The sequence below is a fragment of the Streptomyces sp. NPDC085944 genome (genome assembly GCF_040686295.1).
Taxonomy (GTDB): domain Bacteria; phylum Actinomycetota; class Actinomycetes; order Streptomycetales; family Streptomycetaceae; genus Streptomyces; species Streptomyces salinarius.
Map to the genome: position 1 here is coordinate 1 of NZ_JBFBJX010000015.1, position 112,116 is coordinate 112,116.

Annotated in this window: 100 protein-coding genes and 14 pseudogenes (1 of these 114 only partly in view); 54 read left to right on the forward strand and 60 right to left on the reverse strand. The window is 72.2% G+C overall.

The genetic code is table 11. The features are described 5' to 3' along the window. The 3 genes and pseudogenes from AB0P07_RS26945 to AB0P07_RS26955 all read right to left on the reverse strand — a co-directional run. A pseudogene (locus AB0P07_RS26945) lies at window positions 1–186 on the reverse strand (hydrolase); the annotation flags it as partial. Continuing rightward, the gene (locus tag AB0P07_RS26950; RefSeq protein WP_365555071.1) at window positions 183–2,432 is read right to left on the reverse strand and encodes an alpha-N-acetylglucosaminidase; all 2,250 of its coding nucleotides are present in this window, start codon (window positions 2,430–2,432) and stop codon (window positions 183–185) included. The gene AB0P07_RS26950 and the pseudogene AB0P07_RS26945, both read right to left, overlap by 4 nt. Before the next feature lie 107 nt (window positions 2,433–2,539). Next, window positions 2,540–2,884 carry an STAS domain-containing protein gene (locus AB0P07_RS26955; protein WP_365555073.1) on the reverse strand — a complete coding sequence of 115 codons (345 nt, stop codon included), beginning with the start codon at window positions 2,882–2,884 and terminating at the stop codon, window positions 2,540–2,542. A gap of 240 nt (window positions 2,885–3,124) precedes the next feature. On the opposite strand from AB0P07_RS26955, the gene AB0P07_RS26960 reads away from it, so the two are divergent. After that, entirely contained in the window at window positions 3,125–3,271 is a 147-nt protein-coding gene (locus tag AB0P07_RS26960) for a hypothetical protein (RefSeq protein ID WP_365555075.1), read from the forward strand. An 87-nt stretch (window positions 3,272–3,358) separates the two neighbouring features. Here AB0P07_RS26960 and AB0P07_RS26965 read toward each other — a convergent pair. From AB0P07_RS26965 to AB0P07_RS26980, 4 genes and pseudogenes are all read right to left on the reverse strand, one after another. Next, window positions 3,359–4,210, reverse strand: a pseudogene (locus AB0P07_RS26965) (glycoside hydrolase family 16 protein); the annotation flags it as partial. A 95-nt stretch (window positions 4,211–4,305) separates the two neighbouring features. Further along, window positions 4,306–5,499, reverse strand: coding sequence for a glycoside hydrolase family 64 protein (locus AB0P07_RS26970; protein WP_365555077.1), 1,194 nt, complete (start codon window positions 5,497–5,499; stop codon window positions 4,306–4,308). A gap of 487 nt (window positions 5,500–5,986) precedes the next feature. After that, window positions 5,987–7,630, reverse strand: coding sequence for a VWA domain-containing protein (locus tag AB0P07_RS26975; RefSeq protein WP_365555344.1), 1,644 nt, complete (start codon window positions 7,628–7,630; stop codon window positions 5,987–5,989). A 19-nt stretch (window positions 7,631–7,649) separates the two neighbouring features. Continuing rightward, on the reverse strand, window positions 7,650–8,867 hold the full coding sequence (locus AB0P07_RS26980; RefSeq protein WP_365555079.1) for an AAA family ATPase: 1,218 nt from the start codon (window positions 8,865–8,867) through the stop codon (window positions 7,650–7,652). Window positions 8,868–9,007: 140 nt separating this feature from the next. Between AB0P07_RS26980 and AB0P07_RS26985 the strand changes: the two genes are divergently transcribed. Beyond that, window positions 9,008–10,915: a glycoside hydrolase family 9 protein gene (locus AB0P07_RS26985; RefSeq protein ID WP_365555081.1), complete on the forward strand. Its 1,908-nt coding sequence runs from the start codon at window positions 9,008–9,010 to the stop codon at window positions 10,913–10,915. A 45-nt stretch (window positions 10,916–10,960) separates the two neighbouring features. Here the strand turns inward: AB0P07_RS26985 and AB0P07_RS26990 are convergent, their stop codons facing one another. Further along, window positions 10,961–11,533, reverse strand: a complete 573-nt coding sequence (locus tag AB0P07_RS26990) for a TetR/AcrR family transcriptional regulator (protein WP_102931085.1) — start codon at window positions 11,531–11,533, stop codon at window positions 10,961–10,963. 229 nt (window positions 11,534–11,762) lie between these two features. On the opposite strand from AB0P07_RS26990, the gene AB0P07_RS26995 reads away from it, so the two are divergent. Further along, window positions 11,763–13,052 (forward strand): phosphatase PAP2 family protein, encoded by a 1,290-nt coding sequence (locus AB0P07_RS26995; RefSeq protein ID WP_365555346.1) that lies wholly within the window; start codon window positions 11,763–11,765, stop codon window positions 13,050–13,052. A gap of 15 nt (window positions 13,053–13,067) precedes the next feature. On the opposite strand, the gene AB0P07_RS27000 is transcribed toward AB0P07_RS26995, so the two are convergent. Further along, window positions 13,068–13,988, reverse strand: coding sequence for an SDR family oxidoreductase (locus AB0P07_RS27000; RefSeq protein ID WP_365555083.1), 921 nt, complete (start codon window positions 13,986–13,988; stop codon window positions 13,068–13,070). Between the two features lie 198 nt (window positions 13,989–14,186). Continuing rightward, the gene (locus AB0P07_RS27005) at window positions 14,187–15,707 is read right to left on the reverse strand and encodes a catalase (protein WP_365555084.1); all 1,521 of its coding nucleotides are present in this window, start codon (window positions 15,705–15,707) and stop codon (window positions 14,187–14,189) included. 473 nt (window positions 15,708–16,180) lie between these two features. On the opposite strand from AB0P07_RS27005, the gene AB0P07_RS27010 reads away from it, so the two are divergent. Continuing rightward, complete coding sequence (locus tag AB0P07_RS27010) at window positions 16,181–17,185, forward strand: DUF1152 domain-containing protein (protein WP_365555086.1); 1,005 nt, start codon at window positions 16,181–16,183, stop codon at window positions 17,183–17,185. On the opposite strand, the gene AB0P07_RS27015 is transcribed toward AB0P07_RS27010, so the two are convergent. Beyond that, on the reverse strand, window positions 17,182–18,141 hold the full coding sequence (locus AB0P07_RS27015) for a LysR family transcriptional regulator (RefSeq protein ID WP_365555087.1): 960 nt from the start codon (window positions 18,139–18,141) through the stop codon (window positions 17,182–17,184). The two genes, AB0P07_RS27010 and AB0P07_RS27015, sit on opposite strands and share 4 nt — an antisense overlap. Before the next feature lie 103 nt (window positions 18,142–18,244). Here AB0P07_RS27015 and AB0P07_RS27020 point away from each other — a divergent pair, with 103 nt between their 5' ends. The 3 genes from AB0P07_RS27020 to mgrA all read left to right on the forward strand — a co-directional run bounded on the left by AB0P07_RS27020 (window position 18,245) and on the right by mgrA (window position 20,724). Next, window positions 18,245–19,138: an NAD(P)H-binding protein gene (locus tag AB0P07_RS27020; RefSeq protein WP_365555089.1), complete on the forward strand. Its 894-nt coding sequence runs from the start codon at window positions 18,245–18,247 to the stop codon at window positions 19,136–19,138. Between the two features lie 43 nt (window positions 19,139–19,181). Then, window positions 19,182–19,547 (forward strand): darcynin family protein, encoded by a 366-nt coding sequence (locus AB0P07_RS27025; protein ID WP_365555091.1) that lies wholly within the window; start codon window positions 19,182–19,184, stop codon window positions 19,545–19,547. A 130-nt stretch (window positions 19,548–19,677) separates the two neighbouring features. After that, complete coding sequence (gene mgrA, locus AB0P07_RS27030; protein ID WP_365555093.1) at window positions 19,678–20,724, forward strand: L-glyceraldehyde 3-phosphate reductase; 1,047 nt, start codon at window positions 19,678–19,680, stop codon at window positions 20,722–20,724. A 26-nt stretch (window positions 20,725–20,750) separates the two neighbouring features. Here the strand turns inward: mgrA and AB0P07_RS27035 are convergent, their stop codons facing one another. The 3 genes from AB0P07_RS27035 to AB0P07_RS27045 are packed head-to-tail and all read right to left on the reverse strand — an operon-like array spanning window position 20,751 to window position 24,593. After that, entirely contained in the window at window positions 20,751–21,953 is a 1,203-nt protein-coding gene (locus AB0P07_RS27035; protein WP_365555095.1) for an anhydro-N-acetylmuramic acid kinase, read from the reverse strand. Between the two features lie 58 nt (window positions 21,954–22,011). Beyond that, a complete protein-coding gene (locus tag AB0P07_RS27040) occupies window positions 22,012–23,583 on the reverse strand; it encodes a sodium:solute symporter (RefSeq protein ID WP_365555097.1) in 1,572 nt (523 codons plus the stop codon). A gap of 8 nt (window positions 23,584–23,591) precedes the next feature. Beyond that, window positions 23,592–24,593 carry a BadF/BadG/BcrA/BcrD ATPase family protein gene (locus AB0P07_RS27045; protein ID WP_365555099.1) on the reverse strand — a complete coding sequence of 334 codons (1,002 nt, stop codon included), beginning with the start codon at window positions 24,591–24,593 and terminating at the stop codon, window positions 23,592–23,594. Window positions 24,594–24,788: 195 nt separating this feature from the next. Between AB0P07_RS27045 and AB0P07_RS27050 the strand changes: the two genes are divergently transcribed. After that, a complete protein-coding gene (locus AB0P07_RS27050; protein WP_365555100.1) occupies window positions 24,789–25,724 on the forward strand; it encodes a MurR/RpiR family transcriptional regulator in 936 nt (311 codons plus the stop codon). 53 nt (window positions 25,725–25,777) lie between these two features. On the opposite strand, the pseudogene AB0P07_RS27055 reads toward AB0P07_RS27050, so the two are convergent. After that, a pseudogene (locus tag AB0P07_RS27055) lies at window positions 25,778–26,938 on the reverse strand (alanine--tRNA ligase-related protein); the annotation flags it as partial. Between the two features lie 700 nt (window positions 26,939–27,638). Between AB0P07_RS27055 and AB0P07_RS27060 the strand changes: the two are divergent. Then, window positions 27,639–27,821 (forward strand): hypothetical protein, encoded by a 183-nt coding sequence (locus AB0P07_RS27060; protein WP_365555102.1) that lies wholly within the window; start codon window positions 27,639–27,641, stop codon window positions 27,819–27,821. A gap of 56 nt (window positions 27,822–27,877) precedes the next feature. Here the strand turns inward: AB0P07_RS27060 and AB0P07_RS27065 are convergent, their stop codons facing one another. Then, the gene (locus AB0P07_RS27065; RefSeq protein WP_365555103.1) at window positions 27,878–29,338 is read right to left on the reverse strand and encodes an amidase; all 1,461 of its coding nucleotides are present in this window, start codon (window positions 29,336–29,338) and stop codon (window positions 27,878–27,880) included. Window positions 29,339–29,466: 128 nt separating this feature from the next. On the opposite strand from AB0P07_RS27065, the gene AB0P07_RS27070 reads away from it, so the two are divergent. Then, window positions 29,467–30,054, forward strand: coding sequence for a helix-turn-helix domain-containing protein (locus tag AB0P07_RS27070; RefSeq protein ID WP_365555104.1), 588 nt, complete (start codon window positions 29,467–29,469; stop codon window positions 30,052–30,054). Window positions 30,055–30,198: 144 nt separating this feature from the next. Here the strand turns inward: AB0P07_RS27070 and AB0P07_RS27075 are convergent, their stop codons facing one another. Continuing rightward, a complete protein-coding gene (locus AB0P07_RS27075; protein ID WP_365555106.1) occupies window positions 30,199–31,173 on the reverse strand; it encodes a LysR family transcriptional regulator in 975 nt (324 codons plus the stop codon). Between the two features lie 99 nt (window positions 31,174–31,272). Here AB0P07_RS27075 and AB0P07_RS27080 point away from each other — a divergent pair, with 99 nt between their 5' ends. Beyond that, window positions 31,273–32,142, forward strand: coding sequence for an endonuclease/exonuclease/phosphatase family protein (locus tag AB0P07_RS27080; RefSeq protein WP_365555108.1), 870 nt, complete (start codon window positions 31,273–31,275; stop codon window positions 32,140–32,142). A gap of 7 nt (window positions 32,143–32,149) precedes the next feature. On the opposite strand, the gene AB0P07_RS27085 is transcribed toward AB0P07_RS27080, so the two are convergent. Beyond that, window positions 32,150–32,383 (reverse strand): hypothetical protein, encoded by a 234-nt coding sequence (locus AB0P07_RS27085; protein ID WP_365555110.1) that lies wholly within the window; start codon window positions 32,381–32,383, stop codon window positions 32,150–32,152. A 524-nt stretch (window positions 32,384–32,907) separates the two neighbouring features. Between AB0P07_RS27085 and AB0P07_RS27090 the strand changes: the two genes are divergently transcribed. Further along, complete coding sequence (locus AB0P07_RS27090) at window positions 32,908–34,026, forward strand: ABC transporter substrate-binding protein (RefSeq protein WP_365555111.1); 1,119 nt, start codon at window positions 32,908–32,910, stop codon at window positions 34,024–34,026. Between the two features lie 48 nt (window positions 34,027–34,074). Here AB0P07_RS27090 and AB0P07_RS27095 read toward each other — a convergent pair whose 3' ends face one another. Next, window positions 34,075–35,193: a serine hydrolase domain-containing protein gene (locus tag AB0P07_RS27095; protein ID WP_365555113.1), complete on the reverse strand. Its 1,119-nt coding sequence runs from the start codon at window positions 35,191–35,193 to the stop codon at window positions 34,075–34,077. A gap of 189 nt (window positions 35,194–35,382) precedes the next feature. Between AB0P07_RS27095 and AB0P07_RS27100 the strand changes: the two genes are divergently transcribed. Then, complete coding sequence (locus AB0P07_RS27100; RefSeq protein WP_365555115.1) at window positions 35,383–35,757, forward strand: VOC family protein; 375 nt, start codon at window positions 35,383–35,385, stop codon at window positions 35,755–35,757. 69 nt (window positions 35,758–35,826) lie between these two features. On the opposite strand, the gene AB0P07_RS27105 is transcribed toward AB0P07_RS27100, so the two are convergent. After that, window positions 35,827–36,513 (reverse strand): alpha/beta hydrolase, encoded by a 687-nt coding sequence (locus AB0P07_RS27105; RefSeq protein WP_365555116.1) that lies wholly within the window; start codon window positions 36,511–36,513, stop codon window positions 35,827–35,829. Between the two features lie 114 nt (window positions 36,514–36,627). Between AB0P07_RS27105 and AB0P07_RS27110 the strand changes: the two genes are divergently transcribed. Then, window positions 36,628–37,608, forward strand: coding sequence for a WYL domain-containing protein (locus AB0P07_RS27110; RefSeq protein WP_365555118.1), 981 nt, complete (start codon window positions 36,628–36,630; stop codon window positions 37,606–37,608). 15 nt (window positions 37,609–37,623) lie between these two features. Here the strand turns inward: AB0P07_RS27110 and AB0P07_RS27115 are convergent, their stop codons facing one another. Both AB0P07_RS27115 and AB0P07_RS27120 read right to left on the reverse strand, forming a co-directional pair. Continuing rightward, window positions 37,624–38,274, reverse strand: coding sequence for a YceI family protein (locus AB0P07_RS27115; protein WP_365555120.1), 651 nt, complete (start codon window positions 38,272–38,274; stop codon window positions 37,624–37,626). A 153-nt stretch (window positions 38,275–38,427) separates the two neighbouring features. Further along, on the reverse strand, window positions 38,428–40,917 hold the full coding sequence (locus AB0P07_RS27120; protein ID WP_365555122.1) for a hypothetical protein: 2,490 nt from the start codon (window positions 40,915–40,917) through the stop codon (window positions 38,428–38,430). 115 nt (window positions 40,918–41,032) lie between these two features. On the opposite strand from AB0P07_RS27120, the gene AB0P07_RS27125 reads away from it, so the two are divergent. The 3 genes from AB0P07_RS27125 (at window position 41,033) to AB0P07_RS27135 (ending at window position 42,750) form a co-directional block, all read left to right on the forward strand. Beyond that, window positions 41,033–41,791: an IclR family transcriptional regulator C-terminal domain-containing protein gene (locus tag AB0P07_RS27125; RefSeq protein WP_365555123.1), complete on the forward strand. Its 759-nt coding sequence runs from the start codon at window positions 41,033–41,035 to the stop codon at window positions 41,789–41,791. An 84-nt stretch (window positions 41,792–41,875) separates the two neighbouring features. After that, window positions 41,876–42,280: an STAS domain-containing protein gene (locus AB0P07_RS27130; protein WP_365555125.1), complete on the forward strand. Its 405-nt coding sequence runs from the start codon at window positions 41,876–41,878 to the stop codon at window positions 42,278–42,280. Window positions 42,281–42,390: 110 nt separating this feature from the next. Further along, window positions 42,391–42,750, forward strand: a complete 360-nt coding sequence (locus AB0P07_RS27135) for a DUF488 family protein (RefSeq protein WP_365555127.1) — start codon at window positions 42,391–42,393, stop codon at window positions 42,748–42,750. A 108-nt stretch (window positions 42,751–42,858) separates the two neighbouring features. Here AB0P07_RS27135 and pntB read toward each other — a convergent pair whose 3' ends face one another. From pntB to AB0P07_RS27150, 3 genes and pseudogenes are all read right to left on the reverse strand, one after another. Then, window positions 42,859–44,319 (reverse strand): Re/Si-specific NAD(P)(+) transhydrogenase subunit beta, encoded by a 1,461-nt coding sequence (gene pntB / locus AB0P07_RS27140; RefSeq protein WP_365555129.1) that lies wholly within the window; start codon window positions 44,317–44,319, stop codon window positions 42,859–42,861. Continuing rightward, the gene (locus AB0P07_RS27145; protein ID WP_365555131.1) at window positions 44,316–45,887 is read right to left on the reverse strand and encodes a Re/Si-specific NAD(P)(+) transhydrogenase subunit alpha; all 1,572 of its coding nucleotides are present in this window, start codon (window positions 45,885–45,887) and stop codon (window positions 44,316–44,318) included. Before AB0P07_RS27145 ends, pntB begins: the two co-directional genes overlap by 4 nt. Window positions 45,888–45,974: 87 nt before the next feature. Further along, window positions 45,975–46,451, reverse strand: a pseudogene (locus tag AB0P07_RS27150) (TetR/AcrR family transcriptional regulator C-terminal domain-containing protein); the annotation flags it as partial. Window position 46,452: 1 nt separating this feature from the next. Here AB0P07_RS27150 and AB0P07_RS27155 point away from each other — a divergent pair. After that, a pseudogene (locus AB0P07_RS27155) lies at window positions 46,453–47,259 on the forward strand (FAD-dependent monooxygenase); the annotation flags it as partial. Between the two features lie 28 nt (window positions 47,260–47,287). Here the strand turns inward: AB0P07_RS27155 and AB0P07_RS27160 are convergent. From AB0P07_RS27160 to AB0P07_RS27180, 5 genes and pseudogenes are all read right to left on the reverse strand, one after another. Continuing rightward, a pseudogene (locus AB0P07_RS27160) lies at window positions 47,288–47,685 on the reverse strand (monooxygenase); the annotation flags it as partial. A 105-nt stretch (window positions 47,686–47,790) separates the two neighbouring features. Beyond that, window positions 47,791–48,711: an endo-beta-N-acetylglucosaminidase H gene (locus AB0P07_RS27165; RefSeq protein ID WP_365555133.1), complete on the reverse strand. Its 921-nt coding sequence runs from the start codon at window positions 48,709–48,711 to the stop codon at window positions 47,791–47,793. A gap of 152 nt (window positions 48,712–48,863) precedes the next feature. Next, complete coding sequence (locus tag AB0P07_RS27170; protein ID WP_365555135.1) at window positions 48,864–49,439, reverse strand: snapalysin family zinc-dependent metalloprotease; 576 nt, start codon at window positions 49,437–49,439, stop codon at window positions 48,864–48,866. A 149-nt stretch (window positions 49,440–49,588) separates the two neighbouring features. Beyond that, the gene (locus AB0P07_RS27175) at window positions 49,589–49,876 is read right to left on the reverse strand and encodes a DUF6355 family natural product biosynthesis protein (protein WP_365555136.1); all 288 of its coding nucleotides are present in this window, start codon (window positions 49,874–49,876) and stop codon (window positions 49,589–49,591) included. A gap of 136 nt (window positions 49,877–50,012) precedes the next feature. Then, window positions 50,013–50,195: a hypothetical protein gene (locus AB0P07_RS27180; protein ID WP_365555137.1), complete on the reverse strand. Its 183-nt coding sequence runs from the start codon at window positions 50,193–50,195 to the stop codon at window positions 50,013–50,015. A gap of 186 nt (window positions 50,196–50,381) precedes the next feature. Between AB0P07_RS27180 and AB0P07_RS27185 the strand changes: the two are divergent. Further along, a pseudogene (locus AB0P07_RS27185) lies at window positions 50,382–50,594 on the forward strand (SDR family oxidoreductase); the annotation flags it as partial. A gap of 65 nt (window positions 50,595–50,659) precedes the next feature. Here AB0P07_RS27185 and AB0P07_RS27190 read toward each other — a convergent pair. The 3 genes from AB0P07_RS27190 to AB0P07_RS27200 all read right to left on the reverse strand — a co-directional run bounded on the left by AB0P07_RS27190 (window position 50,660) and on the right by AB0P07_RS27200 (window position 52,152). After that, window positions 50,660–51,100 carry a DUF2267 domain-containing protein gene (locus AB0P07_RS27190; RefSeq protein ID WP_365555139.1) on the reverse strand — a complete coding sequence of 147 codons (441 nt, stop codon included), beginning with the start codon at window positions 51,098–51,100 and terminating at the stop codon, window positions 50,660–50,662. 87 nt (window positions 51,101–51,187) lie between these two features. Beyond that, on the reverse strand, window positions 51,188–51,616 hold the full coding sequence (locus AB0P07_RS27195) for a DUF2267 domain-containing protein (RefSeq protein ID WP_365555141.1): 429 nt from the start codon (window positions 51,614–51,616) through the stop codon (window positions 51,188–51,190). 98 nt (window positions 51,617–51,714) lie between these two features. Beyond that, entirely contained in the window at window positions 51,715–52,152 is a 438-nt protein-coding gene (locus AB0P07_RS27200; RefSeq protein WP_365555142.1) for an Hsp20/alpha crystallin family protein, read from the reverse strand. Window positions 52,153–52,292: 140 nt separating this feature from the next. On the opposite strand from AB0P07_RS27200, the gene AB0P07_RS27205 reads away from it, so the two are divergent. The 8 genes and pseudogenes from AB0P07_RS27205 (at window position 52,293) to AB0P07_RS27240 (ending at window position 57,853) form a co-directional block, all read left to right on the forward strand. Then, window positions 52,293–52,964: a type III effector protein gene (locus tag AB0P07_RS27205; protein ID WP_365555144.1), complete on the forward strand. Its 672-nt coding sequence runs from the start codon at window positions 52,293–52,295 to the stop codon at window positions 52,962–52,964. A 66-nt stretch (window positions 52,965–53,030) separates the two neighbouring features. Then, window positions 53,031–53,378: a dihydropteroate synthase gene (locus tag AB0P07_RS27210; RefSeq protein ID WP_365555146.1), complete on the forward strand. Its 348-nt coding sequence runs from the start codon at window positions 53,031–53,033 to the stop codon at window positions 53,376–53,378. Next, window positions 53,360–53,752 (forward strand): annotated as a pseudogene (locus tag AB0P07_RS27215) (enolase C-terminal domain-like protein); the annotation flags it as partial. The gene AB0P07_RS27210 and the pseudogene AB0P07_RS27215, both read left to right, overlap by 19 nt. A gap of 79 nt (window positions 53,753–53,831) precedes the next feature. Then, a complete protein-coding gene (locus tag AB0P07_RS27220) occupies window positions 53,832–54,494 on the forward strand; it encodes a histidine phosphatase family protein (protein WP_365555147.1) in 663 nt (220 codons plus the stop codon). A 123-nt stretch (window positions 54,495–54,617) separates the two neighbouring features. Continuing rightward, window positions 54,618–55,451, forward strand: coding sequence for a PIG-L family deacetylase (locus AB0P07_RS27225; protein ID WP_365555149.1), 834 nt, complete (start codon window positions 54,618–54,620; stop codon window positions 55,449–55,451). A 40-nt stretch (window positions 55,452–55,491) separates the two neighbouring features. Further along, window positions 55,492–56,031 carry a GNAT family N-acetyltransferase gene (locus AB0P07_RS27230; protein ID WP_365555151.1) on the forward strand — a complete coding sequence of 180 codons (540 nt, stop codon included), beginning with the start codon at window positions 55,492–55,494 and terminating at the stop codon, window positions 56,029–56,031. A 66-nt stretch (window positions 56,032–56,097) separates the two neighbouring features. Next, window positions 56,098–56,901 (forward strand): SAM-dependent methyltransferase, encoded by an 804-nt coding sequence (locus AB0P07_RS27235; RefSeq protein ID WP_365555153.1) that lies wholly within the window; start codon window positions 56,098–56,100, stop codon window positions 56,899–56,901. Window positions 56,902–56,977: 76 nt separating this feature from the next. Beyond that, window positions 56,978–57,853 (forward strand): glycosyltransferase, encoded by an 876-nt coding sequence (locus AB0P07_RS27240; protein WP_365555154.1) that lies wholly within the window; start codon window positions 56,978–56,980, stop codon window positions 57,851–57,853. Window positions 57,854–57,944: 91 nt separating this feature from the next. On the opposite strand, the gene AB0P07_RS27245 is transcribed toward AB0P07_RS27240, so the two are convergent. Then, complete coding sequence (locus AB0P07_RS27245) at window positions 57,945–59,327, reverse strand: cellulase family glycosylhydrolase (RefSeq protein WP_365555156.1); 1,383 nt, start codon at window positions 59,325–59,327, stop codon at window positions 57,945–57,947. A 289-nt stretch (window positions 59,328–59,616) separates the two neighbouring features. Between AB0P07_RS27245 and AB0P07_RS27250 the strand changes: the two genes are divergently transcribed. After that, window positions 59,617–59,991, forward strand: coding sequence for a hypothetical protein (locus tag AB0P07_RS27250; RefSeq protein ID WP_365555157.1), 375 nt, complete (start codon window positions 59,617–59,619; stop codon window positions 59,989–59,991). A gap of 46 nt (window positions 59,992–60,037) precedes the next feature. Here AB0P07_RS27250 and AB0P07_RS27255 read toward each other — a convergent pair whose 3' ends face one another. Continuing rightward, window positions 60,038–60,763, reverse strand: a complete 726-nt coding sequence (locus AB0P07_RS27255) for a VOC family protein (protein ID WP_365555159.1) — start codon at window positions 60,761–60,763, stop codon at window positions 60,038–60,040. Between the two features lie 226 nt (window positions 60,764–60,989). On the opposite strand from AB0P07_RS27255, the gene AB0P07_RS27260 reads away from it, so the two are divergent. Both AB0P07_RS27260 and AB0P07_RS27265 read left to right on the forward strand, forming a co-directional pair. Then, window positions 60,990–61,505: a 2'-5' RNA ligase family protein gene (locus tag AB0P07_RS27260; protein WP_365555161.1), complete on the forward strand. Its 516-nt coding sequence runs from the start codon at window positions 60,990–60,992 to the stop codon at window positions 61,503–61,505. 9 nt (window positions 61,506–61,514) lie between these two features. Then, window positions 61,515–62,205 (forward strand): annotated as a pseudogene (locus AB0P07_RS27265) (protein-lysine 6-oxidase); the annotation flags it as partial. Window positions 62,206–62,287: 82 nt separating this feature from the next. On the opposite strand, the gene AB0P07_RS27270 reads toward AB0P07_RS27265, so the two are convergent. Further along, window positions 62,288–63,103, reverse strand: a complete 816-nt coding sequence (locus tag AB0P07_RS27270) for a nucleotidyltransferase domain-containing protein (RefSeq protein WP_365555163.1) — start codon at window positions 63,101–63,103, stop codon at window positions 62,288–62,290. 94 nt (window positions 63,104–63,197) lie between these two features. Here AB0P07_RS27270 and AB0P07_RS27275 point away from each other — a divergent pair, with 94 nt between their 5' ends. Continuing rightward, on the forward strand, window positions 63,198–63,677 hold the full coding sequence (locus tag AB0P07_RS27275; RefSeq protein ID WP_365555164.1) for a potassium channel family protein: 480 nt from the start codon (window positions 63,198–63,200) through the stop codon (window positions 63,675–63,677). 56 nt (window positions 63,678–63,733) lie between these two features. Further along, on the forward strand, window positions 63,734–64,339 hold the full coding sequence (locus tag AB0P07_RS27280) for a dihydrofolate reductase family protein (protein WP_365555166.1): 606 nt from the start codon (window positions 63,734–63,736) through the stop codon (window positions 64,337–64,339). A gap of 20 nt (window positions 64,340–64,359) precedes the next feature. Here AB0P07_RS27280 and AB0P07_RS27285 read toward each other — a convergent pair whose 3' ends face one another. Beyond that, window positions 64,360–64,506 (reverse strand): hypothetical protein, encoded by a 147-nt coding sequence (locus tag AB0P07_RS27285; protein WP_365555168.1) that lies wholly within the window; start codon window positions 64,504–64,506, stop codon window positions 64,360–64,362. A 334-nt stretch (window positions 64,507–64,840) separates the two neighbouring features. On the opposite strand from AB0P07_RS27285, the gene AB0P07_RS27290 reads away from it, so the two are divergent. Continuing rightward, on the forward strand, window positions 64,841–66,529 hold the full coding sequence (locus tag AB0P07_RS27290; protein ID WP_365555169.1) for a TlrC/CarA/OleB/SrmB family ABC-F type ribosomal protection protein: 1,689 nt from the start codon (window positions 64,841–64,843) through the stop codon (window positions 66,527–66,529). On the opposite strand, the pseudogene AB0P07_RS27295 reads toward AB0P07_RS27290, so the two are convergent. From AB0P07_RS27295 to ctaD, 3 genes and pseudogenes are all read right to left on the reverse strand, one after another. After that, window positions 66,490–67,121, reverse strand: a pseudogene (locus tag AB0P07_RS27295) (carboxylesterase/lipase family protein); the annotation flags it as partial. The gene AB0P07_RS27290 and the pseudogene AB0P07_RS27295 overlap by 40 nt on opposite strands. 82 nt (window positions 67,122–67,203) lie before the next feature. Next, window positions 67,204–67,578, reverse strand: a complete 375-nt coding sequence (locus tag AB0P07_RS27300; RefSeq protein WP_365555172.1) for a hypothetical protein — start codon at window positions 67,576–67,578, stop codon at window positions 67,204–67,206. Further along, a complete protein-coding gene (gene ctaD / locus AB0P07_RS27305; RefSeq protein ID WP_365555174.1) occupies window positions 67,575–69,320 on the reverse strand; it encodes a cytochrome c oxidase subunit I in 1,746 nt (581 codons plus the stop codon). Before ctaD ends, AB0P07_RS27300 begins: the two co-directional genes overlap by 4 nt. 394 nt (window positions 69,321–69,714) lie before the next feature. Between ctaD and AB0P07_RS27310 the strand changes: the two genes are divergently transcribed. Continuing rightward, entirely contained in the window at window positions 69,715–71,526 is a 1,812-nt protein-coding gene (locus AB0P07_RS27310; protein WP_365555176.1) for a glycoside hydrolase family 35 protein, read from the forward strand. Window positions 71,527–71,587: 61 nt separating this feature from the next. Here the strand turns inward: AB0P07_RS27310 and AB0P07_RS27315 are convergent, their stop codons facing one another. Beyond that, entirely contained in the window at window positions 71,588–75,664 is a 4,077-nt protein-coding gene (locus tag AB0P07_RS27315) for an endo-alpha-N-acetylgalactosaminidase family protein (RefSeq protein WP_365555177.1), read from the reverse strand. 290 nt (window positions 75,665–75,954) lie between these two features. Between AB0P07_RS27315 and AB0P07_RS27320 the strand changes: the two genes are divergently transcribed. Together AB0P07_RS27320 and AB0P07_RS27325 are read left to right on the forward strand one after the other, a co-directional pair. Further along, a complete protein-coding gene (locus AB0P07_RS27320) occupies window positions 75,955–77,040 on the forward strand; it encodes a LacI family DNA-binding transcriptional regulator (protein ID WP_365555179.1) in 1,086 nt (361 codons plus the stop codon). A gap of 139 nt (window positions 77,041–77,179) precedes the next feature. Then, window positions 77,180–77,432, forward strand: a pseudogene (locus AB0P07_RS27325) (GntR family transcriptional regulator); the annotation flags it as partial. 316 nt (window positions 77,433–77,748) lie between these two features. On the opposite strand, the gene AB0P07_RS27330 reads toward AB0P07_RS27325, so the two are convergent. Beyond that, complete coding sequence (locus AB0P07_RS27330) at window positions 77,749–79,218, reverse strand: amidase (RefSeq protein ID WP_365555180.1); 1,470 nt, start codon at window positions 79,216–79,218, stop codon at window positions 77,749–77,751. Between the two features lie 119 nt (window positions 79,219–79,337). Here AB0P07_RS27330 and AB0P07_RS27335 point away from each other — a divergent pair, with 119 nt between their 5' ends. Beyond that, on the forward strand, window positions 79,338–80,174 hold the full coding sequence (locus AB0P07_RS27335) for an MOSC N-terminal beta barrel domain-containing protein (protein WP_365555182.1): 837 nt from the start codon (window positions 79,338–79,340) through the stop codon (window positions 80,172–80,174). Window positions 80,175–80,209: 35 nt separating this feature from the next. Here the strand turns inward: AB0P07_RS27335 and AB0P07_RS27340 are convergent, their stop codons facing one another. Next, on the reverse strand, window positions 80,210–80,668 hold the full coding sequence (locus tag AB0P07_RS27340; protein WP_365555184.1) for a hypothetical protein: 459 nt from the start codon (window positions 80,666–80,668) through the stop codon (window positions 80,210–80,212). A 259-nt stretch (window positions 80,669–80,927) separates the two neighbouring features. Here AB0P07_RS27340 and AB0P07_RS27345 point away from each other — a divergent pair, with 259 nt between their 5' ends. From AB0P07_RS27345 to AB0P07_RS27360, 4 genes are all read left to right on the forward strand, one after another. Beyond that, on the forward strand, window positions 80,928–81,641 hold the full coding sequence (locus AB0P07_RS27345; RefSeq protein WP_365555186.1) for a dienelactone hydrolase family protein: 714 nt from the start codon (window positions 80,928–80,930) through the stop codon (window positions 81,639–81,641). A gap of 33 nt (window positions 81,642–81,674) precedes the next feature. After that, a complete protein-coding gene (locus AB0P07_RS27350; protein ID WP_365555188.1) occupies window positions 81,675–82,337 on the forward strand; it encodes a phosphoribosyltransferase family protein in 663 nt (220 codons plus the stop codon). Between the two features lie 264 nt (window positions 82,338–82,601). Next, entirely contained in the window at window positions 82,602–85,616 is a 3,015-nt protein-coding gene (locus AB0P07_RS27355) for a glycosyl hydrolase (protein ID WP_365555190.1), read from the forward strand. A gap of 187 nt (window positions 85,617–85,803) precedes the next feature. Then, complete coding sequence (locus AB0P07_RS27360; RefSeq protein WP_365555191.1) at window positions 85,804–86,577, forward strand: YoaK family protein; 774 nt, start codon at window positions 85,804–85,806, stop codon at window positions 86,575–86,577. Window positions 86,578–86,690: 113 nt separating this feature from the next. Here AB0P07_RS27360 and AB0P07_RS27365 read toward each other — a convergent pair whose 3' ends face one another. After that, window positions 86,691–87,932: a Gfo/Idh/MocA family oxidoreductase gene (locus AB0P07_RS27365; RefSeq protein ID WP_365555192.1), complete on the reverse strand. Its 1,242-nt coding sequence runs from the start codon at window positions 87,930–87,932 to the stop codon at window positions 86,691–86,693. 568 nt (window positions 87,933–88,500) lie between these two features. On the opposite strand from AB0P07_RS27365, the gene AB0P07_RS27370 reads away from it, so the two are divergent. The 7 genes and pseudogenes from AB0P07_RS27370 (at window position 88,501) to AB0P07_RS27400 (ending at window position 95,071) form a co-directional block, all read left to right on the forward strand. Further along, complete coding sequence (locus AB0P07_RS27370) at window positions 88,501–88,878, forward strand: hypothetical protein (protein WP_365555193.1); 378 nt, start codon at window positions 88,501–88,503, stop codon at window positions 88,876–88,878. Between the two features lie 372 nt (window positions 88,879–89,250). Next, window positions 89,251–89,892, forward strand: a pseudogene (locus AB0P07_RS27375) (oxidoreductase); the annotation flags it as partial. Between the two features lie 94 nt (window positions 89,893–89,986). After that, the gene (locus AB0P07_RS27380; RefSeq protein ID WP_365555195.1) at window positions 89,987–92,218 is read left to right on the forward strand and encodes a helix-turn-helix transcriptional regulator; all 2,232 of its coding nucleotides are present in this window, start codon (window positions 89,987–89,989) and stop codon (window positions 92,216–92,218) included. 15 nt (window positions 92,219–92,233) lie between these two features. Continuing rightward, window positions 92,234–92,791, forward strand: coding sequence for an XRE family transcriptional regulator (locus AB0P07_RS27385; protein ID WP_365555197.1), 558 nt, complete (start codon window positions 92,234–92,236; stop codon window positions 92,789–92,791). 70 nt (window positions 92,792–92,861) lie between these two features. Continuing rightward, window positions 92,862–93,461, forward strand: coding sequence for a dihydrofolate reductase family protein (locus AB0P07_RS27390; RefSeq protein ID WP_365555198.1), 600 nt, complete (start codon window positions 92,862–92,864; stop codon window positions 93,459–93,461). Between the two features lie 108 nt (window positions 93,462–93,569). Then, complete coding sequence (locus AB0P07_RS27395; protein WP_365555199.1) at window positions 93,570–94,637, forward strand: nitrilase-related carbon-nitrogen hydrolase; 1,068 nt, start codon at window positions 93,570–93,572, stop codon at window positions 94,635–94,637. Further along, window positions 94,616–95,071, forward strand: coding sequence for a VOC family protein (locus AB0P07_RS27400; RefSeq protein WP_365555201.1), 456 nt, complete (start codon window positions 94,616–94,618; stop codon window positions 95,069–95,071). Before AB0P07_RS27395 ends, AB0P07_RS27400 begins: the two co-directional genes overlap by 22 nt. A gap of 90 nt (window positions 95,072–95,161) precedes the next feature. Here AB0P07_RS27400 and AB0P07_RS27405 read toward each other — a convergent pair whose 3' ends face one another. Continuing rightward, window positions 95,162–96,010, reverse strand: coding sequence for a helix-turn-helix transcriptional regulator (locus AB0P07_RS27405; protein WP_365555203.1), 849 nt, complete (start codon window positions 96,008–96,010; stop codon window positions 95,162–95,164). A 136-nt stretch (window positions 96,011–96,146) separates the two neighbouring features. On the opposite strand from AB0P07_RS27405, the gene AB0P07_RS27410 reads away from it, so the two are divergent. Then, the gene (locus AB0P07_RS27410; RefSeq protein WP_365555205.1) at window positions 96,147–96,992 is read left to right on the forward strand and encodes an NAD(P)-dependent oxidoreductase; all 846 of its coding nucleotides are present in this window, start codon (window positions 96,147–96,149) and stop codon (window positions 96,990–96,992) included. Window positions 96,993–97,328: 336 nt separating this feature from the next. On the opposite strand, the gene AB0P07_RS27415 is transcribed toward AB0P07_RS27410, so the two are convergent. Both AB0P07_RS27415 and AB0P07_RS27420 read right to left on the reverse strand, forming a co-directional pair. Next, window positions 97,329–97,646: a SpoIIE family protein phosphatase gene (locus AB0P07_RS27415; protein WP_365555348.1), complete on the reverse strand. Its 318-nt coding sequence runs from the start codon at window positions 97,644–97,646 to the stop codon at window positions 97,329–97,331. Continuing rightward, window positions 97,592–98,110, reverse strand: a pseudogene (locus tag AB0P07_RS27420) (hypothetical protein); the annotation flags it as partial. The pseudogene AB0P07_RS27420 and the gene AB0P07_RS27415, both read right to left, overlap by 55 nt. On the opposite strand from AB0P07_RS27420, the pseudogene AB0P07_RS27425 reads away from it, so the two are divergent. Further along, a pseudogene (locus tag AB0P07_RS27425) lies at window positions 98,064–98,477 on the forward strand (phosphotransferase); the annotation flags it as partial. The pseudogenes AB0P07_RS27420 and AB0P07_RS27425 sit on opposite strands and share 47 nt — an antisense overlap. Before the next feature lie 193 nt (window positions 98,478–98,670). Here AB0P07_RS27425 and AB0P07_RS27430 read toward each other — a convergent pair. Further along, window positions 98,671–99,543: a helix-turn-helix transcriptional regulator gene (locus AB0P07_RS27430; RefSeq protein WP_365555207.1), complete on the reverse strand. Its 873-nt coding sequence runs from the start codon at window positions 99,541–99,543 to the stop codon at window positions 98,671–98,673. 188 nt (window positions 99,544–99,731) lie between these two features. Here AB0P07_RS27430 and AB0P07_RS27435 point away from each other — a divergent pair, with 188 nt between their 5' ends. Then, a complete protein-coding gene (locus AB0P07_RS27435) occupies window positions 99,732–100,493 on the forward strand; it encodes an SDR family NAD(P)-dependent oxidoreductase (protein WP_365555208.1) in 762 nt (253 codons plus the stop codon). Between the two features lie 385 nt (window positions 100,494–100,878). On the opposite strand, the gene AB0P07_RS27440 is transcribed toward AB0P07_RS27435, so the two are convergent. The 3 genes from AB0P07_RS27440 to AB0P07_RS27450 form a co-directional block, all read right to left on the reverse strand. Beyond that, a complete protein-coding gene (locus AB0P07_RS27440) occupies window positions 100,879–101,796 on the reverse strand; it encodes an LLM class flavin-dependent oxidoreductase (RefSeq protein WP_365555210.1) in 918 nt (305 codons plus the stop codon). 135 nt (window positions 101,797–101,931) lie between these two features. Further along, on the reverse strand, window positions 101,932–102,291 hold the full coding sequence (locus AB0P07_RS27445) for a DoxX family protein (RefSeq protein ID WP_365555212.1): 360 nt from the start codon (window positions 102,289–102,291) through the stop codon (window positions 101,932–101,934). 80 nt (window positions 102,292–102,371) lie between these two features. Continuing rightward, entirely contained in the window at window positions 102,372–102,866 is a 495-nt protein-coding gene (locus AB0P07_RS27450; protein ID WP_365555214.1) for a cupin domain-containing protein, read from the reverse strand. Between the two features lie 81 nt (window positions 102,867–102,947). Between AB0P07_RS27450 and AB0P07_RS27455 the strand changes: the two genes are divergently transcribed. Continuing rightward, window positions 102,948–103,799, forward strand: coding sequence for a LysR substrate-binding domain-containing protein (locus AB0P07_RS27455; protein WP_365555216.1), 852 nt, complete (start codon window positions 102,948–102,950; stop codon window positions 103,797–103,799). A 594-nt stretch (window positions 103,800–104,393) separates the two neighbouring features. Here the strand turns inward: AB0P07_RS27455 and AB0P07_RS27460 are convergent. The 6 genes from AB0P07_RS27460 to AB0P07_RS27485 all read right to left on the reverse strand — a co-directional run bounded on the left by AB0P07_RS27460 (window position 104,394) and on the right by AB0P07_RS27485 (window position 108,132). Beyond that, entirely contained in the window at window positions 104,394–104,882 is a 489-nt protein-coding gene (locus AB0P07_RS27460) for an N-acetyltransferase (protein ID WP_365555217.1), read from the reverse strand. Window positions 104,883–105,085: 203 nt separating this feature from the next. Beyond that, window positions 105,086–106,432 carry a zeta toxin family protein gene (locus tag AB0P07_RS27465; protein ID WP_365555219.1) on the reverse strand — a complete coding sequence of 449 codons (1,347 nt, stop codon included), beginning with the start codon at window positions 106,430–106,432 and terminating at the stop codon, window positions 105,086–105,088. Further along, window positions 106,429–106,722 (reverse strand): hypothetical protein, encoded by a 294-nt coding sequence (locus tag AB0P07_RS27470; RefSeq protein ID WP_365555221.1) that lies wholly within the window; start codon window positions 106,720–106,722, stop codon window positions 106,429–106,431. Before AB0P07_RS27470 ends, AB0P07_RS27465 begins: the two co-directional genes overlap by 4 nt. Continuing rightward, window positions 106,719–107,486 (reverse strand): histidine phosphatase family protein, encoded by a 768-nt coding sequence (locus AB0P07_RS27475; protein ID WP_365555222.1) that lies wholly within the window; start codon window positions 107,484–107,486, stop codon window positions 106,719–106,721. The genes AB0P07_RS27470 and AB0P07_RS27475 overlap by 4 nt, the downstream gene beginning before the upstream one ends. Then, the gene (locus AB0P07_RS27480) at window positions 107,483–107,683 is read right to left on the reverse strand and encodes a hypothetical protein (protein ID WP_365555224.1); all 201 of its coding nucleotides are present in this window, start codon (window positions 107,681–107,683) and stop codon (window positions 107,483–107,485) included. Before AB0P07_RS27480 ends, AB0P07_RS27475 begins: the two co-directional genes overlap by 4 nt. 107 nt (window positions 107,684–107,790) lie before the next feature. Further along, window positions 107,791–108,132, reverse strand: a complete 342-nt coding sequence (locus tag AB0P07_RS27485; protein WP_365555226.1) for a hypothetical protein — start codon at window positions 108,130–108,132, stop codon at window positions 107,791–107,793. Window positions 108,133–108,184: 52 nt separating this feature from the next. On the opposite strand from AB0P07_RS27485, the gene AB0P07_RS27490 reads away from it, so the two are divergent. After that, the gene (locus AB0P07_RS27490) at window positions 108,185–108,538 is read left to right on the forward strand and encodes a hypothetical protein (RefSeq protein WP_365555228.1); all 354 of its coding nucleotides are present in this window, start codon (window positions 108,185–108,187) and stop codon (window positions 108,536–108,538) included. Between the two features lie 457 nt (window positions 108,539–108,995). On the opposite strand, the gene AB0P07_RS27495 is transcribed toward AB0P07_RS27490, so the two are convergent. The 3 genes from AB0P07_RS27495 to AB0P07_RS27505 all read right to left on the reverse strand — a co-directional run bounded on the left by AB0P07_RS27495 (window position 108,996) and on the right by AB0P07_RS27505 (window position 111,185). Next, window positions 108,996–109,412 carry a class F sortase gene (locus tag AB0P07_RS27495; protein WP_365555230.1) on the reverse strand — a complete coding sequence of 139 codons (417 nt, stop codon included), beginning with the start codon at window positions 109,410–109,412 and terminating at the stop codon, window positions 108,996–108,998. A gap of 223 nt (window positions 109,413–109,635) precedes the next feature. Beyond that, complete coding sequence (locus tag AB0P07_RS27500; protein WP_365555232.1) at window positions 109,636–110,472, reverse strand: DUF4397 domain-containing protein; 837 nt, start codon at window positions 110,470–110,472, stop codon at window positions 109,636–109,638. A gap of 104 nt (window positions 110,473–110,576) precedes the next feature. Then, window positions 110,577–111,185, reverse strand: a complete 609-nt coding sequence (locus AB0P07_RS27505) for a sigma-70 family RNA polymerase sigma factor (RefSeq protein WP_365555234.1) — start codon at window positions 111,183–111,185, stop codon at window positions 110,577–110,579. A 231-nt stretch (window positions 111,186–111,416) separates the two neighbouring features. Between AB0P07_RS27505 and AB0P07_RS27510 the strand changes: the two genes are divergently transcribed. After that, window positions 111,417–112,116 carry the 5' portion of a MerR family transcriptional regulator gene (locus AB0P07_RS27510; RefSeq protein WP_365555350.1) on the forward strand. 254 nt of this gene lie beyond the right edge of the window, so the window shows 700 of its 954 coding nt (coding positions 1–700); it begins with the start codon at window positions 111,417–111,419; its stop codon lies off the right edge, out of view.

Sequence of the window (112,116 nt, forward strand, 5' to 3'; positions counted from 1 at the left end):
GCGTTGGCGGACGGCGAGGTCGATGGCGGCGGCGGTGTTCTCGGGTGCCATGCCGGAGGAGCCTCGGTGGGCGATGACTTGGGGGCCGTCGGTCGCGGCCTGCGCGGGCGTCGACGACAACGCCAGCACCACACCACTCAACACGGCCACGACCAGCCCGGTGGCTCTGTCGCTCACCCGCCTCACCGTGCTCCCCCGGATGCGACCGGCGCCGACGGCGCCGTTGCGGGCAGCGCGTCGAGCACCTCGGCGGACGTCGCCACCGGGTCGCCGGAGGCCTCGACGGGATAGCGGTCGTGCCGCTGGTTCCAGGCGTTCTCCAGCGCGAACCAGTCGACGGCGGCCGGCGGCCCTCCGGTGACCAGCGCGGTGTCGAGGGTGTCGAGGTACGTCGTCCAGCGCATCGCGTAGAAGTCGGAGACCAGCCCGGACCACTCCCGGTTGGCGTAGTCCCGCAGGCCGCCCGCGTCGCTGCCGGACCGGTCGCCCCAGGTGGTGAGGATGGAGCGGGCGTCGAACTCGGCGGCGTCCTTCTCCGCCGCGGTGCGTCCCCAGGACCTGGCGTCCTCCAGCCACGGGCCGAGGAGGAAGTGGGTGTCGGTGGCGAGCAGCCGGTCCAGCAGAGCCAGGTCGCTCTTCCACTCGGCGGCCCCGGCACGAAACCCGGGCAGATCCCCGGCGTCGTAAGCTGCCTTGATCTCCGGCAGCAGCGAGCGGCTGCGGTTGGCCAGCGCCTGGCGGGCGACGTCGACCAGGTCGAAGCGGTAGGCGTCGGTCGTCCGCAGCGCCGGTGCGACCTGGAGGAGTTCGGCCAGTGCCTCGCGCACCGTGGCCGGGTCGTAGCGCATCGCGCCGGGACTCCAGCTGGCCGCCGAGGTGGCCGTCAGCCGGGGGCGCGCGGTGAAGAGGCTGTCCTGCGCCTCGCTCCACTTGCCGGACGGCATGCTGTACGGGCCCGTGCGCAGCAACTCCCAGGCCCGGGCCGCGTGCGGGTCCGGCCGGCCGTACCGGCGCTCCGCGTACGCCGCGAACCAGGCCGCGTGGTCCACCGGGGCACTGCGCCAGGCCAGTTCGGTGAACAGCTCGTAGGCGACCGGATTGCCGCCCGTGCCCTCCGGAAGGTACGCGATGCCCGCGAGCGTGCTGCCGGGCCTGGTGCGCCACCGGTCGAAACGCTCGGCCCAGGCGGCGGTGTTGGCGCCCATGGTGGTGTGACCGCCGAAGTTGGGGATGGTGCCGAACGCGTAGGGCGCCCCGTGCCAGGTGGTCTCGCGGTCGAGACCGTCGTAGCGGTCGGACAGGCCGTCGACGATGAGGAGCCTGCTCCTGTCGACGGCGTCGATGATCTGTGTCGAGGGGTTGTTCTGCCAGCCGATCAGGGTCCACACGGCGCCGCGGTGTGCGGTCTGGAGCGCGTCCATCACGGCCCGGGCGGCGTCCCCGACGGGCACGTCCCCCGGCCGTCCGCCCTCGTGCAGCAGATCCATCTTGTACATCGCGGAGTCGCCGAACAGCTCACGCTGATGGCGGTAGAACGAGGCGGCGACCCTGGAGAACACTCCCGTGCGGGGATCCAGCCAGTCGGGCCGCTCGAAGCCGACCCACTGGCCCTGCGGTACCACCGTGCCGCCGGGGTTGCGTTCCGCGAAGCCCGGCGGCACGGTGCCGTAGTAGCCGGGCAGGACGGGTGTCATGCCGAGCTCGCGCAGCCGGTTCGCGATCCTGCGGCCGAGCGCCGCCCGGTCCTCGATCAGCCGCTCGGAGACCGGGCCGGCGAAGCCGGACATGTTCTGCATCAGCCACCACGGCTGGTGCGCCGGGCCGGGGATCCAGGCCCGGAGTTCCCTCTTCGAGTAGCCGAACTCCTGGAGCGTTACGTGATAGGCGGCGTCGGTGCCCATCTGGACGAAGACCTCGTTGACCCCGTGCAGCGCGAGGAGATCGATCTGCCTCTCGTAGGAGGCCCAGTCGCGGTAGGCGCCCGAGTAGCCGTCGTCGGTGTCGTTGAGCGCGAAGCGATGCGGCACCGAAGCCTGCCGGCGGACGGTGCCGGCCGGTGCGGGCAGAGTGCGCGGCAGTTTCGCCGTGCTGCGTCCGGGCCAGCCGAGGTCCACCTCGGCCGTGTACTTGAGGTACCAGTTGACCCCGCTGAGGAGCACGGCCGGGCTGGTCCCCGTGACCCGGACGTGGCCGGCGCGGCCGGAGACGTCGAACCAGTCGCCGGAGGCCCGGCGGCGCGCCGGGATCAGCGTGATCTGCGAGGCGTGCCGCGGCAGCAGGCGGGCGAGTGCCGCCCTGGCGGAGTGCGGCGAGAAGGCCGGACCGCCGGGCGGGGAGACCGCCGCGGGGGAGGAGGTGGGGGTGAGCGTGGTGGTGAGAAGGGCGAGGGCGACGGCTGCGCAGACGGCAGCCCAGGGTCTGAGGCTTCTCACGGTCACCTCTGGGGAGTTGTCGACGGAGTGTTGGTGAGAATGGGGGCGGGCGAGCAGCCAGTCAAGACGGCCTCGTCGTGCGCGGGTGGGTCTTCGGCCACCCCCGGCTACGACGTTCGTCGTGCCTGGTACACCGAGTCGTAGATCGGGAAGACGTGTCGCAGACCGGTCAGGGCGAAGAGCTGCTTGGTGTTGGCGTCGGTGATGACCAGTTTCAGCTCGCCGTGCACGGACTGGACCCGTTTGAGCGCGCCGACCAGTACACCCAGGCCCATGGAGTCGATGAACGCCACGCCGCGCAGGTCGACGACGAACCGGCGGAGACCGTCCGCCAGCCGCTCGATCACGAACTGCTTGATCGTCGGCACCGTGTACACGTCCACTTCTCCGCGGATCTCCACGATGGTCCAGTCTCCGACGGCGCTGTGGCTGATCTCGATGGGAGGTTCCATACGTACTCAACGGCATGCCCTGGGCAGAGGTAGTGCCGAGATGCTGCCGCACATTCGTTCTGCATATGCGTGAACGACTGGCCAAAGGATCACCACGGGTGCCGTCGGCGCCTCGATCAGGGCTCGGCCGTCGGTCCCTCCCCGCGGGCCCGGGACCCTCCCGCCGTGCGAGTTCCGCCATTCGGGTCCATCCTTGAAGCCGGGCCACGAAGCCCACAGACCGACCCGCCGGGAGGTCCTGTGATTCTGCTCGCGCTGCTCCTACCAGTCGTGATGATGGCCTTCCTCTTCGCCGCGGACGCGCTCGAAGACCTGATCTTTCCGCCTCCGGCGGCCCCGGACGAGGATGCTCCGGCCGCCGACATCGCTCGAACGACCTCTCTCTGAGACGGGGAGGGCACGCGTCGCCCGGTCACGAGACCTGTCCGGCCGCGGACCGGGCGGCGCGCGACGTGCCGACGGGGGCCGTCAGCCGTCGCTCGTGGTGACCTTCACCTCGTCGACCACCAGCTGCTGCGGGAACGTGGTCGAGCCGTCGGGGTCGCCGGGCCAGTAGCCGCCGACCGCGAGGTTCAGGATGAGGAAGAACGGCTTGTCGAAGACCCACTCGTCGCCGTTCAGGTCGGCCGGCGTACGAGTCTGGTACACGGTGCCGTCGACCGACCAGGTGATGCTGTCCGGCGCCCAGTCAACGGCGAAGGTGTGGAAGGCGTCGGCGAACGCCTCGCCGTTCGGCAGCGTGTAGGCCGCGCCGATGCCGCCCGAACCGGAATAGCCGGGGCCGTGGATGGTGCCGTGGACCGTCGACGGCTCGAAACCGACGTTCTCCATGACGTCGATCTCGCCCGAGGCGGGCCAGCCGACCTCGCCGATGTCCTGGCCCAGCATCCAGAACGCGGGCCAGATGCCCTGCCCGCGCGGGATCTTCATCCGGGCCTCGACGTGACCGTACGTCGCGGTGAACCTCCCGGAGGTGTTCAGACGGGCGGAGGTGTATGCGCACGTGCCGTACCAGCACTGGTAGTTGCCCGGATTCTCGCGCCGTGCCTCGATCACCAGGTGGCCCCGGCCGTCGAGCTCCGCGTTGTCGGTGCCGGGCGTGTAGTACTGCCGCTCGTGGTTGTCGACGTTGTCACCGGTTTCGAGCTGCCACTTGGCGGCGTCGACGCCTGATCCGGCGGGTCCGTCGAAGGTGTCGGAGAACGCCACCGCCGCGGCGGACTCCGGCCGGTGCTCCGCCTGGGCGGGGGTCACGGCGGCGGCCGCCACGAGGGTGGCGGACAGGGTGGCGAGAAGGCAACTGCGGAGCAGTCGTGGGGAGGCCATGTCTCTCCGTTTCGTGGGCCCGCTCCCACGAGGCGGGAGCGGGCACGGGGGTGGGGGAGGGGGCGCCGGTTCGGGCGCGGGTGGGGCCGGCCCGGTCAGCCGAAGGACTCCAGCGTGATCGCCGCGTCCTTGGGGTCGCCGTCGTGCACCAGCGACTCGTGGTTGCCGACGTCGTCGAAGGCGAAGGCGTACGCCCGGCCGTCCCGCATCTGCGCGTGGATGAGGCGGGCGTAGTGGTTGGTGACGTCGTCCTGGTAGAAGCCCGAGTCGTCGGCGTCGGGCTGCTCGGAGTTGGTGAGCAGCGTGGTCCGGTTGTACGCGGCGCACAGCGTCCGCGAAATGGGGCCGCGCACCTGGTCGTTGGGGGCATCGAGCTTGTTGTAGCAACCGAAGACCGAGTCGGAGTCCGGCTTCTCGAACGACGTCACCACGGCGCCGCCGCCGTCGGTGAAGTCCATCCGGTCGCCGTTCACCCTGCCGTAGAACTTCGTGTCCGGTTGGTCCTTGAACGGCGTCACCGTCAGCGTCTCGGAGGCGTACTTGCTCCACACGCGGTCGATGTAGTCGTCCATCACGCCGACGGGCAGAGCGCCGGAGCCGATGCCGTGCCCGGGTGCCAGGACGCGCAGCGGCGAGCCGTCGCTGCGGGTCTGGACCAGTCCCTGCCAGCCGTCGCCCTGCTGCGTGAGACCGTCGACGACCGCCTTGTAGCCACCCGGCTTCAGTGAACCCGTCTGCTTCGTGGAGCCGTCGCCCGCGGTCAGTCCGACGGAATAGGGCGCCGAGAACATGTCCACCTGGGTGGAGTTGATCCACAGCCCGGAGTCGTTGAGCGTGTACTCGGTCCAGTTGAACAGCGTGTCGTGGTTGGGGTCGTCGGCGTTCTGGACGGCGGGCTGCACGAGCCCGCCCTCGGCGAGCCGGAAGTCCAGCTTCTCGCCGTAGGAGAAGTAGACCCGACCCGAGAACTTCGGAAGCCGAACGGTCTTTGACCCGCCGTTTGCCGGGCCGGTGAACGAGGCGTCCGGGGCCGGGACCGGTGGGGCGCCGCCGGCCGGCCAGGCGTGGAAGGTGCCGCTCTCGTCGGCGTATCCCTGCCGTCCCGAGGCGAGTTCGGTGCCGATCACGTACACGTGGACCGGTTCGGCACTGCCCGAGTCGTTCTTCAGGATGAGCGGGATGGTGTCCGGTGCCGCCGAAGCCGGTTCGGCCGGCCCGACGAGGACGGCGACGGCACCGAACGACGCCGCGACGGCCAGGGACGCCGTCAGCTTGCGTGGAGAAAGCACACGGTCCTCCTTGGTGTGGGGGGAGTTGCAGCCTCGTAGCCGTTGCCCGAACATGTCAACTAGTTGAACGAGATCAATCGGAAGAAGACGCTCCAGGTTCGGAAGGTGAAGCGAGGGACCGGCGCGGTGGTACACCGGCGAGTCGGCAGACGGCGAAGTACATTGGGAATGGCGCCGTGTAGGGCGAGTCGCCGTCGGGGCCGTCGATCAGGCGCGGACCGGTCGGCCCGCCCACGGGTCGCGGCCGTGACCAGGACGGATCGCCGACGACGTAGTGGGTACCGAAGGGCCACGCGACCCCGATGTCGGAGCCGGACGGGACGATCCACCACCAGCGCTCCCCGTCGGCGAACACGCAGCCGGCGCGGGGCAGGCGGGCCAGGAGGCGTTTCGTGGGCGGCTGAGGTGCCCGCGGCGTCGTGCAGACCCCGCGATGTACGGGGCGGTCGCCCGCAAACCCTGACGGCCCCGCAGGCCGTGAGGGCGGTCAGATCACGCGGAACAGGTCGGCCGCGGCGTGGACGTCGGTGAAGTCCTCGACGGACCGGAGGTTGTCGCACAGGGCCTCGAGGACCGAACCGGCCGCGGCGACGCGCGGGGCGCCGATGCCCACGCCGAAGACCCGGAAGCCCAGCCGGCGCTTGGCCTCGTTCCAGCCGCGCATCCACTCCTCGGTGACGCCGCAGTCGTCGTCGGTGAGCATCACGATGTCCCCGCGCGTACGGGCGGCGGCGTTGAACTCCTCATCGAGCAGTTCCACCGCCGCCGTCAGCGGCCGCTGGTAACTGGTGCCGCCGCCCAGGAACGTCTCCGCGAAGTCGAGCGTCCGGCCGAGACCGGCGGGCCGGTCGGCCGGGAAGCGGAAGACCCGCAGCTTGTCGGCGGCGGAGAACACGATGCCGACGAAGTCGCGCCCCGCGTGGCGGGCCTGGTCCAGCAGCGCCAGCGCGCACGCCTTCGCCCACGCCTCCCGGGTGATGCCGCCGGGCCCCGCCTCGTACATGGAGTGCGAGGTGTCCACGCACGCGATGACGGCGCCGCGGCCGGTGGCCTGCTCGCCCTGGCTGTCGTAGAGCATCAGCTCCCCGGCGGCGTACCGCGCGGCGAACACCGCCCGCAGTTCCGGCAGTCCCAGATTGGCCAGCTCGGACGGCACGACCCGGGAGAGGTCGTCGCCGAGGGTGACCCCGATCAGCTCTCCGGTGGCGTTCTCCACCTTGCGGGCCCGCTCCCCGTCGGCCATCTGCCGGAAAGGGCCGATCAGTTCGGCCCACTCGGCGAGCCGGCCGGTGCGCAGCCGCTCGGCCAGCCGGGCGCGTTCGTCGAACGACATCCGTTCCAGCTCGCCGGACCCGACACCCCAGGCCCGCATCAGCGCGCCCTCCTCCCGTACGGCCGCCGCCGACCTCGCCACCGCCTGCCGCGCGGCGGCACGGACGCCGGGTGCCGCCGCGAGGGCCCGGCCGGACTCGTCGTCGGCCCGGCGCGCCGCGGCCTCCGCGGCCTCGACCGCCCGTCGTACGGTGTGGGCGGCCGGTCCCGGCACGGTGCCGTCCTCGTCGGCCTCGTCGGCGGCCTGCCGCAGTGTCTCGGCCACGGCGGTCGCCGCGTCCCCCGCTTCCCGCCGCGCCCGGCCCGCCCGCTCGACCCGGTCCCGGGCGGGCCGGGAGGCGTCCAGCATCCTGCGCAGCGCGGCGCCCTGCGCGAGCACGGCCAGGGCGGCGGCGTACGGGTCGCCGGCCGTCTCCCGGTGCAGCTCCGCGAAGCCCGGCGACTCCAGCAGGGCGGCGACCACGCGGTGGTTGACCAGCCGCGAGTGCTCCATCCCGGCGGGCTCGCGCAGACGCGGGGCGGCCTTGTACGCGGCCAGGAAGACGTCGGTGAGGAGGTCCGCGGTGTGCGCGTGCCGCTCGTCCAGCTCCCCGGCCAGCTCCCGCAGCGCGGCGGACTGCTCGTAGGTGTCGTGCCAGGCGATGCGGTCGAAACGGTCCGCGACCACGGCACCGGTGTGCTGTGCGGGAGCGGCGGCCGACAGGGCCAGCCACTTCCCGGCCCGGCGGGCCAGCTCGCCGAGCCGGCCCGCCGCCCCGTCCTCGGTCGCGTCCGGGCGCGTCCGCGCGTCGCCGTCCAGGGTGCCGTCCCTTCCGCGTTCAGAGCTGGGCCTGCACGGCGCTCGCGTCCACGCCGAGGGCCTCGGTGAGGACCCGGGCGCGGACGGCGCGCTGGCGGCCGGTGACCCGGTCGATGGCGGAGGTGGAACGGCCGGCGACCACCGCGTCCGCGCGCAGCCTCTCCAGCCGCTTGCCCGCCGTGGCCAGCTGGTGGTGGGCCTTCTTGATGACCCACTCGCTCAGCGCCTCGCGGGACTGCCCGGCCATCGCGTCCAGCTGGGTCTCCAGCTCGTCGATGGTGTCGGCGAGGTCGAGGGCCTCCTTGGCGTCCGGGTTGACCAGGTGCAGCACCTCGCGTTCGACCGTCGGGCGCTGGGCGGGGGAGTCCCACAGCACGTGGGCCAGCACCGACAGATCGCTCTCGGCGACCGCGGGCCGCCCGTCGAGGAACGCGGACGCCTGGAGCAGGCGCACCGCCTGCCGCCAGCGGCGGTCGGAGGCGATCAGTTCCTTGCGGCGCAGGGCGGCCCGCAGGGTGCACACCGCGTCCACGATGCCGTCCGGCAGCACCACGGCGGGGACGGCCTCGGCCACGGCGTGGAGCAGCGCGGTCAGTTCCACGGTGGTCCGCTTCGGCGGTGCCGGGCGGTCGACGGCCGAGCGGACCAGGGCCGCGAAGTTCGAGGGGTCCTCCAGGTACTTGACCTCGATCCGCACCAGCAGCCGGTCGTAGATGGCGGCCGAGTCCTCGCCGTCGGGCAGCTCGTTGCTCGCCGTGATGGCCCCGATCAGGGGGCAGCGGACGGGCTCGCCGCCGCTTTCGGGGTGGTAGATCCGCTCGTTGAGGTAGCCCAGGGTCTCGTTGAGCGCCGCCGTGGAACACTTGAAGATCTCGTCGATGAACGCGACGTGCGCGGTGGTGGCGCGTCCTTCGTAGACCTGGCGGTACTCCCCGCGTGCCAGCGCGGCGACGTCGACGGGGCCGAACATCCGCGTCGGCGCGGTGAACTTGGACAGCAGGATCTCCCAGTACGACGCTCCCACGATCCGGCCGGTGAGCTCCCGGGCCAGTTCGGACTTGGCCGTCCCCGGCGGGCCGAGCATCAGCGAGTGCTGGCCGGCCAGCAGCGTCACCAGCAACGTCCGTACGACGTCGGCCCGTTCGAGGAAGCGGTCCGACAACTCGGCGCCGATCGTCCGCAGCCGCACGGCCGTGTCCGGGGCGGCCGGTGCCTCCTGCGGGTCCTGTGGGCCCATGGCCGACTCCTCCTGTGACGGTCCGGGTGGGCTGGCAGGTCAGAGCCTAACCCGCCCCGAACGTCCGTTCTCATGGGCTCGTGGCCCCGGATCGTGCCTGGGTCCGCACCGGGGTGGTGCCGTCGACCAGACTGTCCGCCATGAACCCCTTCCTCTCGCCCTCGGCCCGCACCGTGCCGGCCGTGACCGCCGCCGTGCTGGCGGCCTGCTGCCTCACCGCGTGCTCCGGAGCCGGCGGCGACCACGCACCGGCGGCCGTCCGCGTGAATCAGGTCGGATACGTGAGTGGCGAGAAGAAGTTCGCCTATGCCATGGGCAACGGCCAGCAGCTGGCCGACGCGGAGTTCGAGGTCCTGGACGAGCGGGGGAACAGGGCCGGGCACGGCCGCCTCGGCCCCTCGCTCGGAGGCTGGAACAGCACGTACACCGCCGTGCGCGCCATCGACCTGTCGTCGGTCGACCGCACCGGCACCTACCGGCTGCGCCTGGTCGGCGCGGACGCCGGTGCGCAGACCCGCTTCCGGGTGGCGCCGGCCCGGCGGCTGCTGGACCCGCTGCGCGCGGACACCGTGCGCTTCTTCGGCACCCAGCGGGACGGCGAGGACGTCCTGGCCGACGCGACCGGGCGGGTGCCCTCGCACCTGACCGACGAGCGGGCCCGCGTCTACGAGCCGCCGCGTACCGGGTCGGAGGCCGACGGGACGACGGCCGGCCCCAAGCCGTCGGAGGCCGCGGGCCCCGTGGACGTGTCGGGCGGGTGGTTCGACGCCGGCGACTTCCTGAAGTTCACGCACACGACGTCCTACGTGGTCGCACAGATGCTGAGCGCCGTCCGCGACAGCCCCTCGGTGCCCGGGCTGCGGGAGGAGGCACGCCACGGCCTGCGGTGGCTGGACCGGATGTGGGACGGGGAGACGGGCACGCTCTACGCACAGGTCGGGCTCGGGTCCGGCGGCGAGGAGATCCACGGCGACCACGACGTGTGGCGGCTGCCCGAGGAGGACGACCGGCTCACCGTGGCGCCGGGGGACGCCGACTACCTGATCAAGTACCGGCCCGTCTTCCGGGCCAACGAACCGGGCAAGCCGATCAGCCCCAACCTCGCGGGCCGGGTGAGCGCCGCCTTCGCCCTCGCCGCGCAGACCGAGGCAGCCGAGCGGCCCGCCGAGGCCCGTGCGTGGCTCGACAAGGCGGCCGGCGTCTACGCACGGGCGGACACCCGGCCGGACCGCGGAGCCCTGGTCACCACCACGCCCGCGGACTACTACCAGGAGCGTTCCTGGCGCGACGACATGGAGTGGGCGGCCGTCGAACTCTCCCGCGGCGCCGAGGCGCTGGGTGACGCGCGCCGCTCGCGGTGGAGCGACGAAGCCGCGGCCTGGGCCCACGCGGCCCTGCGCGAGGAGCGGGGCGGCACCCTGGGCCCCGCCGACGTCAGCGCCCTCGCCCACGCCGACGTGCTCACCTCGGCGGAGCCCGACGCCGGCCTCGCGGCCGCGCTGAGGGCGGAGCTGCGGCGGCAGGTGGAGACGGGGAGGAAACGGGCAGCCTCGGACCCCTTCCGCTCGGGCGTCGTACCCGGCGACTTCGACGCGGTGCCGAACACCTTCGGTCTGCTCGCGACCGCCGAACTGTACGCCCGTGTCACCGGCGACCACCGGTACGACGACTTCGCCGCGCGGCAACTGGCGTGGGTCTTCGGGGCCAATGCCTGGGGCACCAGCTTCGTCGTGGGCGCCGGCGACCTCTACCCGCACTGCCTCCAGCACCAGGTGGCCAACCTGGCCATGAGCCGCACCGGCAGCGGCGACATCCTGCGGGGCGCCGTCGTCAACGGTCCCAACGACGCGGACCTGCTGAAGGAACAGGACACCTTCGACGGGGCCCGCCCCTGCTCCTTCGCCCCGGAGGGCAGGCCGTGGTCGCGGTTCGACGGCCGCGGCGCCGGTTACGTCGACGACGTGCGGGCCTGGCAGACGGTGGAACCGGCGGACGACTTCGCCTCGACGGCCCTGTACGCGCTCTCCCTCACCGCGGCGCGGGCCTGACACCCGGCACGGGCCCCCTCGGCACCCGGGACGGGGACTCGCGGGTCAGGAGCTGGTCGGCCAGGTCCGCAGCAGGGCGTCCAGCGCGTTGAGGATCTCCGTCCAGCTCTCCTGGGAGTCGGGGGCACTGTGGCTGAAGCCCCCGGCCGTCTCCAGACCGACGTACCCGCTGAAGACGCTGCCCAGCAGCCGTACGGCGTGCGTCTGGTGCGGTTCCGCCAGGTGGTATCCGCGCAGGATCGCACGCGACATCTGGGCGTGCCGCACACCCGCGCTGGACGCCGCCGCCTCCGCGTCGAGGGGGAACCGGGTAGCGGCGAAACGGCCGGGGTGTTCGAGGGCGTAGTCGCGGTAGACGTTCGCGAAGGCGATCAGCGCGTCCTTGCCCGCCCGGCCGGCCACCGCCTCAGAAGCCCGGTCGGCCAGCTCCTCCAGGGCGAACAGCGCGATCCCGGTCTTGAGGTCGTGGGCGTTCTTCACATGCGAGTACAGGCTGGCCGTCTTCACCCCGAACCGCCTGGCCAGCTCCGTCGGAGTGGTGCGCTCGAAGCCGATCTCGTCGGCCGTCTCGGCTCCGGCCCTGATCAGCCCCTCGGTCGTCAGCCCTACCCGCGCCACACCCGTCCTCCGTATCGATTTACGCCGCATCCGTGGAAGATTATGGGCTTTCCTAACATGATTAGGCAACCTGTGCCGTTAGCATGTTCGAGCTCGTGATGAGCCGTACGAGTGACCCATGTGTCCGACCCCTAGCAAACGGGCCAAACAAGTGAAGACCACACCCACACGAATATCCTCGCGCCGAGATCTCGGCCCCCTGTCCGCCGCCCGGCGCCGGCCGAGGGCCGTGCTGTGGACCGCGGCGGGTGTGGTGACCCTCGGGTTCCTCGTCGCGCTGGAGTTCGCCGCCCGCCACTACGGCGAGCGGGGCCCGATCACCGCGCAGGCGCGAGAAGTGGTCTTCGCGCCCGACTCGGGGCCGCTGCTGTACGCCGGGCTCGCCTTGACGATGGTGGTGCTGACCTGGCGCCAGCGGTTGGTCGCGGCGGGGGCGGCGATCGGCATCGACGTCGTCTTCTGGCTGGTGCGCTGGGCGGTCGGCGCCGACATGAACTTCGGCAACGGCGCGCTGTGGGCGGTCCTGGGCTGTGCGGTCGTCGCCGTGACCCGCCGCACGGGCGGCGAGCGGGCGCTGCTGCTGAAGGGCTCGGGGCTGGGCCTGCTGCTGGTGGCCGGGCACAAGACCGGCGACACCTGGCTGCTCATCACCTCGCAGACCCGCAAGGCCGTGCTCGACCCCTACGTGGCCACCGCCGACCAGGCACTGGGCAACCCCTCCTGGCTGGTGGGCCGGTTCGTCCAGGCCACCGAACCGGTCGGCGATCACCTGCTCCACCTCGTCTACGGTCAGCTGCCCCTGGCCGCGGCGCTCGTCGGGCTGTACCAGCTGCGTCACGTGGCGGCCGAGCGCCGCTTCCCGAGCCACCACCTCGTGCGGACCTTCCTCGTCATCGGTCTGCTCGGCCCCGCCGTCTACATGATCTTCCCGGTGGTCGGACCGGTCTTCGCCTACGGCGCCGACGGCGGCCAGTGGGCGGTGGCCGACCTGTGGCCGCACACGCCGCCGCCGGGTGGCGCCCCGCACGCGATCCCCTTCGACGACATCACCCCGCGCAACTGCATGCCCAGCCTGCACACGGCGTGGGCCACCACGCTCTTCATCCACTCCCGCAAGGGATCAGGGCCCATGCGGTTCGCGGGAGCCTTCTGGCTGGTCGCCACGCTCACCGCGACGCTCGGCTTCGGCTACCACTACGGTGCCGACCTCGTCGCCGGCGTGGTGTTCGCGCTCACCGTCGAGGCCGCGATGCGCTCGTTCGCCCGGGGCTGGGACCGCGCGGGCGTCGTGCTGGTCGCCCACGGCACCACGGTGTTCGCCGTACTGCTCCTGTCGTACCGCTACCTGCCGGAGCAGATGGCCGAGCACCCGTGGGTCGCCGGGCCGCTGCTCGTGCTCGCGATGGCCTCCGTGGTCCTCGGATACCTGCGGACCACCAGGCGGTGGGAGTCCGAGGCCGCGGCGGTGCGGCAGCCGGAGCCGCCGCGCCCCGCGGAACCGCAGCCCGAACTGGTCTGAGCCCCGGACCGGGCGCTACTTGAAGTAGTGCCCCTGCTCGAGATCCTCGACGAGGCCCGGCTGGAGCGGCCGCCAGCCCAGCAGCTCCCGGGTCAGGGCGCTGGACGCGGCGCGGTTGGCCGCGAACGGCCCCGCCAGCCACGTGAAGTGGGCACCCGCCTCGGCGGCCGGGACCGACACCACCGGCAGGCCCAGCCGCCGGCCGATCACCTCGGCGATGTCCCGGGCGGACACGCCCTCCTCCGCGACGGCGTGCAGCGTGGAGCCCGCGGGAGCCTTCTCCAGGGCCAGACGGAACAGGTGTGCCGAGTCGAGACGGTGCGCGGCCGACCAGCGGTTGGTGCCGTCCCCGATGTATCCGGAGACTCCCTTCTCGCGGGCGATCCCGATGAGGGCCGGGACGAACCCGTTGTCGCCCTCGCCGTGATTGGTCGGGGCCAGCCGCACCACCGAGGAGCGGACTCCGCGGGCCGCCAGGGACAGGGTCAGTTCGGCGGTGACGGCCCGGACGTGCTGGGCGTCGCCCCGGGCGGCCGCGGCGGGATCCGGGTCGTGGCCGTCGCGTTCGGTCGCCACCCGTCCGGGAATCGCGGGAGTTCCGGATGCGATCGTGAACGGCCGGTCGGAGCCCGCCAGCGCCTCCCCGATCACCTCGACGGCCCGTCGGTCCGCCTCGCCCGCACCCTTGAAGTCCCCGGAGAACGCGATGTCGTGCTTGAAGGCGAGGTGCACGACCCCGTCCGAGTCGGCGGCCGCGCTCCGCAGGACGTCGAGGTCGTCGAGGGTGCCGCGGACCACGTCGGCGCCGGCCGCGGTGAGCGCGTCGGCCGAGGCGTCCGAACGGGCGAGGCCCACGACCTGGTGACCCGCTCCGATGAGCTCGGGAACGACGGCTGAGCCGATCCAGCCGGAGGCACCGGTGACGAAAACGCGCATGAGAATCCTCCAGTCATGCCTGTGCAAGGGCGGCCGACGGTTGATGACAGCCGCTGTCATCGACCGTAGCACGCGATGTCAGTCACTGTCGTCGTGGCGGGCGAGGGACGCGTGACGTGGAGACGCGACGCGGGGCGTGCGCCGTGTGGCACACGCCCCGCGTCGACGGAGACCGGAGATCTCGCGGAGGGGTCTGGATCAGGCCTTGCCCTGCATGGACTGCCGGGCGGGATTGCGCTGCTCGGCGCCCTTGAAGTCCTTCTCGCCCGCCTTCGCCCGCACCCCCCGCTCGATGCGTTCACCGGTGGTCTTGTCGATGTTCGACCAGTACTCGAAGGCCCGCTCGAGCACGGGCTCGGTCACCTCGTTGAGGAGGTGGTCGACCACGTTCTCGACCAGCCGGTCACGGGCGGCGTCGTCCATGACGTCGCGCACCAGGGTGCCCGGCTGGGTCCAGTTGTCGTCCTCGGCGTGGTCGACGTAGGCGCTGCGGGTGATCGCCCCGTCCGTCTGCCAGCTGGGCGGGGTGCCGAACCGCTCGGTGTCGGCGGCGGGCCCGCCCTTGGAGTTCGGCGCGTAGACCGGGTCGCTCTTCTTCCGGTAGGCCATCTGGCCGTCCTTGGAGTAGCTGTGGACGTCGACGACCGGGGCGTTCACGGGGAGCTGCTGGTAGTTCGCGCCGATCCGGTACCGCTGGGCGTCCGGATACGAGAACAGCCGCGCCAGCAGCATGCGGTCCGGGCTCGGGCCGATGCCGGGGACCATGTTGGCGGGCGCGAAGGCCGCCTGCTCGATCTCGGCGTGGTTGTCCGTCGGGTTGCGGTCCAGGGTCATGCGGCCGACCGGGATGAGGGGGTAGTCGCCGTGCGGCCACACCTTCGTCAGGTCGAACGGGTTGAACCGGTAGCCCGCGGCGTCCTCGTACGGCATGACCTGCACGTGCAGCGTCCAGCTCGGGAAGTCGCCGTCACGGATGTGCTCGAAGAGGTCCCGGGTGTGGTAGTCGGTGTCGGCCGCCGCCATCTGGTCACCCTCGTGCTGTGTGAAGCACTCGATGCCCTGGTCGGTCTTGAAGTGGTACTTGACCCAGAACTGCTCGCCCGCGGCGTTGATCCACATGTAGGTGTGCGAGGTGTAGCCGTTCATGTGGCGCCAGCTCCGCGGGATGCCGCGGTCCCCCATCAGCCAGGTGACCTGGTGCGCCGACTCCGGCGAGAGGGTCCAGAAGTCCCACTGCATGTCGTGGTCGCGCAGGTTGCTGTCCGCCCGCCGCTTCTGCGACCGGATGAAGTGCTGGAACTTCATCGGGTCCTTCACGAAGAACACCGGCGTGTTGTTGCCGACCACGTCGTAGTTGCCCTGGGTGGTGTAGAACTTCACCGCGAAGCCGCGCGGGTCGCGCCAGGTGTCCGGGCTGCCGCGCTCACCCGCGACGGTGGAGAAGCGGGCGACCAGCTCGGTGCGTGTGCCCGGCTGGAAGACGGCCGCCTTGGTGTAGGCGCTCACGTCGTGCGTGACCTCGAAGTGGCCGAAGGCGCCGCTGCCCTTCGCGTGCGGCTGCCGCTCGGGGACGCGTTCCCGGTTGAACTGCGCCATCTGCTCGATGAGGTAGGCGTCCTGGAGGAGGATCGGGCCCGCCGGGCCCGCGGTGAGCGAGTGTTCGTCGCTCTCCACCGGCGCGCCGGCGTCCGTGGTGGTGGCGGGCGGGGTGTCCGTCATGAGGCTGCCTTTCGTGGGGGAGTGGCTGACGCCCGGGGGCCGCGCGACTCGCACCCGGGGCACGGAGCGGCCCTCACCGCCCGGCCCGGCGGAGGGGCCGCGCCGACGCCCGCGCCGTGCCCGGGGCCGCGGATCACGCGAACTCCGCAGGACGCGTGCTACGCGGCGGCCACGCCGATCCGGCCGGGATGCGGCCACCCGCCGGGCGGGGCCGGCCGGGGTGGAGCCCGTCGGCCCGGGGATCGTGCCGGGTCCCGGTGCCGGAACGCACCGCGTGGTCGCCCTCGCCCATCCGTCCAGGACCCTCCGGAGTGCCGTCGTCCGTATCAGTCTCCGCCGCCCTCCGGCCCTCGCAAGCGGAGCGGGTGGCGGCGGTGACGCGACCGGCAGCCCAGGGTGCGGCGCGCTCGCCGAACCGGCCTCGGCCGAGACCGCCTTCCTCGCGGCCGGCCGGAACGCCGACAATGATCGACATGACGCCTCCGAAGCCCGCGGCACCTCCGCCGCCGCCTCCGCCTCCGACGTCTCTGCACACGAACCCGCTCTTCGACCGGCTCTCGGGCGCCGAGCGGATCCTCGTCGCCGGCGCGGGCGGCGGCTTCGACGTCTATTCCGGACTGCCCCTGGCCCTGTCCCTCCTCCACCAGGGACGGGAGGTGCGGCTGGCGAACCTCTCCTTCAGCTCACTCGCGGGGCTTCCCGCCGACGCCTGGGCCGCACCCGACCTGGCCGTCGTCACCCCCGAAACTGCACCGCACCGGAGCTACTTCCCGGAACGGACCCTCGCCCAGTGGCTGCGCGGACACGGCTACCCGGCCGTCGTCCACGCCTTCCCGCAGACCGGCGTCCAGCCGCTGCGCGCTGCGTACGAAGCCCTGATCGCGCTGCACGGAATCGACGCCGTCGTACTGGTAGACGGCGGCACCGACATCCTCCTGCGCGGGGACGAGGCCGGCCTCGGCACGCCCGAGGAAGACCTCACCAGCGTGGCGGCCCTGGCCGCGCTGGACGACGTACCGCACCGCCTCGTGGTCTCGCTCGGGTTCGGCGTCGACGCGTACCACGGCGTCAACCACGTGCAGGTCCTGGAGAACGTCGCCGCGCTGGAACGCGAGGGTGCCTATCTGGGCGCGTTCTCGGTACCGCGCACCACCCGGGAGGGCGCGCTGTACCTCGACGCGGTCGCTCACGCCCAGGAGCACACGCCGGAGCGTCCCAGCATCGTGAACGGCTCCGTCGCGGCGGCCGTCCGCGGCGAGTGCGGCGACGTCCGGTTCACCGACCGCACCCGGGGCAGCGAGTTGTTCGTCAACCCGCTGATGTCCCTGTACTTCGCCTTCGACCTGCCGGGCCTCGCCGCCCGCTGCCTGTACCTGGACCGTATCGAGGACACCCACCTGATGCGCCAGGTGCGGTCCCGCATCGCCGAGTTCCGCAAGACCGGCGTGACCCGCCCGCCCCGTGCCTTCCCGCACTAGACAGCGCCGGGCGCCAGCACCCGGCGGACGGCGGCGCGCAGCCAGTGGTGGGCGCCGTCGGCGGTGTGCCGGGGATGCCAGGCCATGCCGATGGACACGGGCGGCAGCGTCAGCGGAACGTCGAGGAGGCGCAGCCCGAGGGCCGAGGCCTGCTCGGTGAGCGGGCTCGGAGGCAGGCCCGCGGTGTCCGGCACGGCGGGGACCAGGGCGACGACGTCGGTGCGCGCGGCGAGGGAGAGCGCGGCCAGGTGTGACGGGAGGACCACGGCGACCCGGCGGCCGAGGCCGTGCTCGGCGAGTGCGGTGTCGACGGGTCCCTCGAAACGGCCGCGGCGGCTGACCGCGACATGCTCGGCCGCGGCGAACCGGGCCGGAGTCAGGGGCCCCTCGGTGAGCGGGTGGCCGGGCCGGACGGCCGCCGTCATCCGCAGGGTGACCAGGCCCTCGACCCGGGTTTCCGGGTCCACGTGCTCGATCGCCCCGACCTCCAGGTCGACCCGGCCGTCACGGAGGGCCGGCCCCGCCTCCAGCTCCTCGGCCCTGAACCGCAGCGAGATCCCCGGCGCCTCCCGCCCGGCCAGCGTCAGCAGACCGGCGGCGAGGGCCGCGCCGACCAGGTCGGCGGTCTGGAGGCTGAAGGTCCGGCGCAGCGCGGCGGGGTCGACGCCGGTGGCCGGGGCCAGCAGTGCGCCGAGCCCGCGGACCACGGCGGCCGCCTCCTCCCGCAGGGCCAGCGCCCTCGGCGTCGGCACCATGGCCTGCCCGGCACGGACCAGGAGAGGGTCCTGGAGGATGCGGCGGAGTCGGCCGAGGGTGCGGCTCATCGCCGCGGGGGAGGTGTGCATGCGGGCGGCGGCGCGGGTGACGCTCTGCTCGGTGAGCAAGACGTCGAGCGCGACCGCGAGATTGGCGTCGATGACCGGTGCGACCGGATCCGTGCTGTTCACCAGTGTCATTCCGTTCCAGGCAACAATCCCTTGCTGAAGTTCCCATTGTGGCAACACCTCGTGGCTCCCCAGGATGAGGCCGTACCGAAACGGCACGACCCACGAGGTTTTCATGATCGTCATTACTGCTCCGACCGGGAACATCGGGCGGCGGCTGCTGCCCCTGCTCCTGGACTCCGCCCCCGCCCGCGGCGAGGAACTGCGCGTGATCGTGCGCGACCCCGCACGACTCCCCGGCACGGTGCGCGAGCGCGTCGAGGTGATCCCCGGCTCGCACGGGGACCCGGCGGTCGTCGACCGGGCCTTCGACGGTGCCGACGCCGTCTTCTGGCTCGTCCCGCCGGACTCCTCCCGCGCCCCGGACGACGCCTACCGGGGGTTCACCCGTCCCGCCGCCCACGCGCTCGCCGCGCACGGCGTGGGCCATGCCGTCGGCGTCTCCGCCCTCGGCCGCGGCACCCCGGTCGCCGGCCGCGCCGGACTCGTCACCGCGTCCCTCGCCATGGACGACCTCATCGCGTCGACCGGCGTCGCCTACCGGGCCCTGGCCAACCCGTCCTTCTTCGAGAACCTCCTCGAGGACACCGACGCCATCCGGGACCAGGGCTGCTTCACCGACACGGCCGCCGCCGACCGAAAGGCTCCCTTCGTGGCCGTCGCCGACATCGCGGCCGTGGCCGCCGGCCTGCTGCTCGACCGGTCCTGGACCGGCAACGGCAGCGTCCCGGTGCTGGGGCCGTGCGACCTGTCACCCGACGACCTGGCCCGCATCATGACCGAACGGCTCGGCCGTCCGGTCCGCTACGAACGCCAGTCGCTCGAAGAACTGCATGCCGCACTCCTCGGCTACGGCCTCGACCCGGCCTTCGCCCAGGGCGTCGTCGACATGAAGCGGGCCAAGGACGACGGCCTCGACGCGGGCGTCCCCCGGACCCCGGACACCACCACCCCGACCACCTTCGAGCGCTGGGTCGACCAGATTCTCGGGCCCGCGCTCCGGCCCTGATCTCCACCCACGACCGAACACCCTCCCGGAAAGCGAAGCAACCATGCCCGCACACACCACCGAAACCCCGGTCACCGCGTTCATGCTCGTCAAGACCACACCCGAATGGCTTGCCATGACCGTCGAAGAGCGGATCCACGCCTTCACCACGCAGGTCGTCCCCGTGATCGAGGCGAGGACCACCGGTGTCCGCTCACGCTTCTACGACACGGAGTTCTACTCCGCCCGCGTCACCGACGTCTGGGTCTGGGAGGCGGTCGACCACCAGGCCTACCAGCGGCTCGTCGACGCCCTGCGCGAAACCCCCTTCTGGGACCGGTACTTCGAGGTCGTCGACCTCCTCGTCGGCACCGAGAACGGCTACGCCCGCACCTACGGCGTGGACGCGGTCACCACCATCTCCACCTGAGCCACCGCCCGCCCGGCGCGACCGGGCGGGCGGACCGCGTGGACCGGGCGGTCGACGGCGGTGAGAGACTGACCGAGCCCGCGAAGCCGCCGCGGCCGCCCGACCCCGCCGCACACCGGAGAACGCCCCCATGAACCACGTCGCCGACCCCAGCCGCTACGACGGCACCATGCACTACCGCCGCACCGGATGCTCCGGGCTCGACCTGCCCGCGCTGTCCCTGGGCTACTGGCACAACTTCGGCGACGACAAGACCTTCGAGACCCAGCGGCAGATCGCCCTGCGCGCCTTCGACCTCGGCATCACCCATCACGACCTCGCCAACAACTACGGCCCGCCCTACGGCTCCGCCGAGATCAACTTCGGCCGGATCATGCGGCAGGACCTGGCGCCCTACCGCGACGAGCTGGTGGTCTCCACCAAGGCCGGATGGGACATGTGGCCCGGCCCCTACGGCCAGGGTGGCGGCTCCCGCAAGTACGTACTCGCCTCCCTCGACCAGTCCCTGAAGCGCATGGGCCTCGACTACGTCGACATCTTCTACTCCCACCGCCTGGACGCCTCCACCCCGCTGGAGGAGACTATGACGGCGCTGGACACGGCGGTGCGGCAGGGCAAGGCGCTCTACGTCGGCATCTCCTCCTACGACGCCGAACGCTCCCGGCAGGCCGCCGCCATCCTCCGCGACCTGGGCACGCCACTGCTCATCCACCAGCCCTCCTACAACATGCTCAACCGGTGGATCGAGACCGAGGGCCTGCTCGACGCCGCGGCCGACGAGGGCTTCGGCGTCATCGGCTTCACCGCGCTCGCCCAGGGGCTGCTCACCGGCCGCTACCTTGACGGCGTGCCCGAGGGCTCCCGCGCCACCCAGGGCAAGTCCTTCGCGACCGACTGGCTCACCGAGGACACCGTCCGGCGGCTGCGCGCCCTCGACGACATCGCCGCCCGCCGGGGCCAGAGCCTGGCGCAGATGGCGCTCGCCTGGGCGCTGCGCGATCCGCGCGTCACCTCGCTGGTCATCGGCGCCTCCCGGCCCGAGCAGCTGGAGGAGAACGTGGCCGCCCTCGGCAACCTCGCCTTCGGCGACGACGAACTCGCCGAGATCGACCAGCACGCGGTCGTGGACGGCGACGTCGACCTGTGGCGGCAGGCCCGCACCGGCGCCCTCGGCTGACGCGCCGCCCGCCCCGGACGCTCGCTTCAGGCGCCCCCGGCGTTCCGTTCGGAACGGGGTCCGCCGACGACACGGAGCAGCCGGGGCGGCTCGTTTGCCGGTTCGGGCAGCCGCAGCGGCCCCAGCCCCGGTGTGACGGTGCCGAGCAGAGCCGCCCGGCGCGCCCCCGTACCCGAAGGGATCGCCCCCGGCAGGCCGTTCACGGTCAGGAAGCCCAACAGGGCGAAGGCCAGCGCCTCCTTGGCGTCCGACGGCAGCCCGAGCGCGTCACTGGAGCCGAGGGCCACCCCGGGCAGCTCCTCGGCGAGCAGGCCCATCAGCACGGGATTGCGCGCCCCACCGCCGGACACCACGAGCCGCGTCACGCCGTGCGCACGGCAGGCGTCGGCCACCGTGACGGCGGTGAGCCGGGCCAGCGTCGCCAGGACGTCGTCGGGTTCCGCGACGGGCTCCGCCGCGAGCGCGTCGAGCAGGTACGGCAGGTGGAAGTGCTCCTTGCCGGTGCTCTTCGGAGCCGGCCTGCCGTAGTAGGGGTCGTCGAGCAGCACCCGCAGCAGTGCCGGATCGACCCGGCCCGCCCCGGCCCGGCGCCCGTCCTCGTCGTAGGCGGCCGCACCGCCGGTGAAGTGCCGTACGGCGGCGTCCATCAGGGCGTTCGCGGGCCCGGTGTCGAAGGCCAGCGGTTCGGCGCCGGGCGCGACGACGGTGACGTTGGCGATCCCGCCGAGGTTGAGGGCCGCGGGGACGCCGGGCAGCGCGGCCAGGGCGAGGACGTCGGTCATGGCGACCAGCGGTGCTCCCTGGCCACCGGCGGCGACGTCCGTGCCGCGCAGGTCGGAGACGACGGGCAGTCCGGTCGCCTCCGCGATCCAGGCGGGCTGCCCGAGCTGGAGGGTGCCGCGCACGGCACCGTCCTCCACCCAGTGGTACATGGTCTGCCCGTGCGAGACCACCAGATCGGCGCCGCCCCCGCACAGCTCGCGCACGGCACGCACGGCCACGTCGGCGAACGCCTGCCCGATGCCGGTGTCCAGCTCGGCGACGGCCCGCATCGTCACCGCCGCCGGCGGCAGACTGCCGGCGATCAGGTCGCGCAGCCGGTCGGGACAGGGGACGGAGAGATGGCCGAGCGGCCGCATCACCAGGGCCTCGCCCCGGAGTTCGAGGTCCGCGGCGGCCGCCTCGACGGCGTCGTAGGACGTGCCTGACATCAGGCCGATCACACGCACGATGCACTCCTGCGGAGGTTGGTCGGGCCGGGCGGGCCCGGGGCCCGCCCGGACGGGATCAATTCCGGTCTGCCGCCGTCGTCAGCCGGTCCGGCCCGGCACCCGGCTCCTCGTCGAGCGCGTTGCCCGCCGCGGACTCCGGAGCCCGGTGGAACAGGCTCAGCACACCGCCGACGACGAGGGTGATCACCACGCCCACGGGCACCAGCCACTGGGCCGCGATCGCCTGCGGCACCGTCGTCCCGCCCGTGGTGACGTCGATCTTCACCCCCCGCACGATGTACGTCATCACGCCGATGGTGACCAGGAAGGCCACGACGGAGTCGGCCTCGTTGGCCCGTTTGACGAGCCGCCCCAGCAGGAAGGCGCCGAGCAGCGCGCCGTAGGTGTAGCCCGCGATGGTCAGACCGGTCAGATACACGTTGCCCGTACTCGCGCTGAACGCGCAGGCGAAGACCGCCATCAGCGTCGCCCACACCAGCGTCATCCAGCGGGCCAGCCGGAGCAGCGCCTCCTCGGAGGGCGTGGTGCGGAAGAAGCTGTGGATGATGTCGGCGACCGTCGAGTTGGACATGGAGTTCAGGGCCGAGGACAGCGAGCCCATCGCGGCACCCAGGATGCCGGCCACGAGCAGACCCGAGACGACCACCGGCAGCCCGTGCAGGATGAACTCCGGGTAGAGGTTGTCCGAGCTGGACAGGCCCAGCTCGGAGAAGGACCTGCCCTCGTTGTACGACCACAGCAGCGCGCCGACGAGCGAGAACGCGGCGAACTGGACGGTCACGAAGACACCCGAGGCGATCATGGCCTTCTGGCCCTCGCGCAGCGTCCGGGTCGCCAGCACGCGCTGGACGATGAGCTGGTCGGAGCCGTGCGAGGCCATGGCGAAGATGGCGCCGCCGACGATGGCCGTGGGCAGGGCGAACGGGCTGGTGAGGATGTGGGCGAGGTCGAAGTCGGTGTCGAAGAGGGTGAACCGTCCGGCATCGAGGGCACGCGCATAGCCGTCGCCGCCGACGTGCGCGGACAGCACCGCCACGGCGAGGACCGCGCCGCCGAGGTAGAGGATCATCTGGATGGCGTCGGTCCAGATGACCGCCTTGATGCCGCCCAGGTAGGTGTAGACGACGGTGATCAGCGTGATCACGACGATGATGACGCGGTAGCTCCCGTGCACGCCGAACTCGTCGAGCAGCAGCTTGATCGGGATGGCGGAGGCGAACAGCCGTACGCCCTCGGCCAGGAGCCGGGTGAACACGAACGTCACCGACGCGAGCCCCTGCAGCTTCAGCCCGAACCGGTCGCCCAGGTACTGGTAGGCGCTGACGAAGCCGCCGCGCTTGTAGAGGGGGATCAGCACGGTGGCCACGACGACACGTCCGACGACGTAGCCCAGGGCGAGTTCGACGTTGCCGAAGGCCTGGCCGCTGTAGGCGCCGCCGGGGACGCTGATGACGGTCAGCACGCTGGTCTCCGTGGCGACGACGGAGAAGGAGACCGTCCACCACGGCATGTGGCCCTCACCGACGAAGTAGTCCTTCGCCGACTTCTGCCGGCCGGCCTTCCGCAGGCCGATCCAGGCGATCCCGATCAGATAGACCACGATCACCACGAGGTCGAGCTGGCGCACGCTTGCTCCTAGGCACGGGCCGGTGGGGTGGCCGGCGTGGGGGGAGGGGGATGGGCGGCCGTCCGGCGGACCCGGACGACGAGACGCGCATGAGGGGTGGAGCGGTCCACGGCCAGCAACCGGGCCCCGTCCAGGGGGTCGCCGAGCGAGGACGTGAGCCGCACCGGGAGTCCGGATCCGGTGAGCGCCGCGGCCAGCGGCGCCGTCAGGGCCGGGCCGAGCCCCGTGAGACCGCCGGTGACGGCCAGGGGCAGCGGCCCGCCGTCCGAGGCGATCCGGCCGGCCGCCGCGAGGGCGGTCTCGGCCAGGTCGGCGGCCGCCTCCCGGACGATCGCCGAGGCGACGGCGTCCCCCGCATCGGCGGCGCGGGCCACCTCCGGGGCGAACGAGGCGGCCGTACGGGCCGGGTTGCCGTCCCGTCCGACGGTCGCCGGCAGCCGCTCGGGGTCGCCGAAGAGACGGACGGCCGCCTCCAGCAGAGCGGTGACCGGGCCCCGGCCGTCATGGGCGCGCAGGGCCGCGCGCAGTCCGGCCGTGCCGATACGGGCGCCGCTGCCGTCGTCGCCGAGCAGGGGGCCCCACCCGTCGACGCGTGCGTACGTCCCGTCGGCGCCGATGCCGACCGCGACCGACCCGGTGCCGATCGCCAGCACCACACCCGCCCGCCCGCCGAGCGCCCCGGCGTGGGCGGTGACGGCGTCGCTGGTGACCGCGGCCTCGTCGACGGGCAGGTCCTCCAGGAGGGCGCCCGCCAGGGAACGGGACGCCGCGGGGGCCGAAGCCGCTCCGGCGGCACCCACCAGGACCGCTTCCGGCCGGACACCGCCCTGCTCCCGCAGCAGCGGCTCCACGGCGCCGCGCACGGCCGCACGGGCCGCCGCCACACCGTCGGGCGCCGCGAGACCGGGAGCACCGGCCACGGATCCGACGGACGGTGAGGAGCCGGCGCCGCACCACAGCAGGGCGCGACAACCGGTCTTCCCCAGATCCACCGCCACCACTGAAGTCATACGGCTCGCCCCTTGCCCGAGGGACCCGGCACGTCGAGAGCCACCGGGTCGTCGGTGACCGGTGCGGATCGCCGTCCGAGTATGGGAACGCCGCCCTCCGGATGTCAATAAGTAACGTGCGGTCGTTCACCGCGTAACTTTTTGCCCCCCTCGGGTCGCCCCCTTACCCTGTGTTCACCACACCCAGGAGGGGCCATGGTCCGCCAGTCCTCGTCCCGCGTGCCGGAGCCGTCCGCCCAGGACGCCCCGCCCGCCGACATCCTCACCCGCGTCCGCGCCGCCCGCCCCTCCCTGGCCCCCTCGGAACGGCGGGTGGCCGACGCCGTCCTGGCCGACCCGGGGCAGGTCGCGGAGCTCTCCATCCACGCACTGGGGGAGCGGGCGAGCACCTCGGCGGCCACGGTCATGCGGTTCTGCCGCACCGTCGGCACGGGCAACTACCCCCAACTGCGCCTGGCGCTGGCCGCCGCGGCGGCGCGGGAGCACGCCCTGGGCGGCGAACGGGCGGCGCAGGGCGGCACCGACATCAGCCCCACGGACTCGCTGGACCGGATAGTCAGCAAGATCATCTACAACGAGGTCCGGGCCCTGGAGGACTCGGGCGCCGGACTCGACGTCGACGCACTGGGCCGGGCGGTCGACGCCGTGGCCAACGCCCGCAGGGTGGACATCTTCGGTGTCGGTGCCAGCGCGTTCGTCGGCCAGGACCTGCACCAGAAGCTCCACCGGATAGGGCGGATGGCCTTCATCTGGAGCGACCGGCACGCGGCGCTCACCGCGACGGCCCTGCTGGGACCCGGCGACGTGGCCCTGGCCGTCTCCCACTCCGGCGAGACCGAGGACACCACCGAGCCCCTCCAGGCCGCGGCCGAACGCGGAGCCACCACCATCGCCCTGACCAACGACCCGGGCTCCACGCTCGCGACCAGTGCCGACCTGGTGCTGACGACCTGCGCGCGGGAAACGCCGTTCCGCTCCGGCGCGACCGTCAGCCGCATCGCCCAGCTGGCGGTCGTCGACTGCCTCTTCGTCGGCGTCGCCCAACGCTCCTACGAGGCGGCGACCACCGCCCTCGAAGAGACCTACGGGGCCGTCCGGCGCCACCGGCGACCTACGCGCCGCACCGGGTGACGGGGCGTCACCGACAGCCGGTCCCCCACGCCTCCCGCCTCCGGGTACTCGCCCTCGCGCAGGCTCGTCACCAGCTCGCGCGGCAGACCGTGGGTGTCGTGGAGGTAGTGGAAGTCCTCCTCCCCCAGCGGGCCCCGGAAGCGAGGCCGGGCGAGCACGTTCCGGCCGCGTTCCAGGAGCCGCCGGAACCGGCGCTCCTCCTCCACGAGCACGTGCCGTACGAGACCGGGCTCCCCGTCCTGGCGGAAGTGGTCGAACGTGTGCGTGATCAGCTCCTGCGGCAGGTCGCCCAGCTCCCGTGAGGGGTCGTCCCGCCACACCACGGTGAGCAGCCGCCGCACGAGGCGGCGCAGCACGTATCCCTGGCCGGTGTTGGCCGGACGCACTCCGTCGCCGACGACCACGACCGACGACCGCAGATGGTCGCAGACCACACGGAACGACGGTTCGTCCAGCGGCCACAGGGACGGCAGCACCCGACGCCACGGCTCGAAGACGTCGCACTCGAACACCGACGACCTGCCCTGGAGCAGCGAGGCCAGGCGCTCCAGGCCCAGGCCGGTGTCGACGTTGCGCTGCGGAAGCGGCACGAGACGGCCGTCGTCGAGCCGGCGGTGACGCATCATCACGTGGTTCCAGACCTCCACCCAGCGGTCGTCGCCCGTGGGCGTGGACCGGGGCGGGGTGTCACCGCTCCACAGGAAGATCTCCGAGTCGGGTCCGCACGGGCCCACCGGTCCGTTGGACCACCAGTTGTCCTCCTCCGTCAGCTCCACGGGAACGCCGCGCTCCTGCCACAGCCGCAGGGACTCGGTGTCCGGCCCGACCTGCTCGCCGCCCCCGTACACGGTGGCGTGCAGCAGTCCGGGATCGACACCCAGTCCCTCGGTGAGCAGCCGGTGGGCCCACTCGAGGCTCCGTGAACCCTCGTAGTCGCCCAGCGACCAGGTGCCGAGCATCTGAAACACCGTCAGGTGGGCGCTGTCGCCGACCTCGTCCAGGTCCGTGGTGCGCAGACAGCGCTGCACATTGGCCAGCCGTCGGCCCAGCGGATGGGGGCGACCCTCCAGGTACGGGGTGAGCGGATGCATGCCGGCGCTGGTGAACAGCACGGGGTCGCCGGGTTCGGGCAGGAGCGTCGAGCCGGTGATCCGGCGATGACCGTGGTCCTCGTAGTACTCGACGAACGTCCGGACGATCTGCTCGGTGTCCATGAGATGACTCCTTCGCTTCGAGGCGGGAGGGCCACCGGAGAACAGCGCGGTGTGGTCCTCGCACCGAGGCGAAGGCGATCGAGCGCCACGCGAACCACCGACGAGCCGTTTCCGGTCGCCGGTGGAAAGAGGGAAGGTCAGGCGGCGGCAACCGGCGAGCTGGTCGCTCGCGCGGTCGCGGAGGTGCGTGTGCCGATGACGTTCATGTCACGAACATAACGCTTCCGGCCCCTGCGAGCACCCGGATATCCCGCAACCGCGGCATCCCGTCCCGCCGTCCCCGCCCCGGTAGGAACAGCGCGCGCCGACCGACACGGGGGAGCGCCGCGGCCGACTTCGGTGCCTTCGGCAGGCGGGAGCACCTTGCCCGGACGCTGCTCACCCCGTTGTGGGCACTGATCCCCGTCCCGACGCTCGGGCTCGGGACGCTCCCCCTGATCATCCACGCGACGGTGCCCACGAAGAGCGGGGCGCCGGCACAGGCACTGGCCACCGTGCCCTACGGCGTGGCGACCGCGCTGCTCCTCGTCTTCGACCCGGACGTGTCCGCCACCAACGAGACCGTCTTCGGCGTCGCCATGTTCACACCGCGCGTGGCATCGCCGCCGCCGACCCGCACCAGGCGCTCGAACCGCGCATCGGTCGTGCCGACCTGCCCGACCGGGCGTTCTACGACGGCGGTCTCGCCGACGTCAACAACGTGCCGGCCGACGTCCTCGCCCGGCACCTGGCCCCGTCGGACGAACGGGCCGCGCAGGTCGTACGCACGCGGGCGGTCGTCGGTGGGTTCGCCTCGGCCGACGACCTGTCCGTCACCCTGGACCACCCACCGCGCCATCTCGACGCGGTCGCCTACCGGTTGGTGTTCCTGCCGCCGCAGTAAGCGCCGAACCCCGGCCGGGAACGCCCGTCCGGCGGCCCCTCGCAAGACCTCGGCCTTCACCGCGCATCGGTTTCCTGACGGCTCCCCGCCCACACGGCGGGGGCACGGCCCGACCACGGCCGTGCCCGTTCGAGCTGTCCGGCGAGGCGGAAGAGGAGATCCTCGCGCCCGAAACCGGCGGCGAACTGCATGCCGATCGGGAGTCCCGTCCCGGTGTCGGCCGACACCGGCACGGACATGGCCGGTGTGCCGGCCACGTTGAACGCCATGGTGAACGGTGAGCGGTCGTTGAGCCGGTCGATCCAGCCGAAGCCGTCGAGCGCCTCCGCGCCCTCGCCGTAGGCGCCCAGCAGCGGCGGGAGCTCCGGCAGGGTGGGGGTGAGCAGCAGGTCGTGGGCGCCGAAGAACCCGGCCAGAGCGCGGGCGACGCGGTTGCGCAGGGTGAGGGCGTCGACGAACTGCGGCCCGCTGACCCGCTGTCCGTAGCGGTGGGCGGCCAGTGTCGGCGGCTCCAGGGTCGAGGAGTCGACGGGCCGGCCGAACGCGGTGGCCAGTCCGTCGACCGAGGCCGCGAGATTCGCCGTCGACAGGCGGGCGTTGGCCAGCACGAACTCCTCCCATTCGGCACCGAGGCCGACCGCGACCTCCTCCGTCCGGTGGCCGAGGGATTCGAGCAGTCGCACCGTACGCTCCAGCGCGTCGGCCACTGGGGCGGTGGTCCGGCGCCCGCCCCAGGCCTGCGGGAGGACCCCGATCCGCAGCGGGCCAGGAGCGCGGGTGACTTCCTCCGAGTAGGGGACGGTCGGCTGCTCGGCGAAGTAGGGGTCACCCGGTTCCGGGCCGCGTATCAGGTCGAGCAGCGCCGCGCTGTCCCGTACGGTCCGGCTGACGCAGCCCTGGACGGCCAGCCCGTTGAACCCCTCGTCGAGGGCGGGGCCCATGGAGACCCGGCCGCGGGTCGGCTTCAGCCCGAAGAGGCCGTTGTACGCGGCGGGGATGCGCAGCGAGCCCGCCGCGTCGGTGGCGTGGGCGAGGGGAACCGCCCCGGCCGCGACGGCCGCACCCGCGCCGCCGCTGGACCCGCCGGCGACGCGGCCGGGGTCCCACGGGTTGCGGGTCGGGCCGTACAGCACCGGTTCCGTGGTGATGCTGTAGGCCAGCTCCGGTGTCGCGGTACGTCCGAGGGTCACCAGGCCGGCCCGGCGGAAGCGCCGCATCAGGAAGGAGTCGGAGCGGGCGACGTGCCCGGCCGCCAGACGGCTGCCCATCTCGGTGCGCCGGCCCGCCATGGAGATTCCGAAGTCCTTGATGAGGAACGGCACTCCGGCCAGCGGCGTGCTGCCGGGGGCGGGCCGGTCGTCGGCCGGCCAGGTCTCCACGACGGCTGCGATCGCCGGGTCGACCGTCCGTACCGCCTCGCGGGCGGCCGCCTCCACCTCTGCGGGCGACACCTCGCCCCGGGCCATCAGCTCCGCGAGCCCCACCGCGTCGTGGCGCACGTACTCGGAAACTCTCACTGTCGCTCCTCGGAAGACACTGCACGGTACCCATCAGTCCCACTCGATACCGAGCGGTATCGTGTGGGACGGACTGGTACCGTAACAGGAGAGGAAGGGCCCCATCGAGCGCACGTCACGGAGCAGGGATGACATCGACCGTCGCCAGACCGGGCAGAGTGGCGAAGCTGCCGCCGCGTGAGCGCATCCTGGACGCGGCCGAAGAGCTGTTCCAGCGAGAGGGGATCCAGCGCGTCGGCGTCCAGGCCGTCGCCGAGAAGGCCGAGACCACCAAGATGGCGATCTACCGGCATTTCGAGACCAAGGACGCACTGGTCGCCGAGTGGCTGCGGATCCTGGCCGCCGAGTACCAGGCGGCCTTCGACCGGGTCGAGGCCGAACACCCCGGCCGGCCCCGGGAGCAGATCCTGGGCCTGGCCCGCTTCATCGCGGAGGGCCTGCCGTCGCTCTCGTACCGGGGCTGCCCCTTCGTCAACTCGCTCGCCGAGCTGCCCGACCGCTCCCACCCCGCGCGACGGGTGATCGAGGAGCACAAGGCGCGCCAGACCCGCAGACTCGTCGGCATGTGCACCGAGGCCGGGCTGCCCGACCCCGAGCAGGTCGCCGCCCAGATCACCTTCGTACTCGAAGGCGCGCAGGTCAGCACGCAGAACGGAAGCATCGACCGGGCGGGGGAGCGCTTGCTGCGCATCGTAGAGGCGATCCTCGACCAGTAGGCCTCGGGCGCACCGGTCCCCGGCGCGCGGGCCGGAGGCCCGGTGGTGACGGGGCCGAGTCGGTACGTGTCCGTCCGGGGGCGGACGTTCCGTAGACGTTCAGGACGCCCGACGCGGGCGGCCACCCCCGGTCCGCGGACGCCGTCAGCGCCGCGAGGCGTGCCCGGTGTCGCGGTCGTCGTCGCGCCGGGGGCCCGTCGCCCAGGAGGGGAGCCAGGTGTCCTCGGGCAGCGGGGCCAGGGTCGCGAAGTGGCCGACGACGGCCCGGAGTCCCGGGTGCGGATTCTCTCGGGGAAGCAGCAGCGAGAGCGGGTAGGCGAGCGCCGGACGCACGATCGGGATGCGACGCAGGTCGTGGCTCGCCGGCCAGACGTACCGGTCGCGCGAGCCCACCAGGGTGGCCACGTCGTCGGAGTCGGCGAGGATGTCCAGGAGCACCTCGTTGCCGAAGTTCGGGCCCGCGGCGTCCACGCGGAGGTCGAACGCCGCGGTGAGCCGAGCGTAGAAGTCCGCCCATTCGCTGCCCGGCGCGATGCCGGGCACCCAGATCCGGTGCCCGCGCAGCCGGGCCGGAGTCACGGCACGTGCGGGGGCGAGCGGGTGCCTCGGACCGACGACGAGTTCCAGCGGAGAGTGGAAGGCATGGATCATCCGCACCTCGCGCGGCAGGGTGGCCGGGTCGGTCACCGAGCGGAAGGAGGCGTCCACGTCGCCCGCCTGCACGGCGGCCACCGCGAGGCGCGGATCGTCGACCTTGAGCGTCACCACGTCGAGCTCGGTTTCGGGGTGTGAGCGCCAGTAGTCGTGCAGGACGACGGCCTGCGCGCTCCGCAGCCCCAGAACGTCGATGCGCAGGGCCCGCGAGCCCCGCCGGATCGCGGCGACGGCGCGGTCGACGTCCGTGACGATGCTCCGGGCGTGCGACAGGAAGGCCTGCCCGTCGAGCGTCAGCTCGACCCCTCGGGCGGTACGGGTGAACAGCCGGACGTCGAGCGCGCGCTCCAGGGCAGCGATCCGCTTCGAGACCGCCTGCTGTGTCACACCGAGCTCGTCGGCCGCGTGCCGCAGCTGTCCCAGCTCCGCCGCGCGGACGAACGACCGCACCGCCTCCGTATCCATGGCGGCGAGCATAGGGCGTCCCCCCGACCGGTGCGGACGCCGCACCGCGGCGCCGGGGCCCGCGTCCTGGTGCCCTAACCTCGTCCGTGGGAACGTCGGTTGCCATGTGTCCACACCGAGGAGGCGGCGGTGCTCAACCAGGGCGGCTCGCGATTGCTCATATGCGCCGTGGCGCTGGCCTGCCTGGCGCTGGTGGGCCCCAGCGGACCCGGCGGCGAACCCTCCGGCCGGTCCCTGTCCGTCGAAGCCGTCAAGGACGTCGTGCCGAACCGGGTCATGACGTGGAACCTGTGCAACCCCTGCGACGCGAGCAACCTCGACCGGGCAGCGGAGATAGCCGCCTACGCGCCCCAGGTCGTCGGCATGCAGGAAGCGTGCGCCCGCGACGTCGACCGGATCCGGGACTACCTGGAGGTCTACCACGGGCTCGTCTACCACGTCGCCTACGGGTCGGTCCTGGACAACTGGAGCCGCTGCGGGGGAGCACCGTGGAACCCGGGCGGCTTCGGCCAGGCCATCCTCTCGGCGGCACCGATCACCGACCGGATCAACGTCGAATACCGCGACGGCGGCTCCGAGGACCGGGGATATCTCGCGGTCACCACCGAGGTGGGCGGCCGGTCCGTCCGGGTCTTCGACACGCACCTCGCCCAGCGGCGCCAGGAGGAGTTCCGCAAGGACCAGGTGAGCGTGCTGGCCCGGGAAGTCGCCCGGCACGACCGTGCCGTGGTCCTCGGCGACTTCAACGCCGTGCCGGACGCGTCCGAACTCGACCCCATGTGGGCGCTGGCCACGGACACCGACCCCCGGTGCCGTCCCGCGGCCGCCGGCAGCTGCGAGCCCACCACGGACTGGCGCAGCAAGTTCGACTACGTCTTCCTGCGCGGCATCGCCCCGCTCCGGCACCGGGTGGTCCGTACCGCGCACTCGGACCACGACATGCTCTACAGCGACCTTGACGTGACTTGAGCACACGTCACCCGATGTGGTGGCCCTCCCGGAAGGGGCCGAGATCCTGGTCCGTCATGGACTGGGCGGCCCGCTTGAAGTCCTCGGTGGTGGCGACCCCGAACCAGTGGTCCCGCGCATAGCCCTGCAGAAGCCGCGCCATGGCCTCGGGGCCGAGAGCGCCTTCCAGGTCGGACAGGGCGCAGGGCCCTGCCGTGTAGACGAGGTGGTACTCGCCGCGGTGCTGCGACCAGTAGCCCATGGAGGCGGTCAGTTCCGTGCCGTCGTCGGGCCAGTAGACGTCCGACCAGCAGTCGTCCGTCTCCAGGCCGTAGAAGCGGAAGTTGGCGTACTGGGCGAAGCTCTGGTCCAGCCACGGCGTTGCCCCACAGGCGCAGGTACACCTCGCGCAGCGGCCGGTCGGAAGCGTTGCGGAACGACACCCGCTGCCGCCCCGTCCAGTGACCGCCGTCGGCGTCGGAGCGGAGGGCCAGGGCGTAGCGGGCGCGGTCGGGTGTCGCCGCCGCCCCGGACCCGGTCGGCCCGGCCGCCGCGACGGCGTCACTCACCAGGTGCCAACCGTCAGGGGCAGCGCGAGCAGCACCACGAACGGACGACGGCCGGCCCCGAGCGGCCACGCGTCGGACGAGGAAGTGCCAAGCAGTGACACGGCAGCAGACACTGCTACAACTTGCCGATCGCGCAGGCCACTTGGCTGAAGCTTTGGGCCGCCGGGCCCCGAGCGACCGCATAATCGGTTGCCCGCCCGCGTCTGCGGCGGATGCAATGTCCGGCATGGTCACCCAGGTGCGCCCCCGAGGGCGGGACGACAGCGACGCGCACGTCCGGATCGGCGCCCTGGCGCCGCTGACCAGGCCCGGCTGGCACGAAGCGGGCCGCCACCTGCTCGCCGGAATGGAACTGGCCGTACGCGACGTCAACGACGCCGGCGGCATCGCGGGCCGACCGCTCGAACTGGTGGTCCGGGACACGGCGGCCGATCCGGGCCGGGCCGCGGCGGCCGTGGACGAGCTGGCCCGCCTGGGCGTGGCCGCCCTCGCGGGGGAGTACCACAGCGTCGTCGCCCGCGCGGCCGCGTCCCGGGCCGATGCCCTCGACCTGCCGTTCCTGTGCTCGTCGGCCGTGCTCGACGCGCTCACCGAGCGGCAGACGCCGTGGGTCGCACGCCTGCCCGCGGCACAGTCCCGCGGCTGGCGGATCTACGCGGACTTCCTCCTCGCCGCGGGCCACCGACGTATCGGCGTGGTGGCCCAGCCGAGTCTCTACTGGGCGTCCGGTGCCCGCATCCTGCGGGACCACCTCGCCGCGCGAGGCGGCACCCTCGTGGATCTCGACCTGCCCGAGCCGGACCCCGCGCCGGTGTGCGACGCGCTCGTCGAGCAGGACGCGAGCGCCCTGCTGCTTCTGGTCGGCACCCCCGAACCGGCCGTGTCGATCGTCCGGTCCGTCCGCCGCGACCGGCGCCTGGCCGAGACCGTGATCGGTGCTCCGGCCGGGCAACCGGAGTTCGCCTCGTGGGCGACGGCGCTGGGCGGGGACGGTGCGGCGATCCCGTTCCTGCGCTACCTTCCCGACCGGCTCGGCCCCCTTGGTGCGCGCGTCGGGACGGCCCTGCGCGCGCGGCTGGCCGAAGCGCCCTCCTTCGTCGCCTTCGAGGGCTACGACACGGTGGCGGTCCTCGCCGACGTGCTGCGCTCGCACGGCGTCGACCGGCCCTTGACCGCCGACACCTGGGCCCGCGTCTCGGCCGAGGGCACCCGGGGACGGATCCGCTTCTCCCGCACGCCGGGCGTCACCGTGTGGCAGTGGCTCGACACTCCGGTGCAGGTGGTCGACCGCGACCCGGCGGAACCCGGCCGCTTCCGCGTCCTCCACACCGGCTGACACACCGGCCCGCCGACGCACGCGGCCCCGTGAGGCCGAGGGGCCCGGTCAGCCGCACGTCGCCACGCGGTGGAGCTCCGCGAGCGCGTCGTCGATGGGATGGTGCCGCGGCCGGCCCGACGCGTCGAGCGCGTTCCACCTCTGGAGGTTCACCGCGACGGCCATCCGGCGCCTGCCGTCGGCGCTGATCGCGGCCAGGGTCCCGGCGCCCCAGGCCGTACCGCCGTGACCCCACAAGACGACCGGGCCGGGCGTCGGGACCGGGTGCAGGCCGAGACCGTACTCGATCGTCCGTCCCTCCTGGGAGACGACCGGCACGGTACGCCGCATCTCCGCGAGCGACGACGGGCTCACGATCTCACCGGCCAGCAGCAGGCCGAAGAAGCGGTTCAGGTCCGAGACGGTGGATATCAGCGAGGCCGACGGCCCCACCCACGACATGTCGTAGACGCTGTAGTCGCGCGGCGGGTCGATCATGCCGAACCAGGCCTCGTACAGGCACGAGTGCGGCCCGCCCACGTACGGTCCGGTGGGCAGCTCGGTGTCCGGGAGCCCGGCGCGCTCGATGACGTCGCGGGTGATGCACCGCTCGGCGGTGGTGCCGGTCACCCGCTCCAAAAGCAGGCCCAGCAGCAGGTAGTTGGTGTTGGAGTACACGCCCGGAGTGCCGCCCGGGGCGCCGACGGCGGGTGCGGCGACGCCCAGTTCGATCAGTTCGGCGGGCTCGAACCGGGTGAACCGGTGGTCGTCCAGGCTCTGGGGCCCGGTGTCCGCGAGCGCGGGCAACGCCTTGAGGGACGCAAAGGCATGGGGGAGGTACTCGGCGAGACCGCTGGTGTGGTTCAGCAGCATGCGGACCGTGACGGCGTCGCCGCGCCGCCGGGCAAGCACCCCCGGCAGGTACCGGCCGATCGGCGTGTCGAGACCGATCCGCCCCTGCTCCACCTGCCGCAGGACCGCGGCAGCCGTGAAGGTCTTGGTGATGCTGCCGACCCGGTGGCGCATCTCGGCGCCGACCGGGCGGCCGGTGGTGGTGTCGGCGACGCCGGCGGCGCCCCGCCAGACCCGGTCGCCGTCCCGCACCTCGGCGAACAGGCCCGGCATTCCGGCGAGACGGACGTTCTCGACGGCTGCGTCCAGTACCTCGTGATCCAGTGAGTCACTCACGACGTGCGTCCCTTCCCCAGTGGGCCGACTGGCTTTGCACTCATTATGCACGCGGTGCGTGCATTACCAAGTGCGCCGGGGGTGGGAAGGGATCCGGTCGGGTTCCTGCCGGGCATGCCCGCACCCGCGCCGGGTAGGACGTCACGTGCGGGCGCGGCCCATGCGCCCGAAGAGCGAGGAGTGGCGGACGTGATTCGAAAGCTGCAGGCGGTCGCGCTGGACTGTGCCGATCCGGTACGGCTCGCGGACTTCTACGCGGAGCTGCTCGGCGGGCGGGTGGTCGCCGACCCGGACGACGACGAGTGGGTCGAGGTGCACGGGTTCGAGGGGACACCGCTGGCCTGCCAGCGGGTGGACGGCTACCGGGCGCCCCAGTGGCCCGGCCGGGACCGGCCCCAGCAGCTCCACCTCGACTTCGACGTCGACGACCTCGAAGGCGAGGAGAAGCGGGCGCTCGCACTCGGCGCGACGGTCCTGGAGCGGACGGACCAGATCCGTCCGGACGCCAACTGGCGGGTCTACGCCGACCCGGCCGGCCACCCGTTCTGCCTCTGCCTCCACTGAGTCCACCGCCGGCCGTCGACGGCGGCGCCGACCGTGCCGGCGGGACTGCGTACGTACGTGTCCCCGGTGTCAGGCCCCCTGCGCCGCCGCCGCCAGAATTCCGGCCAGCTCGGCAGGCCGGGTGATCATGGGCCAGTGGCCCGAGTCGATGTCCGCGAAGTCGACGTGCCCGGCCCGGGCGAGCTCCGGAACATCGCCCGCGTCGATCCACTTCCGCGCCTGCGCGGGCGTGAACTCGGGGCACACGAGCAGGACCGGCACGTCGAACCGGCGCTCGTCGGTCAGCCGCACCACACCCCGGGCCACGCCCTCGGGCACCGGGACCGCGGCCGCCGCCACCTTGCGCCTCGCCGCCTCGTCGAGGTCCGCGGCATCCGGCCCCTGGAAGGGCTCCCAGCCCGGAAACGGCATGGCACCGTCCCTGACTTCGAAGAAGTCGGCGTACGGCTGCCCGTCGGAGGTCGGGACGCCGCCGATGAGCGCGACCTTGGCCAGCCGCTCCGGTCGCCGGTCGGCGGCCAGCCAGGCCAGTGCGCAAGCCGCGGAATGCCCCACCACCATGGGCTTGCCGGGTGCCGCGTCCACCGCGGCCAGCACCGCCGCCACCTGGTCGTCGAGCGTCGCGGTCGCCGCGCCGTCGCCCTGTCCCGGGAGGGTGAGCGGCACCGGGCGGTGGCCGAGAGACTCCAGCGTGGACGCGACGCGACTCCACACGGTCGCGTCCAGCCACAGGCCGCCGATGAGCAGGATGTCCATGATCGGTTCCTTTCCTCTGCTTGGCTTCACCGTAGGAGGAGATCCGGACGATCCACTGCCGGTTTGTCTCCTGTGCCCCTCACGCGCGTCAGGGGTGCGGTTTAGCCTGTGGCCGTGCCGAACGACGTCAGCCCCACCGCGCGAGCGCTCCGCGCCCTGGAGATCCTCCGGACCCGCCCCGCCACGACGGCCGACGAACTCGCCGTGCGGCTGGGTGTGACGGAGCGCGCGGCGCGGCGGTACGTCGGGATCCTCAGAGAGGCGGGCATCCCCGTGGAGTCGGCGCGCGGACCGCACGGCGGCTACCGGCTGGGACGCGGGACGAGACTGCCACCCGTGCACTTCACCCAGGCCGAGGCCCTCGGCCTGGTGATGGCGGCGCTGAGCGGCCGGCCGACCGTGGCCGACGCGGACGATCTCGTCGGCGCCGCCCTGGGCAAGGTCGTCAAGGCGCTGCCGGAGAGCGTCGGCCGGCAGGCGGCACTGCTGCGGGAGTACGCGTCCGCCGCTCCTGACCCGAACGCGGCCCATCCGGATCCGGCCGTCACCAGCGCCCTCGTCGAGGCCGTCGCGCACCGGCGCCGCGTGCTGCTCGCCTACCGCAGCGAGGCCGGCAACGCGTGGGAGGAGGAGGCGGACCCCTGGTCCCTCGTCGTGCGCCACGGGCGCTGGTACCTGCTGTGCCACTCCCACCGCGCGGACGCGATGCGCACCTACCGGGTCGACCGGATCCGCCAAGTCCGGCCCACCGCCCAGGGCTTCGAGCCACCCGCGGCCTTCGACCCGGTGGCGGTCCTGGAGGAGAACCTCGGCAGCGGATGGCAGTTCACCACCCGGGTGGTGTTCGACGCCCCGCCGGCCGAGGTCGCTCCCTGGATCCGCCCGCCCATGGGACGGCTCGAGCCCCTGGACGACGGCTGCCTCCTCGTCGGCAGCACCCGCAACCCGGACATGTACGTGCAGGACTGGCTCACCGGGTTGCCGTTCGCCTTCCGTATCGACGGCGGAGACGAACTGCGGGCCGCGGCCGCCGCGCTTGCGGCGCGCTTCGCCGCCGCCGTGGCGCACCACCCGCCGCCGCCCGGCTCGCGCTGACCGGCGGGGCCGGGATCAGGAGGCGCGGATCGCGGAGATGTCGAACTGCAGGCGGACCTTCTCGCTCACCATGCTGCCGCCCGCCTCGAGCCGCTGGTTGTAGACCAGACCCCAGTCCCTGCGGTCGATGGTGGTGGTCCCGTCGAAGCCGGCCCGTTCGTAGCCGAACGGGTCCACGACCGAACCGAGATAGTCCAGTTGCAGCTCGACGGGCCGGGTGGTGTCGCGGATGGTGAGCTCCCCCGTCATGCGGAAGCTCTCCGCCCCCTCGTGGGTGGTCGAGGTGCTGCGGAAGGTCATCTCGGGGTAGCGGCGAACGTCGAAGAAGTCCTTGCCGACGAGGTGCGCGTCCCGCTGCTCCACACCGGTGTCGACGCCCGCGACGCGGATGACGATCTCGGCCCGCGACTCGCAGGGGCGGGCTCCGTCGAAGTAGAGCCTGCTGTCGTAGTCGGGGAAGGCCCCGCGGACCGTGGTGACCATGGCGTGCCGCACGGAGAAGCCGATCCGGCTGTGCGGGCGGTCGATGGTCCAGTGCCCGGTCAGCGTGCGCAGTGCCGGATCGAGCGTGGCCGTTCCCGTCGCGGACCGTGCGGCGGGCCCGTCCTGGTCGGCGGCCGTGGCCGGCTGCGCGGTGGCGGTCTGGCGTCGGCTGAAGATACCCATGAGTCGTCGGCCTTTCGAATCGATCACCTCGTGCTATCACGAAGGCGAGCGGCGGCTCGCGGCAAGATGTGAGGCCTCGTCCGGCTTCCACGACCCCGGCCGCATAGCTGCACCGGTTCGACACCGGGTCCCACGTTTGTGCACGTGACAGGCTCAACGCAGCCGCCCCAGTGCCTCCCGCAGCCGCCGCGCGTCCCGCAGCCGTTGCTCGTAGGTGGCCCCCAGCACGAGCAGCACCAGACCGGCGAGGGCCGGAGGCACCCATCGGGGGAGCGCGCCGACGACCTGGGTGATGTACGGGGCCAGTTCGTGCAGCGTGACCAGCGCGAGCACACCCCCGCCGAGAACCAGCGGCGCCCGGAGACGGTGCCGGGCGCCCACCAGGCTCACCACGAGCGCGGCGACACCGAGCAGCAGGGGCCGCAGCCAGTACCGGTCGTCCCAGGCGGCGAGCAGACTCGGCACCAGTGTGACGGCCAGCCCGGCCCCGTACGCCGTCCACGAGGAGACCGCCGGGTCGCGGCGCCGGCGCAGATACCCGACCACCAGCGCGGGTCCGGTCACGGGCAGGGTGTAGGCCTCCGGCGTGGTGACGTCCCAGGCCGTCAGGCGCACCCAGGCGGCCAGCAGGAACAGCGCGGCAGCCGCCCAGCCGGCCGGCCGCCGCTTCGGACGCAGCGCGGTGCCCGCCGCGAGGACGCCGCCGAAGGAGAGCACCAGGGCCAGCATCGGCGGATCGGTCACCGTGAGTGCGAGGGCGAGCAGTCCGGCGGCCGCACCCGCCGCCTCGACGGGTACGGTCGTGCGCGAGCCGCTCGTACGCGCCGCGACCAGCGCCGCGACGGCGGGGACCAGGAGAACCAGCAGCGCCGTCTGAGGCGGCCGCCAGCCCGCGGACGCGCCGGTCGCGCAGGCCAGCGCCGTGGCATGGGCGAGGGCGGCGGGCGCGGCGAGCGGAGCCGGTCCCGGGCGGCGGCACACGGCACCGAACACGGCCGTCAGCGACGCGAGGACACCGAGCGTCGCGGGCTCGGAGGCCAGCGAGAGGAGAGCGAGGTCGACCGAGGTGACGAGCGCCAGCAGGAGGGCCGTGAGCGTCAGTGGCGACGGCCGCGGCCCGGTGCGGTCGGCCCACTGCGCGAAGCCCAGCGCCGCCACGACCACCGCTCCCTGCGTCACCAGGCCGGCCATGTAGGGCAGTTGCAGCACCACCGGGAGAACGAAGACGGCCGCCCAGCCGAGGACGAGCGCCGCCGCCGTGGCGGCCGGGCGCCGCGTCGTGTTCCGTCCGGCGACCAGCAGCACCGCGGCCACGGCGGCTAGGACCAGCGGCACGGTGGCCGCGTACGGAGGCCAGGGCAGGTCCGTGAACACGGCGTCCCGGACGTCCCCCGGCACGCCGGACCACGGCCGCGCGGCCTGGGCCGAGGGACCGAGGACGCTACCGGCGACCAGGGGAACCGACCACAGCACCGCGAAGCACTGCACGACCGCCGCAGCACGTACCAGCCCCCGGCGCAGCGGCCGGGGCAGCGCCGTCCGGTCCACCGCGAGCAGGGCGACGCCGCAGGCCAGACACCCCGGCACGGTCCACGCACCGGGCACCGCGACCCGCAGCACCCCGCCGACCCCCGCGACCAGGCACAGGCCCGCGGTCAGAGCGGCGCCCATGGCGACATCGACGTCGGGGACGAACCGGCCGGCGAGCAGGGCGACCGCCGCCGCCCCGGCCAGGAGCGCCGCCGCCCGAGCGGCCGTACCCGGGTCGGAAGCGCTCCAGCAGAGCCATCCGGCCGACAGGACGCCGGCGATGCCCATGCCCAGTGCGCCGACCACGGCGACGACACGCACCGGCACGCGGGCGGCTCGCAGGGCGACAGCGGTGCCGCCGGCGGCGCTCACCAGCAGCACGGCCGTCAAGGTGTGCGGGCCCGCGCCGGCGGCGATCGCCCAGAGCAGCAGGGGAAGATGGGCGGTCGCCACGGCGAGCGGAAGGGGGTGCCGGAGCCCGGGGCGCGCGCCCTCGCCCGCCGAGGCACCCTGGGCCGTCTCCCGGGCGCCGGTGGGCGGCGGCGCCGGCGCGCCCGCAAGCACGGCGTACGCGGTCCACACCCCGGCCAGGACGCCGGACGCGCCTGCCGCGTACCCGAAACCGTCCGTGCCGGCGAACGCCACCTCGTGCAGCGCGTAGGCGTCCAGCACGGTCAGGGCCGTCCCCAGCGCGGACACGGCCTCGGCGGTCGACCGCAGCCCGCGCCGCAGCAGCACCACGGGCCCGCCCAGCGCCGCGACGGTGAGCGCGCCGAGCACCAGCGCGCGTCCCGCGATCCCCAGGTGGCCCCAGCTGACGAGGGTGAACGCGACCGCCGCGATCGTCAGCAGCACACCGCCGAGCACCAGCAGGACGTTCTGCACACCCGGCGCCGAGGCCTCCGGCAGGCGGGCGTCGGCACCCCCGTCGGCCGGCGGCGGCCCGCCCCACAGTGCGGTCCCGGCACCGCGGGCGGGCGGCTGGGCGGCGGCCCGCAGCGTGTGGACCAGCCACTCACGGCGCCGCAGCAGTACGGCACGGCGCAGGTCGAGTCGCCGCAGCTCGGCGTCGAGGAGCCGCAGTTCCTCGGCCGGGGGCGGAAGGTTCGTCATGCCTGGGAGTGTGGCCCCCGCCACGGGCCGGGACATGAGCGCGGATACTCAGGCCGTACTCATTGACCCGGTTCCCGCCTTGCCGGACCGATCCGGCCGGGGGCAGGGTGGAGGGATGAGCGGTCAGGAGGGCCCCACGCTCATCGCCTCGGTGCAGCGAGCCTTTCGGCTGATGGAAGCCGTGGGCGCCCACGAAGGCGGCGTACCGGCCAAGCAGCTGGCGCGCGAGACGGGGCTGGCCCTGGGCACCACCTATCACCTGCTGCGCACCATGGTGCACGACGGCTACGTGCGCAGACTCGAGGACGGCACGTTCGTCCTCGGGGAGAAGCTGGGCGCACTGCACGCCGGGAGCCGCGACCAGACGGCGCTCAGCAGGGTCCGGCCCACCCTCACGGAGATCCGGGACGGCCTGTCGGCCGCGGCCTACCTGACGCTCTACGAGGAGGGCGAGATCCGGGTCGCGGAGATCGTGGACGGGCCGAAGGCGCCCCGTGTCGACCTGTGGGTCGGCTTCGAGGACGCGGGACACGCCACCGCGCTCGGCAAGAGCGTGCTGCGCGAGCTGGACGCCGACGCCCGCGCCGACTACCTCTCCCGCCACACACTGAACGATCTCACCCCGCGCACCATCACCTACCGCGCCGAACTGCTGCGCCGTCTCGACGCCGCCCCGCGGGGCCCGGCGGTGACCGACATCGAGGAGTACCGGCTCGGCACCGCGTGCGTCGCGGTCCCCGTCCGCCGCGGCGACACGATCGGTTCGCTCGGCATCTCCGTGGACGTCAACCGCGCGGCCCACCTCGAAGAGGCGGTGGCGACGCTGCTCGGCACCGCGGAACGGGTGTCCCGGGGCCTCTCGCTCACCATCTGAAAACCGGGCTCTTGTGGCGCCGGGGCCGTACCGCGTTTCCTGGATGAGACGGGCGAATCGGACAGTGGTTCAGGGGAGCGAGAAGTGAGTGATCAGGGCGTCGCGGGGCCGGACGTGCGGGTCGGTTGCCGGGTGGCGAACGGCTGGACGGTCGTCAAGGCCGACGACGAGCTCGACATCGCCTTCGCGCCCCTGGTCCGCGACGAGGTGGGTCGGCGCCTCGCCGAGGGGCACCGGCACTTCGTCCTCGACCTGTGCGACACCCCCTTCATCGATTCCATGGGGCTGGGCATGATCGTGGCCGTGACCAAGCGCATCCGCAGTCATCACGGGTCGCTGCTGATCGCCTGTTCCGACCGGCGGCTCCTGCAGGTCTTCGCCCTCGGCGGCCTGAGGACGGTCTACTCCTTCCACGACTCCGTGGAGCAGGCCGTCGCGCAGCGGCCCGGCGGGGAGGGGCTGGCCGACTGGCCGCCCGCGCGGGGCTGAGGAGCCGGCACCGTCGGCTCCGTGTGTGGGCCCGCCGTGGCGGTTCACCAGAACGGAAGGCGCGCCCCCGCGCGCGAGGGAAGACTGCCCGTCTCCACGGAAGGTGGGTCATGACCGCACGGGTCGGATACCGGAGGATCTATGAGGAAGCCACGCCGCAGGACGGCAAGCGAGTGCTCGTCGACCGCCTGTGGCCCCGTGGCGTGAGCAAGGAGAAGGCCGATCTGGACGAGTGGCTGCGCGACGTCGCCCCCTCGACCGACCTGCGCCGCTGGTACCACCATGATCCCCAGCGGTACGACGAGTTCCGGCGCCGCTACTTCGCCGAACTGGAGGACCCCGATCACGAGGCCCCGCTGCGACGGCTGCGCGACATGGCGGCACACGGCAAGGTCACCCTGCTGACGGCCACCAAGGACGTGGACCACAGTGAGGCCGCCGTCCTGGCCCAGTGGCTGGACGGGTCCTGACGGAGTCCCGGGACGACGGCCTCGACCGGCGGGACGTTCAGGACCGGGCCGTACGGTACGTTCAGGACCGGGCCGTGAAGGCGTCGGGCCGGTCCTGAACGTCCCGGTTCACCTTCCCGCCGCCACCCCCTGCGCGGGGGCTGCCGGGCCCGCTCCGGTCTCGGGGCCGAGCGCCCGCAGGATGCCCTCGACGCTCTGCTTGGCGTCGCCGAAGAGCATGCCGCTGTTCTCCCGGAAGAACAGCGGGTTCTGCACACCCGCGTAGCCGGAGGCCATCGAGCGTTTGAAGACGACGACCTGCTCCGCCTCCCAGACCCGCAGCACGGGCATCCCCGCGATCGGACTGGCGGGATCGTCGGTCGCGGAGGGGTTGACCGTGTCGTTCGCCCCGATCACGAGCACGACCGACGTGTGGGCGAAGTCGTCGTTGATCTCGTCCATCTCCAGAACGATGTCGTAGGGCACCTTCGCCTCGGCCAGCAGCACGTTCATGTGCCCCGGCAGCCGCCCGGCGACCGGGTGAACGCCGAAGCGCACCTCGATCCCGCGCTCGCGCAGCCGCCGCGTCAGCTCCGCGACCGGGTGCTGGGCCTGCGCCACGGCCATGCCGTAGCCGGGGGTGATCACCACGGACCGGGCCCGCGCGAGCAGCTCTGCCGCCTCGTGGGCCCGGATCTCACGGTGCTCGCCCTGCTCCTCGTCACCGCCGGGCGGGGCCTCGATGCCGAACCCGCCCGCGATGACGGAGAGGAAGGAACGGTTCATCGCCTGGCACATGATGTAGCTCAGATACGCACCGGAGGACCCGACCAGGGCACCGGTGACGATGAGCAGGTTGTTGTCGAGCAGGAACCCGGCCGCCGCCGCGGCCCAGCCGGAGTAGCTGTTGAGCATCGACACGACGACGGGCATGTCGCCGCCGCCGATGGAGGCCACCAGGTGCCAGCCCAGGGCGAACGCCACCACCGTGACCGTCACCATCAGCGGGAGGTTCGGACTGACGGTGAACCAGACCGTCAGCCCCACGAACGCGGCCAGCGCCCCCAGGTTCAGGGCGTTCTTGCCGGGCAGCACCAGGGGCCGGGACCTGATCCGCGCGGACAGCTTCAGGTACGCCACCACGGAGCCGGTGAAGGTGACCGCGCCGATGAAGACGCCGATGAACACCTCCGCGTGGTGGATGCCGATCAGGTCGGCGGCGATCCGGCCCCGCGAGCCGTGCGCCTCGACCTCCAGGTAGCTGTTCCAGCCGACCAGGACGGCCGCGAGACCGACGAAACTGTGCAGCACCGCGATCAGCTCGGGCATCTGGGTCATCTCCACCCGCCGCGCCCGCCACAGGCCCAGCGCGCCCCCGATCACCGTGGCGAGCAGGATCAGCGCGATGGGCCCGGCGGAGACGCTCTGCGCCGAGACGACGACGGTCGCCACCAGGGCGAGGGCCATCCCCGCGATGCCGTAGACGACGCCGGCGCGCGAGGTCCGGTGCTGCGACAGACCGGCGAGGCTGAGGACGAACAGCAGGGCCGCGACCAGGTCGGCGGCGCGGGAGGCGGTCATGGACGTCATCGGGACTCGCCTCTCGAGAACATGGACAGCATGCGGCGGGTGACCGCGAAGCCTCCGAAGATGTTGACGCTCGTCAGCAGGATCGCCACGAAGGACAGCACGGTGACGAGCGCGCTCTCGTGCCCGATCTGCAGGAGGGCCCCGATCACCACGATCCCCGAGATGGCGTTGGTCACCGACATCAGGGGTGTGTGCAGGGAGTGGTGCACCTTGCCGATCACGTAGTAGCCGATGACCACCGCCAGCGCGAACACCGTGAAGTTCTCCGCCAGCTGCGCCGGGGCGAAGGCGACCATCAGGAAGGTCGCGAGCATGCCGAGGCCGATCAGCAGGAAGCGACCCGCCGGGGCGAGGCGGGAGGGCTTGGCGCCCACCGGGGCGGCGGTCGATGCCGCCGGGGCGGTGGCGGGCGGCGCCGCCGACACGGCGACCGGCGGGGGAGGCCAGGTGACCGCGCCCGCACGGACCACGGTCACGGTCCGCTGCACCACGTCGTCGAAGTCGACGACGATCCGGCCGTCCTTGCCGGGGGTGAGCAGCCTGAGCAGGTTGACCAGGTTGGTGCCGAACAGCTGCGACGCCTGGGCGGGCAGCCGGGACGCCAGGTCCGTGTAGCCGATGAGGGTCACACCGTTGTCGGTCACCACACTCCGGCCCGCGACGGTCCCCTCGACGTTGCCGCCCTGGGCGGCGGCCATGTCGACGACGACACTGCCGGGCTTCATCGCCGCCACGTCGGCGGCCGTCAGCAGTCGCGGGGCGGGCCGGCCGGGTATCAGCGCGGTGGTGATCACCACGTCCACGTCGCGGGCCTGCTCGTGGTACAGCTCGGCCGCGGCCCGGTCGTAGTCGGCCGACGTCGCCCGGGCGTAGCCGTCGGTGCTCTCCTCCTGGGCCACGTTCACCGCAAGGTACTCACCGCCCAGCGACCGCACCTGGTCGGCGACCTCGGGACGGGGGTCGGTGGCGCGGACGATCGCGCCCAGACTGGACGCGGCCCCGACGGCGGCCAGCCCCGCGACGCCGGCCCCCGCCACAAGGACCTTCGCCGGCGGCACCTTGCCCGCCGCGGTGACCTGCCCGGTGAAGAAGCGTCCGAAGACGTGCGCGGCCTCGATGACCGCCCGGTACCCGGCGATGTTCGCCATGGAGCTGAGCACGTCCATCGACTGCGCCCGCGAGATCCGCGGCACCGCGTCGAGGGCGAGCACGGTGACGGCACGTGCGGCGAGCGCCTCCAGCAGCTCGGGCCGCTGGGCCGGAGTGATGAGCGCCACCAGCGTCGTCCCGGCGCGCAGCGCCGAGATCTCCTCGTCGGTGGGCGCGTTGACCTTCAGTACGACATCCGCGGTCCAGGCCTCGCCGACCCTCGCCCCCGCCTCGGCATAGGCCTCGTCACCGAAGCCGGAGGCGGCGCCGGCCCCCGACTCGACGACGACCTCGTAACCGAGGCCGAGCAGCAGGCGCACCGTCGAGGGCGTCGCGGCGACGCGGGTCTCCCCGGGCAAGGACTCGGCGACGACGCCGACGCGTTGAGGTGGTTGATGAGCGGGTTGGTGTCCAGTCATGTCCAGTCTCTCGTCGAGGCGTTGTTGCCCGGTTCCGTACCCAGAGGAGAGCGGCGGGGCACCGAAAACGGCCCCTGCGCGTGGACGTCAGCCGAGTTTCGCCGCCACGGCGTCCAGGACCCACTCCAGGCCGGTCGCGAAGGACTCCTCGGCCTCCACGTGCGTGCCGTCGTACACGGCCTTGGTCAGCGCCGGGAAGCGGCCCGTGGCCAGCATGCGCGTCACGTGCGGGCCGCGGGCGCGCTGCCACTCGCTCTTGGACAGGCCCGTGGCGCGCTCGGCCCGCAGATCGGTGATCTCGCGCCTGATCGCGCCGGTGAAGTAGGCGCTGACCGTCTCCACGGCGCGCATGACGGTGTCGACGTCGGTGAGGCCGTCGAGGGCCGCCAGCGTCGCCTCGGACACGGCCAGGCCGTTCGGACCCAGGGCCGGGCGGCCGCCGAGCAGGTCGGCCAGCCACTCGTGCCGGAGGGCGGCGCGCCGGGTGCCGTGGGCGAGGGAGCGCAGCGCCTCCCGCCAGTCACCGGCTCGTTCCCCGGGCAGGATCTCGGCGTACACCGCGTCCCAGCTCCGTGACCTGCTGCTCGGCCCCGTCGGCGTCCGCTGGGGCGAGCACGTGACGAAGGCGGTCCCGGGGGGCCGGGACGGCGTGCGGGTCCACTTCGCGGACGGACGGGAGGAGACGTTCGACCTCGTGGTGGGCGCGGACGGCGCCCGGTCCCGAACCCGCCCGGCGGTCTCGGCGGTGACGCCGCGCTACACCGGCGTCACCGCGGTCGAGACCTCCCTGGACGACGTAGACACCCGCCACCCCGACCTGGCCCGGCTGACCGGCGACGGTTCCGTGGCCGTGTACGGCGTGAACCGAGCGCTCGTCGCCCAGCGCGGCAGTGGAGGCCACGTCAAGGTGTACGCCCAGTTCCGCGCGCCGCTCGACCGGCACACGGAACGGGACACGGCCGACGCCGGCGCCGTGCGGTCACGTCTGCTGGCCCTGTTCGACGGCTGGGCCGCTCCCCTCCTCGACCTCCTCCGGCACGGCACCGATTTCGTCCACCGCCCCCTCTACGCCCTGCCCGTGGGGCACACCTGGACCCGTGTCGCCGGCGTGACGCTCCTGGGCGACGCGGCCCACCTGATGCCGCCGCTGGGGGCGGGGGCCAACCTCGCGCTGCTGGAAGGCGCCGAACTCGCCGAGTCCCTCGTCGCCGGCCCCGCGGACCCGGACGAAACCGTCCGGGTCTTCGAGGAGCGGATGTGGACCCGGGCCGCCAGGTGGGCGAGCTTCACGACGGCCGGTCTGGAACGCCTCGTGAGCCCGGACCCGGCCGCCGCCCTCGCCCTCTTCGACCAGGTCCAGTCGCCCGGATGAGCAGCGCTTTCCCGCGCTCCCCGGTGCGTCAGCCGGCGGGACGGCCGAACCAGCGGGAGAGGTGCTCCTCCAGGTCCCGCTGATCGTCGCCGATCCGGGCGACGTGCCCGTCGGGGCGCACCAGGACGCACGGAACGTCCAGCGCGGCCGTGGGGTCCGCGAGGTGATCGATCCGGTCCGACCAGCCGTTCACGGCGAGCGTCCGGTACGGTCCCGCAGCAGCCCCCGTCCGCGGTGCAACAGACCGTAGAGGCGGCCCTGTGCCACGTCGATGTCCCGCAGGCGCCGGCCGAGCAGGTCGGGGCCCGTACCGAAGTCGTAGCGGATGCCGATCGCGGTGATCTTCTCCACGAGACGGCGGTTCACCTCGTCGATGCCCATCAGTTCGGTCAGGAGCCTGCGCACGGCCTGCGGCCCCGGTTCCGTCTCGGGCGGTGTCGCGGTGCACCGCAAGCTACCGTCGCGGGGCTCGGGCGTCCAACCCTTTTCGGCGGAGAACACCCGGGTCGACCGACGGGGAGCGGTGCCCGCCTACGGCGTGTAGACGGCGTCGCTGCCGTACAGCTCCCTGGTGAACGCGGAGACGTCGGCGCTGCGATCGCTGCCGTCGAGGTTGTACGTCAGATAGACGCCGTACCCCTCGTCGACCGTGCGACGGGCGAGGTCGGCGGCCGTGCCGCGGGAGGTCCGGCCGATCTCGACCGCCGCGGGTGACAGCTGTGACTTGGGCAGCGCGATGCCGGGGACCTGCCAGGTGCCGTAGTACGGGTTCCAGGCGTAGTCGAAGTCGGAGGAGATGTCGACGCCGCCGTAGGACAGGCGTGAGGCGGCCGGACCGATGTTGTACAGGCTGATGATCTTGTCCGGCATGTTCGCGCGCAGGGCCGTCACCAGGTGCACGAACGAACTGTCGTTGGGCTGCGCGGTGCCGTTGGTGCCGTACTCGGCGTACTCGTCGTCGAAGTCGATGCCGTCGAGGCCGTACTCCGCCACGGCGTTCGAGAGTTGCTTCGCGAACGCCGAAGCGGCCTGCTGGGACGTGAAGTTGGCGAATCCGGCGCCCTGGTGGTTGCCGAGCACCGAGAGGAGGACCTTGATGCCCTTCCGCTGCAACGGCCGTATCTGGGTGGCAACGTTGTCGAGGACGCGTTGCACGTTGTCGTTGAAGTGCAGGTACGCCTTGTTCGTGCCGGTGTCGTAGTTGATGTTCGCCGCGAAGATCACGGCGACGTCGAAGACGTTGCCGCCTCCGTGCGCCAGGGTGTACTTGCCGACGTTGAGCATGCTGTTGTTGTTCACCTCGACGTAGGCCACCGAGGTCGGCCCCTGCTCGACGGGGGCGGCGGGGTCCGCCGGCGCGCCGCTCGCGGTGGTGGCGCCGACGAGGAGGGTCGCGGCGGTCGAGAGTGCGAGCGCCGCCGTCCGCACCTTTCTCCGTACCAGAGTGAACATGGGTGATGGCCTCCCAACGCGGTGCGGCGCCCCGCCTGTTCGGGGCGCCGAGCGAGTGCTTCCAGTCTTCCCCTGCCCGATCGAGCCCTCGGACGTGTGCCGGAACTCTTCACGGCTTCCCCGCACGGCGCACTCCGGTGCTCGTGTCCCGGTCAGTCCACGAAGAGGGCCCGAGTCGCTCCCGCGACGGGTGACGGCGAGCCGGCCGCACCGGCGAAGTTGTTCTCGACCTCCGCCTTCTCCGCCGCGCTCGGGTACGGGTTCGTGCACGGGACACCCGCACTCGACCCCGACATCAGGCTGGAGCACGGCCCGGGCTTGCGGTCCGGCAGCCCCAGGATGTGACCCAGTTCGTGCGACGAGATGCGCACCGTGTCGTAGCCCTCGTTCACCGCCTGACGCCCGATCCAGACGGTTCCCCTGCCCAGGGACGTGGGGAGGGCGCGGGGCCAGCCGTCGTCGGCCACGACGCGGATGTCGGCCCGCTGCCCGGCCCGGACCGGGCGCAGCTGTGCACCCTCGACGCTCTCGTTCCAGATCTCCGCGCCCCGGTCGACCGCGGACCGGAACTCGGCGGAGCCGGCGGCGTCGTAGGTGAGAACACGGGATGCGGCCGCAGTTCCCGCGATGTCGCCCGGCGAGTCGGTGGCCGCGGCTTCGCCGCTCAGCAGCGGCAACGACATCAGCGCGGCCGCGGCAAGGTGCCCGGCCAGTGTGCGCACGTGCATGTTCGACCTCCTTGTGGGGGAGAGGGGTCGTGTCCATGACATTACTGTGCCTTCCCTGCCCGCCGGAAGGCCCTCGCAATCGGTCGATCCGGCTCGGCCCTCCCCAAAGAGCCGAGCCGTTCAGGTTCTGGCCGTCCCGGTTGCTCGGCTCAGCAGGTCCGGCCGGTGTACCAGGCGCCGTCGATGTCGGAGCTGGCGCCGATCCAGGTCACGCCGGGCACCACGCACATTTCGCTGTTGGGCCCCCAGTCGTCGATCTCGATGACGATGTGCGAGCCGTCCGAGGTGCAGTGGTTGTAGTAGGCGTCGGAAGCGGTCTCGTAGAAGCCGCAGGGGTTCGCCGCGGCCGGTCCGGCGCTCAGGGTGAGCGCGCCGACCGAGGCGAGAGCCAGGGACAGGGAGGCGAGGGCGCTGGTCACGATACGACGAAGAGGCACGAAGGACTCCAAACGGTGGGGGATCGCCGGGTCGGGCTGCCGGAGCCGGTCGATCCGTTGTCGGTGCGCTGCCCAGACTCACAGTCCGGGGACGCCGGTTCGCTCGACGGAGGCGCCGTTCACCCGGCGAATCGATTCAGTGCTGCGCCGACCGGTTGATCCGCACCGGTACGCCGGATTTCGCGGCGGCGAGGCGGTCGGCGGTCGGCGCGGCGGCGAGGCCGGAGAAGCACTCAGGGCGGGTGGGGAAGTGGCTTGCTCCGACGCCGCCGAAGTGGCCCACACGGGCGGAGCGGCTGGGGCATGCGGTCGAGATCACGACACGCGACGTGCCCACCGGGCCGCCGGGGGGACCTGTGTGTGCACGACCAACTTCTTCCGAGGACCCCTCGTGCAAGCCATCACCGTCCACGGTCGCGACGCGGGTTCCGGCGGGCTCACCCTGACGCAGCTCCCCCGCCCCCATGCCGCCGAGAACGACGTCGTCGTGCGGGTGCACGCCGCCATGCGTGTGAACGCGGTGGCGCCGGGACCGGTGTGGACACCACTGATCCCGGCGACGCTGCCGGACACGGCCGAGTTCGGCAAGCAGAGCCCACTGGGCCGCCCCGCGCAACCGGCCGAGCTCGCCCCGGCGTACGTCTACCTCGCCTCCCGGGAGGCCGGGTACGTCACCGCCGAGACCCTGAACGTGACGGGCGGGACGCCGCTGCCCTGAGCCGGCCCGTGCGGCCCCCGGTTCCCGGCTCCTGGGGGCGGCGACTCCAGTGCGGTCCCGGGGTTTCAGGCGGCCTGGGTCAGTTCCGCGCGACCGAAGAGGATCGCGTAGCCGGGAGGCAGCTGGGCGAGGACGCGGTCGAGCAGAGCGGGTCCGGCGAGACGTGCGACGACGCCCAGGACCGAGCCGACGTCCCACCGCGTGGTGGCGAGGGTGCCGCCGGTGCGGGTGGCGAGGTCCCTGACGAACGCCCAGCCGGTCATCGGTCCGGTTTCCGGGACCTGCGCGGCGAAGATCCGGGCCGCTTCGCGGGGGAGACGGGCGGCCAGTTCGACCCTCTCCTCGCCGGTGATGCGGCGGCCGAGGGCGGCCAGGACGGCGGCCACGACCTCTTCGGCGCGCTCCCTGGTGGGGTAGGCGCCGTGGTAGCGGACCTGCTCCAGCATCTGTGCGAAGGACATGGCCGGCTCGGGCTTCATCGTCGTCGGAGCCGTCTGGGACTGCATCGGTGAGGGGCGCCTTTCTCTGTCGTGGGCTGGTGGTACGGCGTCGTGAGGTACGGCCCGGTCGGCCGGTTTCTGCGGGAACGGATCTCAGCGCCGGGAGGTGCGGCCCGCGCTCGGGACGGCGACGTCCTGGGGCCGCCCGAAGAGCAGGTCGTACCCGGGCGGGAGCTGGAACAGCAGGCGGCGTGTCAGCTCTGCGCCGGCTGCGTCGGCGGCCACGCTGAGTACGGCCCCGACGTCCCAGGTGGCGGTCTGTTCGGTGGCTCCCTCGATCCACGCCGCCGTGGCCCGCACGAAGCGGTCGGCGGACAGCGGCTCGGTGGCCTGCAGTGGATTGAGGAGGATCAGCGCGAAGCTCTCCGGGAGCCTCGCGGCCAGTTCGGCCCGTACATCACCCACCAGGTGCGCGCCCAAGAGGGCCAGCACGGTGCGTGCCGCACGGTCGGCCTCGGCGCGGGTTGGGTACTCGCCGCGTTCCTGTACCTGATCGAGGAACACGTCCCACCGCATGGTCATCGCAGTCCTCCTTCCCCGGGCGGTCGGTGCCGACGGGCGGGCGGAGGGCGGGGCCGGGGGACACACCGTCCTCCGCCGCCGGGAGCACGGCTCCCGCCTCAGCCGGAGATCTCCTTGTGGTCCGGGCCGGCACCGATCGAGATCTTGCGCGGCTTGGCCCGCTCGGCGATCGGGACGCGCAGGGTGAGCACGCCCGCGTCGTAGTCGGCGCTGATCCGCTCGGTGTCGAGCGTGTCCGCGAGCATCAGCTGGCGGGAGAACACGCCGAAGGAGCGTTCCGAGAGTTCCCTCTGCGCCTCGTCGCCGCCGGCGACGGGACGACGCTCGGCCCGGACGGTCAGCATGTTGCGCTCGACGTCGATGTCGATAGCGTCCCGGTCGACTCCGGGGATGTCGAGGGCGATCACGTACACGTCGCCCTCGCGGTAGGCGTCCATGGGCATCGCCGAGGGACGGGACCAGGTGCCGGACGCGGTGGGGAACAACTGCTGGGTGAGCCGGTCGAGCTCACGGAACGGGTCGGTGCGCATCAGCATGGTCAAACACCTCCAGTCGAGTAGATCCGCTCATGCGCTGGGTCTTGCTTCTTCTTGTACCATGTCATCGAAACGATGACAACAACTGATGTCATCCACTGGACGACGTCGAGTGGACGACGTCGAGTCGGGAGGTGACCATGGCCGCAGACCCGCGGGAACCCGCAGACCAGCCCGTGTCCTTCCTCGCCGCCAAGGCGGCGCTGACGGCGATCGAGGAAGCCGTCCACAGCGCCCAGGCGCCGCGGGACGGCAAGCAGTCCCGCGGCGAGGTCAGCTCGGACCAGGCGCTCGCCGCCCTGCTGCTCCTGCGCGAGATGCGCGACCGGCTCGCCGGGTGGGAGACGGGACTGATCGAAACCGCCCGCGAGGCGGGGGCCAGTTGGGCGGAGCTCGCCGGCCCACTCGGTGTCGCCAGCCGCCAGGCCGCCGAACGCCGCTACCTGCGCCTGCGACCGGGTGCCCCCGGCAGCACCGGCGAACAGCGCGTCCAGGCCACCCGCGACCGCCGTGCCGCCGACCGCGCCGTCACCACCTGGGCCCGGGGCAACGCCGCGGACCTGCGTCAGCTCGCCGGTCAGGTCACCGCACTCACGGGTCTGCCGGCCGACGCTCGTACGCCTCTCGTCCAGGCCCTGGGCCGGGACGACGCCGCCGGCCTCATCGAACCGCTGTCCGATGCCCGTGCGCACCTCCGTGCGCACCACCGGGACCTGGCCGACCGCATCGACACCCTCACCCGGCGCACCGACCGGCTCCGTCGCACCGGCAGCAGCGAGGAGCAGCCGCCCGAGCGACGACAGGGGCCATGACCGCATGAACGCCACAGCAGTCGACCTCGATTCCGCGGCCGCCGCATCGTCAGCGACCGGCCCTTGGTGACGGCGATCGTCAATCGCACACCGGACTCCTTCTACGACCAAGGCGCCACCTTCGCCACCGAAGCGGCCCAGACCGCCATCGCCAGGGCCGTCGCCGAGGGGGCCGACGTGATCGACCTCGGCGGAGTGGCGGCCAGTGCGGGAGAGGAAGTCACCGCCGTCGAAGAAGCCGCTCGTGTCGTCCCGCTCGTCGAATGGGCCCGCGACCGCTATCCGGATCTCCCGATCGGCGTCGGCACCCGGCGCCATGAGGCGGGCGACGCGGCCTGCCGGGCCGGCGCGGCCTCCTCGACGAGGTCTGCACCTCCGTCCACGCCTGCACCACGCTGCTCCGGGACCGGCTGATCGACTGCGTCCGCTCGGCGGTGACGCACACCGGCGGCATCACCGCCGCACGCAAACTGCTCGACATGGCCGCCGTGTACGGCATCAGGTCCGGCATGCACGGTCCGACCGGCATCTCACCCGTGGGCATGGCGGCCGCCCTCCACCTCGACCTCGCCGTGCACAACTTCGGCCTCCAGGAGTACCTGCGTCACACCCCTCGGACGCTTGAGGTGTTCCGCACGTCCTACTGCTTCGAGGACCGCCTCCTGCACCCCGGCGCCGCCCCCGGCCTCGGGGTCGAGCTCGACGACGAGGCCGCGTCCCGCTTCCCCCACGAGCCTGCCTACCTGCCCGTCAACCGCCTGCGCGACGGCACCGTCCACGACCGGTGAGGCCCCGGGAGCCCGCCCGTTCCCCGTGGAGCGTGGCATGGTGGGGATGTCCCGTCCACCTCCCGGAAAGCCCCGCCGCATGCGTCTCCTGCTCATCAGGCACGGTCAGACTCCGTCCAACCTCAAGCACCTCCTCGACACCGCGGAGCCCGGCCCCGGTCTGACCTCCCTGGGCCAGGAACAGGCCGCGGCACTGCCGGACGCGCTGGTGGCGGAGCAGATCGACGCGCTGTACGCCTCGACGCTCGTGCGCACCCAGCTGACCGCCGCGCCCCTGGCCGCCGCGACCGGGCTGGAGGTCCGGGTCCGGGCCGGTGTCCGGGAGCTGGCCGCCGGCGATCTGGAGATGCGCGGCGACGACGAGGCGGCACGCCTCTACATGCACACCGCCTTCGCCTGGTCCGCGGGGGACGTACGGCTCCGTATGCCCGGCGGCGAGAACGGAGTGGAGGCGCTGGGCCGATTCGACGCCGTCGTGGCCGAGGCCCACGAGGACGGCGCGGAGACGGTGGCCGTCGTCAGCCACGGTGCCGCGATCCGCATGTGGGTCGCGGCGCGGGCGGACAACGTGGACGTCGCCTACGCCGCGCAGCACCCCCTGGCGAACACGGGCATCGTCATCCTCACCGGATCGCCCGACCAGGGGTGGCGAGCACTGCTCTGGGAAGGCACCTCGCTGGGTCCCCTTCCCCACACCCCGGATCCGGACGACCCCACGGGGTCGGCTCTTTCCACGCCCTGACGCGCGCGCTCGGCACCATCGGGAACAGCGGGGCCGACCCGCGCTGTTGCACAGGCGCATGACCGCCCCATTCGTTCGGGACGCATGTATACCGAGACGCATGTCCTCAGGAGGAGCATTTTCATGACCGACCGACCCTTGACGCTCATGGCCGTGCACGCCCATCCCGACGACGAGGCCACCGGAACGGGCGGCGTCCTCGCGCGGTACGCGGCGGAAGGCGTCCGCACGGTGCTCGTGACGTGTACCGACGGCGGCTGCGGTGACGGACCGGGGGGTGTGAAGCCGGGCGATCCCGGACACGATCCGGCGGCCGTCGCCCTGATGCGCCGTCAGGAACTCCGGGAGAGCTGTGACGTCCTGAAGATCAGTGATCTGGAGATGCTGGACTACGCCGACTCCGGGATGGCGGGCTGGCCCAGCAACGACGCCGCCGGATCCTTCTGGCGGACACCGGTGGAGGAGGGCGCCGCACGACTCGCGGAACTCATGCGGGACTACCGGCCCGATGTGGTCGTCACCTATGACGAGAACGGCTTCTATGGCCACCCCGACCACATCCAGGCGCACCGCATCACGATGGCGGCACTGGAGATGACGGAGTTGACGCCGAAGGTCTACTGGACGACGGCGCCCCGCTCGATGATGGGGCGTTTCGGCGAGATCATGCGCGAGTTCGGCGAGGACGTGCCCGAGCCGGACCCCGACGAGGCCGCCGCGATGGCCGAGATCGGTCTGCCCGACGACGAGATCACCACCTGGGTCGACACCACCGCGTTCAGCGGTCAGAAGTTCGACGCGCTGGCCGCGCACGCCAGCCAGGGCGAGAACATCTTCTTCCTCAGGATGGGCAAGGAGAGGTTCGGCGAACTGATGGGCATGGAGACCTTCGTGCGCGTCCGGGACACCACGGGCGCGGCCCTGCCGGAGAACGACCTCTTCGCCGGACTGCGCTGAACCCGGGCCGGCCGGGTTCCGGGGCTGTTAGCCTGCGCGCATGTCAGACCTGGGACCCGTCGCCTGGCCGCCCGAGCCGATCAGGACGGGCAGACTCGTGCTCCGTGAGTCCGAGGCCCGGGACCGTGCGGTGTTCATCGAGCTGCTGGCCTCGCCGGAGGTGCACACCTACCTCGGCGGCCCCCGCCCGCGGGAGGAGCTCGCGCGCGAGATGCCCGGGGTGCCGGGGCGGTGGCCCGGGTGTTTCGTCGTCGAACTCGACGGGGCGATGATCGGCGAGGTCCTGCTCAGGAGAGCGCCCGAGCACCAACGCCCGGCTGCCGTGGGGAAGGTCGATCTCGGCTACCTGTTCCTGCCCCGGGCATGGGGTCTCGGGTACGCCGCCGAGGCGTGCGCGGCGGCTCTCGACTGGCTCGACGGCGCCCTTCCCGATGAGCCGGTGGTGCTCACCACGCAGACCGCCAACGCCCGCTCGATGCGCCTCGCCGAGAAGCTGGGGTTCACCGAGGTCGAGCGGTTCCGGGCATGGGACGCCGAGCAGTGGCTGGGTCTGCGGTCCCCGGCCGAACCGTCCCTCTGAGCCGAATGCGGTGCGAGCGGGCGGCAGTTGGCCCCATGACGTGCGGCTTTGTGTGAAGCTTTGCCCATGAGTGATCCGAGTGAAGAAGTCAGGGCCAGACTGCAGACCGATCGTCCGCACTCCGCCCGTGTCTGGAACTATCTGCTGGGCGGCAAGGACAACTACCCGGTCGACAGCGACGCCGGTGAGGTCATCCTGACGACGTTTCCCGAGTTCGCGGCCGTCGCGCGGGTGCAACGACGGTTCCTGGCTCGCGCGGTGGGCTTCCTGGCCGGCGAGGCCGGTGTCCGGCAGTTCCTCGACATCGGCACGGGACTGCCCACCGCGGACAACACGCACGAGGTGGCCCAGCGCATCGCGCCGGAGAGCCGCATCGTGTACGTGGACAACGACCCACTCGTCCTCACCCACGCCCAGGCCCTGCTCACCAGCAGCCCGGAGGGCGCCTGTGCCTACGTCGACGCCGATGTACGGGACCCCGAACGGATCCTGGCCGAAGCCGCCAAGACCCTGGACCTCAGCCGCCCGGTGGCGCTGACCATGCTGGGCATCATGGGGCAGATCTCCGACGCCGAGCGTCCCGCGGAGCTGGTGAACACCCTGCTGGCGGGGCTGCCCCCGGGCAGCTACCTGGCCCTGAGCGACGGCACCAACGGCAACGAGGCGCTCAACAGGGCGGTCGAGGCCTACAACGGGCAGTCGGCCAACACCTACCACCTGCGGTCCCCGCAGGAGATCGCGGCCTTCTTCGCCGGACTGACCCCGGTGGATCCGGGAGTCGTGTCCACGGCCACCTGGCGCCCGGACACCGACCGGCCCGAGGAACCCACGGCCGACGTGTCCGTCTGCGGAGTCGCGCTCAAGCCCTGACCCGTCCCACCACCGGGGGCGGCCCGGCGTGCGGGCCGATAGGCTGCGTCACCGCGACGTCGATCGGAGTCCACCCGTGAGCCACCCTCGTCTCGGGATCGCCATCCTGACCATGGGCAACCGGCCCACCGAGTTGCGGGCGCTGCTGGACTCGGTGGCCGGGCAGACCCGGCCGGCCGCGCGCGTCGTGGTCATCGGCAACGGCAGCCCGCTGCCGGAGCTGCCCGCGGGCGTGGACGGTGTGGAACTGGAGGAGAACCTGGGCGTGTCCGGCGGCCGCAACGTGGCCGTCGAGCACCTCCGGGCGTACGGGGACGTGGACGTCGTCGTCGACCTGGACGACGACGGACTGCTCGTCGACACGTACGTGTTCCAGACGCTGGCTTCAATGTACGAGGCCGATCCACGACTGGGGATCGTGTCGTTCCGCATCGCCGACGAGCGTGGCCGCACCCAGCGCCGGCACGTTCCCCGGCTGCGGTCGAAGGACCCGCTGCGCGGTGGTGAGGTGACCACGTTCCTGGGTGGCGGACACGCGCTGTCGATGCGGATGCTGGACCGGATCGGCGGCTGGCCGGACGCCTTCTTCTTCACCCATGAGGAAACCGACCTGGCGTGGCGGGCGCTCGACGACGGGTGGCGGGTGCTGTACGAGCCGTCGCTGCTGCTGCAGCACCCCTGGACCTCACCGGCCCGGCATGCCGTGTACTACCGGATGACGGCCCGCAACCGGGTGTGGCTGGCCCAACGGCACCTGCCGGCGCCGTTGGTACCGGCCTACCTCGCGGCGTGGACCCTGCTGACCCTGGCGCGGACCCGTTCGTGGAGCGGTCTGCGGGCATGGGCGGCCGGGTTCGCCGAAGGGGTCCGGGTGCCCGGCGGCCCGCGTCGGCCGATGCGGTGGGCGACCGTGGCCCGGATGACGCGTCTGGGCCGCCCTCCGGTCGTCTGACCGCCCTGCCGGCCGGGGGCCGGCGGCTTCGGAAGGCTGAGGCTTCCGGCCAGGGGCGGGGCTCCGGACGGGTCCGGGGCCCCGCCGCGGGTCAGCTCGTCGGGAAGTTGTCGGCGGTGCTGATCCGGCTCTTCAGCAGCGTGCCGGACTCGGTCAGCACCGCGCTGCTGCTGAAGTCGGAACCGTTGCAGGTGCCCGGCTTGAACGCGGCGCTGCCCTCGTCGGCGTCGGAGAACGTCCAGTTCGCATAGCTGATCTTCAGCTGGTCGAGCAGGTCCAGCCATGCGATGCTGCTCGCCCGGTCCACCGCGCCTCCGCCGGTGGCGCTCACCGTGCCGAACTCGGTGACGAACAGGGGCAGCCGTGAGGCCGCTCGGCTCACCGTCGCCCGGTAGTTGTCCTTGTGGCTCGCCGCGTAGAAGTGGAACGCGTACATGATGTTGGTCGCGTTCACGGGGTTGTTGACCACCTCGCTCTCGTTCGCGCCGTCCGAGACGCCCAGCGAGGACCAGCCGCGGGTGCCGACGATCACGACGGCGTCCGGGTCGGCGGCCCGGATGACCGGGATGACCTGCTCGGCGTAGTTCTTGACGGCCGCCCAGCTCACGCCGTTGGGCTCGTTGGCGATCTCGTAGATCACGTTCTTCTTGTCCGCGTTGCGCGCCGCGACGGAGGAGAAGAACGTCTTGGCCCGGTCGAGGTTGTAGTTCGGGTCGCCCGGCGTGAGCGTATGGAAGTCGATCAACGCGTACATGCCCCGCGCCTCGGCCATGTCGACCAGGTGGTTCACCTGGCGGGTGAACCCTTCCGGGTCGGTCTCGTAGCCGTCCTCCTGTACGTACATGGCCACGCGGAGCAGGTCCGACTTCCAGTCGTCGGCGAGCGCGTCCAGGGACGCGTCGCCGTAGCACGGGCCGAACCACTGGATGCCGTGCGTGCTCATGCCGCGCAGTTGGATGGGACGGTCGTACTGGTTGCACAGGTGCACGCCACAGACGTGCAGTTGCCCGTTGACGTCGGTGGGGGTGCCGGTCGCGGGCGGGTCGGTCGGGGGGTCCGTCGGGTCGGTGACGGATCCCGTGCAGGCCACGCCGTTGAGACTGAAGGACGTGGGCGCCGGGTTGGATCCCGTGAAGGCTCCGACGAAGCCCAGGTCTGCCGACGCCCCCGTGGCCAGTGTGCGGTTCCAGTCGACTGCGGCGGCGGTGACCGCGGAACCCGACTGCGACCAGGTGGCGTTCCAGCCCTGGACGACCTTCTGGCCGGCGTGCGGCATCGTGAACCCGAGCGTCCAGTCGCTGACGGGATCACCCAGGTTCGTGACCTTCACGCCGGCCTGGAAACCGCCCGCCCACTGACTGGTGATCGTGTACTCCGCCGTGCAACCGGTGGTCGCCTGGGCCGGGGGCCCGGCGAGCACAGTGAGACCGACGACCGATGCGCCGGTCGCGAGTAGGGCCAGAATGCGTTTCAACGCCAACCTCCTTCGTTGATGTGCGCATGACAGATGACAAGACGTATGGGAGCGCTCCCAAAAGGCCTTCGGCCGGAGACCGTACACCCGTGTGCCGATGTGCAACAGGCGTGGCGCCGTCGAACCCTTCCGCGTCGGCCACCACTTTCGGCCATCACGACACGGCCCCTCCGGCCGGCTGCGCGCGGCAGCGTCGGCCCGGGCCCCGCCGGTACGCAGGCGTAAGACGGTGTAGGTTCCTTGAGCCAGGGGGCGTCGAACGAATCAAGGTCCAGCCGGGGGAGACGCGGTGCGCACACTCAGAACAGCACTGCTGCCGACGCTCGCCCTGCTCGTGCTGACGGCCGCGTGTTCCTCCTCCGACGGCGAGGACGAGCAGCTCCTGACCGTCCGGCAGGAGAAGTACTGCCGACAGCTCGGGGTGTGGCAGAAGGCTCGCGACGCCACACGGACGACCGAGGCCGAGTCGTCCGGGTACGACGAGGTCGAGGGCCTCGCACAGATCGCCCTCCTCACGGTGCGACCTCTGCGGGACGAGTCACTCGGAGAAGGTCGCACGCTGGGGGAGGCGACAGCCCAGGCCATGGACAACGGTGACTCGGCGGCGGAGGGACGTCTTGTCGAGTACTGTGCGGACGTCGGCTTCGAGACGCTGACACGCTGAGGCCGCCAGAGGATCTGACGGGCCGCTGCCGAACACCTACGGCACTTCAGCCGACGCGTCGCACCGTGAACTCGTTGCCGTCCGGGTCGAGCATGAAGGCCCGGCCGCGGTCCCACTCACCGGCACCGGCGGCGTGCTTCGCCCCGAGCGCGAGCAGACGATCGGTCTCCGCCTCGAAGTCGGCGTCGACGGGGAGCGCGAGTTCGAGTTGGAGCCGGTTGGTGCCGGACTTCGGCGCCACCGGGGGACCACCCCAGGTGATCTTGGTGCCGCCGGCCGGGGACTGGATCGCGGTCTCCTGGTCCTGGTCCCAGACCAGCGGCCACCGCAGCGCCTCACTCCAGAAATAGCCGACTTCCTGAGTGCCGTCACAAGCCAGGGCTCCGACGGTGCCGGTGCCGGCCAGGAAGTCGTTGCCCGCCGCGATGACGCAGAACTCGTTGCCGTCCGGATCGGCGAGCACCACGTGCCCCTCTTCCGGGAGTTGGCCCACGTCGATGTGTGTGCCGCCCAGTCGCAGCGCCCTGGCCACCGTCCGCTGCTGGTCTTCCGGGGACGTGCTCGTGAGGTCGAAGTGCGCCCGGTTCTGGCCGGTCTTGGGTGTTGCGTCCGGCAGGAACCGGATACGGAACCCGGCGCCGTCCGGAGGCAGCACGGCGAGGTCGTCGCCCGCATCGGTGGCCAACTCCCAGCCCAGAACGCCGGACCAGAAGCGCGCCAGGTCCGCGGGCAGGGAGGTGTGGAAGCAGATCGCGAACAGTTGACTGGTCATACGCCGCTCAATCTCGATCCATCACGTTGATCCATGACGTTCCTATCCGGAACTCCGGCCCAGGAGAGGCCCATGCGGTGACACGCCCGCCCCCTGCCGCGCAGCCTAGGGGTGTCCGCCTCGTATGCGCATCCGACTTTCCGGCACGTGACCCGGACCGGCGTCCCGCCCGAAAGCCGTAGGGTCGGACCGAGCATGGGACGACGAGGCGCGGGGGAGGAACACGGTGGCCCGGACCGGGACGACGGCGGTGCTGGCGCTGGTGCCGGACGCCGAGCCGCTGTTGCGGTCGGCCGCCGAGGTGGACGGGGCGGCGGTGCGGCCGGACGTGCCCGCGCACGCCGCGCTGCTCTACCCCTGGCTGCCCGCCGACGAGGTGGGGGAGCCGGAGCTGCACCGGCTGCGGGCTGCCCTGCCGGCCGGCCCGATCCCCGTCATTCTGGCCGAGGTCGAGCAAACCGGCGGCTTCGTCGGTGTCCCGGTGCCCGGACTGAGCCAGGTGGCCGACGCCGTGCGCACGGCGTTTCCGGCGCAGGTGCCCTACGGAGGCCGGTTCGGCACTCGCCCGCCGGTGCACGTCACCGTGGCCCTGGACGTGGCCCCGCAAGCCGCCGCCGTCATCGCCCGCCGCACCGCCGCCGCGCTGCCCATCACGGCGGTGATCAGCGCCTTGCACGTGGTCGGCCTCACGCCCACCGGCTGGCGGGTTCTCGCCGAACTGCCGCTCGGGCAGCGGCAGTAGAGGCACGCACGGTCGGCCGCGTCCCGGTCCGCGACGGCGAACGAGCACTCCGGTCACGTGGCCGCGCACCCGGCCCCGGACGTGCACGCGGACCACGGGCCGGGGCACGCCCCGACACCCGCCCAGGCCGCCGCGCCGGTCACGAGCGGGGCGCGTCCCTCGTACAACGTGGGCCACGGACCGCTCAGGGCGGCGCCGCCCGCCCTGCCGTGGGCGCTGAAGAAGAAGCAGGCCGCGCGCTCCCTGCCGGTCGGTGACAAGGGGGGCCAGACCGACGGCTCCCGCAAGGCCCTGGCGCTCCAGCCGCCGGCGAAGCGGCCCACCGGCAAGGCCTCCGTCCCGGACGTCCCCAAGCCCGACCTGCGTTCGCTGCCGGCCTTACGGCATCGTCGTCAGCGCCGGGGAGTAGGACATCCCCGGCAAGGACTACCTGGCCTTCAGCGCCAACGTGTGGAACGCCGGTCCGGCGCAACTGGTGGTCGACGGCTTCCGGTCGCCCGGCAAGGCCAGGATGGACGCGTACCAGTACTTCTACGACGCCAAGGGCAAGCAGGTCGGGTACACCCCGACCTGCACCATGGAGTGGGACCCGCGTCCGGGGCACGTGCACTGGCACTTCACCGACTTCGCCAGCTACCGGCTGCTGAAGGCGGACAAGAAGGAGGCCGTGCGCAGCGGCAAGGAGGCCTTCTGCCTGGCCAGGCGCCGGCGCCCCGGGCCGAAGCGCCGACGGCCACCAGCGGGTGGCCGTCGGCTCCGGCGCGGCCTCGACCGTGCCCTGGTCACCCGGCCCGCTCGCCGCACACCTCGGCGACCAGCCCGTCGGCGTCGTCCAGCGCGGCAGCGAGCGCGTCCGGCGCCGTACCGAGCACGGAGAACAGCGCGTGCGCCCGCCCGGCGAAGTCCGCGGGGGCACCGGGAAGCTCCGCGGCGGCCCGCACCGCGCCCTTTTCGTTGAGCACCCAGCGCCCGGCATGAGCGTGGAGCGCGTGCACGAGGAGGCCGACCGCACGGAAGAGGCAGCCGGCGACGTAGAAGGTGTCACCGCGGGCGGCCCCCTTGCGCGCGCCGGCCAGGATGAACGGAGCCTCCCACCGGGCGTTGTGGATGAGCGCCCGGCGCAGCGGCTCCGGATAGACGCGGGTCTGCTCCCGCAGGGCTCGAAGCTCGCCACTGGGATCGGCGAGAACGCGTCCCAGGGCGACCTCACCGGCGTAGGCGTGGGAGTACACCCCCAGAGGATGGCCCGGCTGGGCGCCGACCTCGAACTGCCCGGCCCGGCACTGCCGCCAGACGCGGTGCACCCGGTCCATGTCGCGGTAGATCCAGTCGACGCGATGTCCGTCGACGGTCAGCCAGCCACCCCCGTCGACCCACGGCCCCCAGCCGCCCGGCTCGGTGACCTCGACCGCCCCGCCGGTCAGCTCGGCCGCCAGCAGACGCAGAGCGGCGGTGTCCAGCGGCGGCCGGTAGTACAGGCCCAGGTCGTAGTCGGAGCCGGGGTCGTGCGTCCCCGTCGCCCGGCTGCCTCCCAGGCACACCGCGACGACGCCCCCGACGCCGACCAGTCGATTCGCGATCTCCACCAAGCGATCCACGAGCCACAGTCTGCTGCGGAGAGCCGCCGGACGCGACCGATTTACGACCCGCACCGGCGCGTTGCCGCACCGTCGTCCCGGCCGGTGGCGGAGCATGTCACCCATGCTGTCCGGACTCCTGGCCAGATTGGTCAAACTGCTGCTCGGGCGCCACAGCAGTGCGCTCCACTGGAGGGCCGCGTGCGCCGCGACGGTCGCCCTGGCGGTCGTACTCCTCGCGGGTTCGTACGGCGCCGTCCTCGCCGAGCGCGGCGCGCCGGGGGCGCAGCTGACCACGTATCCGAGGGCCCTGTGGTGGTCCGTGGAGACCGCGACGACCGTCGGCTACGGCGATCTGTATCCCGTGACCCTGTGGGGACGGCTCGTGGCCGTGGTGGTGATGGTCGCCGGGATCACCGCCTTCGGCCTGGTCACCGCCGCGCTGGCCACCTGGTTCGTCGGAAGGGAACAGGAGCGCCGGGGCCACCTGGTGCGCCACACCGAGCGGGCCGCCGAGGAGGTGTACACGCAGACGACCCGAGCGCTGCACGAGCGTTTCGACCGGCTGGAGCGGATGCTCGACGACCACCGATGAGTTTCCGGCGACCGCGCGGTCCGCCCGTCGTACACGCCCGACGAAGGGAGCGCACCATGCGCAAGGTCATCGTTTGCACGTTCCTGACGCTGGACGGCGTCATGCAGGCGCCGGGCGGTCCGGACGAGGACGCCGAGAGCGGCTTCCGGCACGGCGGCTGGCAGAAGCCGGTGGACGACGACGAGGTCGGCGCGGCCGTCGCCGCCTGGTACGAGCAGTCCGACGCGATGCTGCTGGGCCGCAAGACGTACGACATCTTCGCGTCGTACTGGCCGACCGCCGATCCCGGCAACCCGTTCACCCGGCGGATGAACAGCATGCGGAAGTACGTGGCCTCCCGGACCCTGACGTCCGTCGCGTGGCAGAACTCCACGCTGCTGGAGGGCGACGTCGCCGATGCCGTACGCGAGCTGAAGGCGTCCGAGGGCGGCAACGTGAACGTCGTCGGCAGCGGCGACCTCGCCCAGACCCTCATGCGTCACGGTCTCGTCGACGAGTACCGGCTGACCATCCATCCGGTGATCATCGGGACCGGCAAGCGGCTGTTCGCCGACGGAACGATTCCCACCGCGCTGGAGCCGGTCAGCGTCTCGACCACGAAGGGCGGCACCGTCGTCGGCGTCTACCGGCCGAACGGCGAGCCCGGCTACGACACTTACTAGGCCCGGGGGCCTCGTGCGGTTCACAACTCCGCGCGAGGCCGCTCCGGGGTGAGGTAGTGCACCCGGGTCCGGTCGGCGTGCGGGATCAGCAGGTTTCGCAGGTCACCCGCGGCGGTCTCGACGAGGTGCCCGTCGGCGGTGGCGCGGAGGGACGCGGTCGTCCTCACCCCGACGCCCCTTTCCGGGGCTCCGGCAACAGGCCGCCCCGGTACGCAGGCGAGAGGGAGTCGCCCATCCACCACCCGGCTGCGGAAACGGCCGTAGGGACACGACCGCCCGGGACGGGCCACCGAGCCCGCCCATGCCCCACCGGAAAACAAGGCGAGACGTATCGTCTTGCCAATGGGGTCGTCCTGGCGTACCGTCCTCCCCATGGGTTCCCTGTGAGATCACCGGCGCCGACGGCGTAGAGCACCGCTCCGCCGTCGCAGCGCCTCGCCGTGCAGCCATCCACCCCGATCCGGCCGGGCCACCACGGGCGCGGCCAGGAGGGACCCGACCTTGCACACCTCACAACTCACCCTGAGTCACGTCACCAAGCGCTACCCGGGCCGCACCGTTCTGGACCAGGTCTCCTTCTCCCTGAAACCGGGTGAGAAAGCCGGACTGATCGGTGACAACGGCGCCGGCAAGTCCACCCTCCTCAGGATCCTCGCAGGCCGGGAGCGCCCCGACAGCGGTGAGGCGACGGTGACCTCCGCCGGCGGGATCGGCTACCTGCCGCAGACCCTCCCGCTACCCCCAACGGCAACCGTCCAGGACGCCGTAGATTTGGCCCTCGCAAACCTGCGGGCCCTGGAGGCCGAACTGCGCCGGGCCGAGCAGACGCTGGGCGAGGATGAAGCCCCGGCCGCACTCGCGGCCTACGCCGTGCTCCTCGCGCGCTACGAGGCCCGGGGCGGCTACGACGCCGACCGCCGCGTGGACACCGCCCTGCACCACCTCGGCCTGCCGGGGCTCCGCCGTGAACGCCGGCTCGGCACCCTCTCCGGCGGCGAACGCTCCCGTCTGGCGCTGGCCGGCGTCCTCGCCGGCCGCCCGGAGACCCTGCTCCTGGACGAGCCGACCAACGACTTGGACGACCACGCCGTGCAATGGCTGGAGGGGCAACTGCGGGCGCACCCCGGCACGGTGCTCGTGGTCACCCACGACCGTGTCTTCCTGGAGCGCCTGACCACCACGGTGCTGGAGGCCGAGGCGGGGAGCGTCACCCGCTACGGCGACGGATACCCGGGCTACCGCACGGCGAAGGCGGCGGAGCGCCGCCGACGGCTCCAGGAGTACGAGGAGTGGCGGTCCGAGCTGGCTCGCAACGAGGACCTGGCCGTCTGCCACGCCGCCCGCCTCAACGCCATTCCGCGCAAGGTGTCCCCGGCCAACTTCGGCCACGGCGGCTTCCGGGCCCGAGGCCGCGCACACGGAGTGATGGCCCGCATCCGCAACGCGCGCGAGCGGGTCGAGCGACTGACCGACAACCCGGTGGCGCCGCCGCCGGACCCGCTCGCCTTCACGGCGCGGGTGCGGACGGCGGAGGGCTTCGCGACGGACACCGGGACCGCTTGCGCGGAGCTGCCCGCCGTACGGTTGTCGGGCGTACACGTGGGTGACCGCCTGTGCGTGGGGTCCCTCGCCCTCGGCCGCCGGGGCCGCCTTCTCGTCACCGGCCCCAACGGCGCCGGCAAGACGACGCTGCTGAAGCTGCTCGCCGGTGAAGTACGGCCGGACGAGGGCTTGGTGCGGGTGCCGGGCCGGGTGGGTCGTCTGCGCCAGGAGGAGACGCCGTGGCCGCCGGACCTGAGGGTGGTCGAGGCGTTCGGGAGGGGCCGGGTGGGTGGTCCCGACGAGCACGGCGCCGCCCTGCTCGCCCTGGGCCTGTTCCGTCCGGCGGAACTACGCTTGCGCATGGGCGAGTTGTCGTACGGTCAGCGCCGCCGCGTGGATCTGGCGCGGCTGGTTTCGGAGCCCGCCGATCTCCTGCTGCTCGACGAGCCGACGAACCACCTGTCACCGGCGCTGGTCGAGCAACTGGAGGAGGCGTTGACCGAGTTCCCGGGCGCGATCGTGCTGGTCACGCATGATCGCGCGCTACGGGCCCGGTTCCGGGGCGACCATCTGGAACTGCCGGAGACCGTGGCTCGCCCCGGGACGCCTCACGGATGCAGGAGGGGGAATTCGGCCTTGGCCCAATGAGTCCGGAGATCGGCCGTGAGATGATCACATGGGTCGGCGTGGCCGCCGGTCGTCCACGTCCTGACCTCGGTGCACGTCCTGACCTCGGTGGTGTAGTCGCCGACGGGTGACCAGCCCGGGCTGCCGGTGCCCGCGAAGTCCGCCCAGGCGCGCAGCTCACGGCGTGCCAGCGTCCGGTCCGCAGGGGCGGGTGCCCCGCCGATGAGAGAGGACAGGCGTTCGTCGTCCAGGTTGCCGAAGGCGAACGGAACGTCTGCACAGTGCCGGACACGCACGACTCCTCGCGCGTCGGCGCGTCGCCGGTCGAAACGGGACAGGAAGGCCCGGCCGCCGGTCCGGGCGTGGCGTTCGGCGAGCCGGTTGCCGTACTCACCGGACATCAGATCGCCGTAGACGGCGAGGTGGACGTCGAGCACCGGGGCCTGGGGCATCGCGGCGCGGTAGCCGGCCCCAGGCCGCCGGTCAGCCCGAAGTCGTCGGCGAAGCGGGCGAGCTGCTCTTCGGTGGTGACCTTCGCGCTGCTGCCGACGGCGTCGAGCAGCCAGTACTCCTCCGTGGTGTGACAGACCAGCAGGTCCGCCCTTTCCCGGGACCAACACCCGGATCACCCGCATCGACGCACCGGTGATGTCGATTCCCGCACGGGGCGGACGGGTTCGAGCCCAGCGCCGCGGCTACCGCAGCCAGATCCAGGCCATGACGTGCAGTCCCGTGGCGGACGCCAGCGCGACCGAGACCCAGCCCGCGTGCCGCCTGAGCAGGGCGCGGCGGAGTTGGAGATAGCGCCCCTCGTACTCCTGGCGCAACTCTCCGGCCCGTTTCACCGTCGCGCTGAGCATGGCCCGCACCAAAGTGATCCGATGGTCGACATAGTGCCGTGTGAAGTCCTCGGCCTGGGCCGTGGTCATCCACGGCATCCGGTCGCACAGCGCCCGTGCCTCGGCCCGGGCTTCGTCGTAGTAGGCCTGCGCCCGCAGAAATCCCTCCGCCTGCGTGGCGATGGTCGCGGCGTCGCCCACGGGCGGGCGCGGGTGCCGACCGCCGGTCATGACCGTTCGCCTTCGTGGCCCGCCGCGTCCATGACGTCACGCTGGCCGGTGTTCTCCTTCTGGTCCAGTGACGTGAGGTCGAAGTGGTGCAGGTCGAAGGCGGGCGACTCGGAGCGGATGCGGGGCATGGTGCAGAAGTTGTGCCGCGGCGGCGGGCAGGAGGTCGCCCACTCCAGCGAACGGCTGTAGCCCCACGGGTCGTCCACGCCGACCGGCTTGCCGTACTTGGCCGTCTTCCACACGTTGTACAGGAACGGGAGCATGGACAGGCCCAGCAGGAACGAAGCGATGCTCGAGATCGTGTTGAGGGCGGTGAAGCCGTCGGCCGCCAGGTAGTCCGCGTAACGGCGGGGCATGCCCTCGGCGCCCAGCCAGTGCTGGACGAGGAAGGTGCCGTGGAAGCCGACGAACAGCGTCCAGAACGTGATCTTGCCGAGGCGCTCGTCGAGCATCTTGCCGGTGAACTTGGGCCACCAGAAGTGGAAGCCGGCGAACATCGCGAACACCACGGTGCCGAACACCACGTAGTGGAAGTGCGCCACCACGAAGTACGAGTCGGAGACGTGGAAGTCCAGCGGCGGCGAGGCCAGGATGATGCCGGTCAGCCCGCCGAAGAGGAAGGTGATCAGGAAGCCGGTGGACCACAGCATCGGTGTCTCGAAGGACAGCGAGCCCTTCCACATGGTGCCGATCCAGTTGAAGAACTTCACACCGGTCGGGACCGCGATCAGGAAGGTCATGAAGGAGAAGAACGGCAGCAGTACGCCGCCCGTGACGAACATGTGGTGGGCCCACACCGTCACCGACAGACCCGCGATCGCGATCGTCGCGCCGACCAGACCCATGTAGCCGAAGACCGGCTTGCGGGAGAAGACCGGCAGGATCTCTGTGACGATGCCGAAGAACGGCAGCGCGATGATGTACACCTCCGGATGCCCGAAGAACCAGAACAGGTGCTGCCACAGCAACGCTCCGCCGTTGGACGAGTCGAAGATGTGGGCACCGAACTTCCGGTCGGCCTCCAGCGCGAACAGGGCCGCGGCCAGCACCGGGAAGGCGAACAGGACCAGCACGGCGGTCAGCAGCACGTTCCAGGTGAAGATCGGCATGCGGAACATGGTCATGCCCGGCGCACGCATGGAGACGATCGTGGTGATGAAGTTGACCGAGCCGAGGATGGTGCCGAAGCCGGAGAAGGCCAGACCCATGATCCACAGGTCACCGCCGATCCCGGGCGAGTGCTCCGCGTTGGACAGCGGGTTGTAGGCGAACCAGCCGAAGTCGGCGGCACCGTTCGGGGTCAGGAACCCGGCCACCGCGATGAGCGAGCCGAACAGGTACAGCCAGTAGGCGAACATGTTCAGCCGGGGGAAGGCGACGTCCGGCGCGCCGATCTGCAGCGGCATGATCCAGTTGGTGAAGCCGGCGAACAGCGGCGTCGCGAACACCAGCAGCATGATCGTGCCGTGCATCGTGAACGCCTGGTTGAACTGCTCGTTGGAGAGGATCTGCAGTCCCGGCCGGGCCAGCTCGGCGCGCATGAAGAGCGCCATCACGCCGCCGATCAGGAAGAACGCGAACGACGTCGCCAGGTACAGGGTGCCGATCGTCTTGTGGTCCGTGGTCGTCAACCACTTGATCACTACGTTGCCGGGCGTCTTGCGCGCAAGAGGCAGTTCGTCCGCGTAATGTTCGCCAGCTGCGGGGCTGTGAGGCCCTTCGACGGTGGTCACAGCGAGCATGCCTCCAGATACTTTGCGTCAGGTTACGACGGGCATTCTCGTTGCGCGAAGCGCAGCGTGACGCTGAAGGCAAATGACACGCGGGACGGCGCGGGCTCATTGCACTCGAACGGGCCAGCGGTGCATTCGGCGGCCGTCGGAGTGCACCCCCTCGACCGCGGCCCCCGGGCGTCTCTCCGCAACAGGACGCGGAAGCCCCCTCGGCCCGTCGGCCGTGGGCGGGTGCGAGCTCGGCACAGCGTTGGCATCGATAACATTCTCTGCCATAGTTCCCGCTATACACGGGCGATAAGCCTTGCGAGCATCGATAACATACCGAGAGCCTGTACGCAGTGATCACCTTCCTCGCGCTCCAGAGTTTCCGGCGCGCGGGCATGACCGCTGGAGCCGTCAAGTGACCACCTCCTCTCCGGCTGCTTCCCCGTCGGCCACCCTGACCCACGCCGACGGCACTTTGCTGCGGAACGGGCGCCCGCACCGCCTCCTGGCGGGCTCGCTGCACTACTTCCGGGTCCATCCCGGCCACTGGGCCGACCGGCTCCGACGGCTGGCCGCCCTCGGCCTGAACACCGTCGACACCTACGTCCCGTGGAACTTCCACGAGCGCACCGAGGGCGACATCCGTTTCGACGGCCCGCGCGACCTGGCCGGTTTCGTCCGGCTGGCCCAGGAGGAGGGGCTGGACGTCGTGGTGCGGCCGGGCCCCTACATCTGCGCCGAGTGGGACAACGGCGGTCTGCCCGCCTGGCTGACCGGGACCCCAGGGATGCGGCTGCGCACCTCCCACGGCCCGTTCCTGGAGGCGGTCGACCGCTGGTTCGACGAGCTGATCCCGCGGGTCGCGGACCTCCAGGCCGGCCGGGGCGGACCGGTCGTGGCCGTGCAGATCGAGAACGAGTACGGCAGCTACGGCGACGACCACGCCTATGTCCGCCACGTGCGGGACGCCCTCGTCGCCCGGGGCGTCACCGAACTGCTCTACACGGCCGACGGACCCACCGCGCTGATGCAGGACGGTGGCGCCCTGCCCGGCCACCTGGCGGCGGCGACCTTCGGCTCACGCCCCCGCCAGGTGGCGGAACTGCTGCGCTCCCGCCGTCCCGGGGAGCCCTTCTTCTGCGCGGAGTTCTGGAACGGCTGGTTCGACCACTGGGGCGAGAAGCACCACGTCCGGCCGGCGGCCGGCGCGGCTCAGACCGTCGGCGACATCCTCGACGAGGGCGGCTCGGTGAGCCTGTACATGGCGCACGGCGGCACCAACTTCGGCCTGTGGGCGGGTGCCAACCACGACGGCGACCGCATCCGGCCCACCGTGACCAGCTACGACTCGGACGCCCCCATCGCCGAGAACGGCGCGCTGACACCCAAGTTCTTCGCCCTGCGGGAGAAACTGACCGCGCTGGACGGCTCGGGACCCCCACGCCCGCTGCCGGCCGAACCACCTGTGCTGACACCCCGCGAACTTCCGGTGACCCGGCACGCGGCCCTGCTCGGCGCGCTGCGCGCGACGGCGGAACCGGTGCGCGCACCACTGCCACTGAGCTTCGAGGAACTCGCCCTGGACTCCGGCCTGGTGCTCTACGAAGCCCAACCGCTGCTGCCGCCGGGCAACCACGAACTGACCGTCACCGGCCTGCACGACCGCGCCCAGGTGTACGTCGACGACGCACCGGTTGCCGTACTGGACGAGGAGACGGCCTCGTTCACCGTCCCCGGAAACGGAGCACGCGTCCGGCTGGCGCTGCTGGTGGAGAACCAGGGACGGATCAACTACGGCCCGCTGCTGGGACGGCGCAAGGGCATTCTCGGCGGCGTAAGGGTGGAGCGGCGGCTGGTCCACGGCTGGACGATGCGTCCGCTGCCACTCGACCGGTGGACGTCGCAGGACGTCGCCCGCCTCGCGGCGGCGGCCCCGTCGGACGGCCGGGCCGGTTTCGCCACCGCCGTCCTGTCCGTGGCCGAGCCCGCGGACGCCTGGGTCGCCCTGCCCGGCTTCGGCAAGGGCTTTCTCTGGGTCAACGACGCCCTGCTGGGCCGCTACTGGGAGATCGGCCCGCAGACCACCCTCTATCTGCCCGGCCCGCTCCTGCACCCCGGTGACAACACGCTGACCGTGCTGGAACTCGAACGCCTCGGCGACCGCGTCACCCTGCACGACCGCCCCGACCTCGGGCCGCCGGAGGAATACGTGGAGACCTTCGACTGACGTCTGCGCGCACGGCAAGGTGCGGCCCGCTCCTCGGGGCGGGCCGCACACGGTCGTTGACTCAGCGGGTGTCGGCCGGGCGTTCGCCCGGCGGGTAGCCCGCCGGCAGCTCCACGGGCACGCCGTACACGCGCATCTCGGCGGCGGCCGCGAAGGGCTGCTTGTTGAGGGCGTTGAGCGCGGTGAACCGGACGTAGGAGGCGCGGACCCGGTCGAAGGAGACCCGCTGCGTCTGCGGGACGTCCTTCAGGGTGCCGCCGGCCACCGTCGTCCAGTCCCTCCCGTCGTCCGACACGGCGACCTCGTAGTCGGCGACGCGCCCGTTCGGGCCGCCGCTCTGCCGGCCCAGGTATCCGAACCCGTCGATGTCGGCGGCGCCGCCGAGCTTCAGCGTCACCCAGTGCGGATACGGCGCCTGGGAGGCCGTGTAGTCGGTGTGCCAGATGGTTCCGGCGTCACCGTCGAGGACGTTGGAAACCGGCCCCTCGCCGGCCCCCGAGGAGGTGTTCTCCGAGTCGGCGGTCGCGGTCATCGAGCCCGGTGAGAGGACGGGCTCGTCGCTCACCGCGGCCCGTGCGTCGGCCGAGACGGTCCTGGTGTCCCCGCCGTGGGCGTAGGTGGCGGTCACCTTCCACGTGGGGGAGGTGTCCGTGGTGCCGGCCGGTGGGGTCAGGAGCCAGGCGGTGCGCACGGTCGCGCCCGGCCGCACGCTCTCGAAGAGGTTGCCGTTCTTCTCCTTCACCCGGGCCTTCCAGCCCTCGGGCAGGCCGGGGAGCGTGATGCCGACGTTCGCGGCGTCGGCGGTCTCGTGGTTGGTGAAGGTCGTGACGTACTCACCGGGGACGCCGGGGCTGAGCTCGACGCCGTTCGGTGCCGTGACCGCGGCGCAGGCGGCCCCGGTCTTCGCCTTGCCCAGGTCGGTCACGGTGAAGTCGTCGATGACCAGGTCGGTGCCCCGGGCGCTGCCGAGCTTGCGCAGGCCGACCCAGGCGTCCCCGCAGCCGGCGACGATCTCACGGGAGTAGGCCGCCGTGTCCAGGGCCGGCTCCAGGACGTCGCGGGTGATGTCCCAGGAGGTGGTCCTGCCGTCCGCGACCCGGTCGGCGCCCGTCACCCAGGCCCACTGGCCCTCGATGTTGGTCTGGTACGAGAAGGAGACCCGGTAGGCGTGGCCCTCCTCGAAAGGCACCGTGGCGGGGGTCGTGCGGTGGACCAGCCCGGTGTTCTCCGAGTGGGACTTCAGCGAGTGCCGGCCGGCCAGTACGTCGTCGACCGCCTTGCCCTTCAGGGTCCCGGCGTCGTAGGGGGAGTAGGTGTTCTTCCACTGCTTCTGACTGTAGGGCTCGTGCAGCTCGCTGATGCTCGTGCGGGGGTCGGTGACGCCTCCGGCGTCGCCCTTGACGAACGGACCCCAGCCGGGCTGGTTGCCCTCGAAGTCGTCGTGGGCGACGACGGTGCCGTCCTTGCCGGTGGGGTGGGGCGCGGTGCCGTCCTTGCCGGTGGGGTGGGGCGCGGTGGTGTCCGCCATGACGCGTACGTCGTCCAGTACGACGGGGGCGCCGCCCGGGACGGCCCCGAGGTCCACGGTGACCGTGCCGCCGCGCGGCGCGGTGAACGAGACGGAGGCTCGCTGGGAGTAGGTGTCCCGCTTCTCGTCGGAGGCCATCGTGTTCTGCGCCGGCGTGACGTCGAAGGTCCGGGCCTTTGTATCCGTTCCGCCGTCCACCCGCAGCGTCGTGGCCCGGCGGGCGCCGGGGCCGATCTCGACGTCCGCGCCGAGCGTGTACCGCTTGCCCGGGGTCAGACCGCGAACCCGCTGAGAGATGCCGGAGGCACCGTCACCCAGTCGCACCACGTTGTCGCCGTTGTCGGCCCGGACGATCCGCGCGCCGCCCCGTGCGTTCCAGTCGTCCAGGTCCCCGCCGTTGAATCCGGGGTCGGACAGCCCGGTGTGCTCGCCGTAGTGGGCGCCGCGGTGCGGCGCCCTGCCGCCGTTCGGCACGAGGACGTGGGGCCGGCCCTTCTCGGCGGTGAGGGTCACCCGGCCGTCATGGGCCTTCACCCGGGCCTTCCCCGCCCGGCCCTGGTCGGTGAGTTCGTAGAGAGTGAAGTTCTTCTCGCCCGCGAACTGGTCGGTCAGTTCGAAGGTGTGCTCTCCGCCGGAGGCGCTGTAGAAGTACATCTTGTCGGCGTCGCCGGGCGAGGAGACGCCGTCGCCCTTCTTCGCGCTGCCCCAGGGCAGCAGATAGGTGTCGCCCCGGAGGACTTCGGCGTCGCCCATGGAGATCCGCCGCTCGCCGTCGACGGACTCCACGCTCACCCCACCGGTGAGCCGGGCGGACTTGCCGAGATCCCAGTCCATCACCTCGTAGTGCTGGAGAAACTTGGTCGGCAGGTTGTCGGTCCAGATGTTGCGGTAGAAGGCGTTCCAGTCGTCGTGACCGGTCCACCCCTCGAACTCGACGACGCTGGCCCCGCCGAGCAGCGCATCGACGTTCCACACGTCGCGGTCGGCGTTGGCGATGAAGCGGACGATGTTCGAGTTGACGCCCTTGTTGGTGGCGCCGCCGTAGTTCTTGTCGGCGGCCCAGTGCGACCACACCGAGGAGCCCTCGAACTTGTACGCCCACTCGGTGGCGACCTCGAAGCCCATCTTGCGCAGCTCGGCGGCCAGGCCGTCGGCCAGCCAGCCGCTGGAGTAGTAGGCGTCGATGTAGACGGTCTTGATACCCGGCGCGTCCTTTCGCAGTTGCCTGAAGCGGTCGAGGACGGCGCCGGTGCCCAGGTCCTTGCGCTGGTCGATGTGGTAGGCCTGGTTGAGCCAGTCCCATCCGTCGGGCCGGCCCTCGACCATGTCCTCGGTGAAGGTCTTCGCCTGTGCGTAGGCCTCGGTGGCGTTGACGTGGACGGCGAAGTCCGCGTTGTAGTCCGCGCCGGTGTGGGTGAGGCGGTTCAGGTCCTTCCAGCCGCCCGCGCGGACGTTCTCGTTGCCGCCGTAGTCGGGGTGCGCGGAGTCGTGGCCCTCGCTTGCGTACCCCTTCTCCAGCACCCATTGGCCGAGGTTGTCGGTGGCCATGGAGATGCGTTTGGTGTTGTCCAGCGTCTTGAGGAACGGATTGGTGGCCTGACTGGCGAAGTTGAACGGGATCCGCTGGACCACGCGCTCGGGCACCCGCTCCGCGCCGAGCGGGCTGCGCATGTGCGCGCGGTGGGCGATGGCGCCGTCCTGCCAGTCGACCGTGCCGTCCTCGTTGGCGTCGGCGGCGAGGACCACGGTCGCCCGGGGCAGCTCGTAGGTGTCGACGCGGGGGTCGGTGGCGCCGTCGGGATGGTAGGTGTAGGTGCCGACCGACAGTTGCGCGCGGCGTCGGCCCTCGCCCGCGTCGACGATGCGGGACTGCAGGCGGTTGTTCCCATTGGTGTTGTCGCCCTGCGGCGAGTCCTCGGTCGCGTTGGTGATGACGCCCGCCGAGAGCTGCGCGTTGCCGACGAACGCGTACGGGGTGCCGACCGGTCCCTTGTCCGGGGGCGTGTCGGCCGTGACGGGGACGAAGCGGTCGGCGGTCGTCGTCGAATCCGTCGAGATCTTCGTCCGCGCGAGGTTCGCGCCCGGGTCGGAGGAGTCCACGGACACCAGGGACTGACCGGGGATCGCGAGGGTGCGCACGGTCGAGGCGGCCTTGCCGGAGATCTTCTCGACGGCGAAGACGACCGTCGTGTCCTCGGTGACCGTGATCGTGGAGGTGATCGTGAGACCGGGCAGGTCCTCGAACACGGAGGTGTAGGTCGCCCTGTCGCCGTCCGCCGTCATGCCGGTGGTGGCACGGTGGGCCTCGCCGTTGATGGTGAAGCTGTCCAGCGCCGTCGGCTGTCCGCCGAGAGTGCGCTGTCCCAGCCGGTAGGAGATGACCTGGGGGAACTCCTTCGCCACGGTGACGGTCAGGCCGCCTTGGCTCAGTTTCACCGGCGTCGCCGTCGGCGCCGGAGCGGAGGAGGCCCGGGGCGGGGCCGCGCCCGCGGGTACGGCGGCGGCCGACAGCATGCCGAGGGTGAGGCCGAGCGCCGCGACGACGGCGCCCGAATGCGGCACCCGTCTGCGTCCGGGCGGGCGGGGTGACGAGGGTGCCTTGGTGTCCACTGGCTGACTTCCTCCTCGGTCGGACGGGATACGGGGTCGGCCTTCGGCCTCGGCGCTCGGTTCTCGTCGTGTGCCCACCGTGGTGTTATCGCTGCCATGCAGTTGTCACTTCGGCTCCCCGGTGTCTGCTGCGGCACGTGCGATGGAGACTCGCTCACTCGAGGTGGGTGCTGGCGGGAACTATGGCAGAGGATGTTATCGATGCCAATAGGGTTCGCCTGGCTAGACTCCGAGGCGGACCATCACCTGCGCCGACGGCTCGGGCCGTGGTGTGAACGGAGAGGCGAGCGATGTCATCGGAAAGGTCAGGAGCCGACGGAGTGCCCGTGAACAAGCGGTCGGTCGACGACGGCGTCGCACGGCAGCCCGGCATGACCGACGTGGCCCGGCTCGCCGGAGTCTCCGCCCAGACGGTGTCACGGACCCTGTCCGGCCATCCCAACGTTCAGCACGAGACCCGCGCCAAGGTGCTGGCCGCGGTGGAGCAGCTCGGCTACCGCAAGAACAACGCGGCGCGGATGCTGTCGTCCGGGCGCAGCCGGACGATCGGCGTCGTCACGTTGCAGACCACCTTCTACTCCCGCGCGAACCTGATCTTCGGCATCGAGACCGCGGCGCACGAGGCCGGGTACTCGGTCAGCACCGCGACGACGGCGTCCCTGGACACCGCGGCCATCGAGAGCGCGCTGTCCCGGCTCGCGGAGCAGGACGTCGAGGGAGTGATCCTCTCCGTGCCGCTGGTCCACGTGAGCCCGAGGATCGAGCAGCTCACGCGCTCGGTTCCGACCGTCACCGTCGACGGATCGAGGACCTCGGCGACGGAGGTGGTCGCCGTGGACCAGACGCTGGTCGCACGCCTGGCGACCCGCCACCTGATCGAATGGGGCCACGAGACCGTCTGGCACCTGTCGGGGCCGAAGGAGTGGCTCGACGCCGCCAGTCGCAGCGCCGGCTGGCGGGACACTCTCGAGAAGGCCGGACTCTCCGTGCCACCGGTGCTGGAGGGAGACTGGACACCCGCCTCCGGGTATCGCAACGGACTGGTCCTCGGCAAGATCCCCGACGTCACCGCGGTGTTCGTGGCCAGCGACGAAATGGCCTTCGGAGTGATCCGGGCGCTGCACGAACTCGGCCGCAGAGTGCCGCAGGACATCTCCGTCGTCGGGGTGGACGACATCGCGCTCGCCGAGTACTGCTCGCCCTCGCTGACCACGGTGGCCCAGCCGTTCGCCGAGATGGGCGCCCTCGCGGTCGCCCACCTGATGCGGTCCATCGCGGACCCGGCGGCGACACCGGAACCCGCCTCGGTCGAGCCCGTGCTGGTCGTGCGGGCCAGCACGGCGGGGATCGAGAGCCCTGCGGCACGGCAGCCCTGAACGGAGCCGGCCCCGCCGGCTGCCACCGCGTCGATCCCCGCACCGTCCCAGCCGTGGGGAACAGAGCGCCGGCCGGGCCGGCGTCGCCCCTGTATTCATCCGATGTATGGTGGCGCCGCCCGGACAAGGAAGTGCCACCGTGCTGGTCACCGATGAGGCGATCGAGAAGATCAAGGACATGATCGTCGACGGCGAGCTGCGCCCGGGGCAACGGCTGCCCAAGGAGGCCGTTCTGGCCGAGCAGCTGGGGCTGTCCCGCAACTCCCTGAGAGAGGCGGTCAAGGCGCTCACGCTCATCCGGGTTGCTCGACGTGCGGCAGGGCGACGGAACGTACGTGACCAGCCTGGAGCCGGGGCTGCTGCTGGATGCCCTGGGCTTCGTCGTCGACTTCGGCCAGGCGGGCAGCGAGAACCTCGGTCTGCCCGGCCGGCAGGGGAGTGAGGCCCAGGCGTCCACGAGCAGTGAGATAGAAGACGGCGCGGACCTCACCCGCCGATTCCAGCCGTCCGAAGACGTCGGATGCGGCATCGTGATCGGCTGCCCTGCGTACCCGCAGCTTCTCCAGGTCCGTCAGCGGCGTGTTGTGCAGGGCGGCGCGCGAGCACAGGAAGTCCCCGGCTCGGGCGAGGAAGTCGTCGACGTCTTCGGTGAGGTGCCAGTCGTCCGAGAGCATGCTTCATGGTCCCGGACGACTGGCGCCGGTCGCCTCACTCCGGCAGCACACCACGATGCGGTGGCCGGAAGCCTCCGATCCGCTGCTCGAGCAGTTCGGCCAGCCGCAGCGGCGTACGATCCTCGTACATCGGACCGACGAGCTGTACGCCCACCGGCAGGCCGTCGGAGGACGGGCCCGCCGGTATCGCGGTGGCCGGCAGGCCCGGCATCGTGGCCAGCCCGGCCCAGACGAGCTGGTCGAAGAACGGATACTCGACGCCGTCGATGTCGATCCGGCGTTCCAGCAGATCGGGGTCGTGGTCGTGCGGGAACGCCGGAGTCGGCGTGATCGGGCACACCACGGCGTCGAACTCGGCGAAGAACCGCCGCCAGCCGTGACGGTGGAGCTCACGGCGGTCGTTCGCCTCGAGCCAGTCGCGGTGGCTGAACACCATCCCGCGCAGCCGAGCCGCGTCGAGACCCCGGTCCTCCGCGCTCAGCCCGGCTGCGCGGGCACGAAGCTGCTCGTACGCGTCGACGGGAAAGCGCGCCACGGAGCCCGAGAACAGCAACTGTGTGTAGAGCGTCGCGGCTTCGGCCAGGTCGGGCAGCAGCGGAGTGTGCCGTTCGACGCGGGCGCCGCCGTCCGCGAGTTCGTCGGCCACCCGGTTCACAGCGGCCCGTACGGCGGACCCGGTCGCGATCAACGGATGCTCGTCGAGGACCAGGACCCGGAAGTCGCTCAGCCGCCGGTGGCGTGCGAGCGGTAGCTTCAGGTCGTGCGCCACGCCGAGCGTCAGCGGGTCCGGCCCGGCCATGACGTCGAGCAGGAGCGCGAGGTCGCGGGCGGTGCGCGCCATGGGGCCGACGACCGCGAGGTCGAGGTCGACCGGCAACGCCGGTGCGAGGGGCGGGACCATGCCGCGGTTCGCCGCCAACCCCAGTGTCGGCTTGTGCGCGTAGACACCGCAGAAGTGCGCGGGCGTACGCAACGAGCCGCCTATGTCGGAGCCGATGGACAGCGCGCCGAAGCCGCACGCCAGGGCCGCCGCCGAGCCACCGGACGATCCGCCCGACGTGCGCGCGTGGTCCCACGGGTTGTTGGTGGTGCCGTAGATGTCGTTGAAGCTCTGCAGATCCTGCAGCCCCAAAGGCACATTGGTTTTCCCGAGCATCACCGCGCCGGCCCGCCGGAGCCGCGACACCTGTACCGCGTCCTCGGCCGGCACGTGGTCCCGGAACTGGGGCATGCCCCATGTCGTGGGCAGCCCGGCGACGTTGTAGGACTCCTTGACCGTCACCGGAACACCGAGCAGTGGCCGGTCCTCGCCCCGGGCACGCGCCCGGTCGGCATCGCGCGCGGCGGCCCGCGCACGGTCGAAGTCCGGCACGCAGATCGCGTTGATCACCTCGTCGTCCCGCTCGATGCGGGCGATCGCCTCGTCGGTCAGCTCCACCGATGTCACCTCACCGGCACGCAACGCCGTCACGAGGTCTTCCGCAGCCTTGAATTCGTACCCCATGCGTCCGACCGTAATGACCTCACGAGGAGGCCATGAAATGCCCATTCGCACAACGGCTCGGACGACCGAAGGGGACCCGCGGTGAGGCGAACGACCCGTACCGGCAGGGGGCCGAAGCGGTGACGAGTTCGACGCCACGGATCGCGGAACTCGCCTCCTACCCGGTGAAGGGCTGCGGCGCCGTCCGCCCCGCCACCGCGGCGATCACGCCGGCGGGGATCACGCACGACCTGGCCTTTTGCGTCGTCGACGGGAAGGGCGTCTACCGCACTCAGCGCCGCCATCCGCAGCTCGCCGCCATCACAGCGGTGGTGAGTGGCGACGGTTGCCGGATGTCCCTGCACCACCCGGATCCGCCCCCGTTGTCCTTCGCCGTCGTCCACAGTGGACCTCGCCGCTCCGTGGACCTGTTCGGCAAGGCCTTCGCAGGCATCGATCAGGGACCCGCCGTGGGGGAGCGGCTGTCGCAGGCGATCGGAGCGGACAGCCGGCTGGTGAGAGTGCCGCCGGACCACCGACGCGTCACCGACGGACACACACCCGGCACCTCCAGCCACGCCGACAGCAGTGCCGTCCACATCCTGTCCCTGTCGTCCCTGGCGCTGCTCGACGAGAAGCTGCGGTCGGCCGGGCAACCAACCGTCCCGATGGAGAGATTCCGGCCGAACATCGTCGTCGACGGTTGGGAGCACGCCCACACGGAGGACCTTCTCCGCGGCGTGACGATCGGCGGCTGCCGACTGGGCGACGCGAAACTCGCTCTGCGGTGCGTGGTCACCACGGTCGACCAGCGTTCGGGGCGCAAGGCCGGGCCGGAACCGCTGCGCACGCTGGCCGGCCATCGCCGGACCGAGGGGGGTCTGGCCTTCGGTACGAAGTTCGCCGTCGTCCGACCGGGAACCGTGTCGGTCGGTGACCCGGTGGTGGTCACCGACTGGGGCGTCTCAGAAATGTGAGCGGAGGGCCTCGGCCCGGCCCGGTGACCGCACGGTCAACTCCGAGCGCGGCGCAGACACCGGGCGGCGGCGGTCTCGAAAGCGGTGTGCGCATCGCGGGCACGGTCGTCCGACGCGTCGACGGCGACCCGGTCCTCGTAGTCGGGCTCGCCGACCTCGGTCGACGCATCCACCAGGCCGACGGCCAGGCGCAGGAGTGCCGCGTCGTCCGTCGTGAGCGTCAGCTGGGTCGGGGCCTTGGTCATCCCCGACCGCGCCTCGTGGCGGGCCGCCCGGATCTCCGGCGTCTCCTCCTCGCCCTTGCGGCGCATGACGTGCTTCAGATACTGGTGACGGCGGTGGTCGGTCGCAGCGCCGAGGAGAGCGGCCGCGGCGTCGGCGAGTGCCTTGCGGTCGCGGTCGCGACGGGCGGCCACGACGGTGAGGTGCTGCATGGCACCTGCGGTGAGGGCTCCGAGCAGTGTGCCGAGCACGGCAATGATCGCTGTGGCCACGACATCCCCCAGCCAACGTCCCGCAAGGCCCTCCGGAGGAACCATCCTGAACCACGCGACCTCGCCGGCGAGAACGAAACCTTCCGACAACCCCCGGAACACCCGCCGCCTCCTGTACGGCAGCCTCCTCTCCGTTGCCGCGCGACCGGCGAGGCGGTGGACGAAGCGCCGACTGGACGGGGTCCGTGACGCGTGCGGAGGCGGACCGGCGGGTACTCGGCACCAGGGCGCCGAACGGGGTACCAGGATGTGAGCGCGCATGATCTTTGAAACCGCACGTGTTCCCTCGGCGGACGTGCTCCTGACCGGCGACCTGGTCATCCCCGACAGGCCGCGCGGCGTGATCCTGTTCGCGCACGGCAGCGGCAGTTCGCGTCTCAGTCCCCGCAACCGTGCGGTCGCCGCCGGTCTGCGCCGGGCCGGGTTCGGCACCCTGCTGCTGGACCTGCTGACCGAGGACGAGGAACGCGCGGACGCCGCCACGGGGAGGCATCGCTTCGACGTCGTCCTGCTTGCCCGGCGGCTGGTGGACGCCGTGGACTGGCTGGCGCGGCGGCCCGGCGTCGCAGGGCTGCCGATGGGGCTGTTCGGGGCGAGCACGGGAGCCGCTGCCGCCTTGATCGCCGCGGGACGGCGGCCCGAACGCGTGCTCGCGGTGGTGTCCCGAGGGGGCCGGCCCGACCTGGCAGACGACGCGCTCCCGACGGTCCACGCACCGGTCCTGCTCGTCGTCGGGGGCGCCGACGACGCGGTACTCGGCCTCAATCGGGAGGCCGCGCAACGGCTCACCGCCCACCACCGGATCCATGTCGTACCGGGCGCCACGCACCTCTTCCCCGAACCCGGCGCCCTGGAGGAAGTCGCCGAGACCGCCGCCGACTGGTTCCGCGCCCACCTGGGCGGAGGAACGGACGACACCGCCGGCTCGCCCGGCCCCGCGGCGGCCCAGGCGACACGGCACGCGGGGAAGTGACGCGGAACCCCGCTCACGAGGAGGAGAGGCGCCATGCGATTCCACGACCGACGGACCGCGGGCCAGGAGCTCGGACTGCGGCTCATGGAGTGGGCGTCCGACGGCGGACTGCCCCACCCCATCGTTCTCGCACTGCCGCGCGGCGGCGTACCGGTGGCCGTCGAAGTCGCCCGGGCCCTCGACGCGCCCCTGGACGTGCTCGTGGCCCGGAAGGTCGGCCTTCCGGGCCGGCCGGAGACGGGCATCGGCGCCGTCGTGGACGACGACCCGCCCCTGTTCGACCGGCGCGCCCTCGCCATGGCCGGGCTGAGCGAGGACCGGCTCGCCCAGGACGTGGCCCGGGAACGCGCGGAACTGAAACGCCGGGCCATGCTCTACCGCGGTGACCCTTCCACGCCCTGCGTCGGGAACCGCACCGTGGTCCTCGTCGACGACGGCCTGGCCACCGGCGCCACCGCACGCGCCGCCCTCCGCCACCTTCGGCGGGCGCGGCCCGCACGGCTGGTCCTCGCCGTCCCCGTCGGCGCTCCCGGGACCGTCGCCGAGATGCGCTCGGAAGCGGACGCCGTCGTCTGCCTCCGGCAGCCTCCGGACTTTCGGGCGGTCGGCCTCTGGTACGACGACTTCGACCAGGTCGGCGACGACCGAGTCGTCGAGATCCTGAACGGTTACGGGACCCCGCCCTCCCGCACGTGAGGCGCCCGGCGCCCGACCTTGCGGGCCGGGCGGGCGCGGCGTGCGCGTCGGTCGGGCGGCCCCGAACCGCCGCTTGCTGGGACCGGCTCACCGCCGCCGACATCCCCGGCCGCGGCGACGGCTCCCTCGTCGTCGCCACCCCGGGCCAAGTTACCGGCGCGACATCTCTTGACCCCCATGATCGCCCGGACTACGGTTCCCGCGTTTGCACCCGATTGAAACGATTCAATCACCACACCCTTCTCCGAACCCTGGGGCGCACTCATGCACGAACTCGTCTCGCAGCGTGGCGGGATGTCCCGACGTACGATGCTGGCCGCCGCCGTGACCGCGGGGGTGACCGCCACCGCCGTCACCGCCGCACCCGGTGCGGCCGCCCTCCCCACCGGCCCTTCCGCCGCCCGGGCCGCCGGGTCCGCACGATGGTTCACCGACCCCGCCCGCTCCGTGCGCCCCAAGTTCCGCTGGTGGTGGCCGGACGGTCTGGTCGACCCGGACGAAGTGGCCCGCGAGATCGACCAGATCGCCGACGCGGGGTTCGGCGGGGCCGAGATCGCCGCCGTCCACCACAGCATCCGGGACAAGTCGCTCCTGGACACCGCCCACCACGGCTGGGGCAGCAGACCCTGGCGGGACGGCGTGGAGGCCGCCCTCGGCCGGGCCGTGCGCCGCGGTCTGACCGTCGACCTCACTCTGGGCCCGAGCTGGCCCGTGGCCGTCCCCGAAGTCGCCCCCGACGACGACGCGGCCGCCAAGGAACTCGCCCACGGGCAGGCCTCGGTGGCCGCCGGCACCACGTACCGCGGGCCCGTACCCGCGCCCGTCCGTGAGGCGGCGTCCGGCGTGCGCACCCAGCGTCTCCTCGCGGTCCAGGCCGCCCGCGTGGACCCCGCCCACTCCACCCGCAAGGAGACCGGCCTCGACCCCGACAGCATCCGCGACCTCACGGGCACCGTCACCGACGGCAGTCTGACCTGGACGGCACCCGCCGCCGGCGAGTGGCTGCTGATCTCCTACTGGCAGCGGGGTTCGGGACAGCAGCCGGAGTCGGGGCCGCACTCCGCGCCCGCAGCCCTCGTCGTCGACCACCTGAGCGCGGCGGGCACCACCGCCGTCACCGACTACTGGGAACGCCACGTCCTCACCGGCTCACTGCGCCGCCTGCTGAAGGCCGCGGGCGGTGCCTTCTTCGAGGACTCGGTGGAACTGGAAACCGAGGGTCTGGTCTGGACGGCGCGCCTGCCCGAAGCGTTCGAGCAGCGCACGGGCCGGCCACTGCTGCCCTGGCTGCCCGCCCTCGTCCTGGACGACAGCAACCAGGTGTTCGCCTTCGACGCCCAGCTGACCCGGCAGATCCGGCACGACTTCTGGGCCACCGTCTCCGACCTGTTCAACCGCCACCACGTCGGCGCGCTGCGGGACTGGGCGCACTCCCTCGGCATGACCCTGCGTGCCCAGCCCTACGGCCTGCAGACCGACGCCATCGCCACTGCGGCCATCCTCGACATCGCCGAGGGGGAGTCCCTCGGATTCAAGAACCTGGACGACTACCGGTGCCTGGCCGGCGGCCGGGACATGGCGGGCCGCACCGTCCTGTCCTGCGAGGCCGGTGCCTACAACGGCTCGGCCTACGGCACCACCTGGGACCGCGTGCTGCGCACCATGGGCGGGGCCTACGCGGCGGGCGTCAACCAGACGGTCATGCACGGCTTCTCGTACGCGAACGCCCCGGAGGCCCAGTGGCCGGGCTTTGCCGCGTTCAGCCCGTACAACGGTGCGCCGGGATACGGCGAGTCGTGGGGGCCGCGCCAGCCGACCTGGCGGCACGTCGGGGACGTCGCCGGCTGCCTCGGCCGCGTGCACGCGGTGCTGCAGTCCGGCAAGGCTCGCGCGGACGTGGCCGTCTTCCGGCAGACCGGATACTCGGCCACGGGCATCGGCGCGTCCTGGTTCACCTCGACCGGTGTCCCGCTGGGATGGACGCACCAGTTCCTCAGCGGCCCGCTCCTGGACCTGCCGAACGCCACCGTCTCCGGCGGGCGGCTCGCCCCGGACGGGCCGGCCTACAAGGCGCTCTTCGTCGAGGGCGACTTCTTCTACGGTGCCACCCCGACTCTCGCCCTCGCCGACGCGCGCAAGCTGCTCGGCTTCGCGCGGGCGGGCCTGCCCGTGGTGCTGCTCGGCGCCTTCGACCAGGCGCTGACCCCAGGGGTACCGGCGGCCGGCGAGACCGAGCGGCTGCGCGACGTCCTCACCCGCCTGCTCGCCCTGCCCAACGTCGTCCGCGTCACGGAGAAGACCGCGGTCGGCGACGCGCTCGCCGCCCTCGGTGTCACCCCGGACGTGCGGCACTCCGTACCCTCGACGCTGCTGAACGCCCACCGGGTCACGGCGGACGCGGACTACTACTACCTGGTCAACGGCAAGCACGCCGAGACCGTCAAGCCACCCGTGGCCGCCATCGACCACGACGTGACCCTGCGCCGCACCCACGGCCGCGACGCGGTGCCCTACCTCCTCGACCCCTGGACGGGGAAGGCGGCTCGGGTGGGCCGCTACACGCGGGACGGCCAGGACGTGACCCTCCGCGTCGCCCTCCGGCCCGGCCAGACGCTCGTCGTCGCCCTGGGGCGTCCAGGACTCTTCGGCGACCGGCACGGCAACCGCCCGCACGCCCTCTCGTCGGAGGCCGACGAGGTGCTGTTCACCGCACGCGGGCTCACCGTACGGGCCGGCGCGGGCGGCACCTACCGTACGCGGCTGTCCCGGGGCAGGACCGCCACCACCACCCTCCCCGCGGTCCCCGCCCCGGTCGAACCGGACCGATGGCACGTCGAGGTCGAGGACTGGCGCCCCGGAAACGGCCCGACCCGGACCGAACGGGTACGCCGCACCCTGACGCTCGACACCCTGCTGCCCTGGTCGAGCATCCCGGAACTGGCGGACAGCGCCGGCATCGGCCGCTACCACACCACCGTCACCCTCCCCGACACCTGGAGCTCGTCCCACGGCGCCCTGCTCGAACTCGGGCAGGTGAGCGACACCTTCCGGGTGAGCGTCAACGGCAGCGAAGCGGGGCCGTGCGACCGGCTCAACCCCGTCGTCGACGTGGGCCAGCTGCTGCGCCGGGGCACGAACACCATCGAGATCGAGGTCGCGACGCCCCTCGTCAACCGCCTCAGGGTGAGCCGTCCGGAGGTCTTCGGCGGGCTCAACCGACAGGCGTACGGGGTGGCGGGACCGGTGCGGCTGGTCCCGTACGCGCAGAAGGCGGTGTGACACCGCTGCATTGAACGATTCAAAATCGCTGCGGACGGGCCTCGTGCCCGTCCGCGCCGCATCATGTGCGACACCGGGTGAACGCTTGTGCTGTCCATGCGGACAACAGCACCACTTCGGGATCGGCGCCATCGACTCCCGGTGCACCACCCGCGTCGACGGCTTCGCCCAGACCGCCCCTCCCGGCATGTCGCGGCCCGTGCCCCGCGGCGGTCGGCGAGGATTCCCACCGGGGCACGGGCGAGGCGAGGAGAGGACCACGCAGGACAAGCGACGTCGGGATCTCCCGACGGGTTCGCGGCAGCGGGCGCAGGCATGGGCCGCGCGGCTGCTGACCTTCTCCGCGGGCGCCGTCAACGCCTGGGGCTTCCTCTCCCTGGGCGGTGTCTTCACCAGTGTGGTCACGGCCAACTCGGCCTTGGTCGGAATCGGTCTGGGCGGCGCGGACGCGACGCTCGGCACCCTGGCCGCCGTCGCGGTGCTCTGCTACGTGCTCGGCGCGGCGGGAGCCGCCTGGGCGGCCGGTCACCCACGCCTGGGCGGTCGCTCGGGCCCGGCCGGTTTCCTGCTGTTCGAACTCCTCCTGCTGTGGGCCGTCGCGGGGTGGTGGCTCGCCGTGGACGGACACCCGTCGGGTCCGGAACGCACGGCGATGCTGGGCACCGCGGCGGCCGCGATGGGCTGCCAGAACGCCGGTGTACGTGTCGCCATGGGCGCGCAGGCGCCGACCGCGTACGTGACCGGTCTGCTGACCGGGGCCGTCACCGACGCGGTGACGGCCCGGCGGATCGGGTGGCGCGTCCCGGTCACGATGACGCTCCTCGTCCTCGGAGCGTCCGCCGCGACACTGCTGGACCGGCTGCTGCCCACCGCCGCCCCACTGCTCCCCGCGCTGCTCGTGACGGCGGCATGGGCGACGGGGGCGGCGTACGCGCGTACAGAGGTCCGGCACCCGCCCTGACGCGTGTGCCCCGCGAGCCGAGTCGGCCGGCCTCCGCCCTGGTGATGACCGCTCGCATACGCGCCAGGCCGGGGGCCGGCCCGGAAACCGCCTGGTGACAGGTCCCGCAGGCCTCAGGCCGGCCCCGCCGGCGCCCCGGTGGGCTGGTGCTCCTCGAAGTGGCGGACGATCGCCGGGTCCAGCGGGGGAACGTCGACCGGTGTGCTGCCCGAGCGCAGCGAGGTGGTCGCGGCGACCGCGGCGGCGACGGCCTCGCGGGCGGCCACGGGCGAGGTCTGCGTGGGACCCCCGACGGCGGCGAACCGCAGGAACTCCTCGACGAGCGCCCGGTCCGCACCGCCGTGTGTCTCCTCGGCCGGCACCACCACGGGTACGGAGAGGTCGGCGTCGGCGCGGTAGCCGGAGCGTCGTCGGTTCCACACGTCGACCCGTGCCGGATCGCCGTCGATGCCGTCGCCGAAGTTCTCCAGGCGGCCCTCGTCCCCGATGACCGTGTAGTTGCGCCAGTAGTCGGGCGTGAAGTGGCACTGCTGGTAGCTGGCGAGCACACCGTTGTCCAGGCGGGCCAGCATCATGCTGATGTCCTCGACGTCGACGACGGGATTGAGGTCGCGCAGGGCGGACGGCGGCCAGACGTCCGGGTCGAACCAGTCGGGCATGCGCCGACCGGGCGGCACGGTCTCCTGCGTGGCCCGGCGCGGGTTGTCGCCGTAGACGGCCAGCGCACCCTGGGCGACCACGTTGCGGGAGTAGCCTCCGGCGAGCCAGTGGATGACGTCGAGGTCGTGGGCGCCCTTCTGCAGCAGCAGACCTGTGGTGTTCGCCCGCTGGGCGTGCCAGTCCTTGAAGTAGAAGTCCCCGCCGTGGCCCACGAAGTGACGGCACCACACCGCGCGCACGCGGCCGATCACCCCGTCGTCGATCAGCTCGCGCATCCGCCGCAGCATCGGAAGGTGACGCAGGTTGTGGCCCACGTAGAGCCGGGTGCGGGAGCGGAACGCGGCCTCGAGCAGCGTGTCGCAGTCGGCGACGGTGATGGTCAGCGGCTTCTCCACGAACACCGCCACGCCCGCCGCGAGGAAGAACAGCGCGGGCCCGGTGTGCAGATGGTCGGGGGTGAGCACGAACACGGCGTCCAGCTCGTCGTCGAGCATCTTCTCGTACCGGTCGTGCACCACGACGTCGGCGCCGAACAGCCGCCGGGCGTCCTCCTGGCCCCGCGGGTCCGGGTCGGCGCAGGACACGATCCGGGCGGTGCCGGACCGGTTCACCAGCGCGGCCATGTCCGCACGCTGTCCGACGCCGACCACGCCGACGCGCAGCTGCGCAGCCGGTATCCGATCACGGGTGGTCACTGGGCTGTCCCTTCGTTCCTGTTGCGGTGTGGGCCGGCGCGGCGAGCCGCGGCACGGCCTTGGGGGCGCGGTTCTCTCCCTCGGCGCCGCCGTGAGCGCGGCGCGGGGATCGTCGAGCACGCGACCGGCGCCCGTGCGCAGGCCGACGAGGAGGTGGACGATGTCGTCGGCGTCCTGCGCGACACCCTCCGGCGTTCGGCGACATTGCTGAGGAGTCTACTGATGCGCGGCGGCAGTCGTGTGGGGTACGAGGCTCGGGCGACGGCACGACGCTGCTCGTCGCCGGGTGCCTCGGTCTTCCGCGAGCACCGGAATCCCGCGCCGGACGGCCGAGGGCGGGGATGGGGAGTCAACTTCACGCAGTACCGCGGAAGTTGCAAGGTCGTCGGTCTACCACCGCAGGTGGGGCCGAGGTTCAACCCGGCGTGTGACGACACGGCTCGGTCCCGCCCCTAACCTTTGTGAGCGCACCACGCGGTGCCCGCCGACCACGGGCACCGTCGCATCACGGGCCGACAGGGGACCCAACGGGGGGACCGGGCCCGCGTCAGGAAGGGACAGTCATACCGTGAGAATTCGCCAGCACGCCCTCCTCGTCGCAGCATCCGCAGCCGTCGGCCTCGGCCTCACCCTCGCTCCGACGGCCTCGGCCGCGGGGCAGCACCAGTCGGGTGAGGTCAGCGTCCAGGCCTCGTGCAACTGGCCGTACGTCTGCTTCTACAAGGGCAGCACGAAGACCGGCCAGTTCAAGGACGTCACCTCCGGTTACCAGAGCCTTGGGAGCAGCCGGGGGGCCACCACGGTCGTCAACACCCGCAACGACGACGCGGTGCTGCTGCGCCGCGCCAGTGGCGGCCCGCTGTGCATCCTGCCCAACTACACGGTCGATCTGAGGCCGTGGGGCACGGTGACCGGCATCAGGATCCTGAACACCTCGACCTGCTGACCGGGGGCGAGACAGACGCGGCGGCCCGTCCTCGCGGAGCCGGAGGACGGTCCGCCGTGACCGACGGCCCTGCGGCCGCCCGCACGGTCGCGGCGATGTCCGAGGGGTGGGCGCCGGCACTCGTCGCCCTGGTCGCGGACAGCGACATCCCGCCGATCTTCCGCCCCTTGTACGGGCAACCGATCGGACACCGCTGGGAACATGTACCAGGCGTCACGCTCATCGGAGACGCCGCCCACCTGGCACCGCCGGACGACGAAGGAGCCAAGTGGGCACTCGTCGACGCAGGCCGGCTCGGCAGCGCCATCGCCCAACGGCGCGAGAACGTCGACGCGGCCGTCCGTGCCTGCGAAGCCGCGATCTTCCCGCGGAGCGTCCAAGGTGGGCGCGACCCGCGACGCCCGGGGCGGCTGGCCCACGGCCCGGCGTCCCGCGGACCTGCGCAGGCAGGTGCACGAGAACCTCGACGCCCTCGGCGTCGACACCCTCGACCTGGTCAACATGCGCATGGGCGACGCTCAGGGGCCGCAGCCCGACTCGATCACCGAAGCGCTCGAGACGCTCGACGATCTCCGGCGAGAGGGCCTGATCCGCCACTTCGGGGTGAGCAACGTGACCTCGGAGCAGGTCGCCGAGGCACGTGCCGTCGCCCCGATCGTGTGCGTGCAGAACATGTACAACCTCGCCCACCGCCACGACGACGACCCCGTGGACAGCCTCGCCGCCGACCCCATCGCCTACGTCCCCTTCTTCCCCCTCGGGGGCTTCACGCCGCTGCAGTCCGAAACGATCTCGAAGGTCGCGAGCCGGCTGGGGACGACACCCATGTCGGTCGCCCTGGCCTGGCTGATGCAACGCTCGCCGAACAGCCTGCTCATCCCCGGCACGTCGGCCACCGCCCACCTGCGCCAGAACATCGCGGGCGCCCGGCTCTCCCTGTCCGACCGGGATGGGGCAGAACTGGATGCCATCGGCCGACCGGGCCGCGAACCGGTGCGCCGTTCCGAGGCGTGAAGCCCTCTAGATGAGGTCGGCATACGCACTCCGTACGTCATGCATACGTGATGCGTACGGTTGACGCTAGAGTGCTGTGACCAGGAGGTGCTCCATGTCAGAGCTGTTCGACGCGGTCGACGCACTCGTCGCGTCCCGCTCCGCGCTGCCGTCGGCGGCGGAGCGCAAACGGTTGCGCGCGGCGCACGGTTTGACGCTGGACGAGGTCGCCGCCGCGCTGAAGGTGCGGCGGGCCACGGTGTCCGGCTGGGAGTCGGTGAAGAAGCCGGTCGAGCCGCGCGGTCCGGAACGCGAGGCGTACGCCCGGCTGCTGAGGCAGCTCGCCGAGCTCTACCCCATGCCGGAGGAGCCGTCCGTCCCGGTGCCCGGCCCACCCGCTGCCACGCACGTCCCGGGGCAGACCGAGGCCCTGTCCACCGGCCCGGCCGTCAAGGAGGCGGCCACGCCCGCAACCGGGAACAGTGCACACTCTGTTGCCACGGCTCTGCCCGCTCCGCCCGCCGCGCCCCGACCGGCGCGGGCGGGCGGACTGTCAGCGACGTCGCAGGGCCCGGGCGCGAAGAAGGCGGCCCCGGCCGGCGCACCGATGCACGCCGGAGAGCGGTTCGAGAACGGCCCGCTCGCGGTCGTCGACGCCGACGCCGACGGCCGGGTTTCGGCGTACTGCACCGGGGGCCTGGTCCTGGACGTGCCCGCCAAGAGCCTCGCGGCCCTGGTGGACTGGACGCTGCGCGAGGCGCGTCTCGGGCAGGCGAGGCTGTCGGGGCCCGGCAAGGACGCCGACCCGCTGCTCGTGCTCACAAAGTCCGCCCTCAAGCGCTACGGTCTGCCCGCCGCTCTCACCGACGAGGAGCGGCTCGCCGGACGAATCCCGGAGAACCACAAGGTCGTCAAGCAACTGGTCCGCGCGCAGTGGAGGCTGACCAAGAGAGGCTTCGGCCCGTGGGCGAGGGTCTACCGTCCCGCTCAGGGTTCGGAGCGGGCCTGCGTGCAACTGTGCATTCCCTCGTGGCACGCACTGGACGCCCGGCACTGGGGCGCGATCGGACAGCTCCCGCCCGCCGAACTCGCCCGCGTGCTGGGCCTGTACGCCTCCCGCGTGATGACGCCGCGCGGATCGACGGCCGTGACGGGCCTGGAGCTGATGACCGCACTGCATCCGCCGACCCGCGCCTCCGAACTTGACTCGGCCGGCAGGCGGCATTCCGAGCACAACCCCGGCAGCCTGGGCAAGGACCCGGTCGACTGCGCGCCCTGCGAGGCCCCCGACGGGCACCCCCTCCTCAAGGACCTGCCGCGCTTCCACGTCCGCGGCCCGGGAGAGAAACTGTTCGAAGAAGCGTACGACTGGGCACGGCCGATGACCGACGACGAGTGCACCCTGCGCCACCTCGTCGGCATCGACGTGAACATGGCCTTCGCCGCCGGCGCCAACGGCCTGAACGTGGGCCTCGGAGCCCCGACACGCGTCGAGGCGCCCGCGTTCGACCCCAAGCTGCCGGGCTCGTGGCTGGTGGACCTGTCCCACGTCGACCTGTCGAGGGTGAAGGCCGGCAAGGAGTGGGTTGAGCTGGAGGGCAGCCTCCTGCCCTCCCCGTTCACGCCGAAGGGCGACCGCCCGGAAGGGCCGTCCTGGTACGCCACGCCCACCGTCGCCTACGCTGTGGAACTCGGCTACGAGGTACACCCGCTGGAGGCCTACGTCCGCTACGAGAACGGCCGCTACCTGGACGGCTGGTACCTGCGGCTGCGCGACGCCTACCTCGCCACGATGGCCGACCTCGGAGTTGCCGCCGACATGCCTCCGGCCGACTTCCTCACCGCGATGGACGGCTACCGGGACCGCGACCCTCAACTCGCCGTCGTCGCCTCCGCCATCAAGGCGACCGTCAAGGGCGGCCTGGGCAAGCTGCGCGAGCGCCCGCGCGGGGAGGGCTGGAAGCCCGGGCAGCCGTGGCGCGCCCTGTCCCGGCCCACGTGGCGGCCGGACATCCGGGCGGCGGTCATCTCCCGCACCCGGATCAACCTCCACCGCAAGATCGTCAAGCACGCGGCGTTCACCGGTCAGTACCCCGTCGCCGTCCTGTCGGACTGCGTCGTCTACGCGGCCGACGGCGAGAGCCCGCTGGACTTCCTGCCCTACCGCGACGGCAAGCCGCTGCCCGGCGGGTTCAAGCTCGGCGTCAACCCCGGCCTGGTCAAGCACGAGGGCACCCAGAGCGTCCTGTGGGGCGAAGAGGTCCGCGACCGGTTCGACGCCCCGGACCTCAACCTCGCCCGTTACATCAAGGACGGCACCGTCACCGACGTCGACCACGGCGAGTAGGGGAGCAGGCAGGCGATGAGCATGTTCGCGGACGGCCTGGACGCCGCCGTACAGAAGGCGTTCACCCGCCCGGCGCCCAAGACCGCGCCCGCGCAGATGCGCTACCTGGTCCGGCAGCTGAAGGGCACGAAGGCGGCCGCCCAACTGCTGCGGATCTCCCAGCGCACCGTCGAACGGTACGTGAAGGGGCAGATCAGAAAGCCCCGTGCGGACCTCGCCGCCCGTCTGGAGGGCGAGGTGAAGAAGCGCTGGCAGCCGCAGATCAGGGCCCGGGCCAGGGCGAAGGCGGCGACCACCGACGGCATCGTCATCGACACTCGCGCCCGCATGGGCTATACCGCGCCGATCGGCTCGACGGACCAGGACCGCGTCCGGCACCTGACCGTCGCCCTGCCCCCGCGGTACGCCGCCCGCCTCTTCGAGGCGCAGGAGTCCGGTTCCGGCGAGCAGCGGCTCCGGGAGATCGCGGCGGAAGCCCTCAAGGAGGTGTACTTCCAGGACGGCGGCCGTCGCGCCGGAAGCCTGGAAGAGGTCCGCTTCACGGACATCCAGCACCTGGAATTCGACCTGTAGTGCCGATGTCGAGATCGCGTGTCCGGCTCCGTCCCCGCACTGAGCCCTTCCCCTCAACGAGGAGCACGAGATGAACCAGCAGACCGGCGGCCGCATCGTCACCAACATGGCCCTCTCCCTCGACGGCCGCTACGCCGCACCGGATAACCCGCTCGACATGAGCTGGGTGATGCCCTACGCGGTGTCCGACGTGGCCCGCGACCACCTCACCGGCCTGTGCGAGACGGCCACGACGGCCTTGCTCGGTCGGGTCAACGCCGAAGGATTCCTCGGATTCTGGCCCACCGTCATCGGCATGAAGGGCGCCGACCCGCGCGACGAGACCTTCGCCGAGTGGCTCGTCGGCGCGGAGAAGGTGGTCCTGTCCTCCACCCTGGACACGGCACCCTGGGAACGGACGACGATCGTCGACAAGCCGACCGCCCAGGTCGCCGAAGACCTCAAGACCACCCGGAACGGCGACGTCCTCGTCCTCTCCAGCGCGAGCGTCGTCAAGGCGCTGCTTCGGGCGGACGCGGTCGATCGCCTGGCGCTCACCGTCTTCCCCGTACTCCTCGGCGGTGGACCGCGCCTGTTCGAGGACGGCCTGTCCGCCGGCGGGTGGACGCTCGTCAGGCAGGCCGCGGGCGAAGACGGCACGCTCGCGCTGGTCTACGACCGCAAGCGCTGACAGGAGCCTGCGAACGCCGCATCCGGACCGGCACCGGCCGGCCTGCCCCGAGGCGCCTACCGTCGGCGGACGGCGAACAGGCCGACCATCTGCTCCCCAGGAGGAACGGTGTTCCGCACGGCCGGGGCCGAGCCCGCCCCCACGTCTTCCGGCACACTCGTCGCCGCCGTGGTCCAGGCCGGCGCGCGCCTCTTCGACACCCCCGCCAACCTCGCCGCGGCGGAGCGGTGGATCCGCGACGCCGCCGGACAGGGGGCCCGGCTGGTCGTGCTGCCCGAGGCGTACCTCGGCGGCTGCCCCAAGGGCCTGGACTTCGGCGTGACCGTCGGCACCCGCACCCCCGAAGGCCGCGAACTGTTCCGCCGGTACTTCGAGTCGGCCGTCGAGGTGTCCGGCCCCCAGGTGCGGCGCCTGGCCGGCGTGACCCGGGAACTCGGCGTGCACGCCGTGGTCGGCGCCGTCGAGCGCGCGGGCGCGACCCTGTGCTGCGTGGCCCTCTACTTCGGTCCGCAGGGGTGCCTCGGCAAGCACCGCAAGCTGATGCCCACCGCGGCGGAGCGGACGATCTGGGGGAGCGGCGACGGCTCGACCATGCCCGTGCTGCACGCCGGGCGGGCGGCCTTCCCGGCGGCGATCTGCTGGGAGAACGACATGCCGCTGTTCCGCACCGCGTTGTACGGCAAGGGCGTGGACGTCTGGTGCGCTCCCACGGTCGACGACCGCGAGAGCCGGCAGGCCACCACAAAACACATCGCGCTGGAAGGCCGCTGTTTCGCACTGAGCGCCAACCAGTACCTGCGGCGTTCCGCACCGCCCGCCGACGTCCACCCGGTCCAGGGGGACGACCCGGACACCGTGCTCATGGGCGGCGGATCCACCGTCGTCTCCCCGCTCGGGGAGGTGCTGGCGGGCCCGCCGAGGGCATCCTCACCGTCGAGCTCGACCTCGGTGACCTCGCACGCTCACGCTTCGACTGCGACCCCGTCGGCCACTACGCCCGCCCGGACGTCTTCACCCTCGCCGTCGACGAGACGGCACGCGGCGCACATCCCTGACCGGGCGTACTGCCGGCAGCGCGACGTACACCCGCCCGGCGTCCCCGGCTTCACGGTTCGGCCCGAGCCGATGTCAGAGCTGTCTGAGAGGGTGCGGGCATGGAGACGACAGTGCAGCTGACGATCGACTGCTCCGACCCGCAGAGGATGGTGGCGTTCTGGGCCGAGGCCCTGGGCTACGTGCCCGAGCCCGCTCCGGACGGGCACCCCACGTGGCGTGCCTACTGGGAGGCGATGGGCGTGCCCGCGCAGGAGTTGCCGGCGGGGGCGGGTGACACCCCGGAGTCGATAGTCGATCCGGCGGGCCGCGGCCCCCGCATCTGGTTCCAGCAGGTGCCGGAGCCGAAGACCGCCAAGAACCGGTGGCACTTCGACCTGAAGGTCGGCGGCGGCCGTGAGGTCCCGCTGGATGTCCGCTCGGGGAGGGTCAGGGAAGCGGTGGACCGGCTGGTCGAGGCCGGTGCCACGGTGCTGAGGATCAAGGACGAGCCGGACATGGAGCTCTGTGCCGCGGCCATGCAGGATCCAGAGGGCAACGAGTTCGACATCGTGTAGACACCACCTCACACGGTGGCCGACGGCACGGACGGCCACCGGCAAGGGAGCGGAAAGAGCGATGCCGCTCAGCGGCCGGTGCGCAGGTGGTCAGGGGTGCGTCGGGGCCAGGTTCTGCAGGCCCACCACCCGCAGCAACTGCAGACGCTCGTACGACTTCGTGCCCGGGCGGGCCGTGTGGATGACGAGCTGCTGGTTGTGGTCGGAGTTGACGAGGACCTCGCAGTCGAGTTCGAGAATGCCGATCGCGGGTTGCCGGAAGCGTTTCGTGGCGGCGCGCCGTACGGCGACCTCGTGTTCGTCCCAGAGACGGGCGAACTCGGGGCTCTTGGCACGTAGCTCGGCGACCAGGGCAGCGGGTTCGGGGTCCGCGGGGCGGGACGCGGCCACCGCTCGCAGGCCGGCGACCTGCTCGCGGGCGCGCTGGGGGCGGTCCTCGGGCGGGAACAGCTCCTGGGCCGCCGGATCCAGGAAGAAGCGGCGGATCATGTTGCGTCCTCGGGCCGGGCGGGCGAGGACGTCTCCGCTCAACGCCCGCGAGAGCGCGTTCTGGGCCAGGACCTCGCCGCAGTCGGTCGCGACCATCGCCGGGGTGTCGTGCAGCCGGTCCAGTACCAGGAGCAGGCCCGGGCGCACGTGCGCGCCGGTCGCCTCCCGGCGCGACGGCTCCTCACCGGCGAGGTGGAAGAGATGGTCGTGTTCGTCCTCCGTCAGGCGCAGGGCGCGGGCCAGCGCGGTGAGCATCTGACGGGACGGGCGCGGCCCCCGGGACTGTTCCAGCCGTGTGTAGTAGTCCACGGACATGCCGGCCAGCTGGGCGACCTCCTCGCGGCGCAGCCCTGGTGTGCGGCGGCGTGCTCCGGCCGCGAGGCCCACGTCGGGGGGTTGCAGGCGGGAGCGGGCGCGGCGCAGGAAGTCGGCTAGTTCGGCGCGGTTCACCCTTCCAGGGTGCGGGAGACCGACCGGGTTATCCAGGGACTCGCGGTCCCCTGATGAAGAGGTCTCTCCCGCCTCGCCCCGCAGCGGTCGAGGGTGGGCGTCGACGACAGACGACACTGCGCGTGAGGAGCACATCATGCTGACTTTGGTGACCGGCACGACAGGACAGATCGGACGCCGCTTCGTGCCCAGGCTGCTGGCCCAGCGGCAGCCGGGCGAACAGGTACGCGTCCTGGTGCGGGACGCGGCCCGCGGCAAGCGCTTCGCCGACCTGGGTGCCCAGGTCGCCGTGGGAGACATGCGCGACGAGGAGACGCTCCGTGAGGCGCTCGCCGGCGTGGACACAGTCGTGAACGTCGCCGCCTCCTTCCGCGGCGTGCCGGACGAGGAGGCGTGGGCCGTCAACCGGGACGCCGCGGTGGCCCTGGGCCGCGCCGCGCAGGCCCTGGGCACGGAGCGGTTCGTGCAGGTCAGTACGAACAATGTGTACGGCGTCGGACGGGGCCGCCCGCTCACCGAGGAGGACGAGAGCCGGCCGGGCGGCGCGATGTGGGGCGCCTACCCCGGGTCCAAGGCCGAGGCCGAGCGTGAACTGCTCGCGCTCAAGGGTCTGGACGTACGCGTCGGACGGCTCCCCTTCGTGTACGGCGAGGGCGACCCGCACCTCGCCAACGCCTTGCACTGGGCGTCCCGTTGGGCGCCGCACCAGCGCCTCCAGATGGCCCACCACGCGGACGTTGCCCAGGGCCTGATGCGTCTGCTGTACGCGCCGGGCCGCGTCTACAACATCGCCGACGACGCCCCCGTCACGACGGTGGAGCTGTACCGGCTCAACGGCGTCGAGGTGCCCGCCGGGCTCAACGAGCTCACGGACCCCGATCCGTGGTTCGGGATCACGTCCAACCAGCGGATCCGCCGGGAGCTCGGCTTCCGGCCCATCTACCCCAGCGTGTGGACGGCCCGGGACGCCGGAGCCTTGTGACGGGCACCGGCCCTCCGGCACCGGCGTACGAGGCGGATCTGAGGCGTCGGCCGGGCGGATCGGCTCGGAAGGCGATCAGGGCGGTGTCGTCGCGGTTGTCGGAGAGGCTGTTCTGCAGGGAGACGAGAGTTCGGACAACTCTCCGTCCCGGTGCCGCGAGGCCGCGGTCAGAAGCCTGTGCTGGCCTTCGGCGAGGGAGGAGGCGGGGGTTTCGATGAGGCCGTCGGTGGAGAGCAGGAGTGTCTCTTGGGGCCAGGGCGCGGGCGCGGCAGGTACGCGGGGCACCGGGGCCGACGCACAGCGGGGACCTCGCCGGTGCCGGTGAGGAAGTAGGGCTCAGCCTGGGCGGGGGACCGGCAGGGGCGGCGGATGCCCGGCATTGGCCCAGGTCAGGCGCCAGGTGCCGTCGGGCAGACGTTGCAGGCGGGCCTGGACGGCCCTGGCGAAGGAGGCGATGTCCAGCATGGTCAGGACGGCCGAGGGAAGGCATTCCGGACCGTGGTTCCAGGCCGGGCCCCGGAGCATGTTCCGCAGCTGCCCCATGGCGGTGGCTGCCTTGAGGTCGTGCCCGGCGCGAGTGCCATCGTCTCGGCCGTGGTGTCCAGCGCGACGACCATCACGCCGTGGCCTTCCGCCAGGGAGACGGGCGTACAGGAGTACACGAAGTACCGGGCCTGTTCCGGGGCGCCGGGGTCGGGCTCACGCGTTTCGGGGAGCCGACGGGGTCGCCCGGTGGCGACCACCTCGTCCAGCACGGTCAGGAACTCCTCCGGGTCCGGTTCGGGAAGCGCCTCCCTCGGGGCAGTCCGACCGGCCGGGCTCCGAGCAGCCTGGCACCCGTCGTTCTGGTAGATTAACCGGTGCTCGCAGCCCGTGGACAACGCGACCGCCGCCACTGTCTCGTCGAAGAGCCTCACGCCGAGGGCTCTCACCGAGCCCGTCACCGGCCCGCGCCGTGCGCCCGCCGGACTCGCGGCAGACCCGGAGTCCGCCGGAGCAGGGTCACCACCTCGGACTCCCCTTCCACGGCCGGCCGCCGGCGCCACCCTTCGGCACGCGCGGACTCCGAGCGCGACGCGGGTCGCCGTCGCCGGGGTCGACGGCGTGTTCGACACCACAGCGATGACGGAACTGTGGAACGCGGCACTGAGCGCGCCGGGACGGGACCGATCCCCGGTGTGGTTCCACGGCGACTTCGACACCGGGAACCTGCTGACCTCCGACGGCTGCCTCAGCGCCGTCATCGACTTCGGCGGGCTCGGTACGGGCGACCCGGCCTGCGACCTGATGATCGCCTTCACCTTGATGTCGGCAAACAGCCGAGCCGCCTTCCGCGAGGCGCTCGGCGTGGACGATGCCACCTGGCTGCGGGGACGCGGTTGGGCCTTGGCCACCGGCCTGAACGCCTACACCTCCTACGCCGCCGGCAACCCCCGGGGCGCCGCGCAGACGACATGGCAGATCACCCAGGCCCTCATCGGCTGACAACGGCACCACCATGCCGTCGCCGCGACGTCCACTCGGCCTGGGCGGACCCGTACGAAGACGGTGACGGTCCGGCAAGTACCCACCTCACAGGGTTCCGCGTTCCATGCGGGCACGCCTCCGGAAGGAAGCATGCGCGCAACCGTCCAGTCCTTGACGTTGCTCGGTTCGACGCCGGAGCGGTGTGTGCTCGTCAGGGTGTCTCCGGGCGCGGGGTGTTTGCCGGTTCGTCGTGTGCCGCACCGGCGGACTCGGTGTGTGAGAGTGCGGCGAGCAGGCGCAGCTTCTCGTCGCTGTCGCTGTCCTTGTCGGGGTAGTAGACGACGAGGATGACGTCGTCGATGGCCAGTTTGTCGCGGTGGAGGCGTAGCTCACCGACGACGGGGTGGTGGAGGGTGGTCGTGCCTCCGTCGAGACTGCGGACGTCGTGGCGGGCCCACAGCGTACGGAACCGCTGACTGGACAGAGCGAGTTCGCCGACGAGTTCGACGAACCGGGGGTTGTCGGTGTCGTCCCCGATGGTGGTGCGAAGGGCGGCCACGAAATCGGCGGTGGCTTTCGTCCAGTCCTGGTGGAAGGCTTGTTCCTCGGGATCGAGGAGGAGAGAACGCAGCCGGTTCTGGCCGGGCCGCAGGCGGGGGGAGAGCGCCACCGCCATGGGGTTGGAGGCCAGGACATCGAACGCGCGTCCCTCGACGAACGCGGGAATCTGCAGGTGGGCCAGCAACTCGTGCACGCGCGCCGGTACGTGCTCGGGGCGCTTGCGTCGCGGCGCCCTGGGGCGTGCCGCCGCGAGGCCGAGCAGATACGTCCGCTCGACGTCGTCGAGTCGCAGGACCCGCGCGAGTGACTCGAGTACCTGCGGTGAGGGGTTCTTGTCACGGCCCCGTTCCAGGCGCAGATAGTAGTCGGGACTGATTCCGGCGAGCAGGGCGACTTCCTCGCGGCGCAGGCCGGGTACGCGGCGGTTGCCCCCGGGCGGGAGTCCTGCCTGTGCCGGCGTGACCAGTTCGCGTCGGGCACGGAGGTAGCTGCCGAGCCGGTTGCCGGATTCCTCGTCCTTCATACCGACACCGTAATGCGGTGTGCGTGCCCCAGAGGGGGCCCTGGCAGGACCAGGGAAGACGAGGGACCTGCCACACCCGGCGGAGGCGGTCAAGACTGCGACAGCACTGTTTCGAAAGAGACAGGGAGCGTCACTGTCTGTGCCGAGGCCCCCACGCCGACGGCACCCTGGACTGAAGGGAAGATGTCATGGATCTCTCCAACCGCACCGTTCTCGTCGTCGGCGGAACCTCGGGTATCGGGCGAGAGCTGGCCCGGCGGTTCGCTGCGGCGGGCAGCACCGTGGCCGTCGGCGGCCGCAGCCCGGCGGCACTCTCGGAACTCGCCGGCGAGGGGTTCGGTACCTTCGCCGTCGACGTCACCGACGGTTCCTCCGTCAAGTCTCTCCGTGATGCCGTGCTCGCCCGGCACCCCGAGCTGGACACCGTGGTGACGATGTCGGGCGTCATGCTCCTCGAGGACCTGCGCGACCCCGCGCACTTCGAGACGGCGGCAACGACGATCGACACCAACCTGCTCGGCACCATCCGCGTCATCGACGCCTTCACCCCGCACCTGGTCAGGCGGGGCACCGGCACCTTCGTCACCGTCACCTCCGGCATCGCCTTCCTGCCGTTCCCGCCGATGCCCTCCTACGCCGCCTCGAAGGCCGCGGTGCACGCCTACTCCGAGGCACTGCGCGCGCAACTCGACGGCACTGGTGTCGGCGTCGTCGAACTGGTGCCCCCGGCCGTCGCCACGGCAGGACAGGAGAAGGTGAACCCGCACGCGCTGCCGCTCGACGACTTCGCCACCGAGGTCATGCACCTGCTGTCGCAAGAGCCCACCCCCCACGAGATCCTCGTCCAGGGCGTCCTCGTGCACCGCTGGGCCGAGCGCGACGGCACCTACGACGACCTCGTCGCTCAGCGATCCCGGGCCCTGGCCCTGCTCCCCGGCCGCCAGGGCTGACCCCGGTCCCTTTCCGACAGGCGGCCTCATGGCTCGTGGCCCGCATCGCGACGTCGTGGCCCGCTGATTCGTGTCCGCCTGTGCCACGGGCCGGGCGTACGGCTGCGGCGCCACTTCCGACATGGTGCCGCTGCCGTGGTTGCGCGTCGACCTCCGACCGCCGGCCGCCGACGCGCGACGCTCTGGGGCGTATCAGTGCGGGGGGTGTCGGTGGGCCGTCAGGCGATGTCCGGCCGGGCCGTGGCGGAACGGGTGCCCGGCCGCCGCCGAAGGGGCGCGTACCCCGGCCGCCGTCGCCCGGGACGTGCGCGGATCGTCGCCCCGGGCACCGGCCGCGGTGACGAGTTCCCGGGTGGCCGGGGCCACCTCCGTGCGAACGTCCGGATCAGCTCCGGATGCCCCGAGGACAGCAGATGGGCGCTCGTGCCCACCTCGACGGTGAGCTGCGCCAACTGCTCGGGCCGGTCCCGCGGCGCATCCTGCGGGAAGCCGCCGGGGCCCGGGGAGATGGTGCGTCGGCGGCGGACCTGCTCCGGCTGCCACCCGGCCCCTCGGCGGCCTCGTCGATGACCAGTCGCCCGCGGGCGAGCCGGGGCGGCGGCACGTGCGGCACGCTGGGCAGCCGGCCGTGGTCGGCGGCCCCGGTCAGGCGCCGCATCCGGGGACCCACCGTGCCCGTCCAGACGGAGATCGGGTGGGCGGGCGCCGGTCCGGCCGCGGCGCCGGCCAGGTGGTAGTGCTTGCCCTCGAAGCGGACCCGTCCGCCGCCGGCCCTCAGGGCGCGAAGAAGGATCTCGATCGCCTCCCGCGTCGCGGCCACGGCCTCGCCGGGGGAGCGGTGGGGTACGCCCTCGGCGGTGATGGAGTCCCAGTACGCCCCGGCGCCCACGCCGAGTACGCCCCGCCCGCCGCTGAGCGGGTCGAAGCCGGCCGAGGTGCGGGCCGGGGCGGCGGGCGGGCGCAGCGGCAGGTTCGCCACGTCGGGCAGGATCCGTATCCGCCGTGTGGCGGCGGCGATCACCGAGAGGGTCGCCCAGGCGTCGAGCAACCCGGGCCGGTACGGGTGGACGGGTACGGTCACCAGTTCCAGTTCCAGGCCGACCGGCTCGGGATCAGCCGCAGCCATCTCGTCGGCTACCTGGACACCGTCGAGGGCTGCGGCTACGTGCGGCGCACCCGCGACCCCGCCGGCCGCCGCCGGCAACTGGTCGCCCTCACCCCCGAGGGCGAGCGGCCCCAGCGCCACCTGATGGAGGTGGCGCAGCGCTCGCAGGACCAGTTCCTCGGCTGCCTGACACCCCACGAGCGCGCCACACTCTCCGACCTGCCGCGACGCGTCCTGACCGCCGACGACCGCGTCCCGGGGCACCCCGCTCCTCTACGGCGCCTCACCTTGGTGAACAGCCGGGTGGGGACCGCGCGTTGTGACCGTGCGTTGTCACAGTCCGGTGGCCAGCCAGATGGTCACGGCCGCTGTGGCGGTGAGTCCGACGTTGAGTGCGATCCGGCGGTCTTCACCAGTCAGGTGCACGGCGATCGCACCGGTCTGCAGGAAAACGAAGCCGACGGCCGCGACCGTCGCCAGCGAGGGCGCGACGCCGGTCAGCGGTGGCAGGACCAGGCCGATGGCGCCGAGTACTTCGACCGTCCCGAGCGCCCTGACGGCGGGCAAGGGTATGCGGTCGACCCAGGCCATCATCGGACGGAGCCGATCGCGGCTGCGAATCACCTTCAGCGTGCCTGCGTAGCAGTAGAAGAGGGCGAGGAGCCCCGCGACGATCCAGTAGGCGATGTTCATCGTTCCCGTTCACGGGCCACGGGTCCGCGCGGCCCTGTCGATTGCGTCGGTTGCGGGAGGGCTCTTGACTCCCGTCGGCTTCAGGCGAGGTCGGTGGCGGGCTCGGTCGCGTAGCGGCTCATCGCGTCGATGTTGGCTTGTCGCGTCAGCGGGCGGCCGTCGGCGAACACGTCCTGGAGATCGCGGAAGTACTGCACGTACAGGTCGGGGGTGAAGGTGCTGAGCATGACGGCGGGCTGGTCGGTCGGGTTGGCGAAGGTGTGCGGGGTGCCTGGCGGAACCATCACGAGCGTGCCCGCGGAGGCGTCGTAGTCGTCGTTCCCGACGGTGAACCGCACGGTGCCGGAGAGGACGTAGAAGCCTTCGTCGTGCTGGGCGTGTCGGTGCTGCGGCGGCCCCTGGGTGTGCGGGGCGAGGACGGACTCGGCGATTGCGAGGCGATGCCCGGTGTGGCTGCCGTCCTCCAGGACGCGCATGCGCGTGGTGCCCAGCATGATCGTCTCGCCGTCGCCGGGACCCGCCACCGATATCGCGGGGTCGACCCGCGGCTCGCTGTTCCTTGCTTCTTCGGTCATGCTCACGAGTGCACCGCCGGAACCTGGCCCGTGTCCAAGACCCGTCCCGCAGCGCCGATACCTTGTGGGTATCGTTGCAGCGTGGAGCTACGGACCTTGCGCTACTTCGTGGCGGTCGCCGAGGAACTCCACTTCGGCAGGGCCGCCGCCCGACTGCACATGAGCCAGCCGCCGCTGAGCCGGGCGATCAAGCAGTTGGAGGCCGAGATCGGGGCCCTCCTCTTCGTCCGCTCGCCGGCCGGCGTCGCGCTCACGCCGGTGGGCACGGTGCTGCTCGACGAGGCGCGGGCGCTGCTCGACCATGCCGACCGCGTCCGTGTACGCGTCGGCGCGGCGGCCGGCGCCGCCACCATCACCGTGGGCATCCTGGGCAACGGTGGCGACCCGGGGGCGTCCAGGCTGGCCGCCGCCTACCGTCGGGACCACCCCGGCATCGACATCCGCATCCGCGACACCGACCTGACCGACCCGACGTGCGGGGTGCGCGCCGGACTGGTCGACGTGGCCCTTACGCGGGCGCCCTTCGACGAGACCGGCCTGACGGTGTGTGCGCTGCGTACCGATCCGGTCGGCGTGGTCCTGCGCGCCGACGATCCCCTGGCCCGCCGCGACCGGTTGTGGCTGGCCGAACTGGGCGACCGCCACTGGTTCCAGTTCCCGCATGGCACCGACCCCGTCTGGCAGGCGTACTGGAACGGTGGCAGGCCGCGAGAAGGGCCGGTGGTGCGCGCCGTTCAGGAATGCCTGCAGGCCGTGTTGTGGAACGGCACGGTCGGACTGGCCCCCCTCGTGGACGACCTGCCCGCAGGGCTGGTCGTGGTGCCGCTGGCCGACATGGCGCCGAGCCGAGTGGTGGCGGTGTGGAACGAGGGTGACACCAACCCGTTGATCCGATCCTTCGTCCGGATCGCGACAGTCGCGTACCGCCACTGAGGGCCGGCATCCGGTGCTGCCGCATTCCGTGGACGAATCGAACGCTGCGGCTCGGTCCGGTCGCGATCACCGCGCGGGCCCTCGCGCCGGCCGTGCCGGCAGGGGCGTCCATGCGTGCTTCGGCGAGCGGCAGCAAGTCCGGCACGCGATGGAGCGGCGTTGTCGGGCAGCTGCTCAGTATCCTCCCCGGGTTGCTCGGCGCCCGGCCTCAACACGACCTGTCGGCCGCCACCGCGACGCCGGCGTCGGGAGATGAAATCGGTCAGTGTGCAACCGTCCACGAGCGCCTTCTCCTTCGTACCACCACGGGGGCTCTGGACCTCCGGGTCGCAGACGAGGGCGAGCAGCCCGGACTGCCTGAGACCGGCCCGTGCCGTGGGGCCACCCGTGAGGGCGAAGTCCTCACCGAGGAGGTAGTACCCGATGAGCCGCCGCCTGGCCGAGGGCGGCGGCGAGGAGGTCTGACGGGCGTGATCGACCTGCTCGTGCGCTGACGAGCACCTCCCCGACAGGCCGTACGGGGCTTGTCCCGTAAAGATCGCCGGGGGCGGGTAGTGGGCTGCCTCGTGTCCGGACCCGGGAAGGTGACTGAGCCTACGTGAGTTCCTTCCGCATCAACGTGCACATCGTCTCGTGGCGGCGTAGCGACCCATCAGGGGCTTGCTCGTCCCAGGAGTCCGGCTGACGGTCGTACGCGACATAGCCCAGCCTCTCGTACAGCGCACGTGCCCGAGTGTTGCTTTCTTCCACACCGAGTTCGGCCTGCCGCAGGCCGCGGTTCCTGATCCGCAGTTCTGCGGCTTCGACAAGAAACGTGCCGATCCCGCACGACTGCAACGCGGGGTGGACTGCCAGCTGCCACAAAGTGCCGACCCCCTTCTTGACCCGGTAGTCCACGCCGCCTTTCGCCACAGGGATGTCCGTCGCGGGGCAGACCGCAAGGTAGTCCACCTCGCCGGCCCGAACACGTTCCAACTGCTCGGCGACGCCGGCCAGGTGGTGCTCAGAGCCCGCCCACCCGCACGACACGAGGTCCGCATGCACCAAATCACGAGCTGACAGCTTCAAGACAACATCGATCATCTCCACTACCTCCGGCGAGCCAGCATCCATGCCGATCACACCGAGCGCAACGCCGTTTCCTCAGCCCCACACTCCTAGGCGCTACGCGGATCGTCGCCTGTCCGGCTCACCTTGCGCAGGGTCGCGCATCAGTGGGGAAGGCACACGGTGGACTGCGCCGACCATGAGGCCCGCGCAGTGAAGGCGCGGGCCTCTCTCGTGCCCTACCTGCCGCGCCCGCGGCCCTGCTCGGGGCTGCGGCCGGGTCGGGGCACAACCGCCGGACTCGGCCGCATGGCCGGACTGTCGCCGGAGGATCGGGTGACGGTCGTCGACCGGCTTCGTGCCGCCGCGGCGCTGGGCCGGGCGGGCAGAGCCGAACCCGGTTCGCCGACAGCGCGGTGCGCGGCGGTGTTCAGGACCTGGCGCTGCTGCTGCTCCTGACCCCGTTGGCCGGGTGTGAGCGTCGCGCGTCGGGCGAGTTCCCCGAGCAGTCGTTCAGTGGCCGCCTCCTGGCGTCCGGCGGTCTGCGCGGTGCCTGCGGACAGGGCCGCATGTCGGTCGACGAGGGTGTGCGCGAGGAGCTGCACGACATCGGCGTCGGTGTGGGCGGCCAGCGTCGGATCGGGCCCGGCCGGAGCGGTGCCGCGCAGCTGAGCGGCACGTGCGGTGACCTCCCTCCACGGCGCGGTGGGCGGAGGGAGAAGCGGCGCGGCTGCCTGGGCGATGTACTCCAGCTCCGGCATCGCGAAGTCCGGGGCGATCAGCGTCGCGGCCGCGTGCCGGGCGGCGAACTGGGCGGCCTCGGCGGGCGACCGCACACGGGCGTGCTCGCTCCTGATCGCGGCGACGAGGGCCAGCTGGTCCTCCGGCGTGCTCCGGCCGGCGGCGACGGGCTGGGAGTGCACGGTGGAGCCGTTGCGGCGCAGCACGGCCGCGTAGTCCCCCAGGCCCTCCGCCTCGAAGGCCGCAGCGCCGCGGACCACTCCGGCGAGCGCGGCGTCATGGATGGCTGGGTCGACCAGGCGGCCGTGCCCGCGCTCCTGGAGTTCCTCCAGATAGCGGGACATGACGCCCAGTCGGCTGACCGGGCCGGGCACGGCGACGAAGGCCGTCTCGATCCGGTACGGGGCGACGCCGGGCGGCAGCTGGGCCGACTGGACACGGCGGCAGATGTTCTCGTACTCGTCCGGGGTGACCATGGCGGACTCCAGCAGGATGTGGAAGCCGCGCTCCAGCGCGTACTGCTGGGCCTGTTCCCACCATGCGTCTCCGTCCGGCCGGACCAGGGCGTCGGCCTCCTGCGGCCGTTCGGCCTGCCAGCGCGCGTAGTCGGGGTGGTGGGGGTTGTAGAAGTCCATGTTGATCCAGGCCACCTCCCCGCTGCGCTCCAGGCTGTCCTTGACCATGCGGGTGACGGCCGTCTTGCCCGCCCCGGTCTGCCCGGCCACGATCACCACGACCGGCGCCTGCTGCGGGGTGCAGTCCTCCAGGTAGACGGGTGCGATCTGCTCGCGGAAGATGCGCCGATTCTCCTCCGGCGGCAGCCGGCCCTCGGGGGCCGGGCTCACGCGGCCCCGCCGGCGAGGTAGCGGCGCACCGTCCGGGACAGTGCGTGGGCACGCTCCAATGCGGCCGTGTCGTCCGGGCGCATCCGGAGCTGGGCACGGCCCAGGTCCCGCTGGTAGCGGGTGAGCTGCTCCGCGCGCGTGCCGTCGGCGTCGCGGAGCGCGGCGGAGACCTCCGCCACGGCCGACCGCAGGTCGGCGAGTGCGGCCTCGTAGGGTTGGTCCCCGTACAGACCTCCGGGAACCGGTTCGACGTGCGCGAGGATCGGGTCGGTGGGGGAGTGGTCGGTCATGTGGGAGTCATTCCTTCCATGTCGTCCAGCGAGGTCAGGTGAGCGGTGTCGCCCCAGGTGACCAGACGCAGCCGGTGGCCGTCGCCGTTCCAGTGCGACACCGAGGCGTTCGGGACCGGCGGCAGTTCCTCGGGCGCGACGGCGCCGATTCCGGCGAGGACGTAGCGCAGGGCGATGACCACGCCGTCGTGCGCGACGACCAGGACCCGGCGCCCCGGCGCGGCCCGCCCCAGGTCGGAGACGAACTGGCCCACGCGTACGGCGACGTCCGTGAAGGCCTCCCCGCCCGGCGGCCGATAGCACCACTCGCCCAGCAGTTCCCGGCGCTCCGCCTCCTGCGGCGCCCGGGCCCGCAACGCCGCCGGAGGATGCAACTCGAACACACCCATCTCCCGGTCCCGCAGCCGCTCGTCGACCAGCACCTCCAGCTGCGGCCCGCCGAGCCCGGCAACGCGGGCCGCCATCCCCTCCCACGTCTGCAGCGCGCGGGTGAAGGGGGAGCACGCCACCAGGTCCGGCCCGGCCTCCGGCGCCTGCCCGGCCAGCCAGTCGCCCAGCGCGACCGCCTGCGTGGCTCCCCGCTCGGACAGCGGAACGTCCCGGTCCCGGCCGGGCACCGGCACGGTGGCCCCGGACTCCTCCGCCGCGGCGAAGGCGACGTTGGCCGTGCTCTGCCCGTGCCGCACGGCCCACAGCCCGGCCAGCGCACAGGGCGGCACCAGGGCAACCGGCGGTGTCCCACCGGGCGTCGCTCGTACGGTCATGACGTCCCTTCACCGGACTCTCCGGCTTCGACACGGATTTGAACGGCGAGAGCCCGGGCATCCTCGGCCTGCTGCGCCGCTTCGGCGCGGCCCTCCCGGTCGGCGAGTCCACGCGGCTTTGCGGACAGGGCGAGGCGGGCTGGAGCGATGCGACTGTATGCGTAGCGGTCGGCGTCGGGATCGGGCGCATCCGTCATGCCGTCAGGCTATCCCTGCCTCCAGCCATGCCGTGTTCCGTCCCGGTCGTGCGTTCGATGGGCGGCACCTCGATGGCAGGACTTCAAGCGACAGATCCTGCAGGCGTTCACGGAAGGGTTCCGGCACCGTCCGGCCACCACGTTCGGGGACCGGGCTGTCCGGGCCGCCCCCGTCCGGGGGCCGCGAGTTGTCCGGCTTCGTCCTGCCGGCGGTCGGCGGGCCGGCGCCGGCCGCGCGCCGCCGGGCGCCGCTCGTGGTCCTGGCCGTCACGGGGCTGTCTGCGGTGGGCCGTCTGGCGGCCGGGTTCGAGGTCCTCGCCGTCTCCTACCTGGTCGCTGTCTACGGCGCGGTGCGTGGCGGACACCGCGCCGTCGCGGTGCTCGCGTCCGTCGGCCTGGTGACCGTGCTCCACCTCACCGCCCTGTTTCCCGGGCTTACCGTCGAGCAAGGGCGGACACATGCCCGCCGGCAAGAACGGCGGTGGGGAGTGCGTCCGAACCGTGGCGGCCAAGACCGACGACGGCAGCGATCACCTGGTGGACGGCACCCGCTACGATCCGCCCACCTGGGATGAGACCTGCGGGCGGTCGTCGATGTCGAAGTGCGTCAACGCCGGCGCGGTGAGCGGCTTCGGCAACACCTTCGCAGCAACACCTTCGCACCCGGAATGCGGCTCCTGGACCGAGACGAGTACCGGGTCAATCCTGGCACCTCGCCGACCTGGTTCAACGGTAGGTCCAGCGGTGGAATCAGTGGACGGGCGTCCAGTGCGGCAATGCTTCGTCGCCACCCAGGGCACGCTCATCGAGCAGTTGACCGGGCCGGAGCTCTTCCACGCCCTCGCCCAGCCCTGATTCGCAACCACCGGACGAGAAGGACACCGGTGGCCAGAGCCAGTGCGAAGAAGCCCTCGCGTGCTCCGGCGCCGACCGTCCGTATGCTCCGGACACCGCGCTTCCCCTCGGGGGCAGGCCGACCCGCAGGGTGTTCTCCGGGGTGCGGGAGCCCGTCGGCACGACGGAACACCTCCTGCGTGACGCGCTGCCACACGCGCTCGGGCGGAGCCGTCGGCAGGTCCGCGACCCGCGCACCACGCGCGGCGGCCACCACGCGGGTCGTCTGCGCGAGTTCACCGCGACAGCGCGGGCACGAAGCGAGGTGCCGCAGGGCGTCGGCGTCCTCCGCGCCGCTCACATGACCGAGTGCCAGTTCCACCAGGTGGGACGGCTCGACGTGACCCACTGCGCTCTCCTGTGTCTCGGTTTTCCTGGTCCATGTGCGCGCACGCCGCCGACGCGTGCGGCAGCGCTGTCACTCGGGCAGCGGCTCCGCGGTGACGACGAGGTTGGCAAGGTAGCCTCCGCGCTCGGGTTCGAACGGGGGCGCACATGTGATCAGTGTGAGGACGGGGCTGCCCGTCCGGCGGAACACGGAGGGCGGCAGCTCGTCCTTGGGCACGGTGGTGCGCGAGACGACGCGGTAGACGACCGGCGCGGCCGCCGCTCGCCGGACCTCGACGCGGTCACCGCGCCGTACGGCGTAGAGTGCGGCGAACTCTCCGAGGGCGCCGGTCTCGCTGTCCACGTGTCCGACGAGTACGGCCGATCCCTCGCCGCTCCCGGGGACCGGGCCGTAGCGGTACCAACCGGCCACGGCGGGGTCCTCGGGGACGGCCATGGCTCCCCGCTCGGTCACGCCGACCGGCCGTACACGGGCCTCCAGGCCCACGGCTCGCACCTCGACGCGCTCGGGCGACGCTGCCGCAGCAGCGTCGGACCGCGACTGTGTACCCGTGGGCAGCGGGGCCGCCGCCGGCTGCTGCGCAGCTTGCGAGGGCGCGCGCCCGAAGTCGGGCGGTGCCGGGGCGGTTGCCGACGGCCCGCCCGAAACGGCGAGGACGGCTGCCAGGGCGGCAGCCGCCGTCGCCAGTCCGGTCAGCCGTCGCGCGGCGTCACCCACGTCGGCCGGCGACCTGGCGGGCCAGCAGGACGCCGGTCAGCGTGACCGCTCCGGCCGCGGCGGCCCACGCCAGCCACTGGTCGGGGGAGTTCGAGGTGACGGCGGCGCCGCTGCCACCCGCGTGGACCGCGTTGGGCGTCGATTGCATGCCGCTGAACGTCTGGGTGGCGAGGGCCAGGTTCTTGTCGTCGGCGCTGCCCCAGGCGTAGACGACGTTGCTCGTGCCCTCCTTGAGGTCGAGGTCGGTCGGTCCGATGGCCACGGTGTCCGTGCCGGCGAGGACGACTTCGGCGTTCACGGTGCCCGCGTCGACGGCCGCGGTGTCCTCGTCGGGGTTCGCCAGGCCGGTGAAGACGGGCTGCCCGCCCGCCCGCACGTCCACGGCGGGTGCGGCCGCGACATGGCGGACCGTCAGGCGTGCCTGGCCGGCGTCCACCTTCGAGACGTCGTTGGTGAATGCCGTCAGCTCGGGCTTGCCCTCGGCGGAGAGGTGGGCGGCGACCGTGGCGTTGCCGCCCTCGGGTACCTTCACCTGCTTCTCCAGGGCGGGCTTGCCCTCGGGGCCCTGGCCGGCTTCGAAGACCTGGATGTCGTAGGTCCCGGCGTCGAGGGACTGCGGGGCGGTCACCGTGCCGGGCTTGAAGTCGCTGAGCAGTTCGTCGCCGTTGGCGTAGACGTCGACCGTCATGCCGGGGATGCCGTGGAAAACGGACACCATGGCTCGGTCCTGTGTCTGGTCGGGGGCCGCCATGGCGGGTGCGGTCACGCCGAGTGCCAGGGCGCAGGCCCCGGTGGAGGCGGCGACGGCGACGGTGGTCCGGGAAGTCATGGGGATCATCCCTTCGGAGGAAGCTGTGCCTGCTGTGGGTCTCACATGGGTTTCGCGGCCGGGCGTTGCCGTGGATGCGCCCGGGCGTCGCCGCTCCGCCCCGGTCAGAGGTCGGTGCCGTGCACGTCGGCCCGGTCGACGGCCGTGCGCAACCGATGCAGGCCGCGGCGGGCGTGGCTCTTCACCGTGCCCAGGGGAACGCCGGTGCGCTCAGCGATCTGAGCCTGCGTCAGGTCCTCGTAGAAGGCCATGCACAGCACTTCCCGCTGAGCGTGCGGCAACCGGGACAGGGCCTCCACGAGAAGCACCCGGTCGAGGACCTCGTCCGGTGCCTGCTGGACGAATCGGGCCGGTGTCGCGTCCTGAGCGGCCGATTCGACCAGGGCCAGACGCCGTGTCCTGGCCGCCAGCGCGTCGACGATCTTGCGGCGCGTGATCCCGACCAGCCACGCGCCGAGCGCGCCCCGCTCGGGACGGAAGCCGTGCCGACCGCGCCAGGCTCCGACAAAGACCTGCTGGGTCACGTCCTCGGCCTCGTACGTGTCACCGAGGGACCGGGTGGCCATCGTGTGCACGAGTGATCCCCAGCGCCGGTAGATGGCCGCGAACGCTTCCTCGTCGGCGCCGGCGAGGCCACGAGCCAGTTCTTCCTCGTGCCGCGTTTCCTCCACGGGCGGGACGAGCGTCGTGGTCCGTCGTGTGTCCGTGTTCATGGCCTTTCCTCCTGCCGTGCGTCGTACGGGGACGGAAGGGGCCGTCCGCCGAACGGCGGGTTCACCGGTCTGCCCTGCGCGGCTGCCGCGCGCTCCGCTCCAGTTTTCGAGGCTGAAACGACGCAGGCAACATGCATCGTTTGTGCGTCGTACGCTGGAGGTGTGAGTACACCGAGGGAAAACGGCGAGGACCGGTTCGGCTACGGGGACGGCGACCGGCAGGCAGGCGGTCTGACCACCGGAGAGGTGGCGCGGCGACTGGGGGTGGCGCCCACGACGGTCCGCACGTGGGTTCGCCGGTACGGGCTCGGGCCGGACGCCCACACGGAGGGACGGCACCGGCGCTGGACGGCTGCGGACGTGGCGAGGCTGGAACGGATGTGCGCGCTCACGGCGACCGGGCTGCCACCGGCCGAGGCGGCACGGCTGGCGCGCAGCGAGGAGCCGCCGGCGGTGGCCCAGCCCCGAAGCGCCGCCGGGTCACCACCCGCGTCGTCGCCCGTGTCCCGGAGCCGGGCGGGGAGCGGCCTGCGACTGGGCGATGTACGTCAGGAGTGCAGGGGAATCGCCCGGGCAGCCCTGCGCCTGGACGCCGCCGTCCTGGACGAACTGCTGCTCGCCGCGATCACCGAACACGGGCTGGTCGCCGCCTGGACCGAGGTGATCGTGCCGACGCTCCAGGCCGTCGGCCGCAAGTGGGAGACGTCGGGCGAGAAGTACGTCGAGGTCGAGCACTTCCTGTCCTGGCACGTCTCCGGGGCGCTTCGGCGCGCCGCGCCCCGCACGGTCGCGGACCGTCCCGGCGCCACCACGGTGCTCGCCTGTGTGCCGGGGGAGAACCACACCCTGCCGTTGGAGGTCCTGTCCGCGGCACTGACCGAGCGAGGTGTTCCGGTGCGGATGTTCGGCGGTGCCCTGCCGGTCGAGTCGC

Excerpts from the sequence above, each read along its gene's own strand:
- AB0P07_RS27135 (WP_365555127.1), top strand. The coding sequence starts at position 42,391 with ATGACCGCACGGGTCGGATACCGGAGGATCTATGAGGAAGCCACGCCG.
- AB0P07_RS27255 (WP_365555159.1), bottom strand. The coding sequence starts at position 60,763 with ATGACCAGTCAACTGTTCGCGATCTGCTTCCACACCTCCCTGCCCGCG.
- AB0P07_RS27190 (WP_365555139.1), bottom strand. The coding sequence starts at position 51,100 with ATGCAGTCCCAGACGGCTCCGACGACGATGAAGCCCGAGCCGGCCATG.
- AB0P07_RS27115 (WP_365555120.1), bottom strand. The coding sequence starts at position 38,274 with ATGGGTATCTTCAGCCGACGCCAGACCGCCACCGCGCAGCCGGCCACG.
- AB0P07_RS27000 (WP_365555083.1), bottom strand. The coding sequence starts at position 13,988 with ATGCGCGTTTTCGTCACCGGTGCCTCCGGCTGGATCGGCTCAGCCGTC.
- AB0P07_RS26980 (WP_365555079.1), bottom strand. The coding sequence starts at position 8,867 with ATGGGCCCACAGGACCCGCAGGAGGCACCGGCCGCCCCGGACACGGCC.
- AB0P07_RS27225 (WP_365555149.1), top strand. The coding sequence starts at position 54,618 with ATGACCGACCGACCCTTGACGCTCATGGCCGTGCACGCCCATCCCGAC.
- AB0P07_RS27435 (WP_365555208.1), top strand. The coding sequence starts at position 99,732 with ATGGATCTCTCCAACCGCACCGTTCTCGTCGTCGGCGGAACCTCGGGT.
- AB0P07_RS26955 (WP_365555073.1), bottom strand. The coding sequence starts at position 2,884 with ATGGAACCTCCCATCGAGATCAGCCACAGCGCCGTCGGAGACTGGACC.
- AB0P07_RS27330 (WP_365555180.1), bottom strand. The coding sequence starts at position 79,218 with ATGGGGTACGAATTCAAGGCTGCGGAAGACCTCGTGACGGCGTTGCGT.
- AB0P07_RS27105 (WP_365555116.1), bottom strand. The coding sequence starts at position 36,513 with ATGGACATCCTGCTCATCGGCGGCCTGTGGCTGGACGCGACCGTGTGG.
- AB0P07_RS27120 (WP_365555122.1), bottom strand. The coding sequence starts at position 40,917 with ATGACGAACCTTCCGCCCCCGGCCGAGGAACTGCGGCTCCTCGACGCC.
- AB0P07_RS27045 (WP_365555099.1), bottom strand. The coding sequence starts at position 24,593 with ATGACTTCAGTGGTGGCGGTGGATCTGGGGAAGACCGGTTGTCGCGCC.
- AB0P07_RS27280 (WP_365555166.1), top strand. The coding sequence starts at position 63,734 with ATGCGCAAGGTCATCGTTTGCACGTTCCTGACGCTGGACGGCGTCATG.
- AB0P07_RS27230 (WP_365555151.1), top strand. The coding sequence starts at position 55,492 with ATGTCAGACCTGGGACCCGTCGCCTGGCCGCCCGAGCCGATCAGGACG.
- AB0P07_RS27050 (WP_365555100.1), top strand. The coding sequence starts at position 24,789 with ATGGTCCGCCAGTCCTCGTCCCGCGTGCCGGAGCCGTCCGCCCAGGAC.
- AB0P07_RS27090 (WP_365555111.1), top strand. The coding sequence starts at position 32,908 with ATGTCCGGCATGGTCACCCAGGTGCGCCCCCGAGGGCGGGACGACAGC.
- AB0P07_RS27430 (WP_365555207.1), bottom strand. The coding sequence starts at position 99,543 with ATGAAGGACGAGGAATCCGGCAACCGGCTCGGCAGCTACCTCCGTGCC.
- AB0P07_RS27125 (WP_365555123.1), top strand. The coding sequence starts at position 41,033 with ATGAGCGGTCAGGAGGGCCCCACGCTCATCGCCTCGGTGCAGCGAGCC.
- AB0P07_RS27275 (WP_365555164.1), top strand. The coding sequence starts at position 63,198 with ATGTCACCCATGCTGTCCGGACTCCTGGCCAGATTGGTCAAACTGCTG.
- AB0P07_RS27235 (WP_365555153.1), top strand. The coding sequence starts at position 56,098 with ATGAGTGATCCGAGTGAAGAAGTCAGGGCCAGACTGCAGACCGATCGT.
- AB0P07_RS27475 (WP_365555222.1), bottom strand. The coding sequence starts at position 107,486 with ATGACCGTACGAGCGACGCCCGGTGGGACACCGCCGGTTGCCCTGGTG.
- AB0P07_RS27390 (WP_365555198.1), top strand. The coding sequence starts at position 92,862 with ATGAACCAGCAGACCGGCGGCCGCATCGTCACCAACATGGCCCTCTCC.
- AB0P07_RS27445 (WP_365555212.1), bottom strand. The coding sequence starts at position 102,291 with ATGAACATCGCCTACTGGATCGTCGCGGGGCTCCTCGCCCTCTTCTAC.
- AB0P07_RS27025 (WP_365555091.1), top strand. The coding sequence starts at position 19,182 with ATGCCCGCACACACCACCGAAACCCCGGTCACCGCGTTCATGCTCGTC.
- AB0P07_RS27195 (WP_365555141.1), bottom strand. The coding sequence starts at position 51,616 with ATGACCATGCGGTGGGACGTGTTCCTCGATCAGGTACAGGAACGCGGC.
- AB0P07_RS27200 (WP_365555142.1), bottom strand. The coding sequence starts at position 52,152 with ATGCTGATGCGCACCGACCCGTTCCGTGAGCTCGACCGGCTCACCCAG.
- AB0P07_RS27085 (WP_365555110.1), bottom strand. The coding sequence starts at position 32,383 with ATGGGCTACTGGTCGCAGCACCGCGGCGAGTACCACCTCGTCTACACG.
- AB0P07_RS27005 (WP_365555084.1), bottom strand. The coding sequence starts at position 15,707 with ATGACGGACACCCCGCCCGCCACCACCACGGACGCCGGCGCGCCGGTG.
- AB0P07_RS27360 (WP_365555191.1), top strand. The coding sequence starts at position 85,804 with ATGTCGCGGCCCGTGCCCCGCGGCGGTCGGCGAGGATTCCCACCGGGG.
- pntB (WP_365555129.1), bottom strand. The coding sequence starts at position 44,319 with ATGACGTCCATGACCGCCTCCCGCGCCGCCGACCTGGTCGCGGCCCTG.
- AB0P07_RS27460 (WP_365555217.1), bottom strand. The coding sequence starts at position 104,882 with ATGATCGATGTTGTCTTGAAGCTGTCAGCTCGTGATTTGGTGCATGCG.
- AB0P07_RS27170 (WP_365555135.1), bottom strand. The coding sequence starts at position 49,439 with ATGCACGTGCGCACACTGGCCGGGCACCTTGCCGCGGCCGCGCTGATG.
- AB0P07_RS27480 (WP_365555224.1), bottom strand. The coding sequence starts at position 107,683 with ATGACGGATGCGCCCGATCCCGACGCCGACCGCTACGCATACAGTCGC.
- mgrA (WP_365555093.1), top strand. The coding sequence starts at position 19,678 with ATGAACCACGTCGCCGACCCCAGCCGCTACGACGGCACCATGCACTAC.
- AB0P07_RS27385 (WP_365555197.1), top strand. The coding sequence starts at position 92,234 with ATGAGCATGTTCGCGGACGGCCTGGACGCCGCCGTACAGAAGGCGTTC.
- AB0P07_RS27300 (WP_365555172.1), bottom strand. The coding sequence starts at position 67,578 with ATGACCGGCGGTCGGCACCCGCGCCCGCCCGTGGGCGACGCCGCGACC.
- AB0P07_RS27070 (WP_365555104.1), top strand. The coding sequence starts at position 29,467 with ATGACATCGACCGTCGCCAGACCGGGCAGAGTGGCGAAGCTGCCGCCG.
- AB0P07_RS27505 (WP_365555234.1), bottom strand. The coding sequence starts at position 111,185 with ATGAACACGGACACACGACGGACCACGACGCTCGTCCCGCCCGTGGAG.
- AB0P07_RS27470 (WP_365555221.1), bottom strand. The coding sequence starts at position 106,722 with ATGACCGACCACTCCCCCACCGACCCGATCCTCGCGCACGTCGAACCG.
- AB0P07_RS27350 (WP_365555188.1), top strand. The coding sequence starts at position 81,675 with ATGCGATTCCACGACCGACGGACCGCGGGCCAGGAGCTCGGACTGCGG.
- AB0P07_RS27020 (WP_365555089.1), top strand. The coding sequence starts at position 18,245 with ATGATCGTCATTACTGCTCCGACCGGGAACATCGGGCGGCGGCTGCTG.
- AB0P07_RS27450 (WP_365555214.1), bottom strand. The coding sequence starts at position 102,866 with ATGACCGAAGAAGCAAGGAACAGCGAGCCGCGGGTCGACCCCGCGATA.
- AB0P07_RS27165 (WP_365555133.1), bottom strand. The coding sequence starts at position 48,711 with ATGTTCACTCTGGTACGGAGAAAGGTGCGGACGGCGGCGCTCGCACTC.
- ctaD (WP_365555174.1), bottom strand. The coding sequence starts at position 69,320 with ATGCTCGCTGTGACCACCGTCGAAGGGCCTCACAGCCCCGCAGCTGGC.
- AB0P07_RS27400 (WP_365555201.1), top strand. The coding sequence starts at position 94,616 with ATGGAGACGACAGTGCAGCTGACGATCGACTGCTCCGACCCGCAGAGG.
- AB0P07_RS27205 (WP_365555144.1), top strand. The coding sequence starts at position 52,293 with ATGGCCGCAGACCCGCGGGAACCCGCAGACCAGCCCGTGTCCTTCCTC.
- AB0P07_RS27015 (WP_365555087.1), bottom strand. The coding sequence starts at position 18,141 with ATGACACTGGTGAACAGCACGGATCCGGTCGCACCGGTCATCGACGCC.
- AB0P07_RS27345 (WP_365555186.1), top strand. The coding sequence starts at position 80,928 with ATGATCTTTGAAACCGCACGTGTTCCCTCGGCGGACGTGCTCCTGACC.
- AB0P07_RS26985 (WP_365555081.1), top strand. The coding sequence starts at position 9,008 with ATGAACCCCTTCCTCTCGCCCTCGGCCCGCACCGTGCCGGCCGTGACC.
- AB0P07_RS27145 (WP_365555131.1), bottom strand. The coding sequence starts at position 45,887 with ATGACTGGACACCAACCCGCTCATCAACCACCTCAACGCGTCGGCGTC.
- AB0P07_RS27010 (WP_365555086.1), top strand. The coding sequence starts at position 16,181 with ATGACGCCTCCGAAGCCCGCGGCACCTCCGCCGCCGCCTCCGCCTCCG.
- AB0P07_RS27410 (WP_365555205.1), top strand. The coding sequence starts at position 96,147 with ATGCTGACTTTGGTGACCGGCACGACAGGACAGATCGGACGCCGCTTC.
- AB0P07_RS27380 (WP_365555195.1), top strand. The coding sequence starts at position 89,987 with ATGTCAGAGCTGTTCGACGCGGTCGACGCACTCGTCGCGTCCCGCTCC.
- AB0P07_RS27320 (WP_365555179.1), top strand. The coding sequence starts at position 75,955 with ATGTCATCGGAAAGGTCAGGAGCCGACGGAGTGCCCGTGAACAAGCGG.
- AB0P07_RS27355 (WP_365555190.1), top strand. The coding sequence starts at position 82,602 with ATGCACGAACTCGTCTCGCAGCGTGGCGGGATGTCCCGACGTACGATG.
- AB0P07_RS27075 (WP_365555106.1), bottom strand. The coding sequence starts at position 31,173 with ATGGATACGGAGGCGGTGCGGTCGTTCGTCCGCGCGGCGGAGCTGGGA.
- AB0P07_RS27220 (WP_365555147.1), top strand. The coding sequence starts at position 53,832 with ATGCGTCTCCTGCTCATCAGGCACGGTCAGACTCCGTCCAACCTCAAG.
- AB0P07_RS27500 (WP_365555232.1), bottom strand. The coding sequence starts at position 110,472 with ATGACTTCCCGGACCACCGTCGCCGTCGCCGCCTCCACCGGGGCCTGC.